85 protein-coding genes are annotated in these 86,458 nt (G+C 63.2%); 39 read left to right on the top strand and 46 right to left on the bottom strand.

Going from position 1 to position 86,458, the window contains the following annotated elements:
- Nucleotides 1-86 precede the first annotated feature (86 nt).
- The 4 genes from NKI35_RS24700 to NKI35_RS24685 all read right to left on the bottom strand — a co-directional run bounded on the left by NKI35_RS24700 (nucleotide 87) and on the right by NKI35_RS24685 (nucleotide 4,327).
- Nucleotides 87-476, bottom strand: coding sequence for a type II toxin-antitoxin system death-on-curing family toxin (locus NKI35_RS24700; RefSeq protein WP_352741679.1), 390 nt, complete (start codon nucleotides 474-476; stop codon nucleotides 87-89).
- Nucleotides 473-694: an AbrB/MazE/SpoVT family DNA-binding domain-containing protein gene (locus NKI35_RS24695; protein ID WP_352652858.1), complete on the bottom strand. Its 222-nt coding sequence runs from the start codon at nucleotides 692-694 to the stop codon at nucleotides 473-475. Before NKI35_RS24695 ends, NKI35_RS24700 begins: the two co-directional genes overlap by 4 nt.
- A 73-nt stretch (nucleotides 695-767) precedes the next feature.
- Complete coding sequence (gene scpA, locus NKI35_RS24690) at nucleotides 768-2,888, bottom strand: methylmalonyl-CoA mutase (RefSeq protein WP_352741678.1); 2,121 nt, start codon at nucleotides 2,886-2,888, stop codon at nucleotides 768-770.
- Nucleotides 2,885-4,327, bottom strand: coding sequence for a methylmalonyl-CoA mutase subunit beta (locus NKI35_RS24685; RefSeq protein ID WP_352741677.1), 1,443 nt, complete (start codon nucleotides 4,325-4,327; stop codon nucleotides 2,885-2,887). Before NKI35_RS24685 ends, scpA begins: the two co-directional genes overlap by 4 nt.
- A gap of 349 nt (nucleotides 4,328-4,676) precedes the next feature.
- Between NKI35_RS24685 and NKI35_RS24680 the strand changes: the two genes are divergently transcribed.
- Nucleotides 4,677-6,221: a helicase HerA-like C-terminal domain-containing protein gene (locus NKI35_RS24680; RefSeq protein WP_352741676.1), complete on the top strand. Its 1,545-nt coding sequence runs from the start codon at nucleotides 4,677-4,679 to the stop codon at nucleotides 6,219-6,221.
- A gap of 37 nt (nucleotides 6,222-6,258) precedes the next feature.
- Here the strand turns inward: NKI35_RS24680 and NKI35_RS24675 are convergent, their stop codons facing one another.
- The gene (locus NKI35_RS24675) at nucleotides 6,259-7,158 is read right to left on the bottom strand and encodes an SMP-30/gluconolactonase/LRE family protein (protein ID WP_023702216.1); all 900 of its coding nucleotides are present in this window, start codon (nucleotides 7,156-7,158) and stop codon (nucleotides 6,259-6,261) included.
- 105 nt (nucleotides 7,159-7,263) lie between these two features.
- Here NKI35_RS24675 and NKI35_RS24670 point away from each other — a divergent pair, with 105 nt between their 5' ends.
- The 7 genes from NKI35_RS24670 (at nucleotide 7,264) to NKI35_RS24640 (ending at nucleotide 13,628) form a co-directional block, all read left to right on the top strand.
- Nucleotides 7,264-7,983, top strand: a complete 720-nt coding sequence (locus NKI35_RS24670; protein ID WP_352741675.1) for a FadR/GntR family transcriptional regulator — start codon at nucleotides 7,264-7,266, stop codon at nucleotides 7,981-7,983.
- Between the two features lies 1 nt (nucleotide 7,984).
- Nucleotides 7,985-9,187, top strand: coding sequence for a mandelate racemase/muconate lactonizing enzyme family protein (locus NKI35_RS24665; RefSeq protein WP_023702214.1), 1,203 nt, complete (start codon nucleotides 7,985-7,987; stop codon nucleotides 9,185-9,187).
- 23 nt (nucleotides 9,188-9,210) lie between these two features.
- Nucleotides 9,211-10,188 (top strand): sugar ABC transporter substrate-binding protein, encoded by a 978-nt coding sequence (locus NKI35_RS24660; protein WP_352741674.1) that lies wholly within the window; start codon nucleotides 9,211-9,213, stop codon nucleotides 10,186-10,188.
- An 87-nt stretch (nucleotides 10,189-10,275) separates the two neighbouring features.
- Nucleotides 10,276-11,253: an ABC transporter permease gene (locus NKI35_RS24655; protein WP_023702213.1), complete on the top strand. Its 978-nt coding sequence runs from the start codon at nucleotides 10,276-10,278 to the stop codon at nucleotides 11,251-11,253.
- Between the two features lie 3 nt (nucleotides 11,254-11,256).
- Nucleotides 11,257-11,988 carry an ATP-binding cassette domain-containing protein gene (locus NKI35_RS24650; RefSeq protein WP_023692780.1) on the top strand — a complete coding sequence of 244 codons (732 nt, stop codon included), beginning with the start codon at nucleotides 11,257-11,259 and terminating at the stop codon, nucleotides 11,986-11,988.
- 12 nt (nucleotides 11,989-12,000) lie between these two features.
- Nucleotides 12,001-12,756: an SDR family oxidoreductase gene (locus tag NKI35_RS24645; protein ID WP_023692781.1), complete on the top strand. Its 756-nt coding sequence runs from the start codon at nucleotides 12,001-12,003 to the stop codon at nucleotides 12,754-12,756.
- A 2-nt stretch (nucleotides 12,757-12,758) separates the two neighbouring features.
- Nucleotides 12,759-13,628 (top strand): aldose 1-epimerase, encoded by an 870-nt coding sequence (locus NKI35_RS24640; RefSeq protein ID WP_352741673.1) that lies wholly within the window; start codon nucleotides 12,759-12,761, stop codon nucleotides 13,626-13,628.
- A gap of 4 nt (nucleotides 13,629-13,632) precedes the next feature.
- Here the strand turns inward: NKI35_RS24640 and NKI35_RS24635 are convergent, their stop codons facing one another.
- The 9 genes from NKI35_RS24635 to NKI35_RS24595 all read right to left on the bottom strand — a co-directional run bounded on the left by NKI35_RS24635 (nucleotide 13,633) and on the right by NKI35_RS24595 (nucleotide 24,087).
- On the bottom strand, nucleotides 13,633-14,109 hold the full coding sequence (locus NKI35_RS24635) for a DUF4189 domain-containing protein (RefSeq protein WP_352741672.1): 477 nt from the start codon (nucleotides 14,107-14,109) through the stop codon (nucleotides 13,633-13,635).
- The gene (locus tag NKI35_RS24630) at nucleotides 14,106-14,801 is read right to left on the bottom strand and encodes a hypothetical protein (protein WP_352741671.1); all 696 of its coding nucleotides are present in this window, start codon (nucleotides 14,799-14,801) and stop codon (nucleotides 14,106-14,108) included. Before NKI35_RS24630 ends, NKI35_RS24635 begins: the two co-directional genes overlap by 4 nt.
- Nucleotides 14,802-14,814: 13 nt before the next feature.
- Nucleotides 14,815-15,390, bottom strand: coding sequence for an invasion associated locus B family protein (locus tag NKI35_RS24625; RefSeq protein ID WP_023670757.1), 576 nt, complete (start codon nucleotides 15,388-15,390; stop codon nucleotides 14,815-14,817).
- 9 nt (nucleotides 15,391-15,399) lie between these two features.
- Nucleotides 15,400-19,554, bottom strand: a complete 4,155-nt coding sequence (locus NKI35_RS24620; protein WP_352741670.1) for a YadA-like family protein — start codon at nucleotides 19,552-19,554, stop codon at nucleotides 15,400-15,402.
- A 1-nt stretch (nucleotide 19,555) separates the two neighbouring features.
- The gene (locus NKI35_RS24615; protein ID WP_023684558.1) at nucleotides 19,556-19,975 is read right to left on the bottom strand and encodes a hypothetical protein; all 420 of its coding nucleotides are present in this window, start codon (nucleotides 19,973-19,975) and stop codon (nucleotides 19,556-19,558) included.
- 233 nt (nucleotides 19,976-20,208) lie between these two features.
- Nucleotides 20,209-21,144, bottom strand: a complete 936-nt coding sequence (locus NKI35_RS24610; RefSeq protein WP_352741669.1) for a helix-turn-helix domain-containing protein — start codon at nucleotides 21,142-21,144, stop codon at nucleotides 20,209-20,211.
- Nucleotides 21,145-21,949: 805 nt separating this feature from the next.
- A complete protein-coding gene (locus NKI35_RS24605) occupies nucleotides 21,950-22,150 on the bottom strand; it encodes a hypothetical protein (RefSeq protein ID WP_023684556.1) in 201 nt (66 codons plus the stop codon).
- A gap of 289 nt (nucleotides 22,151-22,439) precedes the next feature.
- Nucleotides 22,440-23,249 (bottom strand): L,D-transpeptidase, encoded by an 810-nt coding sequence (locus tag NKI35_RS24600; RefSeq protein WP_023692792.1) that lies wholly within the window; start codon nucleotides 23,247-23,249, stop codon nucleotides 22,440-22,442.
- Nucleotides 23,250-23,424: 175 nt separating this feature from the next.
- Nucleotides 23,425-24,087, bottom strand: a complete 663-nt coding sequence (locus NKI35_RS24595) for a haloacid dehalogenase type II (protein WP_023684554.1) — start codon at nucleotides 24,085-24,087, stop codon at nucleotides 23,425-23,427.
- Between the two features lie 167 nt (nucleotides 24,088-24,254).
- On the opposite strand from NKI35_RS24595, the gene NKI35_RS24590 reads away from it, so the two are divergent.
- The 4 genes from NKI35_RS24590 (at nucleotide 24,255) to NKI35_RS24575 (ending at nucleotide 27,398) form a co-directional block, all read left to right on the top strand.
- Nucleotides 24,255-25,133, top strand: a complete 879-nt coding sequence (locus NKI35_RS24590; protein ID WP_023673688.1) for a branched-chain amino acid aminotransferase — start codon at nucleotides 24,255-24,257, stop codon at nucleotides 25,131-25,133.
- Between the two features lie 105 nt (nucleotides 25,134-25,238).
- Nucleotides 25,239-25,841: a superoxide dismutase gene (locus tag NKI35_RS24585; protein ID WP_023673687.1), complete on the top strand. Its 603-nt coding sequence runs from the start codon at nucleotides 25,239-25,241 to the stop codon at nucleotides 25,839-25,841.
- Between the two features lie 159 nt (nucleotides 25,842-26,000).
- A complete protein-coding gene (locus NKI35_RS24580; protein ID WP_023684552.1) occupies nucleotides 26,001-26,438 on the top strand; it encodes a c-type cytochrome in 438 nt (145 codons plus the stop codon).
- A gap of 9 nt (nucleotides 26,439-26,447) precedes the next feature.
- On the top strand, nucleotides 26,448-27,398 hold the full coding sequence (locus NKI35_RS24575; protein WP_023673685.1) for a cytochrome c: 951 nt from the start codon (nucleotides 26,448-26,450) through the stop codon (nucleotides 27,396-27,398).
- A 20-nt stretch (nucleotides 27,399-27,418) separates the two neighbouring features.
- On the opposite strand, the gene NKI35_RS24570 is transcribed toward NKI35_RS24575, so the two are convergent.
- The 3 genes from NKI35_RS24570 to NKI35_RS24560 all read right to left on the bottom strand — a co-directional run bounded on the left by NKI35_RS24570 (nucleotide 27,419) and on the right by NKI35_RS24560 (nucleotide 30,725).
- On the bottom strand, nucleotides 27,419-27,808 hold the full coding sequence (locus tag NKI35_RS24570) for an SET domain-containing protein (RefSeq protein ID WP_023673684.1): 390 nt from the start codon (nucleotides 27,806-27,808) through the stop codon (nucleotides 27,419-27,421).
- 146 nt (nucleotides 27,809-27,954) lie between these two features.
- Nucleotides 27,955-28,581 carry a LysE family translocator gene (locus NKI35_RS24565; protein WP_023673683.1) on the bottom strand — a complete coding sequence of 209 codons (627 nt, stop codon included), beginning with the start codon at nucleotides 28,579-28,581 and terminating at the stop codon, nucleotides 27,955-27,957.
- A complete protein-coding gene (locus tag NKI35_RS24560) occupies nucleotides 28,578-30,725 on the bottom strand; it encodes a S9 family peptidase (protein WP_352741668.1) in 2,148 nt (715 codons plus the stop codon). Before NKI35_RS24560 ends, NKI35_RS24565 begins: the two co-directional genes overlap by 4 nt.
- A 114-nt stretch (nucleotides 30,726-30,839) precedes the next feature.
- Between NKI35_RS24560 and NKI35_RS24555 the strand changes: the two genes are divergently transcribed.
- Nucleotides 30,840-31,214: an SH3 domain-containing protein gene (locus tag NKI35_RS24555; protein WP_023673681.1), complete on the top strand. Its 375-nt coding sequence runs from the start codon at nucleotides 30,840-30,842 to the stop codon at nucleotides 31,212-31,214.
- 412 nt (nucleotides 31,215-31,626) lie between these two features.
- On the top strand, nucleotides 31,627-32,052 hold the full coding sequence (locus NKI35_RS24550; protein WP_023673680.1) for a Ros/MucR family transcriptional regulator: 426 nt from the start codon (nucleotides 31,627-31,629) through the stop codon (nucleotides 32,050-32,052).
- Nucleotides 32,053-32,178: 126 nt separating this feature from the next.
- Here NKI35_RS24550 and NKI35_RS24545 read toward each other — a convergent pair whose 3' ends face one another.
- Both NKI35_RS24545 and NKI35_RS24540 read right to left on the bottom strand, forming a co-directional pair.
- Complete coding sequence (locus NKI35_RS24545; RefSeq protein ID WP_023684547.1) at nucleotides 32,179-32,607, bottom strand: SufE family protein; 429 nt, start codon at nucleotides 32,605-32,607, stop codon at nucleotides 32,179-32,181.
- Between the two features lie 117 nt (nucleotides 32,608-32,724).
- Entirely contained in the window at nucleotides 32,725-33,093 is a 369-nt protein-coding gene (locus tag NKI35_RS24540) for a DUF5330 domain-containing protein (protein WP_023732038.1), read from the bottom strand.
- Between the two features lie 532 nt (nucleotides 33,094-33,625).
- Here NKI35_RS24540 and NKI35_RS24535 point away from each other — a divergent pair.
- From NKI35_RS24535 to NKI35_RS24525, 3 genes are all read left to right on the top strand, one after another.
- A complete protein-coding gene (locus NKI35_RS24535; RefSeq protein WP_352741680.1) occupies nucleotides 33,626-35,371 on the top strand; it encodes an ATP-binding protein in 1,746 nt (581 codons plus the stop codon).
- The gene (locus NKI35_RS24530) at nucleotides 35,346-36,134 is read left to right on the top strand and encodes a peptidoglycan-binding domain-containing protein (RefSeq protein ID WP_023705444.1); all 789 of its coding nucleotides are present in this window, start codon (nucleotides 35,346-35,348) and stop codon (nucleotides 36,132-36,134) included. Before NKI35_RS24535 ends, NKI35_RS24530 begins: the two co-directional genes overlap by 26 nt.
- 73 nt (nucleotides 36,135-36,207) lie before the next feature.
- Nucleotides 36,208-36,555, top strand: a complete 348-nt coding sequence (locus tag NKI35_RS24525) for a DUF1491 family protein (protein WP_023698568.1) — start codon at nucleotides 36,208-36,210, stop codon at nucleotides 36,553-36,555.
- On the opposite strand, the gene NKI35_RS24520 is transcribed toward NKI35_RS24525, so the two are convergent.
- From NKI35_RS24520 to NKI35_RS24505, 4 genes are all read right to left on the bottom strand, one after another.
- Complete coding sequence (locus NKI35_RS24520) at nucleotides 36,542-37,552, bottom strand: hypothetical protein (RefSeq protein WP_352741667.1); 1,011 nt, start codon at nucleotides 37,550-37,552, stop codon at nucleotides 36,542-36,544. The two genes, NKI35_RS24525 and NKI35_RS24520, sit on opposite strands and share 14 nt — an antisense overlap.
- 396 nt (nucleotides 37,553-37,948) lie before the next feature.
- Nucleotides 37,949-38,497: a DUF1254 domain-containing protein gene (locus NKI35_RS24515; RefSeq protein WP_023747494.1), complete on the bottom strand. Its 549-nt coding sequence runs from the start codon at nucleotides 38,495-38,497 to the stop codon at nucleotides 37,949-37,951.
- Complete coding sequence (locus tag NKI35_RS24510) at nucleotides 38,490-39,074, bottom strand: DUF1214 domain-containing protein (RefSeq protein ID WP_352741666.1); 585 nt, start codon at nucleotides 39,072-39,074, stop codon at nucleotides 38,490-38,492. Before NKI35_RS24510 ends, NKI35_RS24515 begins: the two co-directional genes overlap by 8 nt.
- A 73-nt stretch (nucleotides 39,075-39,147) precedes the next feature.
- Complete coding sequence (locus tag NKI35_RS24505; RefSeq protein WP_023684539.1) at nucleotides 39,148-41,307, bottom strand: transglycosylase domain-containing protein; 2,160 nt, start codon at nucleotides 41,305-41,307, stop codon at nucleotides 39,148-39,150.
- 127 nt (nucleotides 41,308-41,434) lie between these two features.
- Between NKI35_RS24505 and NKI35_RS24500 the strand changes: the two genes are divergently transcribed.
- On the top strand, nucleotides 41,435-41,740 hold the full coding sequence (locus tag NKI35_RS24500) for a glycine cleavage T C-terminal barrel domain-containing protein (protein WP_245264567.1): 306 nt from the start codon (nucleotides 41,435-41,437) through the stop codon (nucleotides 41,738-41,740).
- The gene (locus tag NKI35_RS24495) at nucleotides 41,722-43,275 is read left to right on the top strand and encodes a trimethylamine methyltransferase family protein (protein WP_352741665.1); all 1,554 of its coding nucleotides are present in this window, start codon (nucleotides 41,722-41,724) and stop codon (nucleotides 43,273-43,275) included. The genes NKI35_RS24500 and NKI35_RS24495 overlap by 19 nt, the downstream gene beginning before the upstream one ends.
- A gap of 12 nt (nucleotides 43,276-43,287) precedes the next feature.
- Here the strand turns inward: NKI35_RS24495 and NKI35_RS24490 are convergent, their stop codons facing one another.
- From NKI35_RS24490 to NKI35_RS24480, 3 genes are all read right to left on the bottom strand, one after another.
- The gene (locus NKI35_RS24490; protein WP_023705441.1) at nucleotides 43,288-43,452 is read right to left on the bottom strand and encodes a hypothetical protein; all 165 of its coding nucleotides are present in this window, start codon (nucleotides 43,450-43,452) and stop codon (nucleotides 43,288-43,290) included.
- A 136-nt stretch (nucleotides 43,453-43,588) separates the two neighbouring features.
- Nucleotides 43,589-45,217 (bottom strand): chaperonin GroEL, encoded by a 1,629-nt coding sequence (gene groL, locus NKI35_RS24485; RefSeq protein ID WP_023684537.1) that lies wholly within the window; start codon nucleotides 45,215-45,217, stop codon nucleotides 43,589-43,591.
- A 64-nt stretch (nucleotides 45,218-45,281) separates the two neighbouring features.
- Nucleotides 45,282-45,644, bottom strand: coding sequence for a co-chaperone GroES (locus tag NKI35_RS24480; protein WP_352741664.1), 363 nt, complete (start codon nucleotides 45,642-45,644; stop codon nucleotides 45,282-45,284).
- A gap of 246 nt (nucleotides 45,645-45,890) precedes the next feature.
- Here NKI35_RS24480 and NKI35_RS24475 point away from each other — a divergent pair, with 246 nt between their 5' ends.
- Both NKI35_RS24475 and NKI35_RS24470 read left to right on the top strand, forming a co-directional pair.
- A complete protein-coding gene (locus NKI35_RS24475; RefSeq protein ID WP_023670169.1) occupies nucleotides 45,891-46,154 on the top strand; it encodes a hypothetical protein in 264 nt (87 codons plus the stop codon).
- Complete coding sequence (locus NKI35_RS24470; RefSeq protein ID WP_352741663.1) at nucleotides 46,151-46,417, top strand: DUF1488 family protein; 267 nt, start codon at nucleotides 46,151-46,153, stop codon at nucleotides 46,415-46,417. The genes NKI35_RS24475 and NKI35_RS24470 overlap by 4 nt, the downstream gene beginning before the upstream one ends.
- A gap of 43 nt (nucleotides 46,418-46,460) precedes the next feature.
- Here NKI35_RS24470 and NKI35_RS24465 read toward each other — a convergent pair whose 3' ends face one another.
- Together NKI35_RS24465 and NKI35_RS24460 are read right to left on the bottom strand one after the other, a co-directional pair.
- Nucleotides 46,461-46,652, bottom strand: a complete 192-nt coding sequence (locus tag NKI35_RS24465) for a hypothetical protein (RefSeq protein WP_023684535.1) — start codon at nucleotides 46,650-46,652, stop codon at nucleotides 46,461-46,463.
- Nucleotides 46,653-46,659: 7 nt separating this feature from the next.
- A complete protein-coding gene (locus NKI35_RS24460; protein WP_023684534.1) occupies nucleotides 46,660-46,869 on the bottom strand; it encodes a hypothetical protein in 210 nt (69 codons plus the stop codon).
- A gap of 217 nt (nucleotides 46,870-47,086) precedes the next feature.
- On the opposite strand from NKI35_RS24460, the gene NKI35_RS24455 reads away from it, so the two are divergent.
- Nucleotides 47,087-47,494 carry a DUF3168 domain-containing protein gene (locus NKI35_RS24455; RefSeq protein WP_023670173.1) on the top strand — a complete coding sequence of 136 codons (408 nt, stop codon included), beginning with the start codon at nucleotides 47,087-47,089 and terminating at the stop codon, nucleotides 47,492-47,494.
- Nucleotides 47,495-47,500: 6 nt separating this feature from the next.
- Here the strand turns inward: NKI35_RS24455 and NKI35_RS24450 are convergent, their stop codons facing one another.
- Nucleotides 47,501-47,887 (bottom strand): ester cyclase, encoded by a 387-nt coding sequence (locus NKI35_RS24450; RefSeq protein WP_023692811.1) that lies wholly within the window; start codon nucleotides 47,885-47,887, stop codon nucleotides 47,501-47,503.
- Between the two features lie 280 nt (nucleotides 47,888-48,167).
- Between NKI35_RS24450 and NKI35_RS24445 the strand changes: the two genes are divergently transcribed.
- The 8 genes from NKI35_RS24445 (at nucleotide 48,168) to NKI35_RS24410 (ending at nucleotide 55,335) form a co-directional block, all read left to right on the top strand.
- On the top strand, nucleotides 48,168-48,428 hold the full coding sequence (locus NKI35_RS24445; protein WP_023692812.1) for a hypothetical protein: 261 nt from the start codon (nucleotides 48,168-48,170) through the stop codon (nucleotides 48,426-48,428).
- 82 nt (nucleotides 48,429-48,510) lie between these two features.
- Nucleotides 48,511-49,176, top strand: coding sequence for a response regulator transcription factor (locus tag NKI35_RS24440; protein WP_023670175.1), 666 nt, complete (start codon nucleotides 48,511-48,513; stop codon nucleotides 49,174-49,176).
- The gene (locus NKI35_RS24435; protein WP_023821067.1) at nucleotides 49,160-50,578 is read left to right on the top strand and encodes an ATP-binding protein; all 1,419 of its coding nucleotides are present in this window, start codon (nucleotides 49,160-49,162) and stop codon (nucleotides 50,576-50,578) included. The genes NKI35_RS24440 and NKI35_RS24435 overlap by 17 nt, the downstream gene beginning before the upstream one ends.
- A 174-nt stretch (nucleotides 50,579-50,752) precedes the next feature.
- Nucleotides 50,753-51,196, top strand: a complete 444-nt coding sequence (locus NKI35_RS24430) for an RT0821/Lpp0805 family surface protein (RefSeq protein WP_352741662.1) — start codon at nucleotides 50,753-50,755, stop codon at nucleotides 51,194-51,196.
- A gap of 85 nt (nucleotides 51,197-51,281) precedes the next feature.
- Entirely contained in the window at nucleotides 51,282-52,436 is a 1,155-nt protein-coding gene (gene ccmI, locus NKI35_RS24425) for a c-type cytochrome biogenesis protein CcmI (protein ID WP_352741661.1), read from the top strand.
- Nucleotides 52,437-52,439: 3 nt separating this feature from the next.
- A complete protein-coding gene (ccmE, locus tag NKI35_RS24420; RefSeq protein WP_023670179.1) occupies nucleotides 52,440-52,883 on the top strand; it encodes a cytochrome c maturation protein CcmE in 444 nt (147 codons plus the stop codon).
- Nucleotides 52,883-54,874, top strand: a complete 1,992-nt coding sequence (locus tag NKI35_RS24415) for a heme lyase CcmF/NrfE family subunit (protein ID WP_023692815.1) — start codon at nucleotides 52,883-52,885, stop codon at nucleotides 54,872-54,874. The genes ccmE and NKI35_RS24415 overlap by 1 nt, the downstream gene beginning before the upstream one ends.
- Nucleotides 54,871-55,335 carry a cytochrome c-type biogenesis protein gene (locus NKI35_RS24410; RefSeq protein WP_023670181.1) on the top strand — a complete coding sequence of 155 codons (465 nt, stop codon included), beginning with the start codon at nucleotides 54,871-54,873 and terminating at the stop codon, nucleotides 55,333-55,335. The genes NKI35_RS24415 and NKI35_RS24410 overlap by 4 nt, the downstream gene beginning before the upstream one ends.
- Here NKI35_RS24410 and NKI35_RS24405 read toward each other — a convergent pair.
- Nucleotides 55,332-55,640, bottom strand: a complete 309-nt coding sequence (locus tag NKI35_RS24405; RefSeq protein ID WP_023692816.1) for a type II toxin-antitoxin system RelE/ParE family toxin — start codon at nucleotides 55,638-55,640, stop codon at nucleotides 55,332-55,334. The two genes, NKI35_RS24410 and NKI35_RS24405, sit on opposite strands and share 4 nt — an antisense overlap.
- Complete coding sequence (locus NKI35_RS24400; protein ID WP_023670183.1) at nucleotides 55,637-55,906, bottom strand: CopG family ribbon-helix-helix protein; 270 nt, start codon at nucleotides 55,904-55,906, stop codon at nucleotides 55,637-55,639. The genes NKI35_RS24405 and NKI35_RS24400 overlap by 4 nt, the downstream gene beginning before the upstream one ends.
- 191 nt (nucleotides 55,907-56,097) lie before the next feature.
- On the opposite strand from NKI35_RS24400, the gene NKI35_RS24395 reads away from it, so the two are divergent.
- The 5 genes from NKI35_RS24395 to NKI35_RS24375 all read left to right on the top strand — a co-directional run bounded on the left by NKI35_RS24395 (nucleotide 56,098) and on the right by NKI35_RS24375 (nucleotide 63,665).
- Nucleotides 56,098-57,651, top strand: coding sequence for a Do family serine endopeptidase (locus tag NKI35_RS24395; RefSeq protein WP_023670184.1), 1,554 nt, complete (start codon nucleotides 56,098-56,100; stop codon nucleotides 57,649-57,651).
- A gap of 252 nt (nucleotides 57,652-57,903) precedes the next feature.
- On the top strand, nucleotides 57,904-58,578 hold the full coding sequence (locus NKI35_RS24390; RefSeq protein WP_023670185.1) for a response regulator transcription factor: 675 nt from the start codon (nucleotides 57,904-57,906) through the stop codon (nucleotides 58,576-58,578).
- 107 nt (nucleotides 58,579-58,685) lie between these two features.
- Entirely contained in the window at nucleotides 58,686-60,161 is a 1,476-nt protein-coding gene (locus NKI35_RS24385) for a sensor histidine kinase (RefSeq protein WP_352741660.1), read from the top strand.
- An 11-nt stretch (nucleotides 60,162-60,172) separates the two neighbouring features.
- Nucleotides 60,173-63,127 carry a bifunctional [glutamine synthetase] adenylyltransferase/[glutamine synthetase]-adenylyl-L-tyrosine phosphorylase gene (locus NKI35_RS24380; protein ID WP_502897168.1) on the top strand — a complete coding sequence of 985 codons (2,955 nt, stop codon included), beginning with the start codon at nucleotides 60,173-60,175 and terminating at the stop codon, nucleotides 63,125-63,127.
- A gap of 64 nt (nucleotides 63,128-63,191) precedes the next feature.
- The gene (locus NKI35_RS24375) at nucleotides 63,192-63,665 is read left to right on the top strand and encodes an EF-hand domain-containing protein (protein WP_352741658.1); all 474 of its coding nucleotides are present in this window, start codon (nucleotides 63,192-63,194) and stop codon (nucleotides 63,663-63,665) included.
- A gap of 104 nt (nucleotides 63,666-63,769) precedes the next feature.
- On the opposite strand, the gene NKI35_RS24370 is transcribed toward NKI35_RS24375, so the two are convergent.
- Entirely contained in the window at nucleotides 63,770-66,091 is a 2,322-nt protein-coding gene (locus NKI35_RS24370) for a PAS domain-containing sensor histidine kinase (RefSeq protein ID WP_352538488.1), read from the bottom strand.
- A 309-nt stretch (nucleotides 66,092-66,400) separates the two neighbouring features.
- Entirely contained in the window at nucleotides 66,401-69,040 is a 2,640-nt protein-coding gene (gene pepN, locus NKI35_RS24365; RefSeq protein ID WP_352741657.1) for an aminopeptidase N, read from the bottom strand.
- 37 nt (nucleotides 69,041-69,077) lie between these two features.
- Between pepN and NKI35_RS24360 the strand changes: the two genes are divergently transcribed.
- Complete coding sequence (locus tag NKI35_RS24360; protein ID WP_155922471.1) at nucleotides 69,078-69,290, top strand: hypothetical protein; 213 nt, start codon at nucleotides 69,078-69,080, stop codon at nucleotides 69,288-69,290.
- A 170-nt stretch (nucleotides 69,291-69,460) separates the two neighbouring features.
- A complete protein-coding gene (locus NKI35_RS24355) occupies nucleotides 69,461-70,363 on the top strand; it encodes a DMT family transporter (RefSeq protein ID WP_023670192.1) in 903 nt (300 codons plus the stop codon).
- 19 nt (nucleotides 70,364-70,382) lie between these two features.
- Here the strand turns inward: NKI35_RS24355 and NKI35_RS24350 are convergent, their stop codons facing one another.
- From NKI35_RS24350 to NKI35_RS24340, 3 genes are all read right to left on the bottom strand, one after another.
- Nucleotides 70,383-71,195: a helix-turn-helix domain-containing protein gene (locus tag NKI35_RS24350; protein WP_023670193.1), complete on the bottom strand. Its 813-nt coding sequence runs from the start codon at nucleotides 71,193-71,195 to the stop codon at nucleotides 70,383-70,385.
- Between the two features lie 224 nt (nucleotides 71,196-71,419).
- Nucleotides 71,420-72,298 carry a uracil-DNA glycosylase gene (locus NKI35_RS24345; protein WP_352741656.1) on the bottom strand — a complete coding sequence of 293 codons (879 nt, stop codon included), beginning with the start codon at nucleotides 72,296-72,298 and terminating at the stop codon, nucleotides 71,420-71,422.
- Nucleotides 72,299-72,439: 141 nt separating this feature from the next.
- On the bottom strand, nucleotides 72,440-72,994 hold the full coding sequence (locus tag NKI35_RS24340; RefSeq protein WP_023698594.1) for a hypothetical protein: 555 nt from the start codon (nucleotides 72,992-72,994) through the stop codon (nucleotides 72,440-72,442).
- Nucleotides 72,995-73,297: 303 nt separating this feature from the next.
- On the opposite strand from NKI35_RS24340, the gene NKI35_RS24335 reads away from it, so the two are divergent.
- Both NKI35_RS24335 and NKI35_RS24330 read left to right on the top strand, forming a co-directional pair.
- Complete coding sequence (locus tag NKI35_RS24335) at nucleotides 73,298-74,977, top strand: electron transfer flavoprotein-ubiquinone oxidoreductase (protein WP_352741655.1); 1,680 nt, start codon at nucleotides 73,298-73,300, stop codon at nucleotides 74,975-74,977.
- 143 nt (nucleotides 74,978-75,120) lie between these two features.
- On the top strand, nucleotides 75,121-75,720 hold the full coding sequence (locus NKI35_RS24330; protein ID WP_352652881.1) for a DUF922 domain-containing protein: 600 nt from the start codon (nucleotides 75,121-75,123) through the stop codon (nucleotides 75,718-75,720).
- Nucleotides 75,721-75,745: 25 nt separating this feature from the next.
- Here the strand turns inward: NKI35_RS24330 and NKI35_RS24325 are convergent, their stop codons facing one another.
- The 10 genes from NKI35_RS24325 to NKI35_RS24280 all read right to left on the bottom strand — a co-directional run.
- Nucleotides 75,746-76,759 carry an endonuclease/exonuclease/phosphatase family protein gene (locus tag NKI35_RS24325; protein WP_502897169.1) on the bottom strand — a complete coding sequence of 338 codons (1,014 nt, stop codon included), beginning with the start codon at nucleotides 76,757-76,759 and terminating at the stop codon, nucleotides 75,746-75,748.
- Nucleotides 76,760-76,898: 139 nt separating this feature from the next.
- Nucleotides 76,899-78,359, bottom strand: a complete 1,461-nt coding sequence (locus NKI35_RS24320; protein WP_023731828.1) for an AMP nucleosidase — start codon at nucleotides 78,357-78,359, stop codon at nucleotides 76,899-76,901.
- A gap of 278 nt (nucleotides 78,360-78,637) precedes the next feature.
- The gene (locus tag NKI35_RS24315) at nucleotides 78,638-78,832 is read right to left on the bottom strand and encodes a hypothetical protein (protein WP_023670200.1); all 195 of its coding nucleotides are present in this window, start codon (nucleotides 78,830-78,832) and stop codon (nucleotides 78,638-78,640) included.
- Between the two features lie 39 nt (nucleotides 78,833-78,871).
- The gene (locus NKI35_RS24310; protein ID WP_023692826.1) at nucleotides 78,872-79,024 is read right to left on the bottom strand and encodes a hypothetical protein; all 153 of its coding nucleotides are present in this window, start codon (nucleotides 79,022-79,024) and stop codon (nucleotides 78,872-78,874) included.
- Nucleotides 79,025-79,488: 464 nt separating this feature from the next.
- On the bottom strand, nucleotides 79,489-80,586 hold the full coding sequence (locus tag NKI35_RS24305) for a COG3904 family protein (RefSeq protein WP_352741653.1): 1,098 nt from the start codon (nucleotides 80,584-80,586) through the stop codon (nucleotides 79,489-79,491).
- Nucleotides 80,587-80,868: 282 nt separating this feature from the next.
- Complete coding sequence (locus tag NKI35_RS24300; RefSeq protein WP_352741652.1) at nucleotides 80,869-81,348, bottom strand: hypothetical protein; 480 nt, start codon at nucleotides 81,346-81,348, stop codon at nucleotides 80,869-80,871.
- Nucleotides 81,345-84,476 (bottom strand): type I restriction endonuclease subunit R, encoded by a 3,132-nt coding sequence (locus NKI35_RS24295; protein ID WP_352741651.1) that lies wholly within the window; start codon nucleotides 84,474-84,476, stop codon nucleotides 81,345-81,347. Before NKI35_RS24295 ends, NKI35_RS24300 begins: the two co-directional genes overlap by 4 nt.
- Nucleotides 84,473-85,003, bottom strand: coding sequence for a hypothetical protein (locus NKI35_RS24290; RefSeq protein ID WP_352443857.1), 531 nt, complete (start codon nucleotides 85,001-85,003; stop codon nucleotides 84,473-84,475). The genes NKI35_RS24295 and NKI35_RS24290 overlap by 4 nt, the downstream gene beginning before the upstream one ends.
- Nucleotides 85,000-85,188 (bottom strand): hypothetical protein, encoded by a 189-nt coding sequence (locus NKI35_RS24285; RefSeq protein ID WP_352443856.1) that lies wholly within the window; start codon nucleotides 85,186-85,188, stop codon nucleotides 85,000-85,002. The genes NKI35_RS24290 and NKI35_RS24285 overlap by 4 nt, the downstream gene beginning before the upstream one ends.
- Nucleotides 85,189-85,528: 340 nt before the next feature.
- Nucleotides 85,529-86,458: restriction endonuclease subunit S (locus tag NKI35_RS24280; protein ID WP_352741650.1), on the bottom strand; the 930-nt coding region annotated here is incomplete at its 5' end.

Here is an 86,458-nt window from a genome sequence, read left to right as displayed (position 1 = left end):
GTGGCGCTCCCATGAAGAACCTGGCCCATAGCGCATCCTTTGATTCGGACGAAAAGTATGCGCCATCAAAGCCTGGGATCAAACATCTAGTCTTCAAGCTTGACGAGGTAGTCGCGGAAGAAAGCCGCCGCACCAGCTTCATCGATTTCGCCTGAGGCAACGGCCATAACAAACGCGTAGAGCGTGCCGTCGTCGGCTATCAGGACATGGCCGTTCACGATCAAAAATGCGCCGGCTGCCACGATTGCTGTCCGTTTGTTGCCATCGACAAAAGCATGGTTCCTGGCGATGCCGAAGGTATAGGCGGCTGCGAGATCCTCAATCGAAGGGTCTCCATAGTTGGCCTTGTTTTCGGCGCGTGCGAGCGCAGATTCGAGAGCATTTTCGTCTCTCAAACCTTGCGCTCCGCCATGGCGGCGCAACTGCTCGGCATGCATCGCTTCGACAGCTCGCCGCGTCAGAAATTCCCAGCTCATTCGGCGAGCTTCTGAAGCGCGACCTTGTATTTCTCCATGACCTTTCGGGCAGCTTCCATTTGCCGCTCGAAACTGTCGTCAACTGGCTCGAGGGCAACCCCCCTTTCCGTTTCGACGATCTGAAGTTGATCGCCCGTCTTCAGGTTCAGGCGGTCGAGCATCTCCTTCGGCAGGATCACGCCGTCGGAATTGCCGATCTTGCGAATGGTAGTGTTCATGGCACAGCACCTTGTTACAACGCCAATTCTAACGCGAATAGCGCTGCGTTGCAACAGGGATTATAACAAGCACTTAGCCCGCCAGCAGCCGGTCCAGCAACCGATCCGCAGCCTCCGGGATAACCGTCCCTGGCGGAAAGATTTCCGCGGCACCCGCTTCCAGCACTGCGCCGTAATCCTGCGGCGGGATGACGCCGCCGGCGACGATCAGCATGTCGCTGCGGCCGAGCTTCTTCAGCGCGTCGCGTAGTTCGGGGATCAGCGTCAGGTGCCCCGCCGCCAGCGATGAGGCGCCGATGACATGGACGTCCTGCGCCACCGCCAGCCTGGCGATCTCGTCGGGTGTCTGGAACATCGCGCCGACCGTCACGTCGAAGCCGAGATCGGCGAAGGCGGTGGCGATCACCTTCTGGCCACGGTCGTGGCCGTCCTGTCCCATCTTTGCGACCAGGATGCGCGGCTTGCCGCCGGACTTCTTCTCGAAAGCTTCGAGCTTCTCCAGCAATCGGTCGACCGTCAGATTGTCGCCAAGCGCATTGCGATAAACGCCGGAGATCGTTTGCACCGAGGCGACGTGACGGCCAAAGACCTTTTCGAGCGCCAGCGAGATCTCGCCGACCGTGGCATTGGCGCGCGCGGCGAGGATGGCAAATTCGAGCAGGTTTTCGTTACCCTGCGCAGCGCGGGTCAGCGCATCGAGCGCGCTCTCGACCGCGCCGACATTGCGCGTGCCTTTCAGGTTCTGCAGCTTCGACAATTGCCGGGCCTTGACCTCGGCATTGTCGATCTTCAGCACGTCGACCTCGCTATCGTTCTCCGGGCGATGCGCATTGACGCCAACCAGTATCTGCTCGCCGGAATCGATACGCGCCTGCGTGCGCGCCGCCGCTTCCTCGATGCGCAGTTTTGGAATGCCCTGTTCGGTTGCCGCCGCCATGCCGCCAAGCGCCTCGACCTCTTCGATATGGGCGAGCGCACGCGCCGCCAGATCGTGCGTCAGCCGTTCGATATAGGCCGAGCCGCCCCACGGATCGATGATGCGGGTGGTGCCGGATTCCTTCTGCAGGATCAACTGCGTGTTGCGGGCGATGCGCGCCGAGTGGTCGGTCGGCAGCGCCATCGCCTCGTCGAACGAGTTGGTGTGCAGCGACTGGGTATGTCCCTGCGTCGCCGCCATCGCCTCGATCATGGTGCGGGTGATGTTGTTGTAGGGGTCCTGCGCCGTCAGCGACCAGCCGGAGGTCTGGCAATGGGTGCGCAGCGACAGCGAGCGTTCATCCTTCGGTGCAAAATTCTTCTGCATCAGGGTCGCCCACAACAGGCGCGCCGCGCGGAGCTTGGCGATCTCCATGAAGAAGTTCATGCCGACCGCCCAGAAGAAGGAAAGCCGCGGGGCGAAACGGTCGATATCGAGCCCGGCGGCGACGCCGGCGCGGGCATATTCGATGCCGTCGGCGATGGTGTAGGCGAGCTCCAGGTCCGCGGTCGCGCCGGCCTCCTGCATGTGATAGCCGGAGATCGAGATCGAATTGAACTTCGGCATGTGCTGGGAGGTATAGGAGAAGATGTCAGACACGATCCGCATCGAGGGCTTCGGCGGATAGATGTAGGTGTTGCGGACCATGAACTCCTTCAGAATGTCGTTCTGAATGGTGCCGGCGAGATCCTTCTGCGCAACTCCTTGTTCTTCGGCCGCAACGATATAGAGCGCCATGATCGGCAGCACCGCGCCGTTCATGGTCATCGACACCGTCATTTCGCCCAGCGGGATGCCGTCGAACAATTGCCGCATGTCGAGGATGGAATCGATGGCCACGCCCGCCATGCCGACATCGCCTGATACGCGCGGATGGTCGCTGTCATAGCCGCGATGGGTGGGCAGATCGAAAGCGACCGAAAGGCCCTTTTGGCCGGCGGCGAGATTGCGCCGGTAGAAGGCGTTGGATTCCTCGGCCGTCGAGAAGCCGGCATATTGCCGGATCGTCCACGGCTGCTGGACATACATAGTCGGATAGGGACCGCGCACGAAGGGCGGCATTCCCGGATAGGTGTCGAGATGCGGAAGCCCCTTGAGATCGCCCTGGCTGTAGAGTTGCTTGACGGCGATGCCTTCCGGCGTCAGCCGCTGGCCCTTGACCTCGACCGGCGCTCGCCGTGGCGCCGACCAGCCAATATGGCTGAAATCCGGGATCACTGTGCGGCTCCGATTGCCTGGTCGATGCGGACGGGAAACAGCGCCTCGCACACCGCCACGCCCTCTGTGAAAGGCGGCCGCCGCTCAGCCGCCAGCGTCTCGACCGGGGCATCGTTTTTCAGCGGGTAAAGCGTGGTGCCGATGATTGCCCGTTCACCCGACCGGTAGGCCTCGGCGCGGCGCTCGGATGCTGCCTTGACGCGCTTCTGGATATGCCCTTGCTGCAGGCTTGCCAGAACGCCGCCTTCCGCTTCGATCCGCTGGAACTCTTCCCACGCCGCTTCGCACAGGCCCAGGGTCAGCGCCTCGACTGCGCCCGACCCAAATGCTGGGTCGGCGACATGGTCGATATGGCTTTCATTGGCCATGATCAACTGCGCATTGCGGGCGATGCGGCGGGCAAAGCCGGCCGGCAGCCCGAGGGCGATGGTGTGTGGCAGGATGGAGATCGAGTCCGCGCCGCCTGCTGCCGCTGCAAAGCTGGCGATGGTGGTGCGCAGGATGTTGGTTTCGGGATCCGCCGCCGTCATCATGCGGAACGACGTCTCGGCATGGATGTTGGCTGTCGATGCCGGGATGGAACAGGTTTCCTGGATGCGCGCCCACAGCCTGCGCAAGGCCCGGACCTTGGCCATCGACAGGAACTGGTCCTGGTCGACGCTCAGCGCAAAGCCGATATGGGGAGCGGCATAGACAAGCGGCTGGCGCGCATCCTCGAACATCCTGAGGTATGACACGGCGGAAGCGAGCATGGTGCCGAGTTCCTGCGCTTCCGTGGCGCCGGCATTGTGGAACACCCGCCCGTCGGCCTCCAGCAGCACACCCGGCACGCCCAGCGAGAAGAAATGCGCCAGCGATTGCGGCATCGATGCCTGCAACGCCTCGATCGACATGCGCAGCCGGCCGGTTCCGGCAAAGATTGCCGCCGGGTCGATGCCGAAGGAGAGGTTCAGCTTTGCCGGGTCGGAGCGGCGCTTGCTCAGGAACGCCACCAGCCAGTCGGCGACGGCACGGCTCCAGGGATGGGCGTCGATGCGGATCTGCGTGCGGTTGAGCGGTACGCCATCCAGCACCGTTTCCAGCGCCTGCGCCGTCCTTGGCAGGCCATAGCCGAACGCATTCGGAGCACCCTCGAAGACAAGCGACAATCCCGTCGCGCCTTGTGCCACATCGTCCAGGGCCTGCGCCTTGGCGCGGCCGATATCGGGATCGTCAATGCGCTGGCTGACGATCCAGGGCAATTTGGGGTTGGCGCGCACAAGCGGCTCGGCGCCGGCGGCGCGATCGTAGAGCGGTTCGATGCGAATCTGATCGTCGGTATGCGAGACCAGTTTTTCCTCGAAGGAGGCGCCGGCGAGCGCCTTTTCGGCCAAGGCCAGCCAACGCTGGCGCTCGACGTCAGCGGGTTCGACACTCCTGGTCAAGGCTCCGGCGCCCATCCATGTTCCTCTTTTCTATGCGGCCGCACCAGCGTCAGCCGTCCAGTCTACGGTTCCCTGCCAGATATCGCAATGCAATGCGCCTGCGACGGCTGGATTCGATGTCCTGGATATAGGGCAGCCTACGTGGACGAACCATGAACGATTGCCAAACAGCGGCAAAATCCGCAAGTTCCAAAAACCGATTTGGAGGATTGGTTCAACTTAGACGATTGGCCCCATCTGGATGAATAGCCAACTGGATGGATAGCCCAATTGGAGAATAGCATTGTCGCTGCGCAATGGCCTGACTATACCCTGCGGCAAGGCCACAGGCTTTTAACACATCAGTTTGCGGAGACATGGCCATATGGCTGACGACACCAGCATTTTCCTCGGCGCCAGCCGCAAGCCCGACGACAGCTATCAGCGCGCCGAACAGCTCTTGCTGCAATATGGGAACCGCCATGGCCTGATCACCGGCGCCACCGGCACCGGCAAGACAGTCAGCCTGCAGATCCTGGCCGAGGGGTTTTCCAATGCCGGCGTGCCTGTGTTCTGCGCCGATATCAAGGGCGACCTGTCCGGCATTGCCATGATGGGCAAGGCGCAGGATTTCCTGGTCAAGCGGGCCGAGCAGGTCAAGCTCGACCCTTATGACTTCCAGGAATTCCCGGTCATCTTCTGGGACCTGTTCGGCGAGCAGGGCCATCCGATCCGCGCCACCGTCTCGGAAATGGGGCCGCTGCTTCTGTCGCGGCTGATGAACCTCTCCGAAGCGCAGGAAGGCATCATGAACATCGCCTTCCGCATCGCCGATGAGGATGGCCTGCTGCTGCTCGACATGAAGGATCTGCAGGCGCTGCTGGCCAACATCGCCGAGCGCGCCGACGAGATCAGCTCGCGCTACGGCAATGTCACCAAGCCGTCGGTCGGCGCAATCCAGCGCACGCTTCTGGTGCTGGAACAGCAGGGCGCGGCGCATTTCTTCGGCGAACCGGCTTTGCGCATCGCCGACATCATGCGCACTACCCGCGACGGCCGCGGCGCCATCAGCGTGCTCGCTGCCGACAGGCTGATGATGAACCCCAGGCTCTACGCCACCTTCCTGCTCTGGCTGATCTCGGAACTGTTCGAGGAATTGCCCGAGGTCGGCGATCCCGACAGGCCGAAGCTGGTGTTCTTCTTCGACGAGGCGCATCTGCTTTTCGACGAAGCGCCGAAGGTGCTGATCGACCGCGTCGAACAGGTGGTTCGCTTGATCCGCTCCAAGGGCGTCGGCGTCTATTTCGTCACGCAGAACCCTTTGGACATCCCTGAAAAGGTTCTCGCCCAGCTCGGCAACCGCGTGCAGCACGCGCTGCGCGCCTATACGCCGCGTGAGCAGCAGGCGGTCAAGACCGCCGCCGACACCTTCCGGCCCAACCCGGATTTCGACTGCGCCACCGCCATCACCCAGCTCGGCACCGGCGAGGCGCTGGTCTCGACGTTGGAGGTCAAGGGCGTGCCGTCCATGGTGCAGCGGACATTGATCCGGCCGCCATCGTCTAGGCTTGGCCCGATCACGGCGGACGAGCGCCGCAAGCTGATCGACCAGAGCCCGGTCGCCGGCCAGTACGACCAGACCATCGACCGCGAATCGGCCTTCGAGATGCTGCAGAAGAAAGCCAGGGATGCGCAGGACAAGCAGGCGCAGCAGGCCGACACTGGCCGCTCGCGCTGGACCATTCCGGGCTTCGGCAATGACGATCCGCCGCCGCAGCAATCAGGCGGTCGCCGGGCCCCTGCACCACGGCCGTCCAACCGCCAGACGGTGGCCGAAGCCGCGATCAAAGCTGTCGTGCGCTCGGTCGGCTCGTCGGTCGGCCGCGCGATCGTGCGCGGGATTCTGGGCAGCCTGTCCAGGGGGCGGTAAAAGGCATCAGCCCGCAAGAATGCCGCATGGCGGGCACCTAACCGAAACGGTTGCTCGGTCGGCCTCGTTCTCCCGGCCGGAGCGCAAAAACGCCGCCCTCGTTCGGATGCGCGTCAAGGTGCTCCGCCGTCATCGTGAAGCGCGCCGAGGTGACGAACAGCGTATCGAGTTTGGCGCCGCCAAAGGCGCAGCTTGTCGGCCAGGAGCAGGGTAGTTCGACGATCCGATCCAGTCGGCCGTCCTGCGCGATGCGAGCAAGGCAGCTGCCGCCGACGACCCGGCAGTTCCAGATGTAGCCTTCGGCGTCCATGCAGGAGCCGTCGGGCAGGCCCCGCTCGAAGGCCCCGAAAAACCGGCGCCGGTGTTCAAGCCGCGATGCGGTCCTGTCCCAAGCATAGCTGTAGAGTTCGTTCTTCATTGTGTCGGCGGTGATGAAGCGACCGTCCGGTGTCCATGCCATGGTGTTGGTGATGCCAAAGCGGTCGTCGGACAGGCGCGTCACGCGGCCGTCGGGAGCAACCCGAAACAGCTGCCCGGCCTCCTGCGTGATGGCGACGGGCGCATCATCCGGTCCGATGTTGTTGGCCATCGTGCCGACCCAGAATGACCCATCGGGCGCGATGACGCCTTCATTCAGCCGGATGTCGGGTCTGTCCGGCTCGATCGTCGCAATCGTTCGGAACTTCCCGCCGAAGTCCCACAAGGCAATCTCGTTCCTGAGGCCGACAATGGCGCCGCCATCGGTGCGCAGGCCGATCGAGGTGACCAGATCGGGTGTCTCCCAGGACTCGTGAACTGAGGTCAGCGGATCCAGTCTGTGGATCCTGCGGCCGATAATGTCGATCCAGACCAGCCGGTCGCAGCGGTCGTCCCAGATCAGGCTCTCGCCGACGACATCACGCGCATCGAAGAGCAGGCCAGCGTTCATATCGTCCATGCGGTTCCTCCAGACCAGCGCATCCAGAACACGCTTGACATATATCTTTCGGATGAATTATCAGCAACTGAATAACAACCTGTCATACAGGTTTAAGGGAGAGACATGCAGGATCTGACGGAGACAGCGGCTGAGCCGAATCCCGGCCTTGTGAGCACGGCGATCCAGGCGATCACCCAGCACATTCGCTCGGAGGGCCTTGCGGCCGGCGATCCGCTGCCCAGCGAAGCGGCCATGACGCGCCAGCTCAATGTCTCGCGAACCGTCGTGCGCGAAGCGTTCCGGTCGCTTTCTGCAATGCGCCTGATCGACATGAGCGCCGGGCGCCGCGCCACCGTCGCCAAGCTCGACACCGGCGCCATGTCGATGGTGATCGAGCACGGCATCACCACGCAGCAGATCAGCGTGCATCAGGTCTATGATGTCAGGCGCACGATCGAGATGCGCACCGTGGCGCTGGCGGCGCTCCGCCGCACCGAGGCGGAAGCCGCGGCAATCGCGCAATCCGCCAGGCTGATGCGTGAGAATTTCCAGCACCCTGAGATCGTCATGGAGCACGACATCGCCTTTCACGAGGCGATCGCGGCGGCCTCGCACAACCCGGTCTTCTCGCTGATCGTCACCGCCTTCAGCGGGGTCACGCGCCGCACCTGGGTGATCGGCTGGCGGACACGCTCCTCCAGCGAAGACCAGCTCAAGATGATCAAGGGGCACGAGGACATAGCCGAGGCGATCCTCAAGGGCGATCCGCGGCTCGCCGTCGAGCACATGGCGCAACATTTCGACAAGAGCGTCAAGGCGCTCCTCGACGCGGGAATCGCCTGACATGAAGATCACCGCGATCGAGACCATTCGCATCGAGGAGCGGCCCAACCTTCTCTGGGTCGAGGTCCATACCGACGAGGGCATCACCGGGCTCGGCGAGACCTTCTTCCTGTCGCGCACCGTCGAAGCGTATCTGCACGAATATGTCGCGCCACGCGTGATCGGCCGCGATCCGCTCGAGATCGACCTTTTATCCGCCGACCTTGTCGGCTATCTCGGCTTCCGCTCCAGCGGCGCGGAGGTGCGCGGAAATTCGGCCTTCGACATCGCGCTGTGGGACATTTTCGGCAAGGTCACAGGCCAGCCGATCGCTCAGCTTCTGGGTGGCTTCAGCCGTCGCTCCATCCGCACCTACAACACCTGCGCCGGCACCGAATACATCAAGGACGCCAAGGGCCAGACGACGGCCAATTACGGCATCGGCGCCGGGCGCGACTACGACGATCTCAACGGCTTTCTCAACCGCGCCGGCGAGTTGGCCGAGGAACTGCTCGAGGACGGCATCACTGCCATGAAGATCTGGCCGTTCGATCACGCCGCCGAAAAGACGCGTGGCAATGACATCTCGGCGGCCGACCTGAAATCGGCGCTGCAGCCGTTCGAGAAGATCCGCCGCGCCGTCGGCGACAAGATCGACATCATGGTCGAGTTCCATTCGATGTGGCAGCTTTTGCCGGCCATGAAGATCGCCGGCGCGCTGAAACCTTATGCCACTTATTGGCACGAGGACCCGATCCGCATGGACAGCCTCGGCGACCTGAAACGCTACGAGGCGGTGAGCCCGGCGCCGATCTCGGCCTCCGAGACACTGGGCAGCCGCTGGGCCTTCCGCGACCTGCTCGAAACCGGGGCTGCCGGCATCGTCATGCTCGACATCTCCTGGTGCGGCGGCCTGTCGGAGGCGCGCAAGATCGCCGCGATGGCGGAGGCCTGGCGACTGCCGGTCGCGCCACATGACTGCACCGGTCCGGTCGTGCTCGCCGCCTCGACGCATCTGTCGCTCAATGCGCCCAATGCGCTGGTGCAGGAGAGCGTGCGCGCCTTCTACCGCACCTGGTACCGGGACCTGGTGACGGCGCTGCCGGAAGTGAAGAACGGCATGATCACCGTGCCGCCTGGACCGGGCCTGGGGCTGGCGCTCAACCCCGACCTCGGCAAGGCCTACACCGTCCAGCGCCGCGTCTCCGACAAGACCGACATCTAGGAAATCCAAAGGGAGGAATTGAAATGAGAAAACTGACTGCAACACTTCTGCTTGGCGTCGCTATCTTCGGCGCCCAGACCGCCGCGCGTGCCAACGGGTTGAACATCGTCTTCACCCACCATTCGTCGGCATCGAACACCTTCTGGCAGGCGGTGAAGAAGGGTTTTGACGACGGCTGCGCCAAGGTCGAGGCCAGCTGCAACATGGTCTTCACCCAGACCGAGGGTTCGATCGAACAGCAGGTCGCCAACATGCGCGCGGCCCTTGCCGCCAAGCCCGACGCGCTGCTGACCTCGATCGTCGACGACCATGCTTTCGATGACGTCATCAAGGAGGCGCGCGATGCCGGCGTGCTCGTGATCGCCGTCAATGTCGACGACACCGAAGGCGCCAAGGGCAATGCGCGCCAGGCCTTCGTCGGGCAGGGCTTCAAGCCGGCGGGCTATTCGCTCGCCAAGGCTATATCCGAAAGCTTCCCGAAGGATGGCCCGATCAAGGTGCTGGTTGGCATCTCGGCGCCCGGCCAGAACTGGTCCGAGAGCCGTGGCGCCGGCGTGATGCAGTTCCTTGAGGAATACAAGGCGGCGCATGCCGACCGCGATGTGTCGTGGGAGCGCATCGACAGCGGCACCGACCTTGCCGTCACCTCCGACCGCGTCGGCGCCTATCTCAACGCCCATGCGGACACCACCGCCTATTTCGACACCGGATTCTGGTGCGCCGGTGTCGCCCGCGTGCTGCAGGATCGCGGCGTAGCGCCGGGCAAGGTCCTGCTCGGCGGTTTCGACCTGGTGCCCGAAGTGCTGCAGCAGATGCAGAAGGGCTACGTGCAGGCGCTGGTCGACCAGCAGCCCTACATGCAGGGCTTCATGCCGGTGATGGAGGCCTATCTCAACAAGAAGATCGGCGTGGCGCCTTCCGACATCGACACCGGCCAGGGCATCGTGCGGCCGAACGAAGCCGATGCGATCATGGCGCTTTCCGCCCAGGGAATGCGCTGACAGCGCAGCGTCGATGAGCGGTTTTGCATAGGCGGCGCCCGCGCGCCGCCGATGCCTCAACAGAAGTTCGAATTCCTGGAGCCTGACGTGAAGCGTCTTTTCAAGACCTATCTCGAAAAGCCGGAGCTGGCCGGTCTGATCCTGCTCTTGCTGCTGATCATCGTGTTCCAGATCCGCTCGCATGGCGTGTTCCTCAACCAGGACAATCTTCGCGGCATTCTCGGCATCCTGCCGGAGGCCGGCCTTGTTGCCATCGGCGTCACCATCCTGATGATCAGTGGCGAGTTCGACCTCTCCGTCGGCTCGGTGTTCGCGCTGATGCCGATGACGATGGCGGTGCTGATGGTGCACGACGCCCCGTTCCCGCTGGCGCTGCTCGCCGGACTGCTTGTCGCAGCCGCCATCGGCTTCATCAACGGCTACATCACCATCCGCTTCGCCATACCGAGCTTCATCACCACGCTCGGCATGCTGTTCATGGCGCGCTCGCTCACCGTCGTCGTTTCGGGCGGCTTCCCGCCGCTGCTGCCTGCCGACCTGCCGAACTGGCTGTTCACATCCTTCGTGGGCCCCGGCAACATGTTCCGCATGTCCTTCCTCTGGTTTGCCGGCATTGCGGTGCTGACCTCGCTGATGCTTTCGCGCACCAATTTCGGCAACTGGATCAAGGCCACCGGCGGCTTCCCGCCGGCCGCCGCCGCGATGGGGATCCCGACCACCAGGGTCAAGATCATCTGTTTCATGCTCTGTTCGATGCTCTCCGGCTTCGCCGGCATGCTGCAAGTGCTGCGGCTGGGCTCGCCCTTGCCTTCGATCGGCGAGGGCATGGAACTGCAGGCGGTGGCGTCCGCCGTCATTGGCGGCGCTTCGCTCGCCGGCGGTATCGGCACCGTGATGGGCGGCATCATCGGCACGACGCTTATCCGCGTCATCGATAACGGCCTCGTGCTCAGCCATGTCGACGCCAACTGGTTCAAGTTTGCCATCGGCTTCCTGACCATATTCGCCGTCGTCGCCAATGCTTGGATGCGCAAGCGCGCCAAGGCCATCAAGATGGAGGATTGAGCGATGGCCGACGCGATCATCTCCGTGCACAACCTTCACAAATGGTATTCCGGCGTCCATGCGCTGAAAGGGGTGACGCTCGACTTCACCCGGGGCGAGGCGCTTGGCCTGGTCGGCGACAATGGCGCCGGCAAATCGACCCTCATCAACATCCTCTCCGGCGTCCACACGGCGGACCAGGGCGAGATCAAGGTCGAGGGCAGGACTGTCCGCATCGCCAAGCCGCGCGATGCGATGGATCTCGGCATCGAGACGATCTACCAGTACAATTCCATGGTACCGACCATGTCGATCGCCAGGAACCTGTTCATCGGCCGCGAGCCGACCCGGTTTTCGGTCTTCGGCGTCGGCTTGCTCGATCAGAAGAAGATGGCCAGCGAAAGCATCCGCGCGATTGCCAATGTCGATCTGCACCTGCGCTCGCCGGATGCCCTTGTCGGCGAGCTTTCCGGCGGCCAGCGGCAGGGCGTCGCCATCGCCCGGGCAATGCATTTCAAGTCGAAGGTGATGATCCTCGACGAGCCGACCAACCATCTCTCCGTCAAGGAGACGAGGAAGGTGATCGGCTTCGTGCGTGGCCTGAAAGAGCAAGGCATCACCGGCGTCTTCATCAGCCACAACATGCATCATGTCTTCGAATGCTGCGACCGCGTCGTGGCGATGGCGCGCGGCGAAATCGTGCTGGACAAGCGGGTCGCGGAGACCTCGATCGATGAAGTCCACGGCGTTCTGTAAGAGGTGGCGGCAATGAAAGCCCTTGCCGATCGCGTCGTGCTTCTGACCGGCGGCCTTGGCTCGCTCGGCCGTGCCCAGGCGGTGACGCTGGCGCGGGCCGGCGCGCGCGTGCTGGTGCTCGATCGCCCCAATAGCGAAGACGGGCCAGGGATTGCCTCGGAAATGGCCGCGCAGACAGGCGGCAACGTCGCCTTTGTCGGCTGCGACCTCAACCGGCTTGCGGAGGCGGAGGCTACGGTGGCGGCGCTGGCGGCGAGGGAAGGGGGCATCGACGTCTTGATCAACAACGCTGCCCTGATCATCAACCGGCCGTTCGAAGAATTCTCGCTGACCGAGTATGAGGATCAGATCCGTGTCAACTCTTCGGCCGCCTTCGCCTTGGCGCGGGCCTGCGCGCCGGCGATGAAGGCGAAGGCCTATGGCAAGATCGTCAATTTCTGCTCCATCACGCTCAACGGCCGCTGGGACGGCTACGTGCCCTATGTCGCGTCCAAGGGCGCGATGCTGGGTCTGACCAAATCGCTGGCGCGGGAGCTTGGGCCGCACGGCGTCCGGGTCAACGCCGTGTCCCCGGGCGCGGTTGTTTCGGAGGCCGAGGCGCGGGTGTTCGGCGACCGGCTGGCGCAATACAACGAGTGGATCCTGGAGAACCAGGGTCTCAAGATGCGCATCGAGCCGCATCACGTTGCCGATCTCGTACTGTTCCTCGCATCGCCCGCCTCGGACATGATCAGCGGCCAAAATATCGCTATTGACGGCGGTTGGTAGGGATGGCCGGCCTCCTGGAACTGCGCGACGACCGCGCCCGTCTGGTCCTGGCGCCGCAAAAGGGCGCAGCGATCGCCCGCTTCGACGCACTGGTCTGCGGCGCAACGGTGCCGCTGCTCCGCCCCGACGATGGCACCGGCGCCTCCGGCTGCCAGCTTCTGGTTCCCTGGTCGAACCGCATCTCAGGCGGCGGTTTCGCCTTCGACGGCCGCTTCCATGCGATCGAGCCGAACGTGCCGGGGGAGGCCTTTCCAATCCATGGCGACGGCTTCCAGAGGGAGTGGCGGATTGCCAGCCACAGCGCCACCGAGGCAGAACTGGTCCTCGACGCCGGTGAAATCGGCCCCTACCGATATACGGCGCGGGTCGCCTATGCGCTGCATGACGGGGCCTTGGATGCCACGCTCACGGTGGAGAATCGCACCGGCATTCGCCTGCCTTACGGGCTCGGCTTTCATCCGTGGTTCCCGCGCAGCGCCGGAACGACGCTCGAGGCGAAGGCGGCGCGGGTCTGGCTGGAGGACAAGCATCATCTGCCGGTCGGCGTGGCGCCGGTGGCCGATTACCCCGCGTGGAATTTCTCGAACGCCTCCCTGTTGCCGCGAAGCTGGGTCAACAACGCCTTCGACGGCTGGGACCGCCGCGCCAGGATCACCCGGCCCGAGGACAGGATCGCCATCTCGCTCACGGCCTCGCCGCCGCTCGACGTCTTTATCCTCTATTCGCCGTCGATGGATGCGGATTTCTTCTGCTTCGAGCCGGTGTCGCATACCGTCGATGCGCATCACGGCGAAGGGCTGACCCCGCTTGAGCACGGCGCTACGCTGAGTGCAAACATGCGCCTTGATTGGCATTCCACCACTTCGCTCTGATGCGTCATGTGCACACCCACTCGCGGATCTTGCATTTCTGTCCGCTTCGCTCGCAGGCCTGCAGTGTCAGGTCTTCGGCATCCCGGCGTGTTTGCGCCGTCTCGGCGCCCCAGCGGGTCAGCCGCCCTTCCGGCTTCTCGCCTACGGCGAGGGCGCCGCAATGCTTGTAGGGAAAGCCGGTATTGTCGTCGTCATCCCAATGGCGATGATTGCGGAATACGCTGACCACGGCGCAGCTGCCGCCGCCGGCGTTCTGGCAATGCTTCAGCGCGATGTCCATCGCCTCCTGCCGCTTGTCGGCGCCCCAAAAGAAGCCGTGCTTCTCGTCGGGGCTCGAATAGGCGATCGCCGCCCAGATGCCTCTCTCCTCCTGGGCCGGCGGCTCGGGCACGTCCGCCGCCGGGGCTAGGTCCGCCGCGCCCAGCCGCCCGGCGCAAAGCAACAGCATGCCGATCGCCGCAATGGCGGAATTCACCCTCATTGTACGCCTCCTTGTTTACCTGCTGCCGAGGCCACGGAAATGACGACGCAGCTGTTGCCGGTTGGCAGCAGCATCGCGTTGCCCCCTCCATTGGCGAGTTCATAGACGCTGATTTGTCCAAGATTGTTGGCGAGCTTGCTGTCTTTCGGAAGCAGGGCCGGAACATCGGCGCAATTGGCCGCGAATGGCGCCACCCTGACCATCGTACCTTCGCAAACGGATGCGGTGGGTGCTGCGAACACCAGGCCTGCCGCCGGACCGCTGTAGCCCTGTGTAGCGTAGTTCATGCCGACCAGGGCTTCCACGAGGTGTTTGTCGGGGGCCTCGTTGTTCCAGATCGACTGGACGCTGTACGTCGTGCCGGTCGTCAGCATCTGCCCAAGGGCTGGGAAAATGTTGGAACAAGACTGCAAGCCTGCCTCTTTGGCATGCTGCAGAAATGGCGTTTCGGCCAGGGCCGGATTGGGCTGGTTAGTCTCCGCGACCGCCGGCTGCTGCAATAAATTGTGGAGCAGGTCGTAGCGCATGGCCGCGAAGCCGGCCGTGGCGACGACGGCAATGGCGAGCAACGAGAAGACAGCGGTCCTCGCGCGGTTTCGTTGCGGTCTGCTCCGGTCTTCGATGCCAACCCGGACAGCATCCTTTCCCTGGTTGCGGGACATTATCCGGTCATGGATCGATTGCTGGTTCATCGCGATTGCCTCGTCAATTGATCGCCGCAACGGCCGCGGCCAAGCCCTTAAGGGTCGCGGTTACGTTGATCGTCCTGCCATCCGTGGTCGGGAAGGAGATGACGGATGCCGCGGCCTTCGAAATCTGTTCGCGCATGATCGGACCAACCGGCAGCATGCCGACGCAGACGGCCTGATTGCATCCGTCGAGTTGAATTTTTATCGGCTCCTTGCGCCCCTCGAATGTCAGCGAGACAGGAGCGTCGCTCTTGGCGATCGGCGGGGCGCGCAAGATCATGTAGGGGTTGCCTTCCTTGGTGGCGGCAAGCGACCAGCTGAACGCAACCTGTCCTGCCTGGTCCTCGATGATCTGGGTGACATTGCAGACCTTTTGGCGCGCCTTCAGGTTCTCGTCGCAGATCAGCGTCCAGTTCTCGAACGGACGGGTGGTCCGTTGATACTCGCCAAGCTTCGCATCCGCAGGGATCGCTACGTCGGAAGGTTTTACCCTGTAGCCGGAAGGGATCGCTTCCTGCCCGGCCGCTAACGGGCCGGACAGGAGCATTGACGTCATGGATATCGCGACAGCAAGGACTGCCTGCCTGATCATGGCCGGGCTCTAGTTCAGCGTAAGGCTGACGCCCGCGCCGACGCCCCAGTGCCCGCCTGCCGTCGTGCCGGACAGGTTCGCTCGAACACGTCCCTCCTCGCTGGTGTAGCCGGCGCCGAAGGCCAGGGCGCCTTCACCGCGCCAATAGCCTCCGCCGGCGGCCACGCTCAGCTTGCCGGGACGATCGTCGTAGCGCAGCGAGCCGGCCGCCAAGCCGATTGCCGCAGCCTGGCGCGCCTCGCCCCTGACCTCTCCCATGTCCATGTTGAGCTGGCTGAGTTTGGAGTCCGCATACGCATTGGCTTGCTGCAGCGTGGTGGCCGCCACCTGGTTGGTGTAGTTCTTCGAATTGTCCAGGTTGAGTGCTAACCCGCTGTTGAACTGCTGAACATTGACCGCATCGGTGTTGGCAACGCCCGCCCCGACATTGTGGATGACGACCGGCGTGTTCGGGTCGCCGCCGGCAAGCGTTATCGAGTTGGACTTGTTGCCGTTCCCGTCCTTGTCGTACTGGACGGCGAACTGGTTGAGGTCGCCGACGCTACCCTGCATGGCTTCGACCGCCTGGTTGGTGGCGAAGAGCTGGCTGCCGTTGATGGCGTCGGTGGAGGTGCCGCTGATCCGGCCCGCCGCGACATTGGTGACGGTGCGCTCGTTGCCGACGGTGCCGACGCTGACCGTGCTCGTCGGAGCTGTTCCGGCGAAGGTATAGGCAACGCCGTTGATCGTGGTGCCGGTGGTGGCGACCGCCGCCGCCGTCGTCGAGCCCGCGCCGAGCGCGACGCTGCCCGGCTCGTTGGCCTTTGCGCCGGCGCCGAGCGCCACCGCCTGCGCTCCGTTGGTGGTCGCGTTGGTGCCGAGGGCGATGCTGTCGGCCTGGTTGACGGTCGAGTTCTGGCCGATCGCAATGCCTCCCGGCGCCGTCTGCTGCACGATGGCGCCGTTGCCGATGCCGATGCCATTGTCGCCATTGACGGTGGTGCGCGGACCGACCGCAACCGAATCGACGCCGACCGCGAGCGAATCCGCTGCCGTCGAATTGGCATGGAAATACAAGCTTCCCGTCACCGCGAACGAGCTCAGCGCGCCCTTCAACTGGCGGAGCGTGACCGCGTCCTGGTCCTGCGTGCCGTCGGCCACGTTGATGATCTGGCGATAGGAGGTGGAGGTGCCGACCGAGACGGCGCCGAGCAGGCTCATGTCCGCGGTGTTGTAGGGAATGAGGCCGGTGCCGGAGAGGATCGATCCCGAAACGGGCGCGACCGCCCGATCCGAAACCGAGCCGGCGCCGAGCGCCACGCCGCCGATGACGCTCGCCTGGGTGTCGCGGCCGAGCGCCAGCGCATTGTCGGCGCTCGCGGTCGCCTGGTAGCCCAGGGCGGAAGAGCCGATCCCTTGCGCGAAGGAGTCCGCGACGGCAAGCGTCCTGTCGTTGGTGCGCACATAGCGGATGCCGTCGCCATTGGCGTCGGTGTAGGCCAGCGAGGTGTCGCCGGTAATATTGCTGATCGAATTGCCGAGATTGGTGATGTCAGCAGTATTGGCGGCGATATCGGTGGTGTTCTGCGTCACCTGCTGGTTGGTCGCAAACAGCTGCGAGCCGTTGACCGCATCGGTCGAGGAGTTGCTGAGCCGGCCCGCCGCGACATTGGTGATGGTCCGCTCCGCGCCGACCGCGCCGATGCTGACGGTGCTCGTCGGCGTCGTGCCGGCGAAGTTGTAGGCGACGCCGCCGATCGTCGTGCCGGCGGTGCCGACCGCCGCGGTGGTTACCGAGCCCGAGCCCAGCGCCACGGCGCCTGCGTTGCCGGCGGTGGCGTTAGCGCCCAGCGCGAGCGCATCCGCTGCGCTGGCATTCGCTTGCTTGCCGAGGGCGGTCGCTTGAGCGTCGGTTGCGAACGCGTTCTGGCCGATGGCGGTGCTGGACAAACCTGTGGCGTTGGCATTGGCGCCGATGGCGGTGCTGTACTGGCCCGAGGCCTTGGATATGTATCCCATCGCCGTTGCGTCGAGGGCCGATGCGACGGCGCCGCTGCCGATGGCCGAGGCGTTTGCGTCGGAGGCGCTCGAATTGACACCGGCCGCGATGGCGTTCGTCCCTGTCGCGGTCGCGACTGGTCCGATGGCGACGGAGTCTGTGCCGGTCGCCGACGAATCCGCCGCCGTCGAGTTGGCGTGGAAATACTTGATGCCGCCGCCGGTGCTGATGCTGTTGATCGTGTTGCCGAGATTGGTGATGTCGGCGGTGTTGGCGGCGATGGCCGTCGTGTTCTGCGTCACCTGCTGGTTGGTGGCAAAGAGCTGCGAGCCATTGACCGCATCGGTCGAGGAATTGCTGAGCCGGCCCGCTGCGACATTGGTGATGGTCCGCTCCGCGCCGACCGCGCCGATGCTGACGGTGCTCGCCGGCGTCGTGCCGGCGAAGTTGTAGGCGACGCCGCCGATCGTCGTGCCGGCGGTGCCGACCGCCGCGGCGGTTACCGAGCCCGAGCCGAGCGCCACGTCGCCGGAACTCGCCGTCGCCGTCGCGCCATTGCCCAGCGCGACATTGCCGGCAAGGCCGGCGGCACCCGCCGTCGAGCCGTTGCCCAGCGCCACGGAGCCTTGTCCGACGGCCTTGTTGTTGTTGCCAATGGCGACGGCGCCGGCGGCCTGGTTGGCCGCGGTGGCGGTTGCCGTGCCGTCGCTGTTGGCGATGTTGTTGGCGCCGCCGGTGAAGGCGCCGGTGCCGCTGGCATAGCTGGGATCGCCGATGGAGACCGCGCCGTTGCCAAAGGCTGTGTTGCCGGCGCCGATGGCGACAGCCTTGCCGCCCGTCGCCGTTGCATTCGTGCCCACTGCAACAGCGTCGGCGGAATTGGCGACCGCCGCATTACCGATCGCCACGGCGTTGGTGGCGCTGGCCTTGGAGCCGATGCCGAGCGCGGTGCTGGCAATCCCGCTGGCGGCGGCGCTGACACCGGCGGCAAGAGAATTGTCTCCCGTCGCATTCGCGCCGGAACCGAACGAGGAGGCGTTTGCGCCGCTGGCAACGGCGGTGTTGCCAATAGCAGTGCTGGCGGAGCCACTCGCAACCGAGGTAGCGCCCATCGCGGTGGCGAAAGCGCCCGAAGACAGCGAATTGGTGCCGATGGCGATGCTGTTGGGCAGGGCAGTGTTGGCCTGAACGCCTGCCTGCGCACCGACGCCGAATGCGATGGATTGGTTGCCCCATGCACTGGCGGTGTTGCCCATCGCCGTTGCGCCCGTTCCGGTCGCTTTGGTCAGGACGCCGATGGAGACCGTGTTCTGTTGAGATGCCAGCACATCCGTACCAAGGGCGATGGCGCCCTGCGATAGCGCGCCTGTTCCCACGACGGTGCGCCCGCCAATGTTGATGGAGTTGATGCTAGTCGCGGTCGCCTGGAAACCGATGGCGACGGCATTCTGGTTGCTGGCGACGGCGCTGTTACCTTGCGCAATCGAATCCACGCCGGATGCTGTTGCCCCAAACCCGAGCGCGGTGGCGCGCAGCCCGGTCGCCCGGGTAACATAGCCGATCGCCGTCGAGTTCAGTCCGTCGGCACGCGCATTCAGGCCAAAGGCGGCCGCGCCTGTGGTTGCAACCGAATTGACGCCAATCGCGCTTGCTGCGTCCCCGTTGGCCTTGGCGTTCCCGCCCACGGCGAGGGCATTGACGCCGGTTGCGCCTGCGAAGACACCTATGCCTATGGCATTGAGGCCATTGACACCCATCGCATAGCCGATGGCGATCGTGCCGTCGCCCGTTGCACTGTTGGAACTGCCCAACGCCACGCTGTTGTTGCCATTCGTCGCGGTGCCGTTACCGATGGCGACGGCGTTGCCGCCGGTCGCCGAACCACCGCCAGCCTGGTATTGCGCCTGGGCCGGTGTGGCGATGCCGATCGCGGCGATCGCGGCCATGCCGCCGATCATGCTGGCCGGGCTCACGCCGCAGGCCAAGGCCGAACGCACGCTGGTGCCGACGCCCAACGTCCCCAACCCCAAACCCTTGCGGCGCATTCCAAGCGTACGATGCGCCATGCGCAGGACCGCCATCAGGCGGCGACGAACCGAGCGACTGTCGGCCGCACCCGCGATCCAGTTTCCGACAAATCCAGGAAGAAATTCGATCCTTGCTTGCCCCTCGACGCGTCTGGTCATGCTAGTTTTTCCTCGCAATTGCCGAGGCGCCCTGATGTGCCGCACCATTCGCCTCGGTGGCCAAAAAATCTTCGAAATTGCGCGTCTTCTCCCGCAACGAGAGACCAACCTTCGCGCCTTGTTTTTCAATCAGCTGATAGGCGCTCGCGACCCATGGCTGCGTCGGTTCTGGAACCGTATGCAGTGCAGCCTCCGTCCGTTCCGGCGGCAGGCTTACCGCCACCAGCGCGCGGCAGAGATCGAAATGAAATCCCGGATCGCCTTCACCACAAGCCGGAGAGGTCAGTCCAAGCACGAAACAGGCCAGGAGATGGTCGAGTTCCGCAGCGCTGATCCGGCTGGCGTATTGGCGTTGCAGTGCAGCCCAGGCCGCTTCGGCCTTAGGCGCGAAGACCTCGATTTCCGCGAATTGAATGTCCATGGGACAATCCGACATGCTGTATCATCTGGTTGCTCCCCCGCCCCAAATGACTTCCATCGCGACCATGAGCACATTCGCGGTGCAGGTATTTTGGAATAATCCGGAATCTTTGTAGGAAAATCCGGTATTTGGTCCCTGCGCGACAACTGTGACTGCTCTGCCACACAACCTTCGACTATACTGAAGATCAATCGAGGTATCGCCGCGGACAATCATGCGCGCCGCAACAGTCGTTAACGTTGCAGCTTCACCTGCCTGGGGGTTCTGTTCCGGTATCTGGACATGGTGACTGTCAAGTGGCTCTGGTCCGAGAATCCACTGAGATGAGCGACTTCCGCAATCGACAGGTCGCTCTCGATGAGAAGTTTTTCGGCGAAATCGAGACGCAGCCGCAGCAGGTATTTGTGCGGCGGCTCGCCAAAGGTCTTGGTGAATGCCAGGATGAAATGGCTCGGCGAAAGGCCACAGAGTGCGGCCAGCTCGGCCACCGCGATCTTGCTGGAAAAATTTACCTCCAGGAATTCGCGCACCCGCCGGGCGCTGCGGTTCGACAGACCGCCCTTTGGGGCTTGTGGCAACTTTCGCGCTCCTGCGTAGTTCCGAAGCAAATGGACGCCGAACATGGTGACCAACGAATCCACATAGAACTCGTTTGGAGTTTCCCGATCCGTCAGTTCCGCCTTCAGCAACTGCGCGAGTTGCAGCGCCTGAAAGTCGACGGTCCCGAACGGCGGCGGTTGAAGCTCGGCATGGCCGGTGTCGAATTCACGCGTTGCCAGCTCGAAGAGACTCTCGGGGGTGAGCGCCACGATTACGCTCTCCGTAGTGGATGACCGGGTCACCTTGCCGCCGAGATCGGCTGGGACGATCATGATCATGCCGACGTCGCCGTCGTATTCGTGTACTTTGTCGCTGCCCAGCGATGCCGCAATCCCTGGTGAGGGTGTAAGCAGAACCGAAGCGAAATGTTCCGCCGCTTTGAATGTGTGTGATCCCGGCCCATGAACGACATGAGCCGCGCCGCCTCGAAACGTGACCAGGTAGCGCCCCGCGCTTTCCGGTATTCCGTCGAAGATGCGACGATCCGCGCGCCGCCGCTCTGTCCCGGCGCTTTCCTGGACGTTGCCTCTATGTTGCATCTTCGTCTCTGCCACTGCTGCGCCGATCAATCCAATCCTGTGCTGTATCGAGGCGCCCAGAATTGACGTTTGCTCCTGGGCGTTCCTTCGAATCCTACAGATGCTGCTTTATATTGCAAAGAAGAATTTGAGCTCAAATGAAAATTTTACCAGGATTTTGACTATAAATTTACAGGTTTGAATTTTAGCCAAGGCTACCTGACTATTTTCCGATCTTATCTTACCATTTTTGCCTAGTTATTGTGCATAGTGTGCCGTCACAATCCAGAATTGTATTCCGAATATAGATCGCGGCCACTGACAGAGCTGGTCGACTATCTGTCATTGCCACGGACGATCCAGCAGCAGTTATCGCCCGAACCATGGCTTCTTTCCCTTGTGCTTCTTCATGGCGGTGGCCAAATGGCCTTGATCCGAAAATCCCGCGAGGTAAGCGACTTCGGCGATGGCGACCCTCCGGGAGCGATCCAGGGCTGCGGACAGAGCATATCCCGCTCCCCCGCATGGTTGCTCTTCTGGGATTGGCATTTTCGGGGATTGTGTCGAGGGCGTGCCGATCGACCCGATCGGCGCCTGCGCTGCGTTCCTGAACCTCGCCCGCATTTTTCATTCAGCCTTGCCTCAGCCGCTTTGCCAGCCCATCGAAATTCCGTGCCGTGCAAACAGCCAACCCGGAAATCCGGACGGTAATTTGTATCCCCCATAGTCTTGCCCAAAGGCAGCGTAGCGCATCCCGCGGATAGAAAAACATTGTAAGTGAAGAAAAAAGTTCGCGCGAGAAAAACATGGCCTGGCTTGGCCGGCGCTACCGAATTATCCGGCTCACGCAGGCCTGCTAAAGATCGCCTCGGCGTTTCTCGTACAGATCCCAGGACAGCTCGACCATGGCCAGAAGAACGTCTTCCTGGCTCCACCCGGCGGCAACCGCCGCCTCGACAATTCCGCGGACGAGCGGCAGCAATTGGCGCTCGCATTCGGCCGACAGGTTGGCCTCGGCGCCGTCGGCAGGCGGACTATCGAAATCAAATCCCACCATCGGCGTTCCCCCACCATCAATGATCTAATGAAATGTATGTCTCTGCAATCATACTCCCGTCTAATATACATCAATCGGTAACGAAACACAGCAGCGTCGAGATTGACAGGGCATGGCCGCCCCGATTGCAGCGGCTCCGTGGTTTGTCTGGACGTCTTTTTTGGCCTCCTGTTGCCGGCATTGCATATCTTGGATGCGAACCCCAGGCATTCGCGTGAAGCTATCGGGATCCTGACGAGCTTTGCCGCATGGAGCGGAACCTGCCGCTTCATGGCATAGATGAAGTCGATCAGGTCACCGGGCCGAGCAGGACCGAGCCATCCGGCACCCCGCCATCGATCGGGATGGCTCTGCGGTTTGCGCTCGCCGCCATCGGCTGGCCTATGTCGGACGTCACGATGACCGGGCTCTTCGACGGCACGCGGTCGTAGAGGTCGATGATGTCCTGATTTATCAGGCGCACGCAGCCTGACGAGACGGATTTGCCGATCGAGTTCCATTCCGGCGAGCCATGCAGGCGGTAGAGCGTGTCGACGTTGTCGTGGAACAGGTAGAGCGCGCGGGCGCCGAGCGGGTTCTTGAGGCCGCCGGGCATGCCGCCGTTCTTGGCGCTGTATTCTTCCAGTTCAGGCTGGCGGGCGACCATCTCATCGGGCGGCGTCCATTTCGGCCATTTCTGCTTCCACTGGACGACGGCGTCTCCCGACCATTCGAAGCCGGCGCGACCGAGGCCGACGCCGTAACGGATCGCTTGGCCGCCTTCGCGCACCAGATAGAGGAAATGGTTGGTCGTATCGACGATGATGGTGCCTGGCCGCTGGCCGGTCGGATCGGGAACAATCTGGCGTAGGAACTGCGGGTCCATCTTCTTGATCGGGATCGCTGGGAGCTCGAACCCGCTGTCGGAAATCGGGCCGTACATCGTCGCATAGTCGCCGAGCGGCGGCTCGTCATAGGTCGGCGGTGGCGGTTCGACCGGCGCCGGTGCCGGTCCGGTGGTGGTGCAGGCGGAGACCGCAATCGAGGCGGCACCAAGGGCTGCGGCATTCAGAAAGCCGCGACGGCTCAGGCGATAGGGGTCGATTTCGGTCTTCAACATGGTTGCCTTTTTTAAGTCTCGAATCGCAAGAAAGCGTGAATGCCTTCAAGCGGCGCAGTGGTCGGCCTCTCCCAATGCCTGACGCGATAGGCGGTTCCGATTCTGGCCTGAGGGTGGACAAACAAAGGCGAAGCTGTGACCGCTCTGCCACTGTTGCTCGAAGGCAACAGAGTGATCAGCCGCCGGTCAGCAGGCCGTCAAGCGACGGCAGGATCAGCGCCGGCGGGAAATCCCGGTATTCCTCGGGCTGGTTGGCGCGGTTGATCCACACGGTGCGAAAGCCGAATTTGGTGGCGCCGGCGATGTCCCAGCGGTTGGACGACTGGAACGAGACGGCGCCCGGATAGAGCCGCCAGCCCGTCGCCACCATGTCGTAGGTCGACGGGTCGGTCTTGAAGCGCCTGACGGCGTCGACCGAAAAGATATCGTCCAGCACCTGGTCGAGGGCGGCCGACTTGACCGCCGCTTCCAGCATCTCGGGCGAGCCGTTGGACAGGATTGCGAGCTTGGCGCCGGACGCTTTCAGCGCCTTGAGCACGGCCGGCACTTCCGGATAGCAGTCGAGCCGCCAATAGGCTTCGAGCAGCTTGGCCTTCAGTCCCTTGTCGGCGGAGGGAACCTTGCGCAGGGCGAAATCGAGCGCCTGTTCGGTGAGCTGCCAGAAATCGGCATAGCCGCCCATCAGCGTGCGCACCCAGGAATATTCCAGCTGCTTGGCGCGCCAGATTTCCGAAAGCAGCGGGCCGTCGGGGCCGATCTCGCCGTCGTGACGGCGCACGGCGGCGTGCACGTCGAACAACGTGCCATAGGCGTCGAAAACGTAAGCCGCGTAATGCATGGCGACAGTTTTGAGGGCAGGCGGCGCAAGGTGCAAGCATCGATTGTAGTTTGATCGCTTTCTTGGGGCGCTCTGGCCTCAACAAAAACCGCTCCATGCCGGTTGACGGCGCCGGTCAAAGCATCTTCCAATGCTTGGCACAGGCAGCTTTGAAGCGGAACCGAACAATGACACTGGCGACTGCGGCGCTATCGGCGACATGGACCTTCGTCGACGGCGACTGGTACGAAGGCAACGTCGCCATTCTGGGTCCGCGCAGCCACGCCATGTGGCTCGGCACCAGCGTCTTCGACGGCGCCCGCTGGTTCGAAGGCGTCGCCCCCGATCTCGAGCTGCATGCCGCTAGGGTGAACGCATCGGCGACCGCGCTCGGCCTCGCGCCGTCGATGAGCGCCGATGAGATTGTTGGACTGACCTGGGACGGGCTGAAGAAGTTCGACGGCAAGACAGCGGTCTACATCAGGCCGATGTACTGGGCCGAGCATGGCGGCTACATGGGCGTGCCGGCCGATCCGGCCTCGACCCGTTTCTGCCTCTGCCTCTACGAATCGCCGATGATCTCGCCGACCGGCTTTTCGATCACCGTGTCGCCGTTCCGGCGGCCGACCATCGAGACCATGCCGACCAATGCCAAGGCCGGCTGCCTCTATCCCAACAATGGCCGCGCCATCCTCGAAGCGAAGGGACGCGGCTTCGACAATGCGCTGGTGCTGGACATGCTGGGCAATGTCGCCGAGACCGGAACCTCGAACATCTTCCTGGTCAAGGACAGCCACGTGTTGACGCCGGCGCCCAACGGCACCTTCCTGTCCGGCATCACCCGCTCGCGCACCATGACGCTGCTTGGCGATTACGGCTTCAAGACCACGGAGAAGATGCTGTCGGTGCGCGACTTTCTTGAAGCCGATGAGATCTTTTCGACCGGAAATCATTCCAAGGTCGTGCCGATCACCCGCATCGAGGACCGCGATCTGCAGCCCGGGCCGGTGGCCAAGAAAGCGCGCGACCTTTATTGGGAATGGGCGCATTCGACTTCCGCCGGTTGAGCCGCTAAAAGGCAATTGGCGCTTCATTCCGGAGTTGTTCCAGATCAATGCAGCCCTATCTTAATCCGGTATCCGCACCGGATTTTTCCATGAGGAGTATGACCGATGGCTTTTGAATTGCCCGCCTTGCCCTACGACTACGAGGCCTTGCAGCCTTACATGTCGAAGGAGACGCTGGAGTATCACCACGACAAGCACCACAAGGCCTATGTCGACAACGGCAACAAGCTGGCCGCCGAAGCGGGCCTTGGCGATCTGTCGGTCGAAGAGGTGGTCAAACAGTCGTTCGGCAAGAATGCCGGCCTCTTCAACAACGCAGCCCAGCACTACAACCACATCCATTTCTGGAAGTGGATGAAGAAGGGCGGCGGCGGCAACAAGCTTCCGGGCGCCCTGCAGAAGGCTTTCGACGCGGATCTCGGCGGGTACGACAAGTTCAAGGCCGACTTCATCGCCGCCGGCACCACGCAGTTCGGTTCGGGCTGGGCCTGGGTCTCGGTCAAGGACGGCAAGCTGGCGATATCCAAGACGCCGAACGGCGAGAACCCGCTCGTCCATGGCGCATCGCCGATCCTCGGCGTCGATGTCTGGGAACATTCCTATTACATCGACTACCGCAACGCGCGGCCGAAATATCTCGAGGCCTTCGTCGACAGCCTCATCAACTGGGACCATGTCCTTGAAATGTACGAAGAGGCGAAAGCCTGATCGACCCAGAGAAGCCCCGGTACTCCGGGGCTTTTCTTTCTCAGCTGAAGCAGCAGGCACACAAAATTCGGCAGAATCCGGCCGGCGGACAGGGAATAATCCCGGCCCGCCCTCCGTTAACGTTAGGTCGCGACCCCTCATCATCCTGGAGCCAATTGAATGAGAAAGCTTGTTATCGCCATCTCTATGCTCAGCCTCGCCGCCTCGGCGGCTTTTGCCGACCCGATCCTCGACCGACAGGGACTGATGAAGGAACGAGGCAAGATCGTCGGCGGCCTGTCAAAAATCGCCAAGGGCGAGGCAGACTTCGATGCCGCCGCCGTGCTGACGGCGCTGCAGGCGCTGCAAGTCAATGCCGAGAAGTTCGATGTCGACACGCTTTTCCCGGCCGGCAGCGACAGCGGTGATACCACCGCCTCGCCCAAAATCTGGAAAGACATGGCGGGCTTCAAATCGACCGAAGACAAGTACCTCGCCGACGTCAAGGCCGCAGTCGCCGCCGCCCCCGCCGATGTCGATGCGTTGAAGGCGCAGATCGATACGCTCGGCAGTGATTGCGGCACCTGCCACAAGACCTATCGGGTGAAGAAGAGCTGATCCCGGGCAATGCCCTTGTGGAAAAAATTTGTCGGCGCCGCCCTTGTCCTGGGTGTCGTCGGTGCCGGCGCCGGCTGGCTGTTGTCGGCGTCGGTCAAGCTCGACACTGACACCCTGGCGCAGCTCGGCCCCGGCGACGCCGCCAGGGGCAAGCGCATTTTCAATGCCGGCGGCTGCACCTCCTGTCACGCCAAGCCAGGCTCGCAGGGTGACGCCCGTTTGCAACTGGTCGGCGGCCTCGAGCTCAAGACGCCGTTCGGCACCTTTGTGCCGCCCAACATCTCGCAGGATCCCAAGGACGGCATCGGCGCCTGGACGGTCGAGGACCTTGCCAACGCCATGCTGAAGGGCGTGTCGCCGTCGGGCGAGCATTTCTATCCGGCCTTCCCCTACACATCCTACGCCCGCATGAAGCCGGCTGATATTGCCGATCTCTATGCGTTCCTGAAGACGCTGCCGGCGGTCGCCGGCAAGGCGCCGGACAATTCCCTGAGTTTCCCCTTCAACATCCGCCGCGGCCTCGGCCTGTGGAAGCGGCTCTATCTCAGCAAAGAGCCGGTGATTGCCTTTGCCGATGGCACGCCTGATCCGGTACTCGCCGGCCGCTATCTGGTCGAGGGGCCTGGCCATTGCGGCGAATGCCACACGCCGCGCGACATCACCGGCGGCACCAGGAAGAGCCAGTGGCTGGCTGGCGCGGCGGCCGCCGAAGGCAGCGGCATCGTGCCGAACATCACATCGGGCGAAGGCGGGCTCGGTGACTGGTCGGAAGCCGACATCGCCAACTATCTGGAAACCGGTTTTACCCCTGATTTCGATTCGGTCGGCGGCGCCATGGTCGACGTGCAGCACAACATGGCCGAACTGCCGCCGGAAGATCGCGCGGCAATAGCCGCCTATCTCAAGGCGGTGCCGCCGCATCCCAACGGCTACCCGGTGCGCAGCAAGCCGGCCAAGTGATCCCGGCTACAGGTGGCGATCTACAGGTGGCGATCACCGAGGAAGTCGAAGCCCGTCTCGAAGAAATGACTGTAATTGCAGGTCAGTTCCTCGCCGGGTGCGATGTCGCGCAAGGCATAGGTTTCCTCGGGCGAGGAGACATCGCAATTCGGTTCGTCGTCATGGTTCATGTAGCGTGCGTCGTCGGCTTCGAAGACGATGTAGTTCGGATCCCGGCGGTCTGGATAGGAATAACGGTCGAGATAGTTCTTCACCGGGCCGCTCTCGCCTTCATAGGTCTCGACGTCGATGATCCGGTCGAATCTGGGGTCGAGCTTCCAGACCAGCGTGCCCTTGGCAATGTGGTTCCTGGCGAAAACCCCGATGCCCTGGATCGGTGATTTCTCGAGATAGGTGTCGACGAGCAACATAGTGGCCCCTTTGCGTATGTCATGGTCTGGAAGGTGGCGCGCATTGGGTAGCGCGCAGCCATTGCAAATGCGAGTGAAAATGAGCAGCCTGGAATTCAAAAAGTGACGACCGGCGCGCCTCGACGGGCGCGCCTTTCGCATCGACATCAGCGCTGCTGCAAGGCCAGACGGACGCCTAACGCGCAGTAGATGCCGCCAACCACCTTGCCTTGCAATTTCACCACCGACGGATTGCGGCGCAGGAACGTGCCGAGCCGGCCCGCACTCACGGCAAAGACGACTGTGCTGAAAAGGCCGAGCAGAACAAAGATTATGCCCAGCGTCATCAGCTGGAGCATCACCGATCCGTTTTCAGGCCGCACGAACTGGGGCAGGAAGGCAAGGAAGAAAAGCGCCGTCTTTGGATTAAGCACTTCGGTCAGGACAGCTTGACGAAACGCCTTGCTGGCGGAGATCGCGAGTGCACCGGCAGTAGGATCGGCCGGTATTTTCTCGATGATTGCGCGAATGCCGAGGTAAACGAGATACGCCGCGCCGATGTATTTTACGACGCTGAACAGCGTTGCCGAAGTGGCGATGATCGCCGAAATGCCGACCATCGCCATGATGGTATGGAACACATCGCCAGCCGCGACGCCCGCGCCCGTCGCGACGCCAACCCTGGTTCCGGAACTCGTCGCTCGCGCGACCGTCAAAAGCGTGGCTGGGCCTGGAATAAACACAAAGCCAAGCACAACCGCTATGTAAGCCGTCAAGGTGGATAGATCGATCATTGCGACGCCTCCGTTGCATTCTCAGCCTTGCCCGTAACCTCGGGTTCGGGCTTGGCCGTAACGTTGAGCGCGAAGGAGTAGGTATAGGCGATCTCCTCCAGCCTTGAAAAGCGGCCGGAGGCGCCGGCATGGCCGGAATCCATGTTGATCTTGAACAGCACCGGATTGTCGCCGCTCTTGCGCTCGCGCAGCCGCGCCACCCATTTGGCCGGCTCCCAATAGGTGACGCGCGGATCGGTGAGGCCGGCCAGCGCCAGGATCGGCGGATAGTCGTGATCGGCGACATTGTCATAGGGTGAGTAGGCGGCGATCGTTTGGTAATCTTCCGCCGACGCGATCGGGTTGCCCCATTCCGGCCACTCCGGCGGCGTCAGCGGCAAACTTGCGTCGAGCATGGTGGTCAGCACGTCGACGAAGGGAACCTCGGCAACGATGGCGCCGAAATTTTGCGGCGCCATGTTGGCGATCGCACCCATCAACATGCCGCCGGCCGAGCCGCCTTGCGCGACGATGCGGTCGTGTTGGGTGTAACGCTCGGCGACGAGATGCTGCGCGACGGCGATGAAATCGGTGAACGTGTTCATCTTGTGCGCCCGCTTGCCGTCGTCATACCAGCCATAGCCCTTGTCCTTGCCGCCGCGGACATGGGCGATGGCAAAGACAAAGCCACGGTCGACCAGCGAGAACCAGTTGGTGTTGAACGCCGCCGGGATGGCAATGCCGTAAGAGCCGTAGCCGTAAAGCAGGCACGGTGCGGAGCCATCGAGCGGCGTGTCGCGGTGGTGCAGCAGCGAGACCGGCACCAGTTCGCCATCGGCGGCCGGCGCCATCAGCCGGCGCGTGACATAATGATCCGGATTGTGACCGGACGGCACTTCCTGGGTCTTCAGCAGCACACGCTCGCGGCTGCGCATATTGTAGTCGAAGACCTGCGCCGGGGTCGTCATCGACGAATAGGTGAAGCGCATGATCTCGGTGTCGTATTCATAGGACCCCGACAGGCCGAGCGAGAACGCCTCTTCGTCGAACGAGATCAGATGCTCCTCGCCGCTGCGGCGATCGCGAACGACGATGCGCGGCAGCCCTTCCTTGCGCTCGAGCCTGACCATATGATCCCTGAAGCCGACCACCGACAGGATCAGCCGGCCTGGCTCGTGCGCCACCAGCTCTTCCCAATTGGCGCGAACCGGGTCATTAGCCGGCGCCGTCATGATCTTGAAGTCCTTGGCGCCGTCGGCATTGGTGAGGATAAAGAAGATGTCGCCGCCTTCTTCCAGATCATATTGCAGGCCAGTCTCGCGCTTTGCCACCAGCTTTGGCTCGGCGAAAGGCTCATCGGCGCGCATCAGGTGATATTCCGAGGTTTCGTGATCGTTGATCCCGATCATGATCCATTCGTTGGAGCGCGTGCCGCCGACATCCATGAAGAAGCCGGGATCGGTTTCCTCATAAATCAGCCGGTCATTAAGGGGGCTGCCGCCGAGCGCGTGGAACAGCACCTTGGACGGGCGATGATTGTCGTCGAGCCTTGTGTAGAAGAAGCCGTCATCGGCGGCATTCCAGACGCCGCCACCACTGGTGGCCTCGATCTGGTCGCTCAGTTCCTTGCCGCTGGTGAGATCGCGCACGCGAAGTGTGAAGAATTCAGAGCCCTTGTCGTCGAACGCCCACAACAGCTTGCGGTGATCGGCCGAATGGTCGACGCCGCCGAGGCGGAAATAGGGCTTGCCCTCGGCTTCCGCGTCGCCATCGAGCAGGATCTGCTCATCGCCGCCATCGCGCGGCATGCGGAAATAGCGGGGCTGTTCGCCGCCAAGCTTGAAGGATGAGCCGTAAGCATAGGGGCCATCCTTCATCGGCACCGTCGAATCATCTTCCTTGATGCGCCCCTTCATCTCGCCGAACAGCTGCTTCCGAAGCTCTAGCGTATCGGCCATAAGCACTGCTTGATAGGCGTTTTCGGCTTCGAGATGGGCGCGGATGCGGCCCTCAAGCAGGGAAGGGTCCCTGAACATCGCCTGCCAGTTCTCGGCCCTCAGCCAGGCATAGTCATCTGTGCGGGTAATGCCGTGATGCGTGTCGAAGACGGGGTGTTTCTCGGGGCTCGGCGGGCTGGCGGTCGGAAAAGCTGAGGTCTTGGTCATTGCGTCTCACTGAAGAAATTACTTGAATGGCAAATGAACACGCCGATCAGCGCGGGTTCAAGGGCCGGGATGTATTGGTTGCGGCGGGCTCGGGAGATGAGCCAAAAGGAGAGGATGATGAATTTCCATATCAACACCGCTGCGGCTCTCGCCGTCGTCGCTTCGACCGTTCTGGCTTTCACCGGCCAGTCTCATGCAACCGCGTTCGCCGCTTGGCAAGTGGCTGGCGTGCCGTTCGGCGACACGCTCAACGTTCGCAAATATCCGTCCGGCACCTCGCGGAAGCAGGCCGCCTATCCTAACGGGACGATCCTGCAGATGACCGGCAAGTGCACCGGCGGCTTGAATCTTCTGGAGATCGCCGGCCAGCCGCACTGGAAACAGAAACAGGCAATTCGCTATCAATGGTGTCAAGTTTGGCACGACCCGGCGCAAAATGGTGGTTTTGTTAGTGGCTGGGTCTATGGAAAATACCTCACGCCGTATTGAATCCGGTCAGACCGAAGATCTTCTTCGGCGTGTTTCGCCAACGCTTTGCAACTTACAGTTTGGTACGAATCCGACAATCAGCCGCCCAAACCTCGAAGCATAGACCAAGCATCGCTGCCCACTTTATGAGTCCTTGCTGATTTAGCGGTGGTGTGACCTTACGTCATGCTAGTCCTGGTCCGACCAGAAAATATCGCGAAGTTACAGAGTGCACGAAAGATTGAAGCTGAAGAGCGACTATTCGATGAATATCGTTGAATATAGCGCAAGCTGCGAATTGACTTACTTTGTCTGTGGGCTCATTAAGATGCCCGGACGCGAATCCATGAAGCTCTTCCCGCGTGAAATTCGCGCCATGCCCGATCTTCCAAAAAGGGCGCAAACAGAAACATCCTTCGTTGGGGCCTAAACCATGGATATCGTCGAAACACCTTCCAGAAATAGCGATGCGCTGATCGAGCTGACCGCCGATGTGGTGGCAGCCTATGTCAGCAACAATCCCGTGCCGGTCGGCGAATTGCCGAACCTTATCGCTGATGTCCATGCCGCTCTCGGGCGCGTGGGCGGAGCAAGCGAACAGCCTCCGGCCGACAAGCAGAAGCCTGCGGTAAACCCGAAGCGCTCTGTTCATGACGATTACATCGTCTGCCTTGAAGATGGCAAGAAGTTCAAGTCGCTGAAGCGCCACCTGATGACCCATTACGGTCTGACGCCCGATGAATACCGCGAGAAGTGGAATCTCGACGCCAGCTATCCGATGGTTGCCCCCAACTATGCCGCTGCCCGTTCGCAGCTGGCCAAGAAGATGGGCCTCGGCCGCAAACGCAAGGGGCGGTAACACCGGCTCCAATGGACAAGATCAACGGCGCCCCTTACGGCGCCGTTTTGTTTCTAGAACAATTCCAGGAAAACTGCCGAGCGCTTTCTCTTGGGAATTGCGTCGAAAGAAGAGAAGATAGAGCAATCAAGCAGTCTGCTTGAGAGCCATCTCGGCGTCGCGCTTGATGCGCTTGACCATTGAGCGCAGGCCATTGGCCCGCTGCGGCGACAGATGTTCGTCGAGGCCAAGCGACCTCAGCGTCGCCTCGGCGTCCGTTTCAAGGATCTGGCTGGCAGTCCGTCCCGAAAACAGCGCCAGCATGATGGCGACCAGACCGCGTACGATATGAGCGTCTGAATCGCCTGTGAAGGTGATGACCGGATCGGCGCCCGGCGCTCGGCTCGTGGTCAGCCAGACCTGGCTGACGCAGCCCGGCACCTTGTTGGCGGCGTTGCGTTCGGCGTCGGGAAATGGCGGCAGCGCTTCGCCGAGCTCGATCACATAGCGATAGCGGTCTTCCCACTCGTCGAGCAGGGAGAAGTCGTCGCGGATCGTCTGGATCGTCGTGGCCATTGCTCGGGATATAGTCATCCGCGGCTGCGGCGTCACGGAAAAAGAAGAAAAGCACCGCAGGCATCGAGAGGTCCGACCGGCCTGCGGTGTCGCTGTAGATACCAGCTGAAACGGTGTTTAGTTCTTCGCCACCAGCTTGGCAGGTATGTTGACTGTCGCCGGCAGCACGATGTCCTCGGCGACGCTGCCGGTGGCCAGCGATGTATCGGGCGAGGTCTCGGCGCTCTTGTCGTCCAGCATGGCGGCGGCGATCTTGGCGGTTTCCTTGGCCCGGGCGCTGATCGTATGCATCGCCGACTTGCCGGTTTCGCAGACGTCCGGCTTACGCTCGCAAATGCCGGCGATGTCGCCGACCGCTTCGCGCGCCGCAAAAAGCGCCTGGAACGGCCCGACGCTCTCGCGGCCATCCTCGTCGGGGCCGACGGTCAGCGGCAGCGCCAGCAACACCAGCGAAAACCAGAACGCCATTCTTATCAAAAAGCCCATCGATCTGCCCTCTCGTCCAATGACCGGATCATGCGTCCATGCGCAATGACCTCTTTATATCAGCGACAATGGCACATGAGGCGCAAAGGACGGCTTTCTTGCTCAGTGAAAATTTTCCTCAAATTTTAGGCAAATTCGAAGCGAGGCGTTTTGCAGTGCATTAGCCTCAAATGCCGCCAATTTTCTTAACCTTGCAGTAACCATCTAAGCGATTGTTGCGCATGGATATCTTCAGAAGAGCAGGCATGCCGGCTCAGGGTTTCGCAGCCACGGGCACGCCCTTTGCACATAACGCTCCGTTTACTATGGCTACAAATGGCGGTGCATTCCGGTGCCGGCGCTCCAATTTTTGCCGCAGCGCGCTCGTTGTTCCGGTCAGCCTTATTCATTCCTTAAACGCTGGATGCGAGTTTCAAACAAGCAAAAGCGACCTGCAACGCAGGGGCAGTCACGACCGGGTGCGAGTGCGTTGAGTTTGACAACTGCCAGATATATTGAACTGCCTGGCGCGCTGGCGGCCGGTTGCGAACGCATGGTCCATCCGGCCATCATCGGCCAGGGCGATCGCCTGCGCCAGCGCCGGTTCATCGGCATCATGCTTGCCGCTCCGTTCTTCGCCGCCGGTGCGGCGGTGACACTGGTCACCTCGGGCATGGGCGCCGCCGTCACCGTCGCAACCATTTTCGCCGCCTTCGGTCTTTGCTGGTTCGCCGCCTTGCTGGTGGCGGCGTCGGGCAAGATGACGCTGGCAGCCCAGGTTGCCCTTGCCGCCGGCGGTCTTGCGCTTGCCGGCGCCGTCGCGGCAGCAGGCGGCCTGGCGTCGCCGGTTGCGCTGCTGGCCCTGGCACTGCCATTCGAGGCCTGGTGGATCGGCGGTTCAAAGCGCGCGGCACTTTGGGGCGGCCTCTCGGCCTTGGCCGCAATGCTGCTGCAGCCCTTTGTCGCCTCTGTCGTCCCGCTCGGCGGGGCGCAAGTCGCGGCGTGGCACTGGCTGCTGCCGCTCGCCTGGGGCCTGACGCTGGTTCCCCGGCTCGCAGCCCTCGGCGATGCCGCACGTGCGCAGCCCGCGCTCCTTCCAAACGACCGCCTTGAAGACATGATCGACGCCGTTGTCCTGCATGTCGCCCGGCATGGCGAGGTCCTGGATGCCTCGGCCAAGGCGCGCACCATCCTGAAGCTGCCGCCGGAACTGCTTTTCGGCGCCGGCATGTTCGACCGCATCCACCTGTCCGATCGCGTTGCTTATCTCAGCGCGCTTGCCGACATGCGCGATGGCGCCCTGGCGCGCCGGCTCGATCTTCGGGTTAGGCTGCCGCAGGACGGCAGCGCCTCGACGGCCGACAATTACCGGCCATTTCAGCTCGAACTGATGCGCGCCGAAGAGCAGCAGGAGACCTTCACTCTGCTGCTGCGCGAGAACGACGAGACTGCCGAATTGCGCGACGAGCTTGCTGCCGCCAATGAGGCCGCAGCGTCGGCCGAGGTGGCAAAGGGCCGCTTCCTGGCGGTCGTCAGCCATGAGCTTCGGACGCCGCTCAACGCCATCATCGGTTTTTCCGACATGCTGCTGCATGAGATGTTCGGCGGCTTCAAGGACCCGCGCCAGAAGGAGTATGTCAGCCTGGTGAAGGAGTCGGGTCAGCATCTGCTTGCCGTCGTCACCTCCATCCTTGATGTCTCGAGGATCGAGGCCGGCGCCTACGCGACCGAGCCCGAGCCGTTCCGCTTTATCGAAGCGGTCGAGATGTGCCAGTCGATGATGCAGCTGCAGGCCAATGCCAAGAACATCGGTCTCCAGGCGCAGATTGCGCCGGACGCCGGCGAGATCAATGCCGACCGTCGTGCCGTGCAGCAGATCCTGATCAACCTCGTCTCCAATGCGGTCAAGTTCACGCCCGATGGCGGCAATGTCGTCGTCGGCGCCAAGCGGATCGGCTCGCGGCTGCATTTCTGGGTCAGGGACACCGGCATCGGCATCGCCGAGGAAGATTTTGTCAATCTCGGCAAGCCGTTCATGCAGATCCAGAACGACTATACGCGCCGCTTCGAGGGCACCGGGCTCGGCCTGTCGCTGGTCAAGGGCCTGGTGGCGCTGCACGACGGCACGATGTCGATCGAAAGCATGCCGGGCGAGGGGACGACGGTCACGATCAGCCTGCCGGTGAACGGGCCGAAGAGGAGCGCGACCGACAGGAACGGCGTGCTGCCGATGCCCGCGACCAGGACGAAAGGCGACGCGAAAGGGGACAGGAATGGCTCGCTCCGCAAAACAGCCTAAGGCGGTCAAGCGCCGCAGCGGCGCGTTCGAGGCCGGCGCGATTGCGCTCGGCGGCGCGATCTCGCGCAATCCGGTCCTGGTCGGCGGGTCGACCGCCTTCCTGGTGACGCTGTTCTACGTTTCCGCCAACGCGCTGTGGTACCAGCCGTTTCCGCATGCCGGCGCCTTCTTCGCCACCCGCAGCATCGAGGGTTTTCCGCACCCCGGCGCGGACGAACCCGAAACCACCATCAACATCCTGCGGCCCGGCCCGGCACCGGTCAAAAGCGACCCGACCGTCGAGCAGGTCCAGGGCATCCTGAAGGATCTCGATTTCTACACGGGAACGGTCGACGGCATTTCCGGGCCGAATACCCAAAAGGCGATCCAGGCATACCAGCAGAAGGTTGGCCTGCCGGCGTCCGGCGAGATCGATGCTGTGCTGCTCGACCAGCTCGGCGCCAAGCAGACCACGGCTGGCATCCCGCATCCTGTGCCGAGGCCCGTGGATATGGCCGCTGCTCCCGTCGCCGCGCCCGAGGCCGCGCCTGCGCCCATCCCGGTTTCCGCGTCGGTATCCGCCCAGGCGCCCGATGCCCGCATCGTCAAGATCCAGGCCGGCCTGAAGGCATTCGGCAATGACGACATGCAGCTCGACGGCGTCGTCGGCGCCCGCACCAAGGCGGCGATCAAGGAATTCCAGTCGCTGTTCGGCCTGCCGGAAACGGGCGAGCCCGACGAGGTCGTCTACGTCAAGATGCGCGAGATCGGCCTGACCAATTGAGTGGTCAAGACGACCGCTCGCGGATAGACGAAAATCCGGCTAAGACGCCGCGCATGTCCTCCGGAGCCTCGTCATGCGCGTAACCACCGAGTTTTGGGTGTCGGCCCTGCTGCGCCGTGTCTTCGGCGCCGGCGGCTTTGCGGCCGTCGTCAAGCGTGGCGCGACCGAGGCCGGCGCTGTCTTCGTGCTCTCCCGCGGCAGGCTGGGCGACGTCTCCCTGTTCGGCCCGGCGCCGCAGACGAGCTACGATTCGGACAAACCGGATGATCGCTTTTTCACGCTGCTCGGCGCCGGCGACGATGCCGCCGCGCTTGACGCCAGGCTTGAGCGGGAGAAAAAATTCGATCCCGACATCTGGGTGGTCGAGATCGAGGCCGGAACGGTTTCCGTCGAGGAGCTTCTCTCCGTCAAGACGCCTTGAGGCTGGCCCCTAAGCTGGCTTTGTCGACGTCCGGCGCTTGGTCGCCATTCGCGGCGACAGGGGTGTTGCCGCGCACCGCTCGCGACAATGTTTCGGCCTTCCAGCCGCGCACCTTGTCGAGCGCCGCCTCGTGATGCAGCAGCCGGTAGCGGTCGAGGAAGATGCGGATCGCCTGCGGGTGCGGAAACTCCCGGGGGTACACCGCGACCACGATCAGGAATGCCCTGTCCTCGCTGAGGTCGAGCGCCCGCAGCGCGGCGAGCAGCGAGACATAGCTCGAATGCTTGGTCAGCGACCGCGCCGTCGAGAAGTCGATATCGAGCGCGTCGGCAAGCGCGGTCTGGAAGAAGGCGGCGTTGCCGGTCAGCGCCGTCTCGCGCAGCTTGCTGTAAGTTGCTGAGCCGGCGAAGGGATTGACCGATGTCGCCTCGCCCTCGGCGAGCATCATCGAGCGCAGGCGGCGCCTGGCGGTTTCGGCGGCGCTGCCGGGCAGTTTTGGTGCGCTGGGAGCGGCGGCAGCGGCTTCGGCACCGTTGCCCGCCACGTCGGCGATCGGCTCGGGCTGCCGCACGCGCACCAGGGTCGGCTTTTCCAGCGCCTTGATCAACTGCGCGATGGTCGGGTTCAAATCCTTGCGGCGGGCAATGGCGCGCGCATGCGGCAGGCCGTGGCGGCCGATCAACGCGATCAGGTCGATGTCGCCCAGCGCCCGCGAACGGACGAGCAAGGGCGCGCAGACATCGACCGGCTCCTCGCAAAGCCGCCGCACCAGGGCGGCCGGCGCATATTCGCATTCGGACAGGGCGGCGGCGACATAGCGGCGCGATTCGACCGGCACGCTGTCGAACAGCGGCAGCGTCAGATCCTCGAGCTGGGCGATCTCGCGGCGCGACGGGCGGGTCAGCGAGCAGAACGCCGACACGGCGGCGCGAAACAGCCTTTCGGCTTTTCCCGATTCCGTCCGTATGGCGATTTGCCTGAAATCCGAAGCTGACACGGAAGATACGCCCGACACTCGACACAACCCGGGCCATGCTCAACCGCAACTGTGTCGGTTTCGCGCAAGGCCTGGAACAAACATCAAATTAGCCGCGATCCGTTAGCGCTCCGTTAACCCTCTGCCGGCCTTAATCACATTTGGAGGCGTTGCGTTGTGCTCCGGGGCAACCGAGAGGAATACGCGAACCATGGGCATGGTACTGTCTTTCGTGCCGCGATCGGCACCAGTCAATCGAGCAGTTCAGGACACCGGTACGCCGGCGGCGGTGATCATTTTTCCCGGCGTCCGCTACGAGCATCCGCCATTGGCGGGCCAGGCGCGACCGGCGGACAAGCCGGGCACACCACGGACGCCTGTTCCGCACCACTGAGTTTGCTGGTCGTCGGGCTGAGGTCAGTAGTCCTGCAGTTCGCAGGAGCTCTGGTCCAGGAACTGCGACACTACCGGCTTCCAGCTGTCGTCAGGCACGAAGGCGCGGATGACGAAGATGCCTTCCTCGATCGGCGCCTCGACGAAGATCGCCCCTTGCAGGTCTTCGGGAAGCTCCCTGCGCACGTCGATCATCTGTGCCGGCGTCAGCACCACGGTGTCCAGCTTGTTGCCGGTCGCCGTGCGGTCGTTGAATGAATAGAAATTGTGGCCGTTGCGGTCATAGACCGACACCGACCAGAACGGCACGCTGCCCGGCGCCTTGATCCGCACCATGCCTTCGGCAAGGTCGAAGCGGCAGGCGGCGGCGTAAAACAGCGGATCTACCGACTTCACCACCGGCCCGCCGCCCGCCTCGGCGTCCAGCCTGGTCATCTTGTAGAGGTCGGACGCCATCGCCAGCCGTGACCAGGCGTCGCGCTCGGTAAATTCCGGCACCAGCAAAAGCACCACGATGTGGACGATGCCGGCGCCGACCAGGCCGAGCAGGATGGCGTGCAGCAGCCTACGCATTGCAGCCAGCCTTGACGATCCGGGGCAGCGACACGTCGGAAAGGCCGGTGCTTGAGGCAATCGGCGTGTCGTAGAAGGTGAGCACGAAATACATCCGGCCAAAACCTTCGATCAGAAGCCAATTGCCGGGGACCGGACGGTTGCCGACGGCAATGATCACCGAATTGTCGGGCTGACGCAGCACCTGGTAGGATTGCAGCGCCGCCAACCTTGGCTTGCCGGTGTCGACCACGCCGAGCGATTGATCCGCGGCATAGAGCGTCCAGAACCGGGCGGTGGGGAAACTGCCCTCGATCCTGTAGTCGCATTGCCGCTGAAGCTCATCGCCGGCCGCATCGCGCTCGGCGATGAAGGACAAGCCCTCGGCCTTGCCGAGCGCCAGCACGCCTTCACGCGCCACGCGCGCCTTGGAATAGGGGTCGGCATCTTGCGTGCCGATCTCGGGAAAGGCGGTCCATTCGCCGATGCTGATCGCGCCGACGCCGGTCTGCGCCTGCAGCGCATACCAGACGCTGCCGCCGCCGAGGCCGATGGCTATGGCAAGCGAAAGCAGCGTGAAAAAGGCGGTCTTGAGCATGAAGAACCGGGACGAGTGAATTATCGTTCGGGGATATAGCGGGGCAGGCCGCAGAGCAAGCAGCGCTGTGGAATCAAAGCGCCGACAGGGTCTCCGGTGTCTGCGGCGAGCCGAGCACGGGCGCGGCCTGGAACACCTTGGTCATCTCGCGCAGCGTCTGTGTCGTGCGGCTGGACAGCACCGCCGGGCGCTCGGCCGCGGCATCCGCTGCTGCCTGATCGGCATTTTTCTTCTCCGCTTCCTCGGCCTTGGCCGCGATCTCTTCGTCGACGAAGGGTTTGTCTAGGCCGGGGATCGGCTTCAGGTCGATATTCTGGTGCGCGTAGACCATCAGCCGCTGCCACACCATCGCCGGCAGCGTGCCGCCGGTCATGTTGCGGGTCGGGGTGAAGTCGTCATTGCCGAGCCAGACGGCAGCCGTGTAATTGCCGGTGAAGCCGACGAACCAGGCGTCGCGGTAGGATTGCGTCGTCCCCGTCTTGCCGGCGACGACGATGTTGGGTAGCTGCGCGCGCCGCGCCGTGCCGATCGCCGGCACCGCAGCCAGCATGGTGTTCATGTATTTCAAAGCCTGTTCCGACAGAACCCGATGCGGCGCCGGCGCATCCTTGGCAAAGTCGTAGACGACATCGCCGGTGCGGGTGACGAGCTGGGTGATGCCGTGCCGCGAGCCGGCGAAGCCGTTCTGCGCGAACACGCTGTAGCCCGTCGCCTGGTCCATGACCGTCATGCCCGATGTGCCGAGCACCATGGTCTTGTGCGACTCCAGCGGCGATTCCACACCGAATGATTCGGCCATCGCCTTGATCGGGCCGATGCCGAGATAGTCCTTGGCCAGCCGTACCGGCACGGTGTTGATCGATTTGGCGATCGCCGTGATCAGCGTCACATTGCCGGCCGAGCCGCCATTGTAATTGTGCGGTGACCAGCCGCCCCAGCTGATCGGCCCGCCTGAGACGACGGAGTCCGGGGTGAACCCGTGCTCCATGGCGGTGGCGTAGACGTAAGGTTTGAACGAGGAGCCGGTCTGGCGCAGCGCCTTGGTGGCGCGGTTGAACTGGCTTGCGCCATAGTCGCGGCCGCCGACAATGGCGCGCACCGCGCCATTGGTCTCGATCACCACAACGGCGCCCTCGGTGACGTTGTATTCCTTGCCGAACTGGCGGAGATGGAATTCGACGGATTCCTCCGCCGCTTTCTGGATGTTGGCGTCGAAAGTGGTGTGGGCGACCAGCGAATGCTGGCCGGGCTTGGCGATCTTCTTGACCTCATCGAAGGCCCAGTCGAGGTAATAGTCCGGGCTCTTCTGCTCGCCGCGGTCGACGATCTCGGCTGGATGCAGCCTTGCCTGCAGCACCTGGCCTTCGGTCATGAAACCGGAATCGACGAGGTTCGACAGCACCACATTGGCGCGAGCACGGGCGGCGGGCAGGTTGATGTGCGGGGCGTATTTGGTCGGCGCCTTGAACAGGCCGGCCAGCATCGCCGCCTCGGCGAGGTTCAGATCCTTGACGCTCTTGCCGAAATAGAAATCCGCCGCCGCCTCGATGCCGAACGTGCCGCCGCCCATATAGGCGCGGTCGAGATAGAGCTGCAGGATCTCCTTCTTCGACAGATTGGCCTCCAGCCACAGCGACAGGAAGGCTTCCTTGATCTTGCGCTGGAAGGTACGCTCATTCGACAGGAACAGGTTCTTGGCCAGCTGCTGGGTGATGCTGGAGCCGCCCTGGACGACGGAATTAGCCCGCACATTCTCGAAGATGGCGCGCGACAGGCCGAGCACGTCGATGCCGTAGTGCTCGAAGAAGCGTCGGTCCTCGGTCGCCAGCACCGCTTTGATGACATGGTCCGGCATCTCGTCGACAGGCACGGAATCGCGCTGGATGATGCCGCGCTGGCCAATCTCATTGCCGTAGCGGTCGAGGAAGGTGACGGCGAAATCGCCCTGACTGCGCCAGTCGCCGGTGGTGATCTGGAAGGCCGGCATCGCGAGTGCGAGCAGCACGACGACGCCGCCGGCGCCCATCGTAAAACCTTCGCTCAGCACCTCGATGATGCCGCGTCGCCAGCCGGTGACTCGGAAGCGCCGCGAAAAAATGGTTGCCGATTCCCAGAACTGGCCGGCCTTGAAGCCGATTTCGTAGAGCGAGGAATCGATCCAGGCGTCCACCGCCAGCAGTGCGGCGGCGATCGGACCTCTTCGTCTTGGACGTCGTTCTAAAGGACTGGCCATTCCCGAAACTCACCCAACCCACCTGAGAACCGCAAGCGGGCAATTTCAGGGCGGGCATACCCGGCGAAGACTATTCTTCCATTTCAGCCCGGCTCACAAGGGCAGCCAGGCCACACCGCACGGTTTGTTGAGCGCCGCCCGGATCGTGACGCTGGAGGTCGACGCCGTCGATGCCGACGCCAGTGGCTTCGAGCCAGTCTGGCACAAGGGCCGGCGCGTCGGCTTCGTCGCCTCAGCCGGCTATGGCTACACAATAGGCAAAAGCGTCGCGCTGACGTTGCTGGGCGACGAATTCGCCGGGGAGGGGACCGCGCTTTCGGTGCACATTGTCGGCGTCGAGCGGCCGGCGCGAATTATTCCGGCCTCGCCATACGACCCCGAGGGCAGGCGATGCGGCAATGAGGAGTTTTGGCCATGGTCGATGACATCATAAGGGAGACCAGGCGCGAGCGCCGGCGCGGGCACACCGGTGAGGCCGGCAGCGGGCCAAGCCGCCACCCGAACTATCGCTCGCTCAAGAACCCGTTCCTGCCGCAGCCGGTGTTTTCGGACGACCAGGTCGCGGCCATCCACGACACGGCGTTGCGCGTGCTGGAAGAGCTCGGCATCAAGGTGCTGCTGCCGGAGGCACGGGCGATCTACGCCAAAGCCGGTGCGCTGGTCGACGAGGACAGCCGGATGGTGCGCATCGGCTGCGATATTGTCACTGCGGCACTGGCCTCGGCGCCGAAATCCATCCGGGCGCTGGCGGGCGACCGTAGCCGCGATCTCATGCTGGAGCTCGGCTCGATGACGTTCCTCGCCGGGGCCGGGGCGCCCAACGTCACCGATCTCGAACGCGGACGGCGTCCGGGCACGCTCGCCGCTTTCGAAGAACTGACCAAGCTTGTTCAGAATTTCGACGTGCTGCATATGCTCGGCCCCTGGATCGAGCCGCAGGATGTCGACAACCGTTTGCGCCACTATGCCGTCAACCGTGCGCAGCTGACCCTGTCGGACAAGTTCCCCTTCGTCTTCGCCCGCGGCACGCCGCAGGTCGAGGATGGGTTCGAGATGATCCGGTTGGCGCGCGGCCTCTCGCAGGACGAGTTCCTTGCCGGCGTCCATTGCTATACCGTCATTAACACCAATTCGCCGCGCCAGCTCGATATCCCGATGGCGCAGGGCATCATCGACTTCGCCAAGGCCGGCCAGGTGTCCATCATCACGCCCTTCTGCCTGGCCGGCGCCATGGCGCCGATCACCGTCGCCGGCGCATTGACGCTGCAGCATGCCGAGGCGCTGGCTGGTCTCGCGCTGGCGCAGATGGTGCGGCCGGGCGCACCGGTGGTTTACGGATCCTTCTCCTCCAATGTGGACATGAAGTCCGGCGCACCGGCCTTCGGCACGCCCGAGCACGTCAAGGCGACGCTGGGCGCCGGTCAGCTGGCCCGCTTCACCGGCCTGCCTTGGCGGTCCGGCGGCGGCAGTGCGGCCAACATTTCCGATGTGCAGGCGGCGCACGAGACGCAGTTCGCGCTGTGGGGCTCGGTGCTTGCCGGCGCCACCGTCTGCATCCATGCCGCGGGCTGGCTGGAGGGTGGCCTCAGCGTCTCCTACGAGAAGCTGATCACCGATATCGAGGCATTGCAGACGGTTGCCGAACTCTGTGCTACGACCCCCGGCGACAAGGATTCGATCGGCTTCGAGGCGATCGCCGAAGTCCAGCCGGGCGGGCATTTCTTCTCCGCCGGCCACACCATGACGCGCTACCGCACCGCCTTCTACGAGCCGCTGGTCGCCGACTGGTCGAATTTCGGCAGCTGGACGCAGTCCGGTTCGAAGTCGGCCACCGAGCGCGCCACCGGCATCTGGAAGCGGACGCTGGCCGACTTCCAGCCGCCGGCGTCGGCCGTTGCCACATCCGATGTGCTCGACGAGTTCATTGCCCGCCGCACCGAAGAGGGCGGAGCGTTGCCGATGTCGTGAGGTTGGCAGCCGTCACATCGGCCGCTTGTCGCCGGTCTTCGACGGCTCGCGGCGAATCGGCCCGGCATCGGCCTGCCTGTGCTTGTCGGCGGCAATCCGGCGGATGCGATCGAAGCGGCTCTCCTCCGCCGGCTTGGTCGCGGATACAGCGTTTGGCTTCGGGGCAAATGTGATCATCTGTCGATCTCCCTGTCGTTGCTGACTGGTCTTGACTGACTGACGGAAATTCCTGGCTCGCCGGGGAAATGTCCCCGGCAGCCTGTTCTGATTTATGCCCGCCCAGATTCCCAGGCGGGCAATTTTCGGGCGATGGTCAGTAGCCGCCCATGCCGCCACCGCCGCCCGCAGGCGCCGCATCCTTGGCCGGAACGTCGGTGATCATCGCTTCGGCGGTGATCAGAAGCGCTGCAATCGAGCCGGCATCCTGCAGTGCGGTGCGCACCACTTTCGCCGGATCGACGATGCCCGCCTTGATCATGTCGACATAGACCTCGTTCTGGGCATCAAAGCCCTGATTGTGGTCCTTGCTGTCGGACAGCCTGCCGACGACGATCGAGCCTTCGACACCGGAATTCTCGGCGATCTGGCGGATCGGCGCTTCGAGTGCCCTGAGCACGATCGAAATGCCTGCCGTCACATCGTCATTGGCGCCAGTCAGCCCGGCCAGCGCCGATCTGGCGCGCAGAAGCGCCACGCCGCCGCCGGGCACGATGCCTTCTTCCACCGCCGCGCGCGTCGCATTCAGCGCGTCGTCGATGCGGTCCTTCTTTTCCTTCACTTCAGACTCGGTGACGCCGCCGACGCGGATCACGGCGACGCCGCCGGCGAGCTTGGCCAGCCGCTCCTGCAGCTTCTCCTTGTCGTAGTCGGACGTGGTCTCCTCGATCTGGCCCTTGATCTGCGCGATGCGCGCCTGGATGGTCGCCTTGGTGCCGGCGCCGTCGATGATCGTGGTGGTGTCCTTCTCGATCAGTACGCGCTTGGCGCGGCCAAGCATCTCGATGGTGACGTTTTCGAGCTTGATGCCGAGATCCTCGGAAATCATCTGGCCCGATGTCAGCACGGCGATGTCTTCCAGCATCGCCTTGCGGCGATCGCCGAAGCCCGGCGCCTTGACGGCCGCGACCTTGAGGCCGCCGCGCAGCTTGTTGACGACCAGCGTCGCCAGTGCTTCGCCTTCGACGTCTTCCGAGATGATCAGCAACGGCCTGCCGCTCTGCACCACTGCTTCGAGGATCGGCAGCATCGCCTGCAGATTGCCGAGCTTCTTCTCGTGGATGAGCACGTAAGGCTCTTCCAGTTCGACGCGCATCTTGTCGGCATTGGTGACGAAATAGGGTGAGAGATAGCCGCGGTCGAACTGCATGCCTTCGACGACGTCGAGTTCGGTGTCGGCGGTCTTGGCCTCCTCGACGGTGATGACGCCGTCATTGCCGACCTTGTCCATCGCCTTGGCGATCATGGCGCCGACGCTGGCATCGCCATTGGCGGCGATGGTGCCGACCTGCGCGATCTCGGCCGACGACTTGACCTTCTTGGCCTTCGCCTTGATGTCCTTGACCACGGCGGCGACAGCCTGGTCGATGCCACGCTTGAGGTCCATCGGGTTCATGCCCGCGGCAACCAGCTTGGCGCCTTCGCGCAGGATCGATGCGGCCAGCACCGTGGCGGTGGTGGTGCCGTCACCGGCGAGGTCGTTGGTCTTCGAAGCCACTTCGCGCACCATCTGCGCGCCCATGTTCTCGAACTTGTCGGCAAGCTCGATTTCCTTGGCCACCGTCACACCGTCCTTGGTGATGCGCGGCGCGCCATAGGCCTTGTCGATGATGACGTTGCGACCCTTAGGGCCGAGCGTGACCTTCACCGCATTGGTGAGGATCTCGACGCCGCGCAACATGCGGTCGCGCGCGTCAGTGGCGAATTTGATTTCCTTGGCAGACATTTTTTTCAATCCCGTTGGTGTGGTGAAGCAAGCGGCTCGCCGGAGCCTGGCAAAGCCAGACCGGTCAAGCGGCCTTCTTGGCTTTGACGCTCTTCTCGGTGACGACCGTCCCGCTCTTTCCGATATCGGCCGTCTCGCTCTTGTCGATCACGCCCATAATGTCGGCTTCCTTCATGATCAGCAGGTCCTCGCCGTCGATCTTGACCTCGGTGCCCGACCATTTGCCGAACAGGATGAAGTCGCCGGCCTTGACGTCGAGCGGAACAAGCGCGCCGTTTTCGTCGCGTGCGCCCGGCCCAACGGCGATGACTTCGCCTTCCTGCGGCTTTTCCTTGGCATTGTCGGGAATGATGATGCCGCCCTTGGATTTGGTATCGCCTTCGGCGCGCCGGATGACGACGCGGTCGTGGAGTGGCCGAAACTTCATGAGAACTTCTTTCTGGGGCCGGCATAGGCGACCGCGCCGTTCTTATAGGCGTGTTGGCACTCGATAGATAGGAGTGCCAAAAATTATTCGTGGCCAAAATTAAATATTAAAAAGTATTATGATGTCTGCCGGGTTCGAAACGTCGCGAGGCGCCTAGATATTTCGAAAAATTGAATTTCGAGGCCAAAGCGACTATTTATATCGTAAGTTCGATTTCACAATTTCAGGCACGAGGAGATTTATGCGATGGCCGAAGGCAATCAGAGCATCATGGAAAAAGCTGAAGCCCGCTTCATGGACAAGCAGAAGAAGACGGCCGAGCGCAACAAGGCAACCTCCGACTACATGTCCGAAGCGAGGGCCAGGGAGATCAAGACGGCAAGGCTCAGGGAATTGCGCCTGGCCAAGGAAGAGGCCGACCGCGTCGCGGAAGCCTTGAACCCGACACCGAAGAAGAAGCGGGCGACAGTCAAGAAAGCCGCCGCCGCGCCGAAGGGGGGCACGTCATGAGCCTGACATTCCCCAATCCAAGTCGCTTCTATGACGAGGCCGGCAAGCGCATCCGCTTTGTCGGCCACGACGGCATGTTCCAGATTTCCTTCTCTGTCGCAGCCGATGCCCTCTCGAAGGCGCCATCAGGGACGGCGACCGCGGAAGCCACCTATCTGGCGGCTTTCGACACCGCGTCCAGCTGCATCCATGACATTGCCAGCAAGGCCTACGCCCGCACCCGCAAGAGCATATATGTGCTCACAGCCGCGGATTTCGGTTAGCGCGCGTTCGTCTTGCAATCAGAGCGGCTGAGATCAGCGTGCGTCAGGACTTGCGGTCGGCTTTTGCCCGCCGCTTGACGTCCCGGCTGTTCAGGCGGTCGGCCATCGCTTCCGCATCGCGCAAATTCATGGCCACCATTACCTGTTGCTTAAGCTCGACAGGCTGGCCGGTGAAGATGTCGAAGATAGTCCAGCTCTCGGGCTCGTCCATGCGCAACGCGTAGCGGTTTGTCATATCGGCATCAGGCCTTTGACATGAAAAATGCCGCCGCCAGGATCAGGATTGTCCAGGCCACCACCGACAGCTTCAAGGCCAGGCCGCCATGCATTGAAAGTATCTCGCGCATGCGCAGGGCCACGGTGCTCTTCGACAGGGCGGGTGCTGCCGCAATCGCGACCGGGGGCTTGACGCAGAGCTTTCCAAAAGCCGGCAGCAGCGGTGGCGTTCGCATGAAATGACCTCGAATTGCCGGAGAAAACAGGGCTCCTCATAACACCCCTCTTGAAACTCCCCGCATGCCAAATAGAACCCGGTCCGTGAAAGGGCCATGCCGCCCGATTCGCCGTCTTCCATCAGGCGGATCGTCATCTGGCGAAATCCGTGCAACGCGGTTAGGTTGCGCGCGAAACTGAGGTTGTTCAAAGCGTGACAGGCGAACGGAGACGACGATGACGGCGCCCGGCGATTTGCTGCAAGCCTTGTTCATGAGATTGAAGAGCGATGCCTCGCTGACGGCGCTGCTCGGCGGCGCCGGGTTGCGCGAGCAGGCGGCCGACAGTGCCGCCTTCCCTTATGTGACCTATGGCAGGACCAGCGCATTCGATCTGGACACCGGCGCCGACAATGATGACGACCAGCTCATCACGCTGCATGTCTGGTCGAAGGCGCAAGGCGAGGCCGAGACGCGTCTGATTATGGACAGCATCCGGGCGCGCCTTGACGGCGCCGCTTTCGCCACCGGCTCGCGCGACCAGACCCGCCTGTCGCTGGAGTTCGCCGAGGCCCGCTACGACGAGGACCTGGCGCTCTACCACGGGGTGCTGCGGATACGCGCTCTCACCGAACAAAGTGATTGAAGCAACCTAGATCTGCGCCTGGATCTCGGCCTTGTCGATGACTGACCACACCTCGCGGATGCGACCCTCTCCGAATTCGTAGAAAACATTCTCAGCGAACGACACGCGCTTGCCGTTCACCGGCAGGCCGAACAGCACGCCCTTGGGATGACAGTCGAAATGCAGGCGCGCCGCCACGCGCGGCGGCTGGCAGACCAGCAGTTCGATGTTGAAGCGGAGGTCGGGTATCGCCTCGAAATCGCCTTCGAGCATACGGCGATAACCCGACAGGCCGAGCATTTCGCCATTGTGCTGCACCTCGTCGCCGACAAAGTCTCCAAGTTTCGCCCAGTCCTGGTCATTCAGGCAAGCGATATAGCCCCGGTAAAGGTCGGCAAGGTCTTTATCCGTCATGCGCACTCCGATGATTTGGCGTTTCCCGCGCTATTTAGGGCGGCCCTTCAGAATGGTCTCGCCTTGACCTGTTCCCAATCTGGCTGCGAATTGAGAACCTGCGCGCAAACACCATAGCCGCGCAGCCGGTTTTCCGGTTATGAATCCATTGCCCGGTCTGAGGGACTGGGCGGTAGGATCGCATTCATTCGTTGCGCGCGCAGGGGGGTATTGCGGGGATGGATTTTCACCCGTTCACCGTTCATTTCACGTTCAGCACAGTTGCGTTACAACGCCGACCATGAAAACGCTTCGCTCTCATGTCAGAATCGCGATACTGGCGCTCACAGCGGCCGGCCTGTTGGCGTCGCAAGCGACGCCGGCAGCCGCGGCGGATTGCTACGCGATCGGCCAGCAGGTTGCCGAGCAGAATGGCGGCACGCTGGCCAAGGCTTCGCAGACGACGCGTGGCGGCCAGGAGGTCTGCGTCATCGTCGTGCTTGTGCCGGGCAAGGACGGCCAGCGTCCGCGCCGTTCCGAGATCGTCGTCCCGGCGAACTGATCCAATCTTCCCTCTTGCAGGGCTCGTTTCCCAGACCACCGGAATCGGCCTATATCTGACCCATCAACAGGCCTGACCGATCATGCGCGTACTCGTCGTAGAAGATGACAAGGATCTCAACCGGCAGCTGGCCGACGCGCTGGTCGATGCCGGCTATGTCGTCGACCGCTCCTATGACGGCGAGGAGGGGCATTTCCTCGGCGACACCGAGCCCTACGATGCCGTCGTGCTCGACATAGGCCTGCCGCAGATGGACGGCATCAGCGTCGTCGAGCGCTGGCGCCGCAACGGCCGCAAGATGCCGGTGCTGATCCTGACAGCGCGCGACCGCTGGAGCGACAAGGTGTCGGGCATCGATGCCGGCGCCGACGACTATGTCACCAAGCCGTTCCACATCGAGGAGGTGCTGGCCAGGGTGAGGGCGCTGATCCGCCGCGCCGCCGGCCATGCCTCGTCCGAGCTCACTTGCGGGCCGCTGCGCCTCGACACCAAGGCCTCCAAGGCCGATGTCAACGGCGTGCCGCTGAAGCTGACCTCGCATGAGTTCCGCCTGCTGGCGTATCTGATGCACCATATGGGCGAGGTGGTGTCGCGCACCGAGCTGGTCGAGCATCTCTACGACCAGGATTTCGACCGCGATTCCAACACCATCGAGGTCTTTGTCGGCCGGCTGCGCAAGAAGATGGGCATCGACATGATCGAAACCGTGCGCGGCATGGGCTATCGCATGCGTGAGCCGGAGGCGTAAGGCGGAACCGCTCCCCATACCAGCAAGGAAGCCTTTTTCGGCGCGGCTCTGGCCGCGCTCGCTGGCCTTCCGCGTCATCGGATTTTCCACGATCTGGGCGATCCTCACCCTGATCGTCATCTTCACTCTGATCACCACGCTCTACCGCCAGGCCAGCGAGCGCGGCTTCGACAGCCTGCTGTCGGCGCATCTGTTCAATCTGATCGGCTCGGTCGGCGTTTCCGAATCCGGCCAGCTCACCGGTGCTCCCGACCTTGGCGACCTGCGCTTCTCGGAGCCGAATTCGGGCTGGTACTGGTCGGTGGAGCCGGCTTCCGAAGGCGTGCACGGCAACCTTCATTCGTCCTCGATGACCACGACGATCCCGTCGCCGACCGTTGCCGAGGTGCCTTTCAATTCCAGTTTCCAGCGCAGCTATTCCACCGACGGCATCGGTGACGAGGAACTGCAAGTGTTCGAAAGCGAATTCGTCCTCGATGCCAAGAACCGCGCCGCGCGCTTCCGCGTAATGGGCAACAAGACCGAGCTCGAGCACGAGATCGCCACCTTCCAGGGCCGCCTGTTGACCTATCTCAGCCTGTTCGGCGTCGGCATGATCGCCATCAATGCGATCGCCATCCTGCTCGGCCTGCAGCCCTTGCGCCGGGTTCGCAACGCGCTTGCCCAGGTGCGCGAAGGCACGGCGCAACGGCTCGACGGCCAGTTTCCCGCCGAGATCGAGCCGCTCGCCAACGAGACCAATGCGCTGATCGAAAACAACAAGCGCATCGTCGAGCGTTCACGCACGCAGGTCGGCAACCTCGCCCATTCGCTGAAGACGCCGCTCGCAGTTTTGATCAACGAGGGCCGGGCGCTCGGCGGCGCCAAGGGCCAGCTCATCGCCGACCAGGCCGCCTCGATGCAGAAGCAGGTCGACCATTATCTGCAGCGGGCTCGGGTCGCCGCGCAGCGCGACAGCGTCGTCTACCGCACGCCGGTGACCCCGCTGGTGCAGCGCATGGTGCGCGTGCTGCAAAAACTCAAGCCTGATGTCAGCCTGTCGCTTACGCTGCCGGCGGCCGACATCGTCTTTGCTGGCGAGCGCGAGGATTTGGAGGAACTGGTCGGCAACCTCCTCGACAATGCGATGAAATGGGCAAGGAGCACTGTTGCCGTATCCGTCACGCCGGCCGCAGCCGGCCTGTTCGAGCTATCGATCGAGGATGACGGTCCCGGCATCCCCGAGGACAAGGCCCGCGATGTTTTGAAACGCGGCCGGCGCCTCGACGAGACAAAGCCGGGAACCGGGCTCGGACTTGCCATCGTTGCCGACCTCGTCAACGAGTATGGCGGGGCGCTGGCGCTGGAACGCTCCACGATGGGCGGGCTGAAGGCGGTTGTGCGCTTGCGGAGCTTGCAATGATGTACTGCCCAGGGCCAATCGACACGGCCGAATGCCTGTGTTATGGCGGCCCCTCGATTGCGCAAAAGCCGTTAAGAACGGCCAAATTTCCGACAAATATCAATAGTATGACGTCCTGACGCCCCCGATGACGCGGCCCCCAGCGCATCCCGTTCAAGAAAACCGGTTGTTGGCATGAAGATTCGCGTTGCGCTCGTTTCCGCACTGCTCGCTCTTTCCGGCTGCGGAACGCTGGGCAAGGGCAGTGGCCCGGATATCTCCATCACCAACCCGCCCGCGTCGCCTCCTTCAGGGGCCAAAGTCGCGACGACGATCATCTCGGCCATGGCCGGCGGGCTCGTCGGCGGATCGATCGGCAGTGGCCTGGACAGCACCGAGAAGCGCAAGGCGCTCGAGGCGGAATACAAGGCGCTCGAATATACGGCGAGCGGCCAGAAGGTGACGTGGAAGAGCGACAGTTCGGCTCATTCCGGCGAAGTCGTCGCGGCCCAGCCCTACCGCGTCGGCTCGCAGGATTGCCGCCAGTACACCCATACGGTGTTTACCGGCACGGCCGGCCAGACCGCGCGGGGCACCGCATGCCGCAACGCCGACGGCAGCTGGACGCCGCTGACCTGAACATTGGGCCGGGGTCGGAATCCCGTCAAAGCGTCGCAGCACCCTCATGTTGTGAGAGCAGGGCTCTCGCTCTATTGGAAGAACCATGCTGTTCTGGGTCATAGCCGCAATCCTCACGCTGGGCGCAAGCCTGACGGTGCTGCTGCCGCTGACCAGTGGCGGCAAGGACGCTCCGACCAGCAGCGACCACGACCTCGAAGTCTATCGCGACCAACTGGCCGAGCTTGAGCGTGACGCCGCGCGCGGGCTGATCCAGCCGGCGGAAGCCGAGGAGGCGCGCGCCGAAATCGCCCGCCGCATCCTTCGCCTGGGAGATGTTGGTCAAGCCAATGTCGGTCAAGCCGATGCGCCTGGCACGCGGCAGCCGTCAAAGGCGGCAAGGCTGGTGGCAACGGCTGCGGTACTGGCGGTCCCTCTGCTCAGCTGGGGCCTTTACAGCCAGCTCGGCTCGCCGGATCTGCCGTCACAGCCGCTTGCCGAACGGCTGGCCAAGAATCCGGCCGATAGTTCGGTCGACGAGTTGGTGGCGCGCGCCGAGGCCCATCTTGCCGCCAACCCTGGCGATGGACGCGGCTGGGACGTGCTCGCCCCGATCTATCTGCGCCTGCAGCGCTTTCCCGATGCCGTGACCGCCTATCGCAATGCCATCCGCCTCGATGGCGACACGGCTGCCCGCGAGGCCGGTCTCGGCGAAGCGATCGCCAATGCGGCCGGCGGCATCGTTTCGGCCGATGCGCAATACGCTTTCGAACAGGCGCTAAAACTCGACCCGGGAAACGCGAAAGCCTCGTTCTATTTGGCGATGGCGCTGGCCCAGGAAGGCCACATACCCGAGGCAACCACGGCTTGGCAGAAAATGCTCGATTCCCTGCCGCAGGATTCGCCATGGCGCGGAGCTGTCCAACAGGCACTGGCCGAGGCCGCCAACCGCAGCGTCGCGTCAGGAGAGCCCGCCAAAGGCCCCGACGCCGCAGCCGTCGATGCCGCCTCGTCGATGGCGCCGCAGGACAGGCAGGCCATGATCGAAACCATGGTCGCCGGCCTCGACGAAAAATTGCGGCAAAATCCGCGCGACACGGAAGGATGGATGCGGCTCATTCGTTCCTATGTTGTGCTGGGGAAGGCCGACCAGGCGCGCGACGCGCTGCATCGCGGTATTGCCGTGTTTGGCGCCGACAGTGAGGAAGCGAAGAAATTCACCGCCTTTGCCGCCTCGCTCGGCCTGACGGCGACGGAGTAGGACATGACGCGCAAGCAGAAGCGATTGTCGGTGATTGTCGGAGGTCTTGCCTTCCTCGGCGCCGCCACCGGGCTGACCTTCTATGCGTTGGGCCAGAAGGCCTCCTATTTCTATATGCCCGCCGATCTGACCACCGCCAGCTTGCAGCCGGGACAGCGCATCAGGCTCGGCGGCCTCGTCGAAAAGGGCACGGTCGTGCGCGGGCAGGGCGCGACGGTTGCGTTCTCGGTCACCGACACGCACAAATCGGTCAAGGTCAGCTATACCGGCATCCTGCCCGATCTGTTCCGCGAGGAGCAGGGCGTCATCACCGAAGGCAGCTTTGGCGCCGACGGCGTTTTCGTCGCCGACAGCGTGCTGGCCAAGCATGACGAGCGCTACATGCCCAAGGAAGTCGCTGACGGGCTGAAGGCCAAGGGCGTGTGGCAAGAGAGCAAGAGCCAGTAATGGTTGAGACCGGACACTTCGCGCTCGTCCTCGCCTTTGTGCTGTCGCTGGTGCAGACGCTGGTGCCGCTGATCGGCGCCCGTACCGGCAACCAGAGGCTGATGGCTGTCGGCGGTCCCGTCACGGTCACAGGCTTCGCGCTCGCGGCGCTATCGTTCGCAGCACTCGCCGGCGCCTATGCAAGTTCCGATTTCTCGGTGGCGAGCGTGTGGGAAAACTCGCATTCGCTGCAGCCGCTGATCTACAAGATCACCGGAACCTGGGGCAATCACGAAGGCTCGATGCTGCTCTGGGTGCTGATCCTGACCTTCTTCGGTGCGCTGGTCGCTGTCTTCGGCTCCAACCTTCCGGCGACGCTGCGCGCCAATGTGCTGGCCGTGCAGGGGGCTATCGGCGCCACCTTCTTCCTGTTCATCCTGGCGACATCCAATCCGTTCACCCGGCTCAATCCGGCGCCGATCGAGGGCCGCGATCTCAACCCGGTCCTGCAGGATCTTGGCCTCGCCATCCATCCGCCGCTGCTCTATCTCGGCTATGTCGGGTTCTCCATCTGCTTTTCCTTCTCGGTCGCCGCCCTCATCGAAGGCCGCATCGATGCCTCCTGGGCGCGCTGGGTGCGGCCGTGGACGCTGGTCGCCTGGATGTTCCTCACCGGCGGCATCGCGATGGGCTCCTACTGGGCCTATTACGAGCTCGGCTGGGGCGGCTTCTGGTTCTGGGATCCGGTCGAAAACGCTTCCTTCATGCCGTGGCTGGCCGGCACGGCTCTTCTGCATTCGGCAATCGTCATGGAAAAGCGCTCGGCGCTCAAGATCTGGACGCTGCTGCTAGCCATCCTCACCTTCTCGCTGTCGCTGCTCGGCACCTTCCTGGTGCGCTCCGGTGTGCTGACCTCGGTGCATGCTTTCGCCACCGATCCGACCCGCGGCATCTTCATCCTGTGCATTTTGACGCTGTTCATCGGCGGCTCGCTGGCCCTGTTTGCGCTGCGCGCCTCGCGGCTGACGGCCGGCGGCCTGTTCCACCCGATCTCGCGCGAAGGCGCGCTTGTCCTCAACAATCTGTTCCTGACCACGGCCACCGCCACCGTGCTGGTCGGCACGCTCTATCCGCTCGCGGTCGAGGCGCTTTCGGCCGGCAAGATCTCGGTCGGCGCGCCGTTCTTCAACCTGACATTCGGCCCGCTGATGGTGCCGCTGCTGGTCGTGGTTCCGTTCGGGCCGCTGCTAGCCTGGAAGCGCGGCGACCTCTATGCCGTCGCCCAGCGCCTGATGGCGGCTTTCGGCGCCGCTCTCCTGGCGATGCTGGTCACGGGGCTGTTCATCGACGGCGCGTCGGTGTTCGCCGCCCTTGGTGTCGGCCTCGCCTGCTGGCTGGTCTGCGGCGCGCTCACCGACCTCGCCGTCAAGTCCGGCTTTGGCAATGCGTCGCCCGCCATCATGCTGCGCCGTTTCGCCGGCCTGCCGCGTTCGGTGTTCGGCACTGCACTTGCCCATCTCGGCCTCGGGCTGACGACGCTCGGCATTGTCGGCACGCTGTGCTTCGGCACCGAAAGGATACTGTCGATGCATGCCGGCGAGAGCGTCGAACTCTCCGGCCACACGCTGCGTTTCGACGGCCTCTTCCCGGCGCAGGGTCCGAACTACAGCGAGCAGCGCGGCCGCTTTTCCCTGATCGGCGCCGATGGCGGCGTTTCAGCCGAAATCACCTCGGCCAAGCGCTTCTTTCCGGTGCGGCAGACGACGACGACCGAATCCGGCATCGAGACGATCGGCTTCAGCCAGCTCTATCTGTCGCTGGGCGATGAAGGCACCGATGGATCCGTCGTGGTGCGCCTGTGGTGGAAGCCGCTGGTGACGCTGATCTGGGGCGGAGCTCTGGTGATGATGGCGGGAGCCGCAATGTCGCTGCTCGACCGTCGCCTGCGGGTTGGCGCACCCTCGCGCCGCCGCAAGCAGGCAGCCTCCATGCCGTCGGCAGGCGCGCCGTGAGCACCAGGTTCTCGTTGGCCTCGCTCACCCTGCTTCTGGCGCTGCTGTTTGCCGGCGCGGCGCAAGCGGTGAAACCGGACGAGGTTCTCACCGATCCGGCGCTCGAGGCGAGGGCGCGGCTACTGTCGGAAGGCCTGCGCTGCATGGTCTGCCAGAACCAGTCCATCGACGAATCCGATGCAGACCTCGCCCGCGACCTGCGCATCCTGGTGCGCCAGCGCCTGGTTGCCGGCGATACCGACCAGCAGGTGATGGACTATATCGTGTCGCGCTACGGCGAGTTCGTGCTGTTGAAGCCGCGCTTCAGCCCGCGCAACGCCTTGCTTTGGGGCACGCCGGTGCTTCTGCTTCTAGTCGGCGGCATTTTCATTGTGCTGACCACACGCTCGCGCCGCTCGTTGGCAACCAAGGCGCTGAGCGCCGAGGAACAGGCGGCGCTGGACAAGATGCTGAGCGACTAGCTCGGCCATTCCTCCAAAGGCCAGTCCCGCGACGTGTGGATGACGCGCAGGATAACAATGCTCTGACGGCCGGCGATCAGGCGCAATTCATAGGCAATGATGTAGGGCAGGCGGCCGATGGGCTTCTCATAAGTGCCTGTTACCCGGCCAGGTCGGCCCGTCGCCATATCACCAAGGCCCCGGCCCATTTCACGGATACGGTCCGCGAGGCGTCGGGCGGCGGCAGGATTGTCCTGAGCGATAAAGGCAACTTGCTGCGTGAGATCGTCCAGCGCTTCTCGCGACCAGGTGACGAACCGCTTCACGCCTTGCCTGCGCGCCTGGCTTTCGCTGCTTCGATCACCGCGTCGACCTCCGCCATGGCGTCGTCGTGGGGCACGACGCGGCCAGCCTCTGCGTCGGCCATGCCACGTTTTATGCCTTCGATGATATCCAGCTCGCGATCGACATAGGCTGAGACCGCCTCGGCGGCGAGGAACGATTTACTACGCCTGGTATCGGTAGCGATCTGCTCCAGCTTCAGCTTGGTCTCGGACGAGACTCGAATGGTCATGGTGGTGCTTGCTGTCATTGTGAAAGCCTTGTGCTGAGTTGTGTACACCATAGGGCAGCAGGCGAGCGCAACCAAGCGATTTGTGCGTCCGCCCAACATTACAAAACTTTCATGCTTCGGAAATGGCGCGGTAATGTGCGCCTCTCTATTTCTCTTGTCCGAGGATGCTCTGCCTGAGCCGCATCCAGTGAAAAGAGGATATGAGACCCATGACTATCGCCCCCAACCCATATTCCCGCACCCGCAAGCGCCTGTTGGCCGCCGCCGCTTCGCTGGCCATTGCCGGCGGCATCGGTTTCGGCGCCGTTGCCACTGGTACAGCTCCCGTTCTGGCCGATGCCGTGCGGGTCGAAGCGCCCCAGGTGCCGGGCTTTGCCGATGTCGTCGAGCGCGTTTCGCCGGCCGTGGTCAGCGTCAAGGTCAAGGCCAAGATCGAGCCTGCCGCCGATGACGGCTCCGACCAGTCCGACGATCCGGACGGCATGAACAACCTCCCCGACAATCCGCAGCTGCGCCAGTTCTTCAAGCAATTCCGGGGCTTTGGCGATCAGAACGGCCAGGGCGGCGGCAATCGTCGCTTCAGCCACCGCGACCATAACAACGACCAGCCGCGTCCGGTGGCGCAGGGTTCTGGCTTCTTCATCTCCGATGACGGCTATCTCGTCACCAACAACCATGTCGTCGAGGAAGGCTCCGCCTTCACAGTGGTGATGAATGACGGCAAGGAGCTTGACGCCAAGCTGATCGGCACCGATCCGCGCACCGATCTGGCGGTGCTCAAGGTCGATGGCGTCGGCAAGTTCACCTATGTCGATTTCGCCGACGATTCCAAGGTTCGCGTCGGCGACTGGGTGGTGGCCGTCGGCAATCCGTTCGGCCTCGGCGGCACCGTCACCGCCGGCATCGTCTCGGCCCGTGGCCGTGATATCGGCGCCGGTCCCTATGATGACTTCATCCAGATAGACGCTTCGGTCAACCGCGGCAATTCGGGCGGCCCGACCTTCAACCTCAACGGCCAGGTCGTCGGCATCAACACCGCGATCTTCTCGCCGTCGGGCGGAAGCGTCGGCATCGCCTTCGACATTCCGGCCTCGACCGCCAAGCAGGTGGTGCAGGATCTGATGAAGAGCGGCTCGGTGCAGCGTGGCTGGCTCGGCGTCGAAATCCAGCCGGTTACATCGGACATCGCCGAATCGCTGGGCCTGAAGTCGCAGAACGGGGCTCTGGTTTCGGGCGCCCAGGACGGTGGCCCCGGCAAGAAGGCCGGCATCACCGCCGGTGACGTGATCACCCAGGTCGAAGGCAAGGACGTCGCATCGCCGAAGGAACTGGCTCGTCTGATCGGCGCCTACCCACCCGGCAAGTCGGTCGACGTCACGGTGTGGCGCGACGGCAAGAGCCAGACCATCAAGGTCGATCTCGGCACGTTGCCATCCACTGACAAGCAGGCCTCGGCCGACCCGCAGCAGCCCGCAGCACCGGCAAAGCCCGCCGCGCTGGCCGATCTCGGCCTCACCGTCACCAAGTCGGAAAACGGCAAGGGGCTGGTGGTGACCGATGTCGATCCCGACAGCGATGCCGCCGACCGCGGCATCCAGCCCGGCGATGTCATCACCTCGGTCAATTCGACGGAGGTGAACGGCACCGAAGACGTCGCCAAGGCGATGGCCGATGCGGTCAAGTCCGGCCGCAAGGCGGTGCTGATGCAGATCACCCGCGACGATTCAAACCGCTTCGTCGCGCTGCCAGTCGCCAAAGGCTGACATCACACAGTTTCCAGTGCGGCGGTTTCAACACCCCCGAGCCGCCGCACGGGAAAGCCAGGGGCCGAATGCGTTAGTCAGTCATCGTGTTCTGCCCCCGGCGGCAGCGGGCCCCCATCGCCCGCTGCCGCTCTAACGCAAAGCATGTCGCCCAAAGTGCACGGCGGTTTGGCAAAACGACATGCTTGAACGAAAGCTTTTGCGCTTATGGCGGCCTCTCAATCTTCCGGCGAAATCGCGTATAACGGCTCTATGAAGATTCTCGTCATAGAAGACGATCGCGAGGCGGCCGACTATATGCAGAAGGCCTTTGCCGAGGCTGGGCACACCGCCCATGTCGCCGGCGACGGCGAAACCGGCTTTGCGCTGGCCGATGCCGGCGACTATGACGTGATGGTCGTCGACCGCATGATGCCACGCCGCGACGGGCTCTCCGTCATTGCCGGCCTGCGCTCGCGCGGCAACACCACGCCGGTGCTGATCCTGTCGGCGCTGGGCGAAGTCGATGACCGCGTCACCGGTCTGCGCGCCGGCGGGGACGACTATCTGACCAAGCCCTATGCCTTTTCCGAATTGCTCGCCCGCGTCGAGGTGCTGAACCGCCGCGCCAGCGCCAGGGAGGCCGAAACCGTCTACCGGGTCGGCGATCTCGAGCTTGACCGGCTGTCCCATTCGGTCAAGCGCGCGGCGCGCGAGATCACGCTGCAGCCGCGCGAATTCCGCCTGCTCGAATATCTGATGCGCCATGCCGGCCAGGTGGTGACGCGCACCATGCTGCTCGAAAATGTCTGGGACTATCATTTCGATCCGCAGACCAACGTGATCGACGTTCACGTCTCGCGCCTGCGTGGCAAGATCGAGAAGGGTTTCGACAAGCCGATCCTGCATACGGTTCGCGGCGCCGGCTATATGCTGAAGAGCGGCTAGAGCATGATCCCAAAAAGTAGGTACCGGTTTTTGGAGAAGATCATGCTCCAACAAAGGGGTAGGTCATGATGAGATTTCAGCCAAATCTCATCATGAGCTAGAACTCGATGGCCCTTTCCCTGCCGGCCATCATGAGGACGACGGCGGCGCGGCTTTCAGCGCTTTATTTCCTGCTTTTCGCGCTATGTGCCGTGTTGCTGGTCTTCTACATGACGTCGTTGTCGGCCCGCATGCTGACCGGCCAGACCCAGCAGACCATCAATGACGAGGTGCTCGGCCTCGCCCGTGCCTATCAGAGCGGCGGCCTGCCGCGGCTGGTGCGCGTCGTCGAGCAGCGCTCGCGCCAGCCCGGCGCCAACCTCTATCTCATTGCCGACGTCAACGGCCAGATCCTCACCGGCAACGTGCAGAGCCTGGCACCGGGGGTGCTCGAGACCGATGGCTGGACGACCGAACCCTTCTCCTATCGCCGTTTCGGCGAAGGTGAGCTCGAACGGCAGCGCAACCAGGCTTCTGACCCGAATGGCGCGCAGCCCGGCGAGACCGAAATTCAGTCCGAGGGCGAGAAGGGCCACAACGCCATCGCGCTGGTGCTGCGGCTGCCCAACCAGATGATCATGCTTGTCGGCCGCGATCTCGGCGAACCCGAGCGCTTCCGCGCCGTCGTTCGCCGCGCCCTGATGCTGGCGCTGGGTATGATGGGAGTGGGCGGGCTGCTGATCTGGTTCTTTGTCGGCCGCGCCGCGCTGAAGCGCATCGATAGCGTCTCGGAAGCAAGCCGCCGCATCATGGGCGGCGATCTCACGGGACGGCTGCCGGTGACCGGCGCCGGCGATGAGTTCGACCGCCTGTCGGAAAACCTCAACACCATGCTGGCCAGGATAGCGACGCTCAACGAAGGGCTGAAGCAGGTCTCCGACAACATCGCCCATGATTTGAAGACGCCGCTGACCAGACTGCGCAACCGCGCTGAGGCGACACTTTCGGGCAAGCACAAGACCACCGACTACCGGCAGGCGCTGGAAGGCACCATCGCCGAATCCGACCAGCTGATAAAAACCTTCAACGCCATCCTGATGATCTCCAGGCTGGAGGCCGGCTATTCCTCGGAGAGCACCAGCAAGGTCGATCTCGCCGCCGCCGTCCGTGACGTTGTCGAGCTTTATGAGCCGGTCGCGGAGGAGGCTGGCGTGGTGCTCGAAACTGCCGCGGACGGGGATTTTTCCGTCGATGGCAACCGCGAGCTGATCGGCCAGGCACTGTCGAACATCGTCGACAACGCCATCAAATACTCGACCGATGCGGCGGAAAAGCCTGCCGTGCGCGTAGCCCTGCAGCGCGTCGGTCACGAAATCCGCCTTTCCGTTTCCGACAATGGCCATGGCATCCCCGATGACGCCGACCGCGCCAGGGCGACCGAGCGCTTCGTGCGGCTGGAAAAGAGCCGCTCCCAGCCGGGATCAGGCCTTGGTCTCAGCCTCGCCAAGGCGATCATGACTTTTCACAATGGCCGGCTTGAACTTCTGCCTGCCAATCCCGGATTGTCCGTTATCATGAGCTTCCCGGCGCGGGAGGACCATTGATGGCGGTGAGGATGGCTGCGAAACGGATCGAGACCGAATGGCGCCTGCAACTGGCGGCGCAGCTCGCGCCGCTGGATGAGACTCGCGCCCGGCGTGAACTGTCGGAGATCGCTGGCGATGCCAAGGACGAGAACCTGCCGCGTCTGGCGAAATTTCTAGGGGGCAAGGGCGCCGCACAGGAGTTTCTCGCTGCCGTCTTCGATCTCTCGCCCTTCCTCCGCGATGTCGCGCGCCGCCGGCCGCAAGTCCTCGACGCGCTGTTCGATGACGGTGTCGAGGCCAGGCTGACCAGCATTGCCGAAGCGATCGGCAAGGCCGCCTTTGCCGAGACCGTTTCCGAATCCAGCCTGATGATGGAACTCAGGCAGTGGAAGGGTGAAGGTCACTTCCTGATCGCACTTGCAGACCTCTCCGGCGAGGCCGATACCGCGCTGACGGTAAGGCGCCTCAGCAATCTCGCCGATGCCTGTACCTGCGCGGCGGTCGACTTCCTGCTGCGCGACGCGCACAGCCAGGGCAAGCTCAAATTGCCCGATCCCGAAAATCCGTCACGGCAATCCGGCTGGATCCTGCTCGGCATGGGCAAGCTTGGCGCGCATGAACTGAATTTCTCCTCCGACATCGACCTCGTCGTCTTTTTCGATCCGGATGCGCCGGCGATCGTCGATCCGCTGGACGCCACCGAGCTGTTTGCGCGCCTGACCCGCAGGCTGGTCCGCATCCTGCAGGACCGCACCGGGCACGGCTATGTCTTCCGCACCGATTTGAGGCTTCGTCCCGATCCAGGCTCGACGCCGCTGGCGATCCCGGTCGAGGCAGCACTTCGCTACTATGAGGCGCGCGGCCAGAACTGGGAGCGCGCCGCCATGATCAAGGCGCGTCCCGTGGCCGGCGATCTCGATGCCGGGGATGCGTTCCTGCGGGAATTGCAGCCCTATGTCTGGCGCAAATACATGGACTATGCGGCGATCGCCGACGTTCATTCGATCAAGCGCCAGATCCATGCCCACAAGGGTCATGGCGAGATCGCGGTCAAAGGACACAACGTCAAGCTCGGCCGCGGCGGCATTCGCGAAATCGAGTTCTTCGTCCAGACCCAGCAACTGATCGCCGGCGGCCGTTTTCCGGAGCTGCGCGGCCGCGAGACGGTGCCGATGCTGGGTGCGCTGGCGGCGCGCAACTGGATCACCGCCGATGCACGCGACGCGCTCACGCAGCAATATTGGTTTCTGCGCGGCGTGGAACACGCCATCCAGATGGTCGCCGACGAGCAGACGCATATTCTGCCCGACGATGATGAAGGGCTGGAACGCATCGCCCACATGCTGGGCTTTGCCGATGCCGCCAGATTTGCCGAAACCTTTCGCGCGGCTTTGCATGAGGTCGAGCGCCATTACGCCGCGCTGTTCGAGACCGCGCCTGAATTGTCGGCCGGCGTCGGCAATCTGGTCTTCACCGGCGATGTCGACGATCCCGACACGCTGCAGACCTTGCACGGCCTTGGCTTCCAGCGGCCAAGCGACATCTGCCGCGTGATTCGAGGCTGGCATTTCGGCCGCTACCGCGTCACCCAGTCTGCGGAAGCGCGCGAGCGGCTGACCGAACTGACGCCGGCGCTGCTCAAAGCCTTCGGCCAGACGCGCCGGGCCGACGAGGCGCTGGTTCGCTTCGACGAATTCCTCGCCGGCCTGCCCGCCGGCATCCAGCTGTTTTCGCTGCTGCAGTCGAATCCCGCCCTGCTGAAACTAATGGCGACGATCATGGGCGCCGCGCCTCGGCTGGCGGCAATCATCACAAGGCGCCCGCATGTCTTCGACGGTCTGCTCGACCCGGCGCTGCTCACCGAACTGCCCAACCGCGCCTATCTCTCAGCGCGGTTGGCCGCTTTCATCGATGGCGACAGGCCCTACGAGGATGTGCTTGACCGGCTGCGCATCTTTGCCTCCGAGCAGAAATTCCTGATCGGTGTCAGGCTGCTCGCCGGCTCGATCGACCCGGCGCGCGCCGGCCGCGCCTTTTCCGATCTCGCCGACCTCACCATCGACGCCGCATTGCAGGCGGTGACCACCGAATTCGCGCTGCGCCACGGCGGTATCGCCGGCGGCACGGTTTCGCTGCTCGGCATGGGTAAGCTCGGCAGCCGCGAATTGACGGCGGGTTCGGACGTCGACCTTATCCTGCTTTACGATCACGACCCGGATGCCGACGAGTCCGACGGCGACAAGCCGCTCGCACCGTCGCACTACTACACCAGGATGACGCAGCGGCTGATCGCGGCTGTCTCGGCGCCGACCGCCGAGGGCGTTCTCTACGAACTCGACCTGCGCTTGCGGCCATCCGGCAACAAGGGGCCGGTGGCGACCCATATCGACGCCTTCAAGAAATACCAGCGCCAGGAGGCCTGGACCTGGGAGCACATGGCTTTGGCAAGGGCTCGCGCCATCGGCGGTGACGCTGCCCTTTGCGCCGAGGTCGAGGCCGAGGTGGCGGCACTTCTGGCCTTGCCGCGCGACGCCGCCAAGGTGAGGGCGGAGGCATCCGAGATGCGCGCGCTGATCGAGAAGGAAAAATCGCCGCGCGATCTCTGGGACATCAAGCTCATCTCCGGCGGCCTCATCGACCTCGAATTCATCGCGCAGGTGGCGGTTATAACCGGGCAGGTCGAAGGCGGCCGCAGGGTGACCGCGACCGGCGAAATCCTGGCGCATCTGTCGCCGGATTTCGCCGAGGCTGACGTCAGGCAGCAGCTTTGCGAAGCCTACCAACTCTATCTGGCGCTGACCCAGATGACGCGGCTTTGCCTCACCGGCGCATTCGAACGCGATGACGTTCCGCCGGGACTGTCGGATCTGCTTCTGGCGGTGACTGACCTGCCGGATTTCGGTGTGCTGGAAGCACACCTCAAGGAGACGTCGCAAAAGGTCAGAAAGGATTTCGACCTTTTGCTTCGTACGAAACGGTTGTGAGGGCGTGAAGCGCTGGCGGCTGTTTCGGATCGCATCGGGGGTGACGATGCAACAGGAGATACCCATGAGAAAGACAACCGGACTTGCCCTTGCCTTCATCGCGCTTGCCGGCGCCGTCGGCACCACCGCCTATGCCGAGAACAATGCCAGCGCCAGAATGCGCGAGGGCACCATGATGCGCCTCGACAAGGCGATGAAGGATTCCAACGGCACCATCAGCTTCGACCAGTTTTCCGACGCCATGAACGCGCGGCTGAAGAAGCTGGTCGCCGATAATGGCGGCAAGCTGACAGTCGCCCAGCTCGCTGACGCGCTGGAGAAGGCGCGGTTCGAGGAAATGGCCAAGCGCATAGTTGCCCGCTACGACAGCAAGGGCGACGGCACGCTGACCACGGACGACATCACCGGGCGCGAGAAGAAGGTGTTCGCCATGCTCGACCGCAACAATGACGGCAAGATCGAGCGCAACGAAATCCCAAAGAAAGGCCGCATGGACCGCCACCACCAATGGGACGGCGGCGACGACAGCATGGAGTGAAATGGCGATATGTCTCCGGCGGCGAAAGCCGCCGGAGCCCTTGCATGACCGGGGCTACTCAGTCCTTGAACGCGGCGGAGAGCACCGCTCGCATTGGCGGGCCGTCAGGCCGCCGCCTTCACCGCCAGCGCCGGCTTCTTCACCGGAATGCGCACCGACACGATCGTGCCGACGCCTTCGGTCGAGCGGATTTTCAGCGCGCCGCCCTGCAGCTCGGCCAGCGAGCGCGAGATGGCAAGGCCGAGGCCGGAGCCGGCGTGGTTCTTCGAAAACTGGTTCTGCACCTGTTCGAAGGGGCGGCCGAGCTTGCTCAGTGCCTCCTTCGGAATGCCGCAGCCATTGTCCTCGATGGTCAGCACCAGCGCGCCTGACGTGTTGCGGGCGCGCACCGAGATATGGCCGCCCTGGCCGGTGAACTTCACCGCATTCGACAGCAGATTGATGGCGATCTGCTTGATCGCCCGGCGGTCGGCGAACAGCGTCATCGTATCGGCGATGCGGGTTTCGACCGTGATCGATTTCTCCGCCGCCTGCAGCGAGATCACCCGCACCGTCTCGCGGATCAGCGGGCAGAGATCGATTTCCTCGCGGTCCACCGAGAATTGGCCGGCTTCGATCTTCGACATATCGAGTATGTCGTTGATGACGCCGAGCAGATATTTGCCGCTGCCGTTGATGTCGTTGGCATATTCCTCGTAGCGCGGCGAACCGAGCGGCCCGAACAGGCCTTGTTCCATCAGTTCGGAGAACCCGATGATGGCGTTGAGCGGCGTGCGCAGCTCGTGCGACATGTTGGCTAGGAATTCGGATTTGGCCCGATTGGCGGCCTCGGCGCGCTCGGTTTCCTTCATATATTCGCGGTTGAGCTCGACCAGTTCCTTGGCGCGCTCTTCCTCGGCCCGGCGGGCGAGGCTGAGGTCGTGGATGGTCGCCATCAGCCGGCGCTCGCTGTCGACCAGCTTTTCCTGGTGCAGCTTGATCTGGGTGATGTCGGAGCCGACGGAGACCGTGCCGCCGTCCCGGGTCCTCAGTTCGTTGACCTGCAGCCAGCGGCCGTCGGAGAGCTGCCGCTCGAAGGTTGCGCCCCCTTGCGGCCCGTTGGTGTTGGCCAGCCGCCGTTCAGAGGCGAAGGCCAGCATGCGCTCTTCAAGCACGGCGCGCGCAGCGCCCGGCATGACGTCGCGGTCCGACAGGCCGTTGTCCTTCTGGTATTTGGAATTGCACATGATCAGGCGCTGGGCGGCATCCCACAGCACGAAGGATTCGTTGATGTTTTCGATTGCGGTCCGCAGGCGCAGGTCGGCCGCCTCCGAGCGCAGCGCCAGATGCCGCTGCTCGGTGACGTCGACGGCAATGCCGATCAGCTGGATCTCAGGCGCTTCCGGGTCGATCACCTGGGCCCTGGCGCGCATCCACACCCACTGGCCGTCGGCGTGACGCATCCGGAACACCTGGTCGATATGGTCGATCTCGCGCTCGACGATTTTGTTGGCCAGCTCGAACAGGTCGCCGTCCTCGGGGTGGATGATGTCGTCGACCTCGCCGAACGACAGCATCGAGTTGCAGGGCTCGTAGCCCAGCATGTCGTACATCGAGCGCGACCAGTACATCTTGCCGCGCACCATGTCCCAGTCCCACAGGCCGCAGCGACCGCGAACCAGCGCCATGTCGATGCGCTGATGGGCTTCGAGATAGATGCGGTCGGCTGTCTGGGCGCGCGATGCCTGGCCGAAATAAGCGTAGAGGATGATGATCAGCACGCCGGCTGTCAGCACAAACAGCGTGACGTTGAGCGAGACGGTCTTGCGCCAGTTGTCGAACGCCGCTTCCTGCGGCACCAGCACGGCGGCGGCGTTCTTGCGGTCCCGGGTCAGGCTCACCGCCGCGTACCAATCCTGGCCGCCGATGCTGACATCCATGACCCCGGCGCGGTCGCCGAACATGAACAGCGGCTGGCCGTCCAGCACCAGGCTGTCCAGCGATCGCCCTTGCCAGCCGGTCGACAGCGGCGACACGGCAATGATCTTGAAGGCGCTGTCGGTGATCACAAGCACATGGCTTCTGCCCATGGCGCCCTGGCGGCTCGTGCTTTCCAGAAGATCAATTGCACCGCTGGATGCCGCGGTCGGGTCGGCCGAGATTGCGTTCGCCATCTGGCCGGCGGCGAGACCTAGCACCGCCTTACCGTCGCGCTCGGCCTCGTCGCGCTCGTTCATCAGCGACAGCACGCGCAGTGCGGCGATGACGATCAGGAAGATGATGATGAGAGCCGGTATCGAACGGCGCAGAAGGGGTTCGGCAGCCAGGAGCCGCCGGTAGGCTGGTTCAGCGATGAGCCGCGTATTGCCGGCGAGGCCGTCGCCTCGCGCCTTGCGCCGCTCAAAAGCCGTCCCTTCGGGCGCGCCCCACGCGTCCGCCTTGGCCATAAATGGCACTCCCCGAATTTCCGTACGCTTGACGATCCGGCAACACCGCACATCCGAATCGTCTGTAAAGAATCAAAGGTGATTCGCCTTGTCCAGAGGCGCGGCCGAAAAACATTAAAAATTGATTGAAAAACGCTGAAATCCCTCCCCTTGAGGGGAGGGTGGCCCGAAGGGCCGGGTGGGGTCCTCGGCGAAGCGCTCGACTCTCTCAATCACGGTCGAAGTTGGTCGAGGTCGCGCACTGCCGCAACGACCCCACCCGTCCATCCGCCTTCGGCGGCTGTCCACCGTCCCCTCAAGGGGGAGGGATCAGGCCAGCGTTCGCTCCACAATGTCCCGCAAATCCGCCGACAGGTTCTCGGCACCGGCGATCGCCAGCAGCGCTTCCCTGGCCTTGGCTTGCCTGCCCGGCTCCAGCGAGCGCCACGAGCGCAGCGCTGTCGCCAGCCTGGCCGCCACTTGCGGATTGCGTTTTTCAACCTCGAGTACGGTCTGGGTAAAAAACCGGTACCCTTCGCCATCGGCGCGGTGGAAGCCGGTCTGGTTGGCGCTGGCGAATGTGCCGACCAGCGAGCGCACCCGGTTCGGATTGGCCATCGAGAAAGCTGCGTGACCAGTCAGCTCGCGTACCGTGTCGACTGTCCGGCGTCCCGGCACGCTGGCCTGGATCTGGAACCATTTGTCCATGACCAGCGGATCGGCGCCATAACGCGCCTCGAAATCGGCCAGCGCCTTGATCGCCTCCGGCGAACCGTCATGGCGGTGCGCAAGGACGGTCAGCGCTGCGGCGCGGTCGGTCATGTTGGTCGCGGTTTCGAAATGCCGGGCGGCGAGCGCAGCACCTTTCGGCAGCAGCGAGAGGTAGTCGAGCAGGATGTTGCGCAGCGCGCGGCGTCCCGCACTTGCCGCGTCGGGGCTGAACGGCCCGTCGCCGGCGAGGCGGCCGTATAGGTCGGTGAACGTTTGCTGATTGGCGCGCGCGATTGCCAGCGCCAACGCCTCGCGAGCGGCAAAGATGGCGTCGGGATCGATGTTCGTGCCGATGTCGCGGGCAATGTCGGCCTCGCCCGGAAGTGACAGCGCCAGCGCCCGGTAGGCAGGTTCCAGGGTCTCGTCGCCGGCGATCTTGCCGGCAAGTCCGGTCAGCCTGGCGGTGAAAGCCGGCTTCGCGCCGCCGAGGATCTGGCGGAAGGCCGCTATCAGCGCATCGGTGAGCAGCGTGTTGAACGCCTGCCAGCGCGCGAAGGCATCGCTGTCATGGCCGGCGAGGAAGAACTGGTCGTCGGCCTTCTGCTCGACCGAAAGTGTGATCGGCGCCGAAAAGCCGCGATTGAGCGACACCGCCGGCCGCTCGGCGACGCCTGAGAAGCGCACCATATGTCGGCGCTTGCGGATATGGATGACACCGTCTTCGACGGTGGCGCCTTCGACGCCGCCATAGGTGACCGGTTCGCCGCCGGCGCCGACCAAGCCGAAGGCGAGCGGAATGTGCATCAGGCGCTTGCGGCTCTCCGACGGTGTCGGCGGCACCGACTGCTCGATCTCGAGCGTAAACTCGCGCGTCGCCGGATTGTGCGTCGAACTGACGGTCAGGTTCGGCGTGCCCGCCTGGTGATACCAGAGCGCGAACTGCGACAGGTCGCGCCCGGAGACGTCCTCGAACACCTTCAGGAAGTCCTCGATCGTCGCGGCCTCGCCGTCATGGCGCTCGAAATAGAGATCCATGCCGGCGCGGAAAGCCTCGGCCCCGAGGATAGTGCGGATCATGCGCACGACTTCCGAGCCTTTTTCGTAGACGGTCGCCGTGTAGAAATTGTTGATCTCGCGGTAGCGGCGCGGCCGCACCGGATGCGCCAGCGGTCCCTGGTCCTCGGGGAACTGGTGTGCCCTCAGCGTGCGCACTTCGGCGATGCGCTTGACCGCGCGCGAGCGCTGGTCGGCGGAGAATTCATGGTCGCGAAAGACCGTCAGCCCTTCCTTGAGGCAGAGCTGGAACCAGTCGCGGCAGGTGATCCTGTTGCCGGTCCAGTTGTGGAAATACTCATGCGCGATGATCGCCTCGATATTGGCGAAATCGGCATCGGTGGCGGTTTCCCGGTCGGCCAGCACATATTTGTCGTTGAAGATATTGAGGCCCTTGTTCTCCATGGCCCCCATGTTGAAGTCGGAAACGGCGACGATGTTGAAGACGTCGAGGTCGTATTCGCGGCCGAAGGCCTGCTCGTCCCATTGCATCGAGCGCTTCAGCGCATCCATGGCGTAGCCGGCAAGCCCCTCCTTGCCTGGCTCGACATAGATGCCGAGTTCGACCTCGCGCCCGGACATGGTGACGAAACTGTCCGCAACCTTGCCGAGATTGCCGGCCACGAGCGCAAACAGATAGGACGGCTTGGGGAAGGGGTCGTCCCAGACTGCAAAGTGCCAGCCGTCGGCAAGCGCGCCGCTTTCGACCGGATTGCCGTTGGAAAGCAACAGCGGCGCTTCGTCCAGCCTCGCCTCGATACGCACGGTATAGACCGACAGGATGTCGGGGCGGTCGAGGAAATAGGTGATGCGGCGAAAGCCCTCGGCCTCGCATTGCGTGCAATAGACATTGCTGGAGCGGTAGAGGCCCATCAGCGCCTCATTGCTGGCCGGCGCGATCTCGGTCTCGAGCAGCAGCTGGAAACGGGCCGGCGGCCTCAAAATGGTCAGCTGGTCCGGCGTGGCGAGATACTCGGCCGGGGCAAGCTCGCGACCGTCGATGGCAATGCGCTTGAGCACCAGCCCGTCGCCGTCCAGCACCAGCGACGTCGAGGCGGCGGCGCCATCGCGGCGTTCGATCGTCAGCACTGCGGTGACACGCGTTGCGTCTGGCGAAAGGCGGAAGGTGAGGCCGGTTTGCGGGATGGAAAAGTCGTTGGGGCGGTAGTCTTCGAGCTTGAAGACCTGGCCGGTATCGGTTCGCATTCCCTTGGGTTTCCCTGTCGCTATCGGAGCCGCTGACGTGTCCTGGCCCATTAAATCTAAAGTTGCGCGCTCTTTACACGAAACGGTCACTCGACAAAACTGCGCCAATGCCTATTTCGGGGCGTTCCCCTTCCGCCATTATCGTGAGGCCTTGATGACCGTCGTCACATCGAAGTTCGGCATGGGCGCCTGTGTACCGCGTCGTTCGACGCGCATCTCAGCGGAGATCCGGGAAGCAACAAAACAGTGAAAGCCGGGCCTGGAGACGAAGCGGGCGGGAAACTGTCCGATCATCCCGGCGCGCATCGGCCCAAAAATCAATGTCGATTTTTGGAAAGCACGATGCGCAGATTTAAAGTGTCAGAGCGTCCTTTACGCGTCGAAGACGACGCGCGGCGCTCTAATGTTCTCACTGGGATCATGCTCAAGGTCATGTCGGTGGCAGTCTTTGTCGGCATGCAAACCTGCATCAAGGCCGCCGGCACTTTGCCGGCCGGCCAGATCGTCTTCTTCCGCTCCTTCTTCGCCATCTTCCCGATCATCGTCTTCCTGGCCTTCAAGAGAAAACTCGGTACGGCGTTCGCCACCAAACGCCCGCTGAACCACATTGCGCGCGGTGTCGTCGGCGTTTGCGCCATGGGGCTCGGCTTCTTCGCGCTGACCCGGCTGCCGCTGCCGGAAGCGATCACGCTGAACTATGCCCAGCCTTTGCTGGTGGTGGTGTTCTCTTCGCTGTTCCTCGGCGAAGCTATCCGCGTCTATCGCTGGAGCGCGGTTGCGGTCGGTCTGGTCGGCGTGCTGATCATCTCGTGGCCGGAGCTGACGCTGCTCACGTCGGGCGCCGCGCTCGGCGACCAGGAGGTGCTGGGCGTCATCGCTGCTCTCTTCTCAGCGGCAATCTCCGCCAATGCCATCCTGCTCGTGCGCAATCTGGTTCAGACCGAACGGACAGCGACCATTGTGTTGTGGTTTTCGGCGACGGCGAGCGTCATGGCGCTGTTTTCGCTGCCTTTCGGCTGGCAGGCGCTGACGCTATTGCAGACCGGCCTTCTGGTCGCCGCAGGCTTCTGCGGCGGGCTGGCGCAGATCCTGATGACGGCAGCCTATCGCCACGCCGAGGCCTCGGTGGTGGCGCCGTTCGAATACACCTCGATGATCCTCGGTGTCGTCGTCGGCTATTTCGCCTTTGGCGATATCGCCACCATCAACACGCTCGTCGGCGGTGTGATCGTCGTTGCCGCCGGCATGTTCATCATCTGGCGCGAGCGCCAACTCGGCCTGGAACGCACCCGAACGCGCAAGGCAGCGCCACCACAGGGGTGAGGAGGTCCGCGGGGTTGGCTCAGTTAGCTTCCGCACGTTCCTTCGCCAGCCGCACCAGCACCGCTCGCGTCTGCTCGTCGGCCGGGAAGAAAGACTCGATCGCCAGTTCCGACAGCGTCACGTCAAGCGGCGTGCCGAAGACGGTGATGGTGCTGATGAAGGACAGCACCTGGTCGCCATGCGCCAGCCGCAGCGGATGGACGATGCCGTTGGGCTCGACCGGCACCGGCCGCGCACCCTTGAGCCCGGACGGATAGGTTCGCAATTCGCGCTCCAGCTCGACCAGGACGGGATCGCCGGCGGCATCGTTCTGGTGTTTCAGCCGCTCCAGCAGATGCGCCCGCCATTCCGCGAGATTGACGATGCGCGGTGCGATGCCGTTCGGGTGCAGGCTGAGGCGCAGCACATTGACCGGCGGCTGGAGCAGCGACGGCTCGGCAACATCGGCCAGAAACGGGCCGATGGCGGCATTGGCGGAAATCAGGTTCCAGTGCCGGTCGACGGCCAGGGCGGGGAACGGCTCATGCCCTTTGAGCACGCTCTCGACCGCGGCAAGCGCCGGCGCCAGCGTCGCATCTGTGAGTGGCCGCTCGCTGAAGCTCGGGGCAAAGCCGGCAGCCAGCAACAGCTGATTACGCTGCCGCAGCGGAATCTCAAGCTGCTCGGCCAGATGCAGCACCATCTCGCGCGAGGGCGCGGCGCGGCCGCTTTCGACGAAGGAGAGATGACGCTGGGAAATCTCAGCCTCCATTGCGAGATCAAGCTGGCTCATGCGCCGGCGCGTGCGCCATTCGCGGATCAGGCTGCCGGCGGAGGTTTGGGCTGTTGTCATGGGGGATGAGTAGGCCGGGGAGAGGCGTATTTCAATTACCTGGGAGGTCATTGGCGCGGTTCTCCCTTCTCCCCCTGTGGGAGAAGGTGGCCGAGCGAAGCTCGGTCGGATGAGGGGTGTTCCAGGGAACGCCAACGTCTCACTCCGCTGGAACACCCCTCATCCGTCTCGGCGCTGCGCGCCGATCCACCTTCCCCCACAAGGGTGGAAGGAAGAGGCGCGCTTCACCCCAGCTCCCGCAACTTCGCCTTCACCTCGAGAAAATCCCGCCACGCCAGTTTCTTGTGCGCCGGCGTCCGCAAGAGATAGGCCGGGTGCAGCGTCGGCATGGCCGGAATGGCAGTGCCCGACACCGTCGTGTGCACCTGCCAATTGCCGCGCAGGCGCAGGATGCCCTCGGTCGTGTTGAGCAGGGTTTTGGCCGAAGGGCCGCCGAGATTGACCAGCACCTTCGGATTGACCAGCTCTATCTGCCGCTCGATGAAGGGACGGCAGATTTCGGTCTCGTGCGGCGTCGGCGTGCGGTTGCCGGGTGGCCGCCAGGGAATGACGTTGGCGATATAGACCGAAGTCCGGTCAAGCCCGATCGCCGCCAGCATGCGGTCGAGCAGCCGGCCCGAGCGGCCGACGAAGGGCAGGCGCTCAATATCCTCGTCGCGGCCGGGCGCCTCGCCGACCAACATCACCGAACCTTCCGGATTGCCGTCGGCAAAGACCAGGTTCTTGGCGGTGAATTTGAGGTTGCAGCCATCGAACGACGCCATGTGCTGGCGCAGTTCGTCGAGCGTCGAGGCACTTGCCGCCATTTGCCGGGCCAGGGCCGCCTGTGCCTCGTCGGGCACCGTCGCCATGGCCGGAACGGAACGCGCCGGCGCGTCCGGCACCCGGCTTGCGTCCAGCCCGGGGCTGGCGGCGGCTTGTTCCGGAAACTTGTTTTCGCGAGGCGGCGCGGCAGGCGCCGTTGTGCGCTCGGGGCGCTTCGGTGCTGCCCCGGCAAACCGGTTCACCGGCGCGTCCTCCAACGCTTCGTCGACACCGGCAGAGGCGTAGAAGGCGAGCAACTCGGCCAGGTCGGATCGGTTGTTGGGGGAGGCGGCAGTCATACCGGGCACATTCGTCCGCCGAGAGACGATTTGCAAGGTTGGGCGGTTAGTAATCTCCCCCTCAAGGAGGGAGATTACGCGCTCGTCGGCTTTCGCCAATCACGAAGGGCATTTCGTGGCGATTTTCACGGCGTCTGCCGCTTACCCCGTCGGTATCCGCGGATCCTGCACCAGATAGAACGTCCAGCGCGGCGTGTAGTCGGTGATCAGAAACTCGAAGCGTCCCCTCTTCAGCGGGTCGATCTGTCCACTCTTGAACAAGAGCCGGTCATAGGGTTCGAAATCGCGGTCGAAATCGGCGTACGCGCTCGACAGGATGTTGTCGGGCGTCTTGTTGCGCTGGTCGAAGGACAGGCCGTCGCCGAACACGCTCGGCTGGTTGAGTATCTCCTGCAGCTCGAACTGGAATTCAACCCAGGCCTGGCCGCTGTTGTTGAGCACCTCGATACGCATGTACAGGATGCCGTTGGCGAATTCGCCGTTGGTGCTGAACGGCTGGATCGGTTTGGTGGTGCGGATGGTGAGCGTCACCGGCGTCGACGAATTCAGCTCCTCGGAGATGACCAACGGATCTTCCTTGGTGCCGGTGCCCGAGGCGCCGGTGATGTGGAAACCGCCAAGCTCGTCGGAAAAGGAATAGGCGCCGGTCGCCCACACCTTCACCGGCTCGGCCTGAGCGCGAACCGGCGTAAGCATTGAAAGGGCGAGAAGGATCGCTCGGCAGGTCCGGCCGGGCGGAAGGGGGAAGCGCGTCAATGAATAGCCGGACGGCGTGCGCATGGAAATAAGTATGGCCGATAAGAGAGCCGTCGAACAATTAAAATATGGGACGCTGAGCGCGGCCGCGCGCAAAACGCTTGCGGCAGAGTTGTCATCCGCGACTTTTTGTCGAAATCGGCATTGTCACGTCAGCGCCGGTTTCCTGTCGCGGATTGATGCGCTATGCAGCGCAGGAGCCAGCAAAATGCCCGGAAACGGTCGGCCAGTGCGGAGGGGTTGATGAGCGAGATCGAACGCGAGAGCATGGAATTCGACGTGGTCATCGTCGGGGCCGGCCCGGCGGGCCTTGCCGCAGCGATCCGTCTCAAGCAGGTCAATCCCGAGCTTTCCGTCGTGGTGTTGGAAAAGGGCGGCGAGGTTGGTGCCCACATTCTGTCAGGCGCCGTCGTCGATCCCATAGGCATCGACCGCCTGTTGCCGGGCTGGCGCGAGGAAGATGGCCACCCCTTCAAGACGCCGGTTACGGCCGACGATTTCCTGGTGCTCGGCCCCGCCGGCTCGTTCCGTCTGCCCAATATCCTGATGCCGCCGCTGATGAGCAATCACGGCAACTACATCGTCTCGCTCGGCAATGTCTGCCGCTGGCTGGCAACCAAGGCTGAAGCGCTAGGCGTCGAAATCTATCCGGGCTTTGCTGCCGTCAGCCTCGTCTACAACGATGCCGGCGCCGTCACGGGCGTCATCACCGGCGACATGGGCGTCGAAAAAGACGGCACACATGGCCCGGGCTTTGCGCCGGGCATGGCGCTGATGGGCAAATACGTGCTGATCGGCGAGGGCGCGCGCGGTTCGCTGTCCAAGCAGCTGATCGCAAAATACAAACTGTCCGACGGCCGTGAGCCCGGCAAATACGGCATCGGCCTCAAGGAGCTGTGGCAGGTCAAGCCCGAGAACCACCGGCCGGGCCTGGTGCAGCACTCCTTCGGCTGGCCGCTCGACCTGAAGACAGGCGGCGGCTCCTTCCTCTACCACCTCGAGGATAACCAGGTCGCGGTCGGCTTCGTCCTGCATCTCAACTACAAGAACCCCTGGCTGTCGCCCTTCGAGGAATTCCAACGCTTCAAGACGCATCCGGCGATATCGCGCACCTTCGAGGGCGCCAAGCGCATCGGCTACGGCGCGCGCGCCATTACCGAAGGCGGCTGGCAGTCGGTGCCGAAACTCTCCTTCCCCGGCGGCGTGCTGATGGGGTGTGCGGCGGGCTTCGTCAACGTGCCGCGCATCAAGGGTTCGCACAATGCGGTGCTGTCCGGCATGCTGGCGGCCGAGCATGTCGCGCAAGCGATCGGCTCCGGCCGCGCCAATGACGAACTGTCGTCTTATGAGGACGCCTGGCGCGCGACCGATATCGGCAAGGATTTGAAGAAGGTCCGCAACGTCAAGCCGCTCTGGTCGCGCTTCGGCACCATTATCGGCGTCGGCCTCGGTGGTCTCGACATGTGGCTGAACACGCTGTTCGGCTTCTCGCCCTTCGGCACGCTGAAACATGGCAAGGCCGATTATGCCACGCTTGAGCCCGCGGCCAAGCACAAGAAGATCGCCTATCCCAAAGCGGACGGCGTGCTGACCTTCGACCGCCTGTCCTCGGTGTTCCTGTCCAACACCAATCACGAGGAAAACGAGCCGGTGCATCTCATCGTCGGCGACATGGAGTTGCAGAAGCGTTCCGAGCATGATGTCTTTGCCGGGCCTTCGACCCGCTATTGCCCGGCCGGTGTTTACGAATGGGTCGACAAGGACGGCAACGCCGCCGCCGATCCGTCTGCCAAGGATGTGCGTTTCGTCATCAACGCGCAGAACTGCGTGCACTGCAAGACCTGCGACATCAAGGATCCCAACCAGAACATCAACTGGGTGCCGCCACAAGGCGGCGAAGGCCCGGTCTATCAGGGCATGTGAGCCTCACCGACCGGGGCCGTCTCAACCAGCAAAAATGGCGGCGATGGCCGGGTTTACCAAGGCATGTAAGGCGCTCGGCGCCAAAGATTGTTGAAACCGTCGTCTGCTTGTGGTCTCATTGCCGCGTCCATGGGGAAAATGGCATGCGCGTGTTGGTCTTGTTTTGCGTCGCCGTCGTAAGCGCGGCCTGCGGCGTCGTCGGGACGGCGTCGGCGGGGGTGAAAACCGTCGTCAAGACGCGAACCTATGACATCACCGGCGCGACAGGTGCCGGTCTGGTTATCGCCATGAACCGCAGGGGCCCCAAGCACGGTTTCATGACCCATGCCATCGCGCAGACAAGCTACACCGCCGACTGGAGCCTGGACGTGGGTCAGGTCAACGGCGTCTGCCGCCTGCGCCAGGCCAATGGAACGCTCAACATCGCCTACACCTACCCGCGCGTCGCCTCGGCCGTCACGCCGGCGCTGCGCAAACGCTGGAACCGGTTTTTCACAGGCGTTCTCGCTCATGAAGGAACCCATGGCCGTATCGCCGGGCAGATGATGCAGGCTGCCGAGCGGTCGGTTCGCGGCCTGAAATTTGCCAACGATCCGCAATGCAACAAAACGCGCGTCGAAGCCACGCGGCGCTTGCAAGCCACTTCCAAGCTCTATGAGGCAAAACAGATCGCCTTCGACGCGCGCGAGCACAGTGAAGGCGGCCATGTCGAGCGCATCATCGAGGCCTTGGTAGGCTTGTGAAACCGTAAGCCCCGTGGCGTACGATCTAGCCGCCCATGCTGGGCTGGATCAGCGACACAGTCGCGGTAGAATCCTCGTCGACCGGCTTGGTCTCGTCGCGCATCAATGAAAATTCCACCATCACCGGCAGATGGTCGGAACCGGTCTCTTCCATCTGCGTCGACGACAGGATGGTCACCCCGCCCTTCGAAAACACCTGGTCGATCGGCAGGCCCGCATAGCGCCGCAGGAAATCGGGCAGGGTCCGGTGGATCCAGGTCGGTCCGGCCGACGGCATCACGGTCAGTCCGCCGAGCGAGGCAACGCGCCGTACCGCGGCGCTCCACGGCACGGCGTTGCAGTCGCCGGCCATGATCGCCGTCTCGCCGAGCGAGGTGAGCGTCTCGGTCAACTCGCCGATCTGCCAGTATTGTTCCTTCGGCCACGGCCAGCTCAAATGGATCGCCGCGACATCGACCGGAGTGCCGCCGAAATCGACGGTGGCGGCCGCCATCGCGCCGCGCGGTTCGCAATGCGGCTCGGTGCCGGCCGCAAAAGGTCGCCGGGACAAAAGCGCCACGCCCCACACGCCCTCGGGATGGGCGCACAGGATGCGATAGGGATAGGCGTTCTGGATATAGCCGAGTTCGGTCGCCCACATGGCCGATACTTCGTCGAGCGTGATCACGTCTGGGTTGGTCCTGGCAATCAGCGAAAGAACCTTCTTGGGTGTCGGATTGTTGAAACGCAGGTTCATCTGCAGCAGCCGGTAGACCGGTTCGTTGCCGGGCGCGGCGTCATTGGCGGCCTGCACCGGCCACAGGCGCGGCAAGGTGCTCAACGTGCTGGCGAAGGCGGCCACGGCCAGCAGCAGGCCCACGCCCGCCTGCAGGCGAAACGAGGTGGCGAGCAGCGGCAGCGCAATCAGCCCCATCAGCACGGCAAAATGGATGCGGAAATGGGCGAAGGAATCGAAGGCCGGATGCAGTGCGCCAAAGAACCCGGCTACAAGCGCGGCCGAGAGGCCGAGCATTGCCAGGAACGCCATTGAAGCCATCATCTTTCGCACGCGTGCCATCAGACCGGGTTTTGCCCATAGACCGGGTAATACATTGCGAGGTATCAGGCCTTTATCGGCTGAAATGCGGCCCAATCAAGATGACGAAACGCCTCGCGGCAAACATTTACGGCAAGCCGGTCTACTGAAAGGCCGTCTCCGAAAAGCTTCTCAGCTTGCGCGAATGCAACCGTTCCATCGGCATTTCCGCCAGCTTCTCCATCGCCTTGATGCCGATGGTCAGATGCTGCGCCACTTGCCGCTTGTAGAATTCGGTCGCCATGCCGGGCAGCTTCAACTCGCCATGCAGCGGCTTGTCGGAGACGCAAAGCAGCGTGCCGTAGGGCACGCGGAAGCGGAAGCCATTGGCGGCGATCGTGGCCGATTCCATATCGAGCGCGATGGCGCGCGACTGCGACAGCCGCTGCACCGGTCCGCGCTGGTCGCGCAGTTCCCAGTTGCGGTTGTCGATGGTGGCGACGGTGCCGGTGCGCATGATGCGCTTGAGATCGTAGCCGGAAAGTCCGGTGACTTCGGCGACCGCCTCCTGCAGCGCCACCTGGATCTCGGCTAGCGGCGGGATCGGCACCCACACCGGCAGGTCGTCGTCCAGGACATGGTCTTCCCGGACATAGGCATGCGCCAGCACATAGTCGCCCAGCGCCTGAGTGTTGCGCAGGCCGGCGCAATGGCCGAGCATCAGCCATGCATGTGGCCGCAGCACCGCGACATGGTCGGTGATCGTCTTGGCGTTGGACGGGCCGACGCCGATGTTGACCATGGTGATGCCGCCATGGTTCGGCTTCTTCAGATGATAGGCTGGCATCTGAGGCAGGCGCGGCGCCGCCACGCCTTCGCTGGGCGCGTTTTGCCCTGCCTTGGTGATGACATTGCCCGGTTCGACGAATTCGGTATAGCCGTGGCCGCCTTCAGCCATCTGAGCCCGCGCTCGGGCGACGAACTCGTCGATGTAGAACTGGTAGTTGGTGAACAGCACGAAGTTCTGGAAATGCTGCGGGCTGGTCGCCGTGTAGTGCGTCATGCGGTGCAGCGAATAGTCGATGCGCTGCGCCGTGAACGGCGCCAGCGGCCTTGGTTCGCCGAACGCGACCTCGAAGGTGCCGTTGGCGATCTGGTCGTCGGTGCCGTCAAGATCCGGCACGTCGAACAGGTCGCGGATCGGCCGTTTGATGCGGTCGGCGGCGGCGCCATCGACATGGGTTCCTTCAAGGAACGCGAAATGCAGCGGGATCGGCGTGGTCGATTCCGAAACCGTTACCGGCACGCCGTGATTGCGCATGATCAGGCGAAGCTGCTCTACGAGATAGCGTTCGAACAGCACCGGCTGGGTGATGGTGGTCGAGAAATGCCCGGGGGTCGGCATGTGGCCGTAAGCCTGGCGCGAGTCGATCTGGGTGAACGAATTGGTGGTGACGCCGATCTCCGGGTAGAAGGCGCGGTAGCGCTTGCTTTCGTCGCCGCCGGCGGCAAGCGTGGCAAAGGAGTCGCGCAGAAACTTGGTGTTGCGGTCGTAGAGCACCTGCAAGGCGGCCACGGCCTTTTTGGCGTCGTCGAAGCTCTGCTTGCCGAAAGGCTCCGGCATGACGACCGATTCGATAGCTTGTGGGTAGATTCGCTTTTCCATGGCTCAATATAGAGACTTGAGGCCGCACTTGGGAGGGGAGGATGGCCGCCAAGTGGTCGATTTATTCGTCCACGCCCAAGGTGTGCTGAGATTCAGGTAAGGCTGAGCCGGAGTCGAGGACGGGCGCGAAGCGACCAAACTGGTTGGCTTCGAGAACCGGAGCGGAGCGTACTCGAAGTATGTGAGCACCAAAGGCCGCCACTTGCAGGCCGGCATCACCTTAATACCGGCACACCTTACCCGCGCTGCAGACTGACCAGCAAGACAAAGCCGACGCCATGCTTCTTCGTCGCCGGCGCGTCGATCGTCGTGTCGGCATTGGCCCGCATCATCGGCATGGCCAGGACCGGCGCCGACAGCACGACCAGAACGAGCGCCGCCCGCGGCAGGAGCCGAAGGGTCTGGAGGGCGTTGATGGCGATGCGGTTCATGGCTTTTGCTTTTCTGTTTGGATCTATGTCTTTGTCGTCTCAGGGGCGAAAATGGTTCATGCAATCGAATTGGCAGGAACTGGCTGCATCCCAGGAACGGGCCGGGCGGCCGGCTTCGGCCACGAGGATGGCGAAGAGCATCCCGAACAGGCTCATCAACAGGCAGACGATGGTGAAGCGGCGAGCGAGCATTTGCGTAGTGTCTCCTTGAACACGCCATCAAAATGCCCTGATGCGACTGAACCGGCGCTGATGCCGACGTTCATCTGCGGTTCAAAGTGATTGACGAGGTCTTAGAGAGAGCGTCGGTTCGGGTTTGCGCCGCCGCAAACGGCACGGTCGTCGCTATAGCGCGGACCGTCCTGCAAAAGAAAACGGGGCCTGTGAAGGCCCCGTTGGTCAACTCAAAGCAGCAAGATCAGAGCTTGTGCCAGAAGTGACTTTATTTCTGCAGATTGTACAAGGAGTACGACGAGATTGGGCAGCGCACAGGGGCGAAAATGCCTGGTCGGCCCACGATGAACGCGCGGTATAGGGCGAGAATGCGGGTTACCCCAAGGGGTACCGGGGGGATATGGCTTTTGCTCCATACGCAAATACCGAAACACAGGTCTGCCAAAAATGTCCGCTGGTTCGGCCTGCAGCCAAGTCACCAGTCAGCGCTGAACCTTGCCCGTCTCTGCGACGATTTTGGGGTTGGGGCCAACCGAGATCGTGTAGCTGAAGTTCGCCACGCCTTTTGCCTGCTTGTGTCTCGGCAGGCTGCGCACAACCCAGTCATAGACGCCCGAGACCATGCACTGGTCGTTGGCGCATGTGGCCATGACGCTGTTGTCGTGGACCCTGTATACCCGCTCGGGCCAGCGCTGGAAATAGTTCATCTTGTCCTCGATGATTGCGTTCAGGTCAGTCCATTTCCCGTAATAGTCGACGGAGAGAGCGTAGGACGCCTGAACCTGCGCGAGGGCCAATTGAGCGTTAGCCCCGTGGCTCTCGATGAGCCCCTTGATGAAGGCCACCGCAGCGCTCTCCATTTGCTGCTTGGCCACGGCGTTCGGTTCGGGAGCGGGAGTGGGTCGGGCGGGCAGCTGAGAGGTATCCAGCGGCGTCCGCGTCGCGGCAACGTTGGTCAGCTTTAGGTCGGCCATTTCGCTGGCCGACAGGTATCTCATGTCGGACCTATCATAGCTCAAGGCCATTTGCATGAGTCTGGGATCCACGCCCATGTCGCTCATGTAGGACATGACCAAGGCAGTGACAGCCTGGACGCTGGCCACAGCTTCGTCGGCGGACATACCGCTGTCTGGCGCGAAGGATGATCGATGAACGCCGATGGAGCCTGGGTCGGCTGCGCGGTGGACACCGCCCATGAAGGCCAGTGAACACGCGGAAGCGCATTCAAGTTGGCGAAGCTGGACCGTGTCCAATCCGGCTGCACGGATCATGCGGCCTATCTGCATCGCGGTGCCAACACTGCCGCCAGGAGAGTCGAAAACGATTGCCACGGCCCCGCTGCTCGCAACGGCGTTGCTGAACGCGTTCAAGGGTTCGTTGATGCCAAATTCGCCGGAGACCAAAAGGAAGGTCTGCTGGCCCGGAGAAGTAACCGGCTTGTATTCCAGTGCCTCGACCCGGCCTGTCGCTGCCGCGACAATTGCCCCAACTGCCAGAACTAAAGAAAACGCGCGCACAACTTGACAGAGCCCCCAGATCGCCTGCCGTAAACTAAGAACCTGCCAGAACGCTATTTGCAAGGGGCCTCGTTAGGGCCAGAACGATAACGGTGCGTTAGGTTAATCGCTCCCAGACCTACCTTCGGCCCGACCATGCCTTTGCAAGCAAGGATTGCGGAACTGCGCCGGAGAGACCTCAACATTTGCAAAGATCGAAGCGTCGGTCGGAGTATGCAGGGGTCGGTGCAGAAGGTGCTAACGCAGGTCTAATAGATTGTAGTGAAGCGAATACCTCCACGGAGGAACTGTGTGAGGTCGATCATGCGAAATGTCGATACGGATTTTCTAGAAGTCATCCGCAATCTATAACTGCTGGAGTTTCCGGTTTACCCGAGCGATCCCCGCACGACAATCTCGCACAACCTCTTCCGCTTTGCGCAGCATCTGCGAGAATTTGTCGCGTTCCTCCAAAAGCGCCTTCCTACGCGGATCGTTAGCCGCCTCCGAATCGGCCAGGGCTTGCCTCGGGTTCGAGAGCGTGGCCTTGCCCCCAGCCTTTCTAAGCCGCCTCGTGAGATCACCCACGCGGTGCTTATATTCGGGTTGTGCCTTGGCCCACTTGGCTGGGTTGCCGGCTTGGGCAACGTCGTCGTCCAGCAGAGTTCTGGCGCGAAGAGGGGGATTGGGGTAATCCTTCCCCTGCAGCATCGCTGTGATGATCGCGTCCAGGTAGGTTAGCCGCAAATCGTCCCACTTTGCCGGGCGGGACTCGGTACGGGAAAACCAATCAGAGCCCGGACGTATTATCGTACTGCCGCCATTGTACGTCCCGTTCTTGCTCATGGAGTGCCTCCCTTAATCACGTCGACCGAGCCATTTCTTGCCCTCAGGAGTTCCCACAGGTTCCCCGGCCCCAGCAGCACATCCTTCAGGCCCTCGCGTATCTTGGCCGAGTCGAGCGCCTGCTTGCTCAGCCTTGAATGGCTTTCATCGGCATCCATGATCGCATTCACGATAGACTTGAGGATGTCGGGTGAGTTGGCGAACTGCTCCTTGGAGTTGTTAGCAGCCTGTTCGACCAGTGTATCCGATCTCAGCATCTGGCCCCTGATGTCGCCCATGACGTAGCGAACGCTGTCTTCATCATCGACGCCCTGGAAGAGGTCGTTCAGCTTGGCGACGATCTCGGCCAGGAGGGCTTTCTGCTTCTCCTGCACCTGCCCGAAGCCTGCGTCGTAGATGGGCTGCAATGGCTCCCCAAAGCCACCCAGCGCGAGCGACCGTTTGCCCTTGTCGGCCAGCTTATGATGGGTCAAGACCAGCCCAGAGACGTCGATCTCCTGCCGCTCGCGTCCGAACTCCAGCAGTGGGATCAGGCGGCGGTAGAAGATGTGGCGGCTTTCGATGGCCGTGTTGCCGTAGTCGAATATCTGCGACAGGAAGGCGTAGAGGCGCACGAAAGCGCCCATGTCGGCACGGAACAGCACAAGGGCGTCCATGGTGTCCTGAGCGTCCTTGGCTGCCTTGGCATCATCCTTCGAGCGGGCCACGCGCAAGCGCTCCTGTGCGTCCCGGTAGGTCCGCAGGAGGCGGTCTGCGACAGGGGTGATGGCGGCGATCAAGTCGCCTTGCTTCGACGCCGGTTCCAAATCGACTTTCACCACCCGCTCGACCTCGAACTCATCATAGTGCCCGAGGGCGTCGAGTTTGGCCCGCAAGTCGAAGACAAGGTTCGGGTCGGTCACATTCTCCAGCGCGGCGGTCTGGTAGTAGGTCTGGAATGCCTTGAGGACGTCGTCGCCGGAGTTGACGAAGTCGAGGACGTAGGTCGTGTCCTTGCCGGGGTGCGCGCGGTTAAGCCGCGAGAGCGTCTGCACGGCCTGGATGCCCGCCAGCCGCCGGTCGACATACATGCCGCACAGCAGCGGCTGGTCGAAGCCGGTCTGGAATTTGTTGGCCACCAACAGGATGTGGTACTCGGGCAGCTTGAAGGCCTCGCGGATATCACGCCCCTTCAACCCCGGGTTCAGCTCCTTGCTGGTTTCGCTGAAGGGGTCAGGCCCGCTTGCCGGGTCGTTGACCTCGCCCGAGAACGCCACCAGCGTCCCCAGCTTGTAGCCTTTTTCGCCGATGTACTTGTTGATCGCGAGTTGCCAGCGCACGGCCTCCACACGGCTGCCCACCACCACCATCGCCTTGGCCTTGCCGTCGAGCAGTGGCTGCACCAGCGAACGGTAATGCTCGACGACGATCTGCACCTTCTGGCTGATGTTGTAGTCGTGCAGCCGCACCCAGCGCATCAGGAACTTGACCGCTGCGCTGCGCTCGACCTCGGTGTCGTCCATCTCCTTGCCCTCGTGGGCAAGCTTGAAGGCGAGGCTGTAGGGCGTGTAGTTCTGAAGCACGTCGAGGATGAAACCCTCCTCGATGGCCTGCCGCATCGAATAGACGTGGAAGGCGGCGGGCAGGTTGGTCTCGCTGGCTGGCTGATCGGGGAAGGGGCGGCGACCGAACAGCTCCAGCGTCTTGCCCTTCGGTGTCGCGGTGAAGGCGACGTAGGTGATGCCCTTGTCACTCGCCCGCGATGCCATCTGGGCGGCCAGAATGTCTTCCGAGCTGACCTCCCCGCCATCGCCAAGGTCGGCAAGTTCCTCGGGGGATAGCACGGCCTTGAGCTTGGCAGCCGCTTCGCCGGTCTGGCTCGAATGGGCCTCGTCGGCGATGACCGCGAAGTGCTTGCCGTGCGATGCTGCGAGGTCCCTGACGGCTGAAAGGGCGAACGGAAAGGTCTGGATGGTGCAGACGACGATCTTCTTGCCGCCCGCCAGCGCCTCCGCGAGCTGGCCGCTCTTGGCCCCGCCTTCGCTCTTGATGGTGGCGACAACGCCAGTCGTGCGCTCGAAGTTGAAGATCGCTTCCTGCAACTGGGTGTCGATGACGTTGCGGTCGGACACCACAAGTACGGTGTCGAACACCTTGCGGTGCTGATCGTCGTGCAGGTCGGCCAGGAAGTGCGCGGACCATGCAATCGAGTTGGTCTTGCCTGAGCCCGCCGAGTGCTGGATCAGGTACTTGCCGCCAGCGCCCTCGGCGAGAACAGCGGCCCTGAGCTTGCGCGTGGCGTCGAGCTGGTGGAAACGCGGGAAGATGAGACCCTTGATCTTCTTCTTCGCATCCCGCTCGGCGACCATGTAGCGCCCGAGGATTTCCAACCACGAGTCCCGCTGCCAGATGTCCTCCCAGAGATAGGCCGTGGGATGACCGTTAGGGTTAGGCGGGTTCCCCTTGCCGCCGTCGTTGCCCCTGTTGAAGGGTAGAAAGCGCGTCTGCGGACCTTCGAGTTTTGTCGTCATCATCACTTCGGCGTTGCTGACCGCGAAGTGAACCAGAGCCCCGCTTGGGAAACTCAGGATCGGTTCGGGCGCCTTGCCTTTCGGGTTCGGCAGACGGTCGAACTTGTACTGGTCGACGGCGTCGGTGACGGACTGGGTGAAGTCGGTCTTCAACTCGACGGTGGCGACGGGCAGGCCGTTGAGGAACAGCACCAGATCGATGGCGTTCTCGTTGGCGAGCGAATAGCGCACCTGCCGCACGACGCGCAGCCGGTTGGCCCGGTAGCGGGCGAGGATGTCGGCATTCATCGCCAGCGCTGGCCTGAACTGGGCGAGTGCCAGAGGGGCCTTGAGGCCGATCATCTCGACGCCGTGACGCAGCACGTCGAGTGTCGCTCGCTCATCGAACTGCTTGCGGATGCGGTCAAGCAGGAGTGGCTCAGCCGCAGCGCCGTGAGATTTCGTCAAGGTGTCCCAGGCGTTCGGCTGGCTCGCCTTGACCCATGCCACGATATCGGCGGGAAACAGCGCACGGGTCCTGTCATAGGCTGAAGCATCACCCTCGGCGTAGAGCCAGCCGTTCGCGCCAAGATGATCGCAGATTTCAGCCTCGAAGCTGATCTCCTTGTGCAGGCTCATCTCGCGCCCGTGAGTTTTGCTTTGAGCCCCAGCGCCGAAAATGCATCGGCGACCTCGGACTTCATCTTCCAACCGCTGACCTCGGACCACTCCGCAAGGATGCCGCTGAAGAAAGCCGCGTTGCGTACTACTGCGTTGTCGGCTGGCCAGAGCCGGGCCTCGCGTTTCTTGCACATCTCACCAAAGTGCATGTGCCAGCTTTGGGCGCCCCAGCCGAGCTTCTGGCTCAGACCTTCTGACGACAGGCCAGGGTTGTCCAGAAGGACCTGTGTGATCCTGCGTTCCGTCTCGGACATTGGCTGATGCGTGAAGGCCTCGACCACACGCCGCGCGACTGGCAACCCCGCGACATGCACGGAGAGGACACTGGCCTCGAGTTCAATCTGGGCGTCCAGCGCATCGATAACGCGGCGAGCATCTCCTCCAGCACTGGGGTGGCTGAGCTTGACCTCGGCATTGGCGCGAACGGTCGCGCGTTTCTGCGCGTCCATGGTGGGAATAGCGGCCAAGATGGTTTCGACGCTCATACGCTGACAGTCTCCCTTGCATTGTTGATCTGCATCAACCCATCGTTTCCTCTGTTCATCGGGCGCACATCGATACTGCCGGTGACGGCTGCGGAGGCGGGCTCGCCTTCGGTGTAGAGCCAACCGCTCGCGGCAAGATGCTCGCAGACTTCGGCCTCGAAGCTGATCTCCTTGTGCAGGCTCATTTTCCCTTGCCCCCCTTTCCGCTTCCGGGGGCACCGCCTTGGACGAAGTGAACTTTGGCCGATTTGCGACCGGAAATGCGCTCGCCGTCCTTGATCTTGGCCTGCCGCTCTTCGATGTAGGACCTTGGCAGGGGCACCCGGGACGCTTCACGGCTCCTGTCGGGCTTCTCGACGGTTAGGCCGCCCATTGTCTTCTGCAACCGGGCAAGCTCTGCGCTGAGGCTTCGGCGCTCCGCAGCATCTTTGCAATGCATCAGCTCTTCCGACAGGGACCTGATCCGCTCTACCATCCACCCGGGCGGAGTAAATCGTGCAATAACTCTTCCCGAGGGAGTTCTCTTCATGCAGCCGTCTCAACTTCCGCGCGTTGCCGCACGTCGATCTTGCCAGTGACGGCGGCAGAGATAAGTGCGGAGCGCCTCTCTTGCAGAAGGAGGATGGCCCCGTTCGCCTTCTCACTTAACCTGTCAATCTGGCCGGTCGCTCTATCTAACCAGCGGGCAATGGCTTGCTGTTCTGCGTCTGGGGGGCAGGGAACTCTGAAGTTGATCAAGTCGCTTATGTTAGCGTGCGGGGCCGTAGCGCCAGCCGTCCGTGCCAGTACCTCCTGATAGATCGGTTCACTGTTTAGTGCCCACATCAGGAAACCGGGAGCGCCGGAGGGCTGGACCCTGAACATCATCATTCGTTGACCAAGGCAGAGATTTACGCCGGACGGAACCAGCGCTGCCATGCCGAACCTCTCTCCCTCTCGTGAGTATAGGACGTCTCCCTCCTCAGGCTTCAGGCGTTGTATGCGCTCGCGATATACATCCTCCGAGACCAGTTTCGCCTGTTGCAGCAAAAGTACCCCTCGCTCAACATCAGCAGTTCGGATTGCTGGGTACAACAATTCACCGTCGTAGGTCGGTGTAGTGTGCAGGCAGTCGACTACGTGACTGACCATGTGTTTGAGGGGCTTGATGGTCCAATGCTCTGGCACGTCGCCCAGCCACTCCACGCCGGAGTGCTTCATCGGCGCATCCGGTTCGAGACCCTTGGTGACCGCATGGGAAATGACGGCCTGACGCTTCTCCTTGAGCAGTTCGATTAACCGCTTCTGCTCCTCCATCAGCGCATCGATCTTCCCCGTCTCGCGGTCGAGGAAGGCGGCGATGGCATTTTGCTCAGGGGGCGGGGGGAGGGCCAATCGGAAGTCCCGCACGAAGTCGTCGGGCACACGCTTCTGGCCACCCGCACCGTACATTGCCCCCTCACCGAGGCCTCGGAA

This window comes from Mesorhizobium sp. M0676 (assembly GCF_040320535.1).
GTDB lineage: Bacteria > Pseudomonadota > Alphaproteobacteria > Rhizobiales > Rhizobiaceae > Mesorhizobium.
Note: the sequence above shows the minus strand (reverse complement) of the source record. Positions and strands in the feature narration are given on the sequence as shown.

What these genes read in the sequence shown, in the direction of transcription:
- NKI35_RS24680 (WP_352741676.1), top strand. Translation starts at nt 4,677, where the DNA reads ATGGCTGACGACACCAGCATTTTCCTCGGCGCCAGCCGCAAGCCCGAC.
- NKI35_RS24310 (WP_023692826.1), bottom strand. Translation starts at nt 79,024, where the DNA reads ATGCTCGCTCGCCGCTTCACCATCGTCTGCCTGTTGATGAGCCTGTTC.
- NKI35_RS24515 (WP_023747494.1), bottom strand. Translation starts at nt 38,497, where the DNA reads ATGCGTAGGCTGCTGCACGCCATCCTGCTCGGCCTGGTCGGCGCCGGC.
- NKI35_RS24650 (WP_023692780.1), top strand. Translation starts at nt 11,257, where the DNA reads ATGGCCGACGCGATCATCTCCGTGCACAACCTTCACAAATGGTATTCC.
- NKI35_RS24510 (WP_352741666.1), bottom strand. Translation starts at nt 39,074, where the DNA reads ATGCTCAAGACCGCCTTTTTCACGCTGCTTTCGCTTGCCATAGCCATC.
- NKI35_RS24635 (WP_352741672.1), bottom strand. Translation starts at nt 14,109, where the DNA reads ATGAGGGTGAATTCCGCCATTGCGGCGATCGGCATGCTGTTGCTTTGC.
- NKI35_RS24505 (WP_023684539.1), bottom strand. Translation starts at nt 41,307, where the DNA reads ATGGCCAGTCCTTTAGAACGACGTCCAAGACGAAGAGGTCCGATCGCC.
- ccmE (WP_023670179.1), top strand. Translation starts at nt 52,440, where the DNA reads ATGACGCGCAAGCAGAAGCGATTGTCGGTGATTGTCGGAGGTCTTGCC.
- NKI35_RS24375 (WP_352741658.1), top strand. Translation starts at nt 63,192, where the DNA reads ATGAGAAAGACAACCGGACTTGCCCTTGCCTTCATCGCGCTTGCCGGC.
- pepN (WP_352741657.1), bottom strand. Translation starts at nt 69,040, where the DNA reads ATGCGAACCGATACCGGCCAGGTCTTCAAGCTCGAAGACTACCGCCCC.
- NKI35_RS24575 (WP_023673685.1), top strand. Translation starts at nt 26,448, where the DNA reads ATGCCCTTGTGGAAAAAATTTGTCGGCGCCGCCCTTGTCCTGGGTGTC.
- NKI35_RS24475 (WP_023670169.1), top strand. Translation starts at nt 45,891, where the DNA reads ATGGCCGAAGGCAATCAGAGCATCATGGAAAAAGCTGAAGCCCGCTTC.
- NKI35_RS24550 (WP_023673680.1), top strand. Translation starts at nt 31,627, where the DNA reads ATGGATATCGTCGAAACACCTTCCAGAAATAGCGATGCGCTGATCGAG.
- NKI35_RS24605 (WP_023684556.1), bottom strand. Translation starts at nt 22,150, where the DNA reads ATGGTGGGATTTGATTTCGATAGTCCGCCTGCCGACGGCGCCGAGGCC.
- NKI35_RS24295 (WP_352741651.1), bottom strand. Translation starts at nt 84,476, where the DNA reads ATGAGCCTGCACAAGGAGATCAGCTTCGAGGCTGAAATCTGCGATCAT.
- NKI35_RS24555 (WP_023673681.1), top strand. Translation starts at nt 30,840, where the DNA reads ATGATGAATTTCCATATCAACACCGCTGCGGCTCTCGCCGTCGTCGCT.
- NKI35_RS24370 (WP_352538488.1), bottom strand. Translation starts at nt 66,091, where the DNA reads ATGGCCAAGGCGGACGCGTGGGGCGCGCCCGAAGGGACGGCTTTTGAG.
- ccmI (WP_352741661.1), top strand. Translation starts at nt 51,282, where the DNA reads ATGCTGTTCTGGGTCATAGCCGCAATCCTCACGCTGGGCGCAAGCCTG.
- NKI35_RS24570 (WP_023673684.1), bottom strand. Translation starts at nt 27,808, where the DNA reads ATGTTGCTCGTCGACACCTATCTCGAGAAATCACCGATCCAGGGCATC.
- NKI35_RS24285 (WP_352443856.1), bottom strand. Translation starts at nt 85,188, where the DNA reads ATGAGCCTGCACAAGGAGATCAGCTTCGAGGCCGAAGTCTGCGAGCAT.
- NKI35_RS24640 (WP_352741673.1), top strand. Translation starts at nt 12,759, where the DNA reads ATGGCCGGCCTCCTGGAACTGCGCGACGACCGCGCCCGTCTGGTCCTG.
- NKI35_RS24315 (WP_023670200.1), bottom strand. Translation starts at nt 78,832, where the DNA reads ATGAACCGCATCGCCATCAACGCCCTCCAGACCCTTCGGCTCCTGCCG.
- NKI35_RS24335 (WP_352741655.1), top strand. Translation starts at nt 73,298, where the DNA reads ATGAGCGAGATCGAACGCGAGAGCATGGAATTCGACGTGGTCATCGTC.
- NKI35_RS24355 (WP_023670192.1), top strand. Translation starts at nt 69,461, where the DNA reads ATGCTCAAGGTCATGTCGGTGGCAGTCTTTGTCGGCATGCAAACCTGC.
- NKI35_RS24670 (WP_352741675.1), top strand. Translation starts at nt 7,264, where the DNA reads ATGCAGGATCTGACGGAGACAGCGGCTGAGCCGAATCCCGGCCTTGTG.
- NKI35_RS24465 (WP_023684535.1), bottom strand. Translation starts at nt 46,652, where the DNA reads ATGACAAACCGCTACGCGTTGCGCATGGACGAGCCCGAGAGCTGGACT.
- NKI35_RS24380 (WP_502897168.1), top strand. Translation starts at nt 60,173, where the DNA reads ATGGCTGCGAAACGGATCGAGACCGAATGGCGCCTGCAACTGGCGGCG.
- NKI35_RS24700 (WP_352741679.1), bottom strand. Translation starts at nt 476, where the DNA reads ATGAGCTGGGAATTTCTGACGCGGCGAGCTGTCGAAGCGATGCATGCC.
- NKI35_RS24350 (WP_023670193.1), bottom strand. Translation starts at nt 71,195, where the DNA reads ATGACAACAGCCCAAACCTCCGCCGGCAGCCTGATCCGCGAATGGCGC.
- NKI35_RS24565 (WP_023673683.1), bottom strand. Translation starts at nt 28,581, where the DNA reads ATGATCGATCTATCCACCTTGACGGCTTACATAGCGGTTGTGCTTGGC.
- NKI35_RS24450 (WP_023692811.1), bottom strand. Translation starts at nt 47,887, where the DNA reads ATGACGGATAAAGACCTTGCCGACCTTTACCGGGGCTATATCGCTTGC.
- NKI35_RS24320 (WP_023731828.1), bottom strand. Translation starts at nt 78,359, where the DNA reads ATGCCGGAGCCTTTCGGCAAGCAGAGCTTCGACGACGCCAAAAAGGCC.
- NKI35_RS24390 (WP_023670185.1), top strand. Translation starts at nt 57,904, where the DNA reads ATGAAGATTCTCGTCATAGAAGACGATCGCGAGGCGGCCGACTATATG.
- NKI35_RS24345 (WP_352741656.1), bottom strand. Translation starts at nt 72,298, where the DNA reads ATGACTGCCGCCTCCCCCAACAACCGATCCGACCTGGCCGAGTTGCTC.
- NKI35_RS24545 (WP_023684547.1), bottom strand. Translation starts at nt 32,607, where the DNA reads ATGGCCACGACGATCCAGACGATCCGCGACGACTTCTCCCTGCTCGAC.
- NKI35_RS24685 (WP_352741677.1), bottom strand. Translation starts at nt 4,327, where the DNA reads ATGGGCGCCGGAGCCTTGACCAGGAGTGTCGAACCCGCTGACGTCGAG.
- NKI35_RS24535 (WP_352741680.1), top strand. Translation starts at nt 33,626, where the DNA reads ATGGTCCATCCGGCCATCATCGGCCAGGGCGATCGCCTGCGCCAGCGC.
- NKI35_RS24615 (WP_023684558.1), bottom strand. Translation starts at nt 19,975, where the DNA reads ATGGACATTCAATTCGCGGAAATCGAGGTCTTCGCGCCTAAGGCCGAA.
- NKI35_RS24415 (WP_023692815.1), top strand. Translation starts at nt 52,883, where the DNA reads ATGGTTGAGACCGGACACTTCGCGCTCGTCCTCGCCTTTGTGCTGTCG.
- NKI35_RS24480 (WP_352741664.1), bottom strand. Translation starts at nt 45,644, where the DNA reads ATGAAGTTTCGGCCACTCCACGACCGCGTCGTCATCCGGCGCGCCGAA.
- NKI35_RS24580 (WP_023684552.1), top strand. Translation starts at nt 26,001, where the DNA reads ATGAGAAAGCTTGTTATCGCCATCTCTATGCTCAGCCTCGCCGCCTCG.
- NKI35_RS24600 (WP_023692792.1), bottom strand. Translation starts at nt 23,249, where the DNA reads ATGTTGAAGACCGAAATCGACCCCTATCGCCTGAGCCGTCGCGGCTTT.
- groL (WP_023684537.1), bottom strand. Translation starts at nt 45,217, where the DNA reads ATGTCTGCCAAGGAAATCAAATTCGCCACTGACGCGCGCGACCGCATG.
- NKI35_RS24590 (WP_023673688.1), top strand. Translation starts at nt 24,255, where the DNA reads ATGACACTGGCGACTGCGGCGCTATCGGCGACATGGACCTTCGTCGAC.
- NKI35_RS24620 (WP_352741670.1), bottom strand. Translation starts at nt 19,554, where the DNA reads ATGACCAGACGCGTCGAGGGGCAAGCAAGGATCGAATTTCTTCCTGGA.
- NKI35_RS24445 (WP_023692812.1), top strand. Translation starts at nt 48,168, where the DNA reads ATGAAAACGCTTCGCTCTCATGTCAGAATCGCGATACTGGCGCTCACA.
- NKI35_RS24460 (WP_023684534.1), bottom strand. Translation starts at nt 46,869, where the DNA reads ATGCGAACGCCACCGCTGCTGCCGGCTTTTGGAAAGCTCTGCGTCAAG.
- NKI35_RS24290 (WP_352443857.1), bottom strand. Translation starts at nt 85,003, where the DNA reads ATGAGCGTCGAAACCATCTTGGCCGCTATTCCCACCATGGACGCGCAG.
- NKI35_RS24530 (WP_023705444.1), top strand. Translation starts at nt 35,346, where the DNA reads ATGGCTCGCTCCGCAAAACAGCCTAAGGCGGTCAAGCGCCGCAGCGGC.
- NKI35_RS24400 (WP_023670183.1), bottom strand. Translation starts at nt 55,906, where the DNA reads ATGACAGCAAGCACCACCATGACCATTCGAGTCTCGTCCGAGACCAAG.
- NKI35_RS24385 (WP_352741660.1), top strand. Translation starts at nt 58,686, where the DNA reads ATGGCCCTTTCCCTGCCGGCCATCATGAGGACGACGGCGGCGCGGCTT.
- NKI35_RS24395 (WP_023670184.1), top strand. Translation starts at nt 56,098, where the DNA reads ATGACTATCGCCCCCAACCCATATTCCCGCACCCGCAAGCGCCTGTTG.
- NKI35_RS24430 (WP_352741662.1), top strand. Translation starts at nt 50,753, where the DNA reads ATGAAGATTCGCGTTGCGCTCGTTTCCGCACTGCTCGCTCTTTCCGGC.
- NKI35_RS24440 (WP_023670175.1), top strand. Translation starts at nt 48,511, where the DNA reads ATGCGCGTACTCGTCGTAGAAGATGACAAGGATCTCAACCGGCAGCTG.
- NKI35_RS24330 (WP_352652881.1), top strand. Translation starts at nt 75,121, where the DNA reads ATGCGCGTGTTGGTCTTGTTTTGCGTCGCCGTCGTAAGCGCGGCCTGC.
- NKI35_RS24630 (WP_352741671.1), bottom strand. Translation starts at nt 14,801, where the DNA reads ATGAACCAGCAATCGATCCATGACCGGATAATGTCCCGCAACCAGGGA.
- NKI35_RS24340 (WP_023698594.1), bottom strand. Translation starts at nt 72,994, where the DNA reads ATGCTTACGCCGGTTCGCGCTCAGGCCGAGCCGGTGAAGGTGTGGGCG.
- NKI35_RS24525 (WP_023698568.1), top strand. Translation starts at nt 36,208, where the DNA reads ATGCGCGTAACCACCGAGTTTTGGGTGTCGGCCCTGCTGCGCCGTGTC.
- NKI35_RS24645 (WP_023692781.1), top strand. Translation starts at nt 12,001, where the DNA reads ATGAAAGCCCTTGCCGATCGCGTCGTGCTTCTGACCGGCGGCCTTGGC.
- NKI35_RS24665 (WP_023702214.1), top strand. Translation starts at nt 7,985, where the DNA reads ATGAAGATCACCGCGATCGAGACCATTCGCATCGAGGAGCGGCCCAAC.
- NKI35_RS24490 (WP_023705441.1), bottom strand. Translation starts at nt 43,452, where the DNA reads ATGATCACATTTGCCCCGAAGCCAAACGCTGTATCCGCGACCAAGCCG.
- NKI35_RS24455 (WP_023670173.1), top strand. Translation starts at nt 47,087, where the DNA reads ATGACGGCGCCCGGCGATTTGCTGCAAGCCTTGTTCATGAGATTGAAG.
- NKI35_RS24695 (WP_352652858.1), bottom strand. Translation starts at nt 694, where the DNA reads ATGAACACTACCATTCGCAAGATCGGCAATTCCGACGGCGTGATCCTG.
- NKI35_RS24560 (WP_352741668.1), bottom strand. Translation starts at nt 30,725, where the DNA reads ATGACCAAGACCTCAGCTTTTCCGACCGCCAGCCCGCCGAGCCCCGAG.
- NKI35_RS24595 (WP_023684554.1), bottom strand. Translation starts at nt 24,087, where the DNA reads ATGCATTACGCGGCTTACGTTTTCGACGCCTATGGCACGTTGTTCGAC.
- NKI35_RS24660 (WP_352741674.1), top strand. Translation starts at nt 9,211, where the DNA reads ATGAGAAAACTGACTGCAACACTTCTGCTTGGCGTCGCTATCTTCGGC.
- NKI35_RS24625 (WP_023670757.1), bottom strand. Translation starts at nt 15,390, where the DNA reads ATGATCAGGCAGGCAGTCCTTGCTGTCGCGATATCCATGACGTCAATG.
- NKI35_RS24325 (WP_502897169.1), bottom strand. Translation starts at nt 76,759, where the DNA reads ATGATGGCTTCAATGGCGTTCCTGGCAATGCTCGGCCTCTCGGCCGCG.
- NKI35_RS24540 (WP_023732038.1), bottom strand. Translation starts at nt 33,093, where the DNA reads ATGGGCTTTTTGATAAGAATGGCGTTCTGGTTTTCGCTGGTGTTGCTG.
- NKI35_RS24495 (WP_352741665.1), top strand. Translation starts at nt 41,722, where the DNA reads ATGGTCGATGACATCATAAGGGAGACCAGGCGCGAGCGCCGGCGCGGG.
- NKI35_RS24585 (WP_023673687.1), top strand. Translation starts at nt 25,239, where the DNA reads ATGGCTTTTGAATTGCCCGCCTTGCCCTACGACTACGAGGCCTTGCAG.
- NKI35_RS24470 (WP_352741663.1), top strand. Translation starts at nt 46,151, where the DNA reads ATGAGCCTGACATTCCCCAATCCAAGTCGCTTCTATGACGAGGCCGGC.
- NKI35_RS24300 (WP_352741652.1), bottom strand. Translation starts at nt 81,348, where the DNA reads ATGAGCAAGAACGGGACGTACAATGGCGGCAGTACGATAATACGTCCG.
- NKI35_RS24675 (WP_023702216.1), bottom strand. Translation starts at nt 7,158, where the DNA reads ATGGACGATATGAACGCTGGCCTGCTCTTCGATGCGCGTGATGTCGTC.